Source organism: Microvirga terricola, assembly GCF_011777495.1.
Taxonomy (GTDB): domain Bacteria; phylum Pseudomonadota; class Alphaproteobacteria; order Rhizobiales; family Beijerinckiaceae; genus Microvirga; species Microvirga terricola.
On sequence record NZ_JAATJS010000005.1, the window covers coordinates 56,241 to 169,100 of the forward strand.

At 63.6% G+C, this 112,860-nt stretch carries 110 protein-coding genes, 1 tRNA gene and 1 other RNA gene (2 of these 112 running past the window's edge); 49 read left to right on the plus strand and 63 right to left on the minus strand.

Translation table 11 applies throughout. From position 1 onward, the window contains the following. The 8 genes from HB375_RS14940 to HB375_RS14975 all read right to left on the minus strand — a co-directional run. On the minus strand, positions 1–1,101 hold the 5' portion of the coding sequence (locus HB375_RS14940; RefSeq protein WP_167673812.1) for a methyl-accepting chemotaxis protein. The gene continues 606 nt to the left of window position 1, outside the view; 1,101 of the gene's 1,707 nt are visible here — the first part of the coding sequence; the start codon lies at positions 1,099–1,101; its stop codon lies beyond the left edge, outside the window. A gap of 376 nt (positions 1,102–1,477) precedes the next feature. Continuing rightward, positions 1,478–2,194 carry an outer membrane protein gene (locus HB375_RS14945; protein ID WP_167673813.1) on the minus strand — a complete coding sequence of 239 codons (717 nt, stop codon included), beginning with the start codon at positions 2,192–2,194 and terminating at the stop codon, positions 1,478–1,480. Between the two features lie 211 nt (positions 2,195–2,405). Beyond that, positions 2,406–3,746 (minus strand): phosphoglucosamine mutase, encoded by a 1,341-nt coding sequence (gene glmM / locus HB375_RS14950; protein WP_167673814.1) that lies wholly within the window; start codon positions 3,744–3,746, stop codon positions 2,406–2,408. 228 nt (positions 3,747–3,974) lie between these two features. Beyond that, a complete protein-coding gene (gene ftsH / locus HB375_RS14955) occupies positions 3,975–5,891 on the minus strand; it encodes an ATP-dependent zinc metalloprotease FtsH (RefSeq protein WP_167673815.1) in 1,917 nt (638 codons plus the stop codon). Positions 5,892–6,038: 147 nt separating this feature from the next. Then, positions 6,039–7,022: a tRNA lysidine(34) synthetase TilS gene (gene tilS, locus HB375_RS14960; protein WP_167673816.1), complete on the minus strand. Its 984-nt coding sequence runs from the start codon at positions 7,020–7,022 to the stop codon at positions 6,039–6,041. Between the two features lie 59 nt (positions 7,023–7,081). Beyond that, positions 7,082–8,011, minus strand: coding sequence for a tol-pal system protein YbgF (ybgF, locus tag HB375_RS14965; RefSeq protein WP_167673817.1), 930 nt, complete (start codon positions 8,009–8,011; stop codon positions 7,082–7,084). Positions 8,012–8,267: 256 nt separating this feature from the next. Then, positions 8,268–8,765 carry a peptidoglycan-associated lipoprotein Pal gene (gene pal / locus HB375_RS14970; RefSeq protein WP_425515185.1) on the minus strand — a complete coding sequence of 166 codons (498 nt, stop codon included), beginning with the start codon at positions 8,763–8,765 and terminating at the stop codon, positions 8,268–8,270. Positions 8,766–8,908: 143 nt separating this feature from the next. Then, positions 8,909–9,229 (minus strand): hypothetical protein, encoded by a 321-nt coding sequence (locus tag HB375_RS14975; protein ID WP_167673818.1) that lies wholly within the window; start codon positions 9,227–9,229, stop codon positions 8,909–8,911. Here HB375_RS14975 and HB375_RS14980 point away from each other — a divergent pair. Then, positions 9,228–9,848 carry an HdeD family acid-resistance protein gene (locus tag HB375_RS14980; protein ID WP_167673819.1) on the plus strand — a complete coding sequence of 207 codons (621 nt, stop codon included), beginning with the start codon at positions 9,228–9,230 and terminating at the stop codon, positions 9,846–9,848. The two genes, HB375_RS14975 and HB375_RS14980, sit on opposite strands and share 2 nt — an antisense overlap. A gap of 47 nt (positions 9,849–9,895) precedes the next feature. Here the strand turns inward: HB375_RS14980 and tolB are convergent, their stop codons facing one another. Genes tolB through tolQ form a run of 4 tightly spaced genes read right to left on the minus strand, consistent with a single transcriptional unit; the run spans position 9,896 to position 13,583 of the window. Continuing rightward, entirely contained in the window at positions 9,896–11,251 is a 1,356-nt protein-coding gene (gene tolB / locus HB375_RS14985) for a Tol-Pal system beta propeller repeat protein TolB (protein WP_167673820.1), read from the minus strand. A 34-nt stretch (positions 11,252–11,285) separates the two neighbouring features. Beyond that, complete coding sequence (tolA, locus tag HB375_RS14990) at positions 11,286–12,377, minus strand: cell envelope integrity protein TolA (RefSeq protein ID WP_167673821.1); 1,092 nt, start codon at positions 12,375–12,377, stop codon at positions 11,286–11,288. A gap of 27 nt (positions 12,378–12,404) precedes the next feature. Beyond that, positions 12,405–12,851 (minus strand): ExbD/TolR family protein, encoded by a 447-nt coding sequence (locus HB375_RS14995; RefSeq protein WP_167673822.1) that lies wholly within the window; start codon positions 12,849–12,851, stop codon positions 12,405–12,407. A 12-nt stretch (positions 12,852–12,863) separates the two neighbouring features. After that, a complete protein-coding gene (gene tolQ, locus HB375_RS15000; RefSeq protein WP_167673823.1) occupies positions 12,864–13,583 on the minus strand; it encodes a protein TolQ in 720 nt (239 codons plus the stop codon). Positions 13,584–13,847: 264 nt separating this feature from the next. Here tolQ and HB375_RS18280 point away from each other — a divergent pair, with 264 nt between their 5' ends. Further along, a complete protein-coding gene (locus HB375_RS18280; protein WP_246728527.1) occupies positions 13,848–14,042 on the plus strand; it encodes a nuclear transport factor 2 family protein in 195 nt (64 codons plus the stop codon). Between the two features lie 12 nt (positions 14,043–14,054). Next, entirely contained in the window at positions 14,055–14,216 is a 162-nt protein-coding gene (locus tag HB375_RS18285) for a hypothetical protein (RefSeq protein WP_246728528.1), read from the plus strand. 103 nt (positions 14,217–14,319) lie between these two features. Here the strand turns inward: HB375_RS18285 and ybgC are convergent, their stop codons facing one another. The 11 genes from ybgC to HB375_RS15060 all read right to left on the minus strand — a co-directional run bounded on the left by ybgC (position 14,320) and on the right by HB375_RS15060 (position 21,929). Then, entirely contained in the window at positions 14,320–14,730 is a 411-nt protein-coding gene (gene ybgC / locus HB375_RS15010) for a tol-pal system-associated acyl-CoA thioesterase (RefSeq protein WP_167673931.1), read from the minus strand. 848 nt (positions 14,731–15,578) lie between these two features. Beyond that, positions 15,579–16,628: a Holliday junction branch migration DNA helicase RuvB gene (ruvB, locus tag HB375_RS15015; RefSeq protein ID WP_167673824.1), complete on the minus strand. Its 1,050-nt coding sequence runs from the start codon at positions 16,626–16,628 to the stop codon at positions 15,579–15,581. A gap of 34 nt (positions 16,629–16,662) precedes the next feature. After that, entirely contained in the window at positions 16,663–17,280 is a 618-nt protein-coding gene (gene ruvA / locus HB375_RS15020) for a Holliday junction branch migration protein RuvA (protein WP_167673825.1), read from the minus strand. A 138-nt stretch (positions 17,281–17,418) separates the two neighbouring features. Further along, entirely contained in the window at positions 17,419–17,922 is a 504-nt protein-coding gene (gene ruvC / locus HB375_RS15025; protein WP_167673826.1) for a crossover junction endodeoxyribonuclease RuvC, read from the minus strand. Between the two features lie 104 nt (positions 17,923–18,026). Beyond that, positions 18,027–18,773, minus strand: coding sequence for a YebC/PmpR family DNA-binding transcriptional regulator (locus HB375_RS15030; RefSeq protein WP_167673827.1), 747 nt, complete (start codon positions 18,771–18,773; stop codon positions 18,027–18,029). Positions 18,774–18,906: 133 nt separating this feature from the next. Next, positions 18,907–19,578, minus strand: coding sequence for an exopolysaccharide biosynthesis protein (locus HB375_RS15035; protein WP_167673828.1), 672 nt, complete (start codon positions 19,576–19,578; stop codon positions 18,907–18,909). A gap of 66 nt (positions 19,579–19,644) precedes the next feature. Continuing rightward, the gene (locus HB375_RS15040; RefSeq protein ID WP_167673829.1) at positions 19,645–20,466 is read right to left on the minus strand and encodes a TIGR00282 family metallophosphoesterase; all 822 of its coding nucleotides are present in this window, start codon (positions 20,464–20,466) and stop codon (positions 19,645–19,647) included. Between the two features lie 9 nt (positions 20,467–20,475). Beyond that, positions 20,476–21,060, minus strand: coding sequence for a 5-formyltetrahydrofolate cyclo-ligase (locus HB375_RS15045; protein WP_167673830.1), 585 nt, complete (start codon positions 21,058–21,060; stop codon positions 20,476–20,478). A 5-nt stretch (positions 21,061–21,065) separates the two neighbouring features. Then, positions 21,066–21,220: non-coding RNA, 6S RNA (ssrS, locus tag HB375_RS15050), on the minus strand. Positions 21,221–21,265: 45 nt separating this feature from the next. After that, positions 21,266–21,634: a cell division protein ZapA gene (locus HB375_RS15055; protein WP_167673831.1), complete on the minus strand. Its 369-nt coding sequence runs from the start codon at positions 21,632–21,634 to the stop codon at positions 21,266–21,268. Position 21,635: 1 nt separating this feature from the next. After that, the gene (locus HB375_RS15060; RefSeq protein WP_167673832.1) at positions 21,636–21,929 is read right to left on the minus strand and encodes a DUF4164 domain-containing protein; all 294 of its coding nucleotides are present in this window, start codon (positions 21,927–21,929) and stop codon (positions 21,636–21,638) included. Positions 21,930–22,118: 189 nt separating this feature from the next. Between HB375_RS15060 and tkt the strand changes: the two genes are divergently transcribed. From tkt to HB375_RS15105, 9 genes are all read left to right on the plus strand, one after another. After that, positions 22,119–24,119 (plus strand): transketolase, encoded by a 2,001-nt coding sequence (gene tkt / locus HB375_RS15065; RefSeq protein ID WP_167673833.1) that lies wholly within the window; start codon positions 22,119–22,121, stop codon positions 24,117–24,119. A 26-nt stretch (positions 24,120–24,145) separates the two neighbouring features. Beyond that, the gene (gene gap / locus HB375_RS15070; protein WP_167673834.1) at positions 24,146–25,153 is read left to right on the plus strand and encodes a type I glyceraldehyde-3-phosphate dehydrogenase; all 1,008 of its coding nucleotides are present in this window, start codon (positions 24,146–24,148) and stop codon (positions 25,151–25,153) included. Between the two features lie 14 nt (positions 25,154–25,167). Further along, positions 25,168–26,358 (plus strand): phosphoglycerate kinase, encoded by a 1,191-nt coding sequence (locus tag HB375_RS15075; RefSeq protein ID WP_167673835.1) that lies wholly within the window; start codon positions 25,168–25,170, stop codon positions 26,356–26,358. Positions 26,359–26,469: 111 nt separating this feature from the next. After that, complete coding sequence (fba, locus tag HB375_RS15080; protein ID WP_167673836.1) at positions 26,470–27,558, plus strand: class II fructose-bisphosphate aldolase; 1,089 nt, start codon at positions 26,470–26,472, stop codon at positions 27,556–27,558. 107 nt (positions 27,559–27,665) lie between these two features. Next, a complete protein-coding gene (locus HB375_RS15085; protein ID WP_167673837.1) occupies positions 27,666–28,316 on the plus strand; it encodes a thiamine phosphate synthase in 651 nt (216 codons plus the stop codon). Then, positions 28,316–29,215: a tetratricopeptide repeat protein gene (locus tag HB375_RS15090; RefSeq protein WP_167673838.1), complete on the plus strand. Its 900-nt coding sequence runs from the start codon at positions 28,316–28,318 to the stop codon at positions 29,213–29,215. The genes HB375_RS15085 and HB375_RS15090 overlap by 1 nt, the downstream gene beginning before the upstream one ends. 169 nt (positions 29,216–29,384) lie before the next feature. Beyond that, positions 29,385–30,179 (plus strand): inositol monophosphatase family protein, encoded by a 795-nt coding sequence (locus HB375_RS15095; RefSeq protein WP_167673839.1) that lies wholly within the window; start codon positions 29,385–29,387, stop codon positions 30,177–30,179. A gap of 104 nt (positions 30,180–30,283) precedes the next feature. Beyond that, positions 30,284–31,246, plus strand: coding sequence for a MotA/TolQ/ExbB proton channel family protein (locus tag HB375_RS15100; RefSeq protein ID WP_167673840.1), 963 nt, complete (start codon positions 30,284–30,286; stop codon positions 31,244–31,246). Beyond that, complete coding sequence (locus tag HB375_RS15105; RefSeq protein WP_167673841.1) at positions 31,246–32,274, plus strand: peptidoglycan -binding protein; 1,029 nt, start codon at positions 31,246–31,248, stop codon at positions 32,272–32,274. Before HB375_RS15100 ends, HB375_RS15105 begins: the two co-directional genes overlap by 1 nt. A 27-nt stretch (positions 32,275–32,301) precedes the next feature. On the opposite strand, the gene HB375_RS15110 is transcribed toward HB375_RS15105, so the two are convergent. Then, the gene (locus tag HB375_RS15110; RefSeq protein WP_167673842.1) at positions 32,302–34,101 is read right to left on the minus strand and encodes an ABC transporter transmembrane domain-containing protein; all 1,800 of its coding nucleotides are present in this window, start codon (positions 34,099–34,101) and stop codon (positions 32,302–32,304) included. Between the two features lie 164 nt (positions 34,102–34,265). Between HB375_RS15110 and rpmE the strand changes: the two genes are divergently transcribed. Further along, positions 34,266–34,499, plus strand: coding sequence for a 50S ribosomal protein L31 (gene rpmE, locus HB375_RS15115; RefSeq protein WP_205800219.1), 234 nt, complete (start codon positions 34,266–34,268; stop codon positions 34,497–34,499). An 83-nt stretch (positions 34,500–34,582) separates the two neighbouring features. On the opposite strand, the gene HB375_RS15120 is transcribed toward rpmE, so the two are convergent. Then, positions 34,583–35,245, minus strand: a complete 663-nt coding sequence (locus HB375_RS15120; protein ID WP_167673844.1) for a class I SAM-dependent methyltransferase — start codon at positions 35,243–35,245, stop codon at positions 34,583–34,585. A 227-nt stretch (positions 35,246–35,472) separates the two neighbouring features. Here HB375_RS15120 and HB375_RS15125 point away from each other — a divergent pair, with 227 nt between their 5' ends. Beyond that, complete coding sequence (locus tag HB375_RS15125; protein ID WP_167673845.1) at positions 35,473–35,709, plus strand: hypothetical protein; 237 nt, start codon at positions 35,473–35,475, stop codon at positions 35,707–35,709. Between the two features lie 13 nt (positions 35,710–35,722). Here HB375_RS15125 and rcdA read toward each other — a convergent pair whose 3' ends face one another. Both rcdA and HB375_RS15135 read right to left on the minus strand, forming a co-directional pair. After that, the gene (gene rcdA, locus HB375_RS15130; RefSeq protein WP_425515188.1) at positions 35,723–36,253 is read right to left on the minus strand and encodes a protease adaptor protein RcdA; all 531 of its coding nucleotides are present in this window, start codon (positions 36,251–36,253) and stop codon (positions 35,723–35,725) included. A 302-nt stretch (positions 36,254–36,555) separates the two neighbouring features. Beyond that, complete coding sequence (locus tag HB375_RS15135) at positions 36,556–36,762, minus strand: DUF1192 domain-containing protein (protein WP_167673847.1); 207 nt, start codon at positions 36,760–36,762, stop codon at positions 36,556–36,558. Between the two features lie 189 nt (positions 36,763–36,951). Between HB375_RS15135 and HB375_RS15140 the strand changes: the two genes are divergently transcribed. Together HB375_RS15140 and HB375_RS15145 are read left to right on the plus strand one after the other, a co-directional pair. Continuing rightward, positions 36,952–37,953, plus strand: coding sequence for an NAD(P)H-quinone oxidoreductase (locus HB375_RS15140; RefSeq protein ID WP_167673848.1), 1,002 nt, complete (start codon positions 36,952–36,954; stop codon positions 37,951–37,953). A gap of 179 nt (positions 37,954–38,132) precedes the next feature. Then, a complete protein-coding gene (locus HB375_RS15145) occupies positions 38,133–38,855 on the plus strand; it encodes a DUF1013 domain-containing protein (protein WP_167673849.1) in 723 nt (240 codons plus the stop codon). Between the two features lie 59 nt (positions 38,856–38,914). On the opposite strand, the gene HB375_RS15150 is transcribed toward HB375_RS15145, so the two are convergent. Together HB375_RS15150 and HB375_RS15155 are read right to left on the minus strand one after the other, a co-directional pair. Further along, entirely contained in the window at positions 38,915–39,700 is a 786-nt protein-coding gene (locus HB375_RS15150) for a bestrophin-like domain (protein WP_167673850.1), read from the minus strand. Between the two features lie 340 nt (positions 39,701–40,040). Continuing rightward, a complete protein-coding gene (locus HB375_RS15155) occupies positions 40,041–41,954 on the minus strand; it encodes a propionyl-CoA synthetase (RefSeq protein WP_167673851.1) in 1,914 nt (637 codons plus the stop codon). Between the two features lie 102 nt (positions 41,955–42,056). Between HB375_RS15155 and HB375_RS15160 the strand changes: the two genes are divergently transcribed. Beyond that, positions 42,057–42,815 (plus strand): sulfite exporter TauE/SafE family protein, encoded by a 759-nt coding sequence (locus HB375_RS15160; RefSeq protein ID WP_167673852.1) that lies wholly within the window; start codon positions 42,057–42,059, stop codon positions 42,813–42,815. Positions 42,816–42,906: 91 nt separating this feature from the next. Here the strand turns inward: HB375_RS15160 and HB375_RS15165 are convergent, their stop codons facing one another. Next, entirely contained in the window at positions 42,907–43,089 is a 183-nt protein-coding gene (locus tag HB375_RS15165; protein WP_167673853.1) for a YdcH family protein, read from the minus strand. Positions 43,090–43,283: 194 nt separating this feature from the next. Between HB375_RS15165 and HB375_RS15170 the strand changes: the two genes are divergently transcribed. The 6 genes from HB375_RS15170 to HB375_RS15195 all read left to right on the plus strand — a co-directional run bounded on the left by HB375_RS15170 (position 43,284) and on the right by HB375_RS15195 (position 47,150). Next, a complete protein-coding gene (locus HB375_RS15170; RefSeq protein WP_167673854.1) occupies positions 43,284–43,484 on the plus strand; it encodes a YdcH family protein in 201 nt (66 codons plus the stop codon). 82 nt (positions 43,485–43,566) lie between these two features. Then, positions 43,567–44,058 carry a 5-(carboxyamino)imidazole ribonucleotide mutase gene (gene purE / locus HB375_RS15175; RefSeq protein ID WP_167673855.1) on the plus strand — a complete coding sequence of 164 codons (492 nt, stop codon included), beginning with the start codon at positions 43,567–43,569 and terminating at the stop codon, positions 44,056–44,058. Positions 44,059–44,064: 6 nt separating this feature from the next. Further along, complete coding sequence (locus HB375_RS15180; RefSeq protein WP_167673856.1) at positions 44,065–45,144, plus strand: 5-(carboxyamino)imidazole ribonucleotide synthase; 1,080 nt, start codon at positions 44,065–44,067, stop codon at positions 45,142–45,144. A 168-nt stretch (positions 45,145–45,312) separates the two neighbouring features. Further along, a complete protein-coding gene (gene rpsU, locus HB375_RS15185) occupies positions 45,313–45,552 on the plus strand; it encodes a 30S ribosomal protein S21 (protein WP_167673857.1) in 240 nt (79 codons plus the stop codon). 186 nt (positions 45,553–45,738) lie between these two features. Further along, on the plus strand, positions 45,739–46,572 hold the full coding sequence (locus tag HB375_RS15190) for a tetratricopeptide repeat protein (RefSeq protein WP_167673858.1): 834 nt from the start codon (positions 45,739–45,741) through the stop codon (positions 46,570–46,572). A 23-nt stretch (positions 46,573–46,595) separates the two neighbouring features. Continuing rightward, positions 46,596–47,150, plus strand: a complete 555-nt coding sequence (locus HB375_RS15195; protein WP_167673859.1) for a nucleotidyltransferase family protein — start codon at positions 46,596–46,598, stop codon at positions 47,148–47,150. Here the strand turns inward: HB375_RS15195 and HB375_RS15200 are convergent. The 8 genes from HB375_RS15200 to HB375_RS15235 form a co-directional block, all read right to left on the minus strand. Beyond that, positions 47,137–47,613 (minus strand): GNAT family N-acetyltransferase, encoded by a 477-nt coding sequence (locus HB375_RS15200; RefSeq protein ID WP_167673860.1) that lies wholly within the window; start codon positions 47,611–47,613, stop codon positions 47,137–47,139. The two genes, HB375_RS15195 and HB375_RS15200, sit on opposite strands and share 14 nt — an antisense overlap. A 71-nt stretch (positions 47,614–47,684) precedes the next feature. Further along, entirely contained in the window at positions 47,685–49,085 is a 1,401-nt protein-coding gene (locus HB375_RS15205) for an NAD(P)(+) transhydrogenase (Re/Si-specific) subunit beta (RefSeq protein ID WP_167673861.1), read from the minus strand. Between the two features lie 4 nt (positions 49,086–49,089). After that, on the minus strand, positions 49,090–49,539 hold the full coding sequence (locus tag HB375_RS15210; RefSeq protein ID WP_167673862.1) for a proton-translocating transhydrogenase family protein: 450 nt from the start codon (positions 49,537–49,539) through the stop codon (positions 49,090–49,092). A 13-nt stretch (positions 49,540–49,552) separates the two neighbouring features. Further along, positions 49,553–50,689 (minus strand): Re/Si-specific NAD(P)(+) transhydrogenase subunit alpha, encoded by a 1,137-nt coding sequence (locus HB375_RS15215; RefSeq protein ID WP_167673863.1) that lies wholly within the window; start codon positions 50,687–50,689, stop codon positions 49,553–49,555. 224 nt (positions 50,690–50,913) lie between these two features. Further along, a complete protein-coding gene (locus HB375_RS15220) occupies positions 50,914–51,207 on the minus strand; it encodes an aa3-type cytochrome c oxidase subunit IV (protein WP_167673864.1) in 294 nt (97 codons plus the stop codon). 113 nt (positions 51,208–51,320) lie between these two features. Further along, on the minus strand, positions 51,321–52,538 hold the full coding sequence (locus HB375_RS15225) for a glycosyltransferase (protein WP_167673865.1): 1,218 nt from the start codon (positions 52,536–52,538) through the stop codon (positions 51,321–51,323). Positions 52,539–52,596: 58 nt separating this feature from the next. Beyond that, entirely contained in the window at positions 52,597–53,955 is a 1,359-nt protein-coding gene (locus HB375_RS15230; protein WP_167673866.1) for an ABC1 kinase family protein, read from the minus strand. Between the two features lie 10 nt (positions 53,956–53,965). Next, positions 53,966–55,789 (minus strand): M3 family oligoendopeptidase, encoded by a 1,824-nt coding sequence (locus HB375_RS15235; protein WP_246728529.1) that lies wholly within the window; start codon positions 55,787–55,789, stop codon positions 53,966–53,968. Positions 55,790–56,172: 383 nt separating this feature from the next. Between HB375_RS15235 and HB375_RS15240 the strand changes: the two genes are divergently transcribed. Beyond that, positions 56,173–57,933, plus strand: coding sequence for a L,D-transpeptidase family protein (locus HB375_RS15240; RefSeq protein WP_167673868.1), 1,761 nt, complete (start codon positions 56,173–56,175; stop codon positions 57,931–57,933). A gap of 126 nt (positions 57,934–58,059) precedes the next feature. Further along, a complete protein-coding gene (locus HB375_RS15245; RefSeq protein WP_167673869.1) occupies positions 58,060–59,718 on the plus strand; it encodes a peptidoglycan L,D-endopeptidase MepK in 1,659 nt (552 codons plus the stop codon). Positions 59,719–59,754: 36 nt separating this feature from the next. Here HB375_RS15245 and HB375_RS15250 read toward each other — a convergent pair whose 3' ends face one another. The 5 genes from HB375_RS15250 to HB375_RS15270 are packed head-to-tail and all read right to left on the minus strand — an operon-like array spanning position 59,755 to position 63,424. Then, positions 59,755–60,195, minus strand: a complete 441-nt coding sequence (locus HB375_RS15250) for a DUF1810 domain-containing protein (RefSeq protein WP_167673870.1) — start codon at positions 60,193–60,195, stop codon at positions 59,755–59,757. Positions 60,196–60,223: 28 nt separating this feature from the next. Beyond that, the gene (locus HB375_RS15255) at positions 60,224–60,997 is read right to left on the minus strand and encodes an SDR family NAD(P)-dependent oxidoreductase (protein WP_167673871.1); all 774 of its coding nucleotides are present in this window, start codon (positions 60,995–60,997) and stop codon (positions 60,224–60,226) included. Positions 60,998–61,008: 11 nt separating this feature from the next. Continuing rightward, positions 61,009–61,344, minus strand: coding sequence for a MoaF-related domain-containing protein (locus HB375_RS15260; RefSeq protein ID WP_167673872.1), 336 nt, complete (start codon positions 61,342–61,344; stop codon positions 61,009–61,011). A gap of 29 nt (positions 61,345–61,373) precedes the next feature. After that, complete coding sequence (locus HB375_RS15265; protein ID WP_167673873.1) at positions 61,374–62,585, minus strand: MFS transporter; 1,212 nt, start codon at positions 62,583–62,585, stop codon at positions 61,374–61,376. Positions 62,586–62,599: 14 nt separating this feature from the next. After that, positions 62,600–63,424 (minus strand): aldo/keto reductase, encoded by an 825-nt coding sequence (locus tag HB375_RS15270; RefSeq protein ID WP_167673874.1) that lies wholly within the window; start codon positions 63,422–63,424, stop codon positions 62,600–62,602. Positions 63,425–63,672: 248 nt separating this feature from the next. Between HB375_RS15270 and HB375_RS15275 the strand changes: the two genes are divergently transcribed. Then, entirely contained in the window at positions 63,673–64,644 is a 972-nt protein-coding gene (locus HB375_RS15275) for a LysR family transcriptional regulator (RefSeq protein ID WP_167673875.1), read from the plus strand. A gap of 69 nt (positions 64,645–64,713) precedes the next feature. On the opposite strand, the gene HB375_RS15280 is transcribed toward HB375_RS15275, so the two are convergent. From HB375_RS15280 to HB375_RS15290, 3 genes are all read right to left on the minus strand, one after another. Further along, the gene (locus HB375_RS15280; protein WP_167673876.1) at positions 64,714–64,974 is read right to left on the minus strand and encodes a DUF2312 domain-containing protein; all 261 of its coding nucleotides are present in this window, start codon (positions 64,972–64,974) and stop codon (positions 64,714–64,716) included. 61 nt (positions 64,975–65,035) lie between these two features. Continuing rightward, positions 65,036–65,341 (minus strand): DUF1244 domain-containing protein, encoded by a 306-nt coding sequence (locus HB375_RS15285; RefSeq protein ID WP_205800221.1) that lies wholly within the window; start codon positions 65,339–65,341, stop codon positions 65,036–65,038. 10 nt (positions 65,342–65,351) lie between these two features. Further along, complete coding sequence (locus HB375_RS15290; RefSeq protein ID WP_167673877.1) at positions 65,352–66,185, minus strand: N-formylglutamate amidohydrolase; 834 nt, start codon at positions 66,183–66,185, stop codon at positions 65,352–65,354. Positions 66,186–66,285: 100 nt separating this feature from the next. Here HB375_RS15290 and HB375_RS15295 point away from each other — a divergent pair, with 100 nt between their 5' ends. The 3 genes from HB375_RS15295 to pyk all read left to right on the plus strand — a co-directional run bounded on the left by HB375_RS15295 (position 66,286) and on the right by pyk (position 69,284). Continuing rightward, positions 66,286–67,206: a DMT family transporter gene (locus HB375_RS15295; protein WP_167673933.1), complete on the plus strand. Its 921-nt coding sequence runs from the start codon at positions 66,286–66,288 to the stop codon at positions 67,204–67,206. Positions 67,207–67,376: 170 nt separating this feature from the next. After that, complete coding sequence (locus HB375_RS15300; RefSeq protein ID WP_425515186.1) at positions 67,377–67,841, plus strand: DUF1036 domain-containing protein; 465 nt, start codon at positions 67,377–67,379, stop codon at positions 67,839–67,841. 6 nt (positions 67,842–67,847) lie between these two features. After that, positions 67,848–69,284, plus strand: a complete 1,437-nt coding sequence (gene pyk, locus HB375_RS15305; protein WP_167673878.1) for a pyruvate kinase — start codon at positions 67,848–67,850, stop codon at positions 69,282–69,284. A gap of 175 nt (positions 69,285–69,459) precedes the next feature. Here the strand turns inward: pyk and HB375_RS15310 are convergent, their stop codons facing one another. The 4 genes from HB375_RS15310 to cpdR all read right to left on the minus strand — a co-directional run bounded on the left by HB375_RS15310 (position 69,460) and on the right by cpdR (position 70,801). Further along, complete coding sequence (locus HB375_RS15310; RefSeq protein ID WP_167673879.1) at positions 69,460–70,041, minus strand: tetratricopeptide repeat protein; 582 nt, start codon at positions 70,039–70,041, stop codon at positions 69,460–69,462. A 69-nt stretch (positions 70,042–70,110) separates the two neighbouring features. Then, a complete protein-coding gene (ykgO, locus tag HB375_RS15315) occupies positions 70,111–70,236 on the minus strand; it encodes a type B 50S ribosomal protein L36 (RefSeq protein ID WP_009763379.1) in 126 nt (41 codons plus the stop codon). A gap of 42 nt (positions 70,237–70,278) precedes the next feature. Further along, a tRNA-Val gene (locus tag HB375_RS15320) sits at positions 70,279–70,353 on the minus strand. Between the two features lie 91 nt (positions 70,354–70,444). Continuing rightward, a complete protein-coding gene (cpdR, locus tag HB375_RS15325; RefSeq protein ID WP_167673880.1) occupies positions 70,445–70,801 on the minus strand; it encodes a cell cycle two-component system response regulator CpdR in 357 nt (118 codons plus the stop codon). Positions 70,802–70,968: 167 nt separating this feature from the next. On the opposite strand from cpdR, the gene HB375_RS15330 reads away from it, so the two are divergent. Together HB375_RS15330 and hisN are read left to right on the plus strand one after the other, a co-directional pair. Next, positions 70,969–71,859, plus strand: a complete 891-nt coding sequence (locus tag HB375_RS15330; protein WP_167673881.1) for an N-formylglutamate amidohydrolase — start codon at positions 70,969–70,971, stop codon at positions 71,857–71,859. 432 nt (positions 71,860–72,291) lie between these two features. Next, the gene (gene hisN / locus HB375_RS15335) at positions 72,292–73,074 is read left to right on the plus strand and encodes a histidinol-phosphatase (RefSeq protein ID WP_167673882.1); all 783 of its coding nucleotides are present in this window, start codon (positions 72,292–72,294) and stop codon (positions 73,072–73,074) included. Here the strand turns inward: hisN and HB375_RS15340 are convergent. Next, positions 72,994–74,052, minus strand: a complete 1,059-nt coding sequence (locus tag HB375_RS15340; RefSeq protein WP_425515189.1) for an alpha/beta fold hydrolase — start codon at positions 74,050–74,052, stop codon at positions 72,994–72,996. The genes hisN and HB375_RS15340 overlap by 81 nt on opposite strands. A 179-nt stretch (positions 74,053–74,231) precedes the next feature. Here HB375_RS15340 and HB375_RS15345 point away from each other — a divergent pair, with 179 nt between their 5' ends. Next, complete coding sequence (locus HB375_RS15345; RefSeq protein WP_167673883.1) at positions 74,232–74,690, plus strand: Hsp20 family protein; 459 nt, start codon at positions 74,232–74,234, stop codon at positions 74,688–74,690. Positions 74,691–74,865: 175 nt separating this feature from the next. Here HB375_RS15345 and HB375_RS15350 read toward each other — a convergent pair whose 3' ends face one another. Further along, positions 74,866–75,942: a threonine aldolase family protein gene (locus HB375_RS15350; RefSeq protein ID WP_167673884.1), complete on the minus strand. Its 1,077-nt coding sequence runs from the start codon at positions 75,940–75,942 to the stop codon at positions 74,866–74,868. Positions 75,943–76,444: 502 nt separating this feature from the next. Between HB375_RS15350 and gltB the strand changes: the two genes are divergently transcribed. Both gltB and HB375_RS15360 read left to right on the plus strand, forming a co-directional pair. After that, positions 76,445–81,154, plus strand: a complete 4,710-nt coding sequence (gene gltB / locus HB375_RS15355) for a glutamate synthase large subunit (RefSeq protein ID WP_167673885.1) — start codon at positions 76,445–76,447, stop codon at positions 81,152–81,154. Between the two features lie 19 nt (positions 81,155–81,173). After that, entirely contained in the window at positions 81,174–82,595 is a 1,422-nt protein-coding gene (locus tag HB375_RS15360) for a glutamate synthase subunit beta (protein ID WP_167673886.1), read from the plus strand. 5 nt (positions 82,596–82,600) lie between these two features. Here the strand turns inward: HB375_RS15360 and HB375_RS15365 are convergent, their stop codons facing one another. Both HB375_RS15365 and HB375_RS15370 read right to left on the minus strand, forming a co-directional pair. Continuing rightward, the gene (locus HB375_RS15365; RefSeq protein ID WP_167673887.1) at positions 82,601–83,863 is read right to left on the minus strand and encodes an SGNH/GDSL hydrolase family protein; all 1,263 of its coding nucleotides are present in this window, start codon (positions 83,861–83,863) and stop codon (positions 82,601–82,603) included. 55 nt (positions 83,864–83,918) lie between these two features. Beyond that, positions 83,919–85,151, minus strand: coding sequence for a lytic murein transglycosylase (locus tag HB375_RS15370; RefSeq protein WP_167673888.1), 1,233 nt, complete (start codon positions 85,149–85,151; stop codon positions 83,919–83,921). A 304-nt stretch (positions 85,152–85,455) separates the two neighbouring features. On the opposite strand from HB375_RS15370, the gene galU reads away from it, so the two are divergent. Both galU and HB375_RS15380 read left to right on the plus strand, forming a co-directional pair. After that, positions 85,456–86,322: a UTP--glucose-1-phosphate uridylyltransferase GalU gene (galU, locus tag HB375_RS15375; protein ID WP_167673889.1), complete on the plus strand. Its 867-nt coding sequence runs from the start codon at positions 85,456–85,458 to the stop codon at positions 86,320–86,322. Positions 86,323–86,468: 146 nt separating this feature from the next. Further along, entirely contained in the window at positions 86,469–87,464 is a 996-nt protein-coding gene (locus HB375_RS15380; protein ID WP_167673890.1) for a KpsF/GutQ family sugar-phosphate isomerase, read from the plus strand. Here the strand turns inward: HB375_RS15380 and HB375_RS15385 are convergent. The 4 genes from HB375_RS15385 to HB375_RS15400 all read right to left on the minus strand — a co-directional run bounded on the left by HB375_RS15385 (position 87,461) and on the right by HB375_RS15400 (position 92,307). Next, the gene (locus HB375_RS15385; RefSeq protein ID WP_167673891.1) at positions 87,461–87,907 is read right to left on the minus strand and encodes an NfeD family protein; all 447 of its coding nucleotides are present in this window, start codon (positions 87,905–87,907) and stop codon (positions 87,461–87,463) included. The genes HB375_RS15380 and HB375_RS15385 overlap by 4 nt on opposite strands. Next, the gene (locus HB375_RS15390; RefSeq protein WP_167673892.1) at positions 87,904–88,884 is read right to left on the minus strand and encodes an SPFH domain-containing protein; all 981 of its coding nucleotides are present in this window, start codon (positions 88,882–88,884) and stop codon (positions 87,904–87,906) included. Before HB375_RS15390 ends, HB375_RS15385 begins: the two co-directional genes overlap by 4 nt. Before the next feature lie 114 nt (positions 88,885–88,998). Beyond that, entirely contained in the window at positions 88,999–90,060 is a 1,062-nt protein-coding gene (hemH, locus tag HB375_RS15395) for a ferrochelatase (RefSeq protein ID WP_167673893.1), read from the minus strand. Between the two features lie 120 nt (positions 90,061–90,180). Further along, positions 90,181–92,307 (minus strand): HWE histidine kinase domain-containing protein, encoded by a 2,127-nt coding sequence (locus HB375_RS15400; RefSeq protein WP_167673894.1) that lies wholly within the window; start codon positions 92,305–92,307, stop codon positions 90,181–90,183. A gap of 480 nt (positions 92,308–92,787) precedes the next feature. Here HB375_RS15400 and HB375_RS15405 point away from each other — a divergent pair, with 480 nt between their 5' ends. Together HB375_RS15405 and ung are read left to right on the plus strand one after the other, a co-directional pair. Beyond that, positions 92,788–94,317 (plus strand): bifunctional metallophosphatase/5'-nucleotidase, encoded by a 1,530-nt coding sequence (locus tag HB375_RS15405; protein ID WP_167673895.1) that lies wholly within the window; start codon positions 92,788–92,790, stop codon positions 94,315–94,317. Then, complete coding sequence (gene ung / locus HB375_RS15410) at positions 94,314–95,021, plus strand: uracil-DNA glycosylase (RefSeq protein ID WP_167673896.1); 708 nt, start codon at positions 94,314–94,316, stop codon at positions 95,019–95,021. The genes HB375_RS15405 and ung overlap by 4 nt, the downstream gene beginning before the upstream one ends. Before the next feature lie 3 nt (positions 95,022–95,024). Here ung and HB375_RS15415 read toward each other — a convergent pair whose 3' ends face one another. After that, positions 95,025–98,525 (minus strand): indolepyruvate ferredoxin oxidoreductase family protein, encoded by a 3,501-nt coding sequence (locus tag HB375_RS15415; RefSeq protein WP_167673897.1) that lies wholly within the window; start codon positions 98,523–98,525, stop codon positions 95,025–95,027. Between the two features lie 197 nt (positions 98,526–98,722). On the opposite strand from HB375_RS15415, the gene HB375_RS15420 reads away from it, so the two are divergent. Beyond that, positions 98,723–99,385 (plus strand): DUF1007 family protein, encoded by a 663-nt coding sequence (locus HB375_RS15420; RefSeq protein ID WP_167673898.1) that lies wholly within the window; start codon positions 98,723–98,725, stop codon positions 99,383–99,385. Beyond that, positions 99,376–100,401: a nickel/cobalt transporter gene (locus HB375_RS15425; protein WP_167673899.1), complete on the plus strand. Its 1,026-nt coding sequence runs from the start codon at positions 99,376–99,378 to the stop codon at positions 100,399–100,401. The genes HB375_RS15420 and HB375_RS15425 overlap by 10 nt, the downstream gene beginning before the upstream one ends. 3 nt (positions 100,402–100,404) lie before the next feature. On the opposite strand, the gene HB375_RS15430 is transcribed toward HB375_RS15425, so the two are convergent. Then, positions 100,405–101,985 (minus strand): gamma-glutamyltransferase family protein, encoded by a 1,581-nt coding sequence (locus tag HB375_RS15430; RefSeq protein ID WP_167673900.1) that lies wholly within the window; start codon positions 101,983–101,985, stop codon positions 100,405–100,407. Positions 101,986–102,165: 180 nt separating this feature from the next. Here HB375_RS15430 and HB375_RS15435 point away from each other — a divergent pair, with 180 nt between their 5' ends. Further along, positions 102,166–102,354 carry a hypothetical protein gene (locus tag HB375_RS15435; protein WP_167673936.1) on the plus strand — a complete coding sequence of 63 codons (189 nt, stop codon included), beginning with the start codon at positions 102,166–102,168 and terminating at the stop codon, positions 102,352–102,354. On the opposite strand, the gene HB375_RS15440 is transcribed toward HB375_RS15435, so the two are convergent. The 3 genes from HB375_RS15440 to HB375_RS15450 form a co-directional block, all read right to left on the minus strand. Next, on the minus strand, positions 102,351–102,713 hold the full coding sequence (locus HB375_RS15440; RefSeq protein ID WP_167673901.1) for a DUF1850 domain-containing protein: 363 nt from the start codon (positions 102,711–102,713) through the stop codon (positions 102,351–102,353). The two genes, HB375_RS15435 and HB375_RS15440, sit on opposite strands and share 4 nt — an antisense overlap. Then, positions 102,710–104,992: a TRAP transporter permease gene (locus tag HB375_RS15445; RefSeq protein WP_205800222.1), complete on the minus strand. Its 2,283-nt coding sequence runs from the start codon at positions 104,990–104,992 to the stop codon at positions 102,710–102,712. Before HB375_RS15445 ends, HB375_RS15440 begins: the two co-directional genes overlap by 4 nt. Positions 104,993–105,093: 101 nt before the next feature. Beyond that, positions 105,094–106,068 (minus strand): TAXI family TRAP transporter solute-binding subunit, encoded by a 975-nt coding sequence (locus HB375_RS15450; RefSeq protein WP_167673902.1) that lies wholly within the window; start codon positions 106,066–106,068, stop codon positions 105,094–105,096. A 159-nt stretch (positions 106,069–106,227) separates the two neighbouring features. Between HB375_RS15450 and HB375_RS15455 the strand changes: the two genes are divergently transcribed. The 8 genes from HB375_RS15455 to HB375_RS15490 all read left to right on the plus strand — a co-directional run. Then, positions 106,228–107,805, plus strand: a complete 1,578-nt coding sequence (locus tag HB375_RS15455; RefSeq protein WP_167673903.1) for an OpgD/OpgG family glucan biosynthesis protein — start codon at positions 106,228–106,230, stop codon at positions 107,803–107,805. A gap of 91 nt (positions 107,806–107,896) precedes the next feature. After that, the gene (locus HB375_RS15460; RefSeq protein WP_167673904.1) at positions 107,897–108,046 is read left to right on the plus strand and encodes a hypothetical protein; all 150 of its coding nucleotides are present in this window, start codon (positions 107,897–107,899) and stop codon (positions 108,044–108,046) included. Between the two features lie 5 nt (positions 108,047–108,051). Then, on the plus strand, positions 108,052–108,798 hold the full coding sequence (gene aztA, locus HB375_RS15465) for a zinc ABC transporter ATP-binding protein AztA (protein WP_167673905.1): 747 nt from the start codon (positions 108,052–108,054) through the stop codon (positions 108,796–108,798). Positions 108,799–108,809: 11 nt separating this feature from the next. After that, positions 108,810–109,676, plus strand: coding sequence for a zinc ABC transporter permease AztB (gene aztB / locus HB375_RS15470; RefSeq protein ID WP_167673906.1), 867 nt, complete (start codon positions 108,810–108,812; stop codon positions 109,674–109,676). Between the two features lie 22 nt (positions 109,677–109,698). Beyond that, on the plus strand, positions 109,699–110,619 hold the full coding sequence (locus tag HB375_RS15475) for a metal ABC transporter substrate-binding protein (protein WP_167673907.1): 921 nt from the start codon (positions 109,699–109,701) through the stop codon (positions 110,617–110,619). A 47-nt stretch (positions 110,620–110,666) separates the two neighbouring features. Further along, positions 110,667–111,629, plus strand: a complete 963-nt coding sequence (locus HB375_RS15480) for a CobW family GTP-binding protein (protein ID WP_167673908.1) — start codon at positions 110,667–110,669, stop codon at positions 111,627–111,629. 149 nt (positions 111,630–111,778) lie between these two features. After that, the gene (locus HB375_RS15485) at positions 111,779–112,786 is read left to right on the plus strand and encodes a WD40 repeat domain-containing protein (protein ID WP_167673909.1); all 1,008 of its coding nucleotides are present in this window, start codon (positions 111,779–111,781) and stop codon (positions 112,784–112,786) included. Positions 112,787–112,795: 9 nt separating this feature from the next. Beyond that, positions 112,796–112,860: the 5' end (the start) of a hypothetical protein gene (locus tag HB375_RS15490; RefSeq protein ID WP_246728530.1), read on the plus strand. The gene runs 214 nt beyond the window's last position; only the first 65 of its 279 coding nucleotides appear in the window; its start codon is at positions 112,796–112,798; its stop codon lies beyond the right edge, outside the window.

The following is a 112,860-nucleotide window of genomic DNA, read 5'->3' on the forward strand; positions in this document are numbered from 1 at the left end:
GCGCGCGATCTCCTGCACGGAGATCGAGAGTTCCTCGGCCGCTGCGGCAACCGTCTGCACGTTGGTGGAAGCTTCTTCTGAAGCGCTCGCCACAGCGAGCGACTGGACGGAGGTTTCCTCGGCGGCGGCGGTCATGGAATGGGCGGAACCCTGGAGCTGGGTTGCGGCGGAGGACACCGCCATCACCACGGCTCCGACGGCCTTTTCAAAACCCTCCGCCAGCTGATGCATCGCGGCCTGCTTCTCGGCTTCGCTGCGAGCCTTGGCCGCTTCTTGCTCCTTCTCAAGACGGATCTTCTCCAGCCCATTCTCACGGAAGACGAGCGCCGCGCGGGCGACATCGCCCACTTCGTCCTTGCGGTTGGCACCGGTAATCGCGCTGGAGAAATCGCCATTCGCGAGCCGCTGCAACACGGCGACTGCGGAGCGAATGGGTCGCGCAATACCGAACTGTCCGAGCAGGAAACCGAAGGCTAGGCCAACCGCGACACCGATCCCGGCAACAACCATGAGATGTTTTGAGGCCTGAAGATACTCAGCCGTCGCGTTGTCGGAGACTGCCTGCAGGCGGTGATCGAGCTTTTCGCTTAAGGTCCGCACGGCGACCCTGAGCTTGGTTGCCGCTGCCAGGCTTCCCAACGTTTCCTCACGCAGCCTGCGCATCTCATCGGAAGCCTCGTAGTTCTTCACGGCGTTGGCGGCGACCAGAGTTGAATCAAGTTCGGTGCGATAGGCCGCAGCAAGTCGTTCGATTTCATGCAACGCGTCCTGATCTTCCGTTTCCACGTTCTGGTGAAGGCTGTTGAGACGCGAGTCAAATTCAAAAGTATCTTTCGCGATCTGGGCACGGACGGCATCGATCGTCTCCGGACGGGGATCGCCAGACAGGCGGAACTCTCCGGAGTTCATCGACAGAATGTTGACGCTGATGCGGGTGGCTGCCAAGGCGCCGTTTGATGCGCGCTCCATGGCGTCAGTTGCATCATTGAGTGAACTCAACGAGCGAACGCCGAGAGCGCTCAGCGCAACCGCGATGAGGGAGAGAAAGACGACGATCATCAAGATCTTCGGAAGAATCCGAAAGCGCGAGAGAAAAGACATGAAAGGCACCCCGTGAACCTAAGTTCAGCCCATTGCTTAGAAGCGTCCGACAGCGCCGAGCGGCAATTATATAAACTCGTGAGAATTTATACTTATTTTCTCTTATGCTGCCGCTACGATATGTACCGCTGAAGAATGAAGTAAAATTTAATAACCGTTAGTTTTCAGACACGTAGCAGGGCATACCAATACTTGTAATTATAAGGGGGCCCGCGAGCCTCGAGACCAAGTGCGAGCGGGCATGACAATGCACTGACCCACAAAGCTCGCGCCTGTCTCAGCACAGCTCAGAGCTGGGAAAAATTTTCTGCTGTAACGGAAGCGGGCGGCGAGTATCCAGCACGGATCGCTGTGCTCGCCGTCGAGACTGAAAGGCTCAGTCGAACCGATAGCGCGCGCCGATGCGCAGCTCATGGGCGGCAACGGCATTGGCGCGCAAGGGAATGTCTGCGCCTTCAAATCCCGTGCGGGTATTGCCGAGATGCGTGTAGCGATAGCCGAGATCGAGCGTCAAGTTGCTCGTGATGTCGAAGGCAATGCCGGCCATGAGCGTCCAGGCGAACGCATTTTGGGTGCGCGACCGCAATGGTACGAGCTGCGCCGCATCTGAGATGACCGCAAGGCGATTGCCGCTGTCGAACCGGTTGCTGCTCACGCCGATGCCGGCGCCGAGATAGGGTGTGATGCTCTCCCAGAACGCGAGATCGACATAACCGTTGGCGAGAAAGGTCGTGGCCTCGAAATCCGTGCGATCCTGCGCATAGTTGGCAGAGGACGAGAAGCGCGCGCCGCGAAATGCCGCCTCGAAGTGGTGATCGACGGTCACATCGGCGCGCAGCCACGGCGCGAAACGATACCCGACACCGCCGCTGATCACCAGATCCCGCGCGAAACGCGACTTGATGAGGGGTGGCACCTCGTCGGACCCGAAATCGCGGCCGCGCCGCGCGACGATTTTGTCGACGACGCCGATGTCCCCGCGCAGATACCAGCTGGCCTCATCGCCGCTCTCCTCGAGAACGGGAGCCGGAGGAAGATCGGCGGCGAGCGCCGGCAATCCCGTCGCGCCGAGGGCCAGAGCGACCAAAGTCATTCTCGTCGAACGCAAAGCGGGCTTCTCCGCAGTTACTGAATTCCGAAGCACTCCGGCAAGGAGCGCCCGCGTGTAACCCTAGAGCGGAGAGGTAAAGGGGTGATTAACCTTAATGGAACGCGTCGTTACGCGCCTAAAAGCAGACGTTCCTGTAAAAAAGATATCGGCGGGACAAGCCCGCCGACGATTGAGCAACGAAAACGCGTCCGGCTTACGACGCCGCGCGGGAGACGGCATCCACCACGTCATCGACCACGCGATTGACGAGATCGCCATCATCGCCCTCGCCCATCACGCGGATGACCGGCTCCGTGCCGGAGGGTCTGATGACGAGGCGGCCATGCGCGCCCAAGCGCTCGCGTCCGGCCTCGATGGCCTTGACGACCGTTTCGTTCTGCAGCGGCTTGCCGGATTTGTAGCGCACGTTTTTCAGCACCTGCGGCAGCGGCTCGAAGCAGTGGCAGACCTCCGACACCGGCTTGTCCAGCGTCTTCACGACGGCAAGCAGTTGCAGCGCCGCAATCAGGCCGTCGCCGGTCGTCGTGTAATCCGACATGATGATATGGCCGGATTGCTCGCCGCCGAGATTGAACCCGTGCGAGCGCATATGCTCCAGTACGTAGCGGTCACCGACCGCAGTACGCACGAGATTGAGGCCGAGATCGCCGAGATAACGCTCGAGGCCGAGATTGGACATGATGGTGGCGACGATGCCGGGCTGGGTCAGGCGGCCATCGTCCTTCCACGAGCGCGCGACGACGCCCATGAGCTGGTCGCCATCGACCTTCTGGCCCTTCTCGTCCACGATCAGCACCCGGTCCGCGTCGCCATCGAGCGCAATGCCGATATCGGCGCGCAGCTCGCGCACCTTGTTGATCAGCGCATCCGGCGCGGTCGATCCCACCTCGGCATTGATGTTGAAACCGTTGGGCTCAACGCCGATTGACATGACCTCTGCACCGAGTTCCCACAACGCGGCGGGTGCCACCTTGTAGCCCGCGCCATTGGCGCAATCGATCACCACCCGCATGCCTTCGAGATCGAGCTGGCGCGGCAGGGTGCGCTTGGCGAATTCGATATAGCGCGCATCCGCGCTGTCGATGCGCTTGGCCCGGCCGAGGTCCGCCGAACCGGACAGGCGGGGTTTGATGTCGGAATCGATCAGCGCCTCGATTTCGAGCTCGATCTCGTCATTGAGCTTGAACCCGTCCGGACCGAACAGCTTGATGCCATTGTCCTCATAGGCGTTGTGCGAGGCCGAGATCATGACGCCGAGATCGCAGCGCATGGAGCGTGTGAGCATTGCAACTGCAGGCGTCGGCATCGGGCCGAGCAGCAGCACGTCCATGCCGACCGAGGTGAAGCCCGCCACGAGCGCGTTCTCGATCATGTAGCCGGACAGGCGGGTGTCCTTGCCGATGATGACCCGGTGGCGATAGTCGCCCCGCTGGAAGGTCAGGCCCGCCGCCTGTCCGACCTTGAGGGCCAGATCCGGCGTGATGAGCTTATTGGCGCGGCCGCGGATGCCATCGGTCCCGAAGTATTTGCGCACGTTCTTATTCTCCGAATGCCGCAGCGCTGATATGCGCCTCGCTTGTCTCAAAGCAACCTCACCAAAAAGGGTCAAGTCTCCCGCGGCCGATCATACCATCACAAGTGATGAGCGATTGTTACAAGCGTTAACAAGCCCTCCATGCCGCAGCGAGATATCTTAAGACATCCAAAGAAAAACGCCCGCTGAAACCAGCGGGCGTTCTTTAATCATCTGGAAGCTTGGCTTTTAAGCCTGCGGTTGAGGCTCCATGCCGCCATCGGTGCGCGGGCGGCCACGGCCCGCGGTCGGCACGGCGGAGCCGCGGGTCGAAGAGACTGAATCGCCCGAATCGCGGATCGGCGGCTGGCCGTCGATCAGGTTGCGGATCTCGTCGCCGCTCAGGGTCTCGTATTCGAGCAAGCCCTGGGCCAGAGTTTCGAAGGCCGCTTCCTTTTCTTCGAGGATGCGCCGCGCCGTGCTTTCGCCCTCCTCGATGAGGTTTCTCACCTCGATGTCGATCAGCATGGCGGTCTCTTCAGAGATGTTGACGCTCTGAGCGACCGAATGCCCGAGGAAAACCTCCTGCTCGTTGGCTTGATAGCGCACACGGCCGAGTTTGTCGGACATACCCCACTGCATGATCATGGAGCGGGCCAACTGGGTCGCCATCTGGATGTCGCCCGTTGCGCCATTGGTGACCTTTTCCGGGCCGAACTTCTTGATCTCGGCCTCGCGGCCTCCGAACAGGATCGCGAGCCGCGAGACGCACCATTCGCGCGTGAGACTGTGACGGTCGCCCTCGGGCAACGACATCACCATGCCGAGCGCCCGGCCACGGGGAATGATGGTCGCCTTGTGGATCGGGTCGGCCTTGCTGACGTTCAACGCCACGATGGCGTGACCGGCTTCGTGATAGGCCGTGTTCTCCTTTTCCTCCGCCGACATGGCCATCGAGCGGCGCTCTGCGCCCATCATGACCTTGTCCTTGGCGTCGTCGAATTCGAGCATCGTGACGATGCGCTTGCCGCGGCGCGCGGCGAGCAAAGCCGCCTCGTTGACGAGGTTCATCAGGTCGGCGCCGGAGAATCCGGGCGTTCCACGGGCGACGACCCTGAGATCGACGTCCGGGGCGAGCGGAACTTTACGCACATGTACGCGAAGGATGCGCTCGCGCCCCGCGACATCCGGGTTGGGAATGACGACCTGCCGGTCGAAGCGGCCCGGACGCAGCAGCGCCGGGTCGAGAACGTCAGGGCGGTTGGTGGCCGCGATGATGATGATGCCTTCGTTTTGCTCGAAGCCGTCCATCTCCACCAGCAGCTGGTTGAGGGTCTGCTCACGCTCGTCGTTACCGCCGCCGAGGCCGGCGCCGCGATGGCGGCCGACCGCGTCGATCTCGTCGATGAAGATGATGCAGGGCGCGTTCTTCTTCGCCTGGTCGAACATGTCGCGCACGCGGGATGCGCCGACACCCACGAACATTTCGACGAAGTCGGAACCCGAAATGGTAAAGAACGGCACGTTCGCTTCGCCCGCGACCGCGCGCGCGGTCAGGGTCTTACCCGTGCCGGGCGGGCCGACGAGCAGCACGCCGCGCGGAATGCGTCCGCCGAGCCGCTGGAACTTTTGCGGATCGCGCAGGAATTCCACGATCTCCTGCAAGTCTTCCTTGGCCTCATCCACGCCCGCGACGTCGTCGAAGGTCACGCGGCCATGCGCTTCGGTGAGAAGCTTGGCCTTGGACTTGCCGAAGCCCATGGCGCGGCCCGCACCATTCTGCATCTGCCGCGACAGAAACACCCACGCGCCGATGAAGAGCGCAATCGGCAGGATGTTCATGAGAACGGCGATGAACCAGGGTGTCGAGTCGGATTGCGGACGTGCGTTGATCTGCACGCCCTTTTGCTGCAGCTTCGACACCAGCATCGGGTCGTTGGGCGCATAGGTCGTGAAGTTGCGGCCGTCCGTGTAGGTGCCGCTGATCTCGGGGCCGGAAATGACCACGTTCGAGATGCGCCCCGCATCCGCGTCGCTGAGAAGCTGGCTGTAGGCGATGTCACTGCCGCCGCTGCGATGGCCGGGACTCTGGAACAGCGTTACAAGCGCCAGCACCAGGAGGAAGATGACCACCCACAAGGCGAAGTTGCGGAAATTTGAATTCATCGGATCAGATTCTGCCCCAGAGGGAGATGAAGCATGGAGGACTATCTCCCCATGCGGCTAAACTCAATGTAGGCATACCGTTTCCCCTTGCCAAGAGAATGAGGCGGGGGTGCGGCATGAACCGGCGGATATAGATAAGAACGATGCCTAACGTCCGCGCCGGCGCGGCGGTTCGGGCCGGATCGAAAGGATTCCCGCCCGGTCGAGACGGATCAACGCCCCGGCAATCGTCAGGCGCAAGCCTTCGCCCGTCGCATGGGCCACCTGGAGCCGCTCGAGGCAGGCTTCGAGCCGGTTAAGCCGGCTCGCCTCCAAGCCGATCCCCGCCTCGGAAAGTGCTTTCACAAGCACTCGCAGGGCGATCTCGTAGGGCTCATCCGTCAGGAATTGCGCTTTCAGGTCAAGGGCCTTGCCCTCGAAAACCGGCTCAGCGCGACAAAAGGCGTCCGCCGCCTTGGCCTCCAAAGCCTCGTCCGCCCGCGCAATCCGCTCTGCGAGGCGGGAAAGCCGCTCCGCCGTCAGCCCCTCGGCGGCGAACGCAGGCATAAGCTTGCGCCAGCGCACCCGCGCGAAGCGCTCATTCGCGTTCGACGGGTCGGTGACGAAACGCCACCCCTCGCCTTCACAAAGCTCGACCAAGGCTTTTTTCGAAATGTCGAGCAGCGGCCGAATGTGACGGATGCCGTCGCGGTCGCGCTCCCGGCGCATCCCCGCAAGACCTGAAAGGCCGGAGCCGCGCGCCATGCGCATCAGCACCGTCTCGGCCTGGTCGTCGAGCGTATGGGCGGTGGCGAGATGGGTCGCACCCTCCTCGCGGGCGTGCTGAAGCAAGAGGCGATAGCGCGCCTCGCGGGCCGCCTCCTGCAACCCGGCCTCGGGCTTCGGCCCAGTCCAAACCAAGGTCCTGTGAGGAAGTCCCAGAGCGGCCGCCTCCCGCGCGACAAAGGCGGCTTCATCGGCGGATTCAGGCCTCAGGCCGTGATCGACGGTGGCGACGAGAATGGAAGGGCGCGGGCTTTCGGGCTTCCAGCGCGCAAAAAGGTGCATCAGGGCGATGGAATCGGGGCCGCCCGACACAGCGAGGAGAACGCGGTCAGCCCCCAAAAAGGGAGCAAAGACGGCATCCAGCATCTCGCCAGATAAAAGAGAATGGGATGGTGCGCGGTCGGTCACGCTTCAGCGAGCGGCTTTTAAGCGCATTTGGCGCGTTTCAATTCGCGCTCTGCGCCCTGGCGCACATTGGCCGAGGCCTGCGGATATTTGCGGCCGACTTCCGCGAAAACGGCGCAGGCCCGGTCGCGGGCGCCCAAGCCGTTGAGCGCGACGCCGAGCCGCAAAAGGGCTTCAGGCGCGCGGGGCGTGTTGGCGTGATCGGTGGAGACGTTCAGGAACTGCTCCGCCGCCTCGCGGTAACGGCTGCGCTGAAGGTAGGTTTCGCCCAAGAAGAACGCGGCGTCCGGCACCAGCTTGTCGCGGGGGTTCGATTGCAGGAAGCGGCGGAAGCCCATTTCCGCCTGCTCGTATTGCTGCTGGGTGTAAGAGGCATAAGCCGCTTCGAAATCCGAACGCGGATCACCCACGCTCGTCGCCGCCACGCTCGGGCCGGGGCGTACTGCCGGAGCCGCGGGGACTTGCGGCTGCGGCGCGGCAGCGACAGCCGACTCATCCTCCTCGATCAGATCGCCGATCCCGGCGAGCTTGCCGCCAGGCAACGTGAGGGGGCGGCCCGGATCGTTCGAAGCGGTGAGCGGGGCCGAGGGAGCCGTCGTTCCCAGAGGACGCGGGGCGCCGGGAGATTCCGGCGCATCGGTCGGCTCGAACACGTCGCTCCGCTTCTGCGGCTGAGGCTGCGCGGGACGCGAGGGCGTCGTGGTCGACGGCGCGGCCTTGGACCCGCCGCGGTTTTCCTGGAAGCGGAACTCCACGTCCTCCTGGAACTTGCGCAGCTGGTCTTTCAGCTGACGGTTTTCGAATTGAAGCTGCTCGACCTGCCCGGACAGCTGCCGGAACTGGTTTTCGAGCCGGTTGAGACGCACGATCGCATCGGAGGCATCCTGCGCGGCGGCAGGTAAGGCCAGGCCCGTGGCGATGGCGAGAAAGACGATCAGGCGGCGGAACATCGGGGGTACCGTGCGAGGTCTAAGTGGTTATCCGATAACACAAATGCGCCGCCACGGCGAGATTGTGGCGGCGCGTCTCCCCTCCCCCTTGCGGGGAGGGGTTGGGGTGGGGGTCGAAAAGTCAAAACGCGGCCCCGGCAACGATCTGCCAAGGCCGCTACAATGCGTGATGAATTTCACGTCTCACCCCGTCGAACCACCCCCACCCTGACCCTCCCCGCAAGGGGGAGGGAAAAGGCGGAGGGAGAGTTTGCCTTTACGAGCGTGCGCCCGCTTCGAGCACCGTCACCGAGCGACGGTTCTGCGACCAGCACGAGATGTCGTTGCAGACCGCGACCGGACGCTCCTTGCCGTAGGACACGGTGCGGAAGCGCGAGGCCTGGATGCCGCGCGAGATCAGGTAGTCGCGCACGGTCTGCGCGCGGCGAGCGGAAAGCGAGAAGTTGTATTCGCGGGTGCCGCGCTCGTCCGCGTGACCTTCCACGATGAAGGTATATTGCGGATAGCGGGTGAGCCACTGGGCCTGCTTGTCGAGGGTCGCCACCGCGGTGGGAGTCAGGTCCGTCTGGTCGGTTTCGAAGAACACGCGGTCGCCCACGTTCACGACGAAATCCTGGGCGCTGCCCGGCGTTGCGGCGCCGCCGACCCCGAACCCGCCGGCCCCATCGGCGCCATCTTTGTTGGACGAACACGCCGCCGCCCCGAGGGCGAGGACGATGGCAGCGGCGAATTTGACGGCGCGCAACGTCATCATGGCAATTACTCCTTACACATACGTCTGCCGAAACGTTGTGTTTTCTATAATCAGGCGATGGTTAAGGGAGGGTTCCGTCAACCTTGATGGCGGGTTGAGAAAGAGGGTGAATCAGTGCCAGGTTTTGAAACTTGGCTTTACGGTTAATCCTGTGTGAATGCGGCAAAGAGGTGGCGTTCTGCCGCCCGATTGAGGGCATCAAGGAATTCATCCCCAGACCTCTCGAAACGAGACCGAAACCCTCTCTCGCGCGTTGAAGGAAAGGTGGTGGATGCGGTCTGTCGAGCATCCTTTTCGCTGCCGTCGGCGGCGAAAAAGCTCAGGCGTATCCCGTAGCGGGCGGCTGGCAAAAACGAGGGATCCCGGCGCTTCTTCGCCGCAATCCGGAAACCAACCGTCGCGCTTGAACGTTGAAAATATGCCTTTCCGCAGAGGCAGCGTTTGTCCTCAAAGGAGACGACCATGATCAGCGGAACTTCAACTCCCTCTTCGCCCTTCGAAGAATCCGGCCCGATGAGTTCGCTTCTTGCGAAGAACTGGTGGGCGGTCGCCCTTCGGGGCGTCTTCGGCATCATCTTCGCACTCATCGCTTTCTTCATGCCGGGCGTGACACTTCTGTCGCTGGTGTGGGTTTTCGCCGCTTACATGCTGGTCGACGGAATCTTCGGCATCGTCGCGGCCGTACGCGCGGCGTCCGCCAATCAGCGCTGGGGCCTCCTGGTCCTCGAAGGCCTCGTGGACATCGCCGTCGGCGTCATCGCCTTCATGTGGCCGGGCCTGACGGTGCTGTTCTTCATCACCCTGATGGCGATCTGGTCCCTGATCACCGGCGTGCTGATGATCGCCTCGGCGTTCAAGCTGAACCGGGAATACGGGCGCGGCTGGCTGATCTTCAGCGGCATCGTGTCGATCCTGTTTGGTATTGCGCTGCTGGTCGCCCCGCTCGTCGGTGCGGTGGTGCTGACTTGGTGGCTCGGAGCCTATGCGCTGGTCTTCGGCATCAGCCTGATCGTTCTCGCGTTCAAGCTGAAGGGCCACCACGACCGCATGCGCCACACCACGGCGGCTCCGCACGGCGTGTAAGCGCAAACGAAAACGGGGCGCTCGTGAGAAGCGCCCCGTTTCAAACCTTACTGCTTGTTCTCGCTCAGGAGCGGCGACCATGTCGGGTCCGACGCGAAGGACGGCGTCGGCACCGGCTGCTCCACACGGCCGGTGATGTCGACCATGTAGATCTTGCCGCCGGCCTGTCCGCCGGGATCGCGGAAGAACAGGATGTACTGGCCGTTCGGAGCCCAGGTCGGGCTCTCGTTGTGGAAGCCTTCCGTCAGAATGCGCTCACCCGAACCATCCGGCTTCATGATGCCGATGGCGAAGCCGCCCGCGCGTTGCTTCGTGAAGGCGATGTAGTCGCCACGCGGCGACCAGGCCGGCTGCGAATAGGAGCCATCACCGAAGGAGATGCGGCGCTGGTCCGAGCCGTCCACATTCATCACGTAGATCTGCTGCTTGCCGCCGCGGTCGCTCTCGAACACGATCTGCCGACCATCGGGCGAAAAGGAGGGCGAGGTGTCAATGGCGCCCGTCGAGGTCAGGCGCGTGGTGGCCTGCGAGCCCAGATTCATCATGAAGATGTTGGCGTTGCCGCCCTGTTGCAAGCTCATGACGATGCGCTGTCCGTCCGGAGAAAAGCGCGGCGAGGACGCCATGTCGGGGAAATTGCCCAGGATCTGGCGCGAACCGGTTTCGAGATTGATCACCTGAACGCGCCCCTGCTGACCCTCCACCTGCGACATGTAGGTGATGTCCTGCGTGGCGGGCGAATAGCGCGGCGTCACGACGGAGGTGTCGCCTTGAGTCAGGAAACGCACATTCGCGCCGTCCTGGTCCATGATGGCGAGCTTCTTGCGGCGGCTCTCCTTCGGACCGGATTCGTCGACGAACGCAATGCGCGTATCGAAGAACCCACCGACGCCCGTAATCTTGGTATAGACCGCATCGGAAATAATGTGGCCGACGCGGCGCCAGAAATTCGGATCGGTGACATATTGCTGGCCGGTGAGCTGCTGCCCTGACGCGACATCCCAAAGTCGGAATTCCGCCTTCAACCTACCCGAAGGATCGCGCGACACGCGGCCTGTCACGAGTGCCTGCGCGCCAGCCATTCTCCATGCATCGAAACGCGGCGCTGCGTCGAACGCGGGGCGCTCAGGGAAGCGCGACTTGTCGAGAGGGATGAAGTAGCCGGAGCGCTGCAGATTGTTGGCGATGATGCCTGAAACACGCTGGCCGAGATCGCCCTCGCCCGCGAAGTCGGCAACGGCGATGGGCATAGGCTGAAAGCCGCCGCGGCGCACATCCAACACAATTTCAGCGCGTGCCGAGACCACCGTCAGCAACGCACCGAAGACGAGGGCGAGAGCCGCTGGTCCAAACCGTTTTGCCCAATTCACCACGGAAATTGGCTGGACAATGAAAGCTGTCATTTTTGGAGGATCCATCCTGTCCGAGAATTGTCGGTCAAACATCACGCGGGTCGAAATTGATCACGAGACTTTTCCAGTCTTCGTAATACGGCATGTATCTGGCATTGATCTTCAATGGCGAGCATTTGCGAGCTGCGCGGATCGCGCTGTCCGCGACGGAGCGGAAGAGAGTATCTGCCGAATTGTTGTTTAACACGGCAGGATCATCCGATAGCGAACCGTCCTGATTCAGCCTGATGCGCACAGTCGCAACTGGCGGATTGGCAGCGGTTTGTGACGCGACCGGTGGATTCCAACAGTTGTGGAGCTGTTGCGAAATGTCGCCCTTGAGCGCGTCCAACATGCTCGGGCTAAGCTTCGCGGCGGTTCCTGTCTGCGTGCCAAGCGAAGGCGCCTTATTGACTTCCGCACCCGTCGAACCGGAGGACTGGTTTTTCTCCTTGTTGTCGAGCATCTTGCGGATGTCGGAGAGGTCGAGCTTCTTTGCGAGTTCGGCTTCCTTGCGGGCTTTTGCTTCCGCCTCCGCCTTGGCCTTGGCGTCGGCGATCCTCTTGGCCTCCGCGTCCGCTTTAGCCTTCGCCTCGGCTTCCGCTTTTGCCTTGGCTTTCGCCTCTGCTTCAGCCTTCGCCTTAGCCTGGGCTTCCGCCTCGGCCTTTGCCTTGGCGGCCGCCGCCTTCGCCTGCTCGAGGGCCTCGGCTTCCGCCTTCTCGATCAGCTTGCGCTCCTCTTCCGCCTTCACCTCGGCGGGCTTGGAGGGCGGCGTCGGAGGTGGAGCCTGGCTCGCGACCGGCTCTTCCTTATCCGCGACCTTCATGTCGTCGGGGCGCTTCGGCGGAGCGGGCGTGTCGCGCTTGTCCTCACCGGGGTCACGCTCTTCCACCTTGTCAGCGACGCGCTCCACGCGCGGCTTCGGCGTCGGCTGTACTTCCTTTGCCGTCTTGTCGCCCTTGGTGATCTGCGACAGCTGATTGTCGGTAATGACCTCGACGGGAATGCCTTCTTCCGCTTCCGGCAATTTGTGGAACGACGACAGACCGATCAGGGCGCCGGCGATGAGCAGCACATGCCCAACGCCCGAGACCCAGAAGCCCGGCTCCGAGGAGTTGAATTTGAGCTTCAACGCCACCGTCGTTCGCCCTCAAACATGACCCGCTCAGCGCGGGTCGATTTCCGTCACGAGCGCGACGCGCTTGTAACCGGCCGTCGTTACGATGGACATGATCTGCGCGACACGGCCGTAATCGACCTTCTTGTCGCCGCGCACGAAGATGCGCTCGTCGAACCCGCTCTTCGCCACTTCCGCGAGCTTGCCGACGATGGCCTCGTCAACAAGTTCGGTCTCGCCCAGGAAAACCTGCCCCGATGCCTTGATGGTCAAGGCGACGGGCTTCGCGTCCGAATTGAGCGGCGCGGCCTTGGTCTGCGGTAGGTCGATAGGCACGCCTGCCGTCATCATCGGCGCAGCCACCATGAAGATGATGAGCAGAACCAGCGTGACGTCGATGAACGGCGTCATGTTGATTTCGTTGATCGCGCCGCCGCCACGCGCGCGACGCCTGCGGCGTCTGCCGCCCTTCGCCATGCCTGCTGCCGAAGCCATCGTCGCCCCCGTTTAAGCCGCGAGCGCGATGCGCTCGTCGATCTGGCGCGAGAGGATGGCCGAGAATTCGTCGGCGAAGCCCTCAAGCCGCGATTGCAGCTTGCCGACTTCCGATTGCAGCTTGTTGTAGGCCAGCACCGCCGGAATGGCCGCGAAAAGGCCGATGGCGGTGGCAAACAGCGCTTCCGCGATGCCGGGCGCAACGACAGCAAGGCTAGTGTTCTTCGATGCGGCAATCGCGGTGAACGAATTCATGATGCCGACCACCGTGCCGAAGAGACCGATGTAAGGACCGGCGGAACCGATGGAGGCCAAAATCATCAGACGGGAATCGAGCCGCTCGACCTCGCGCTGGATGGTGACGTCCAAAACCTTGTCGATGCGCTGGGCAAGGCTCTGAAACGAGCGGCCCGAGCCCTCGAAGGAGCGCTTCCACTCCCGCATGGCGGCGACGAACACGGCGGCGAGCCCCGTGGCCGGGCGGCTCTGGAGCGAGCGGAAAAGCTCTTCCAGCGACTGGCCTGACCAGAAAACGTCCTCGAAACGGTCCATGGCGCGCTTGGTGCGGGCAAAGAGCAGGGTCTTGTCGATGATGATGGCCCAGCACCACACGGAGGCCGCGAGCAACCCGATCATCACGAGCTTGACGACGAAATGGGCCTGCCAGAACAGGCCGAACAGGGACATGTCGTGGGCCACAGGGGCGGCCTGGGCCACATCAACCGGATTCATAGTCTCGTCCTCGCTCTCCGAGCGGCCCTCAAACAGGGGCCCCGCACGTGTTTGGGAAAATCTTTTCGCGTGATGGTGTTCGTTCGCCCCGGATTCTGTCGAAAATAAGGGCGTTCGGGCAGCAACACGCGGATCTCTCCCCTCCGTTGCCTGTTAAGCACAGAGTAAGGTTAAAGCTTGGTTTAAACGGGGCTACCCGAGCCCTAATCGCCTGCGATTCATCTGGAATTTCCGGCCGACAGACGAGCATCAAGGATAGGAATGATGACAGCGGATCCCAGCGAGATCGTGCAAGCCCAGCTCGACGCCTATAACGCGCGCGATATCGAGGCCTTCATGTCCTATTGGGCCGAGGATGCCCAATATTTCGCCTTTCCGTCGGAGCTTCTTGCAAGCGGCGCAGCGCAGATCCGCGAGCGGCACATAGTCCGCTTCACCGAGCCGAACCTCTTTGGGTAGCTGGTCAAGCGCATGACGTTAGGCAATCTCGTCATCGACCAGGAGATCGTGACCCGCACCTTTCCGGAGGGGCCGGGCCGCATCGACGTGATCGCGATCTACGAGGTTGTGGGCGACAGGATCGCGAAGGCCTGGTTCAAGATCGGCACGCCGGTTTTCAACCACGCGTCCTGACTAGAACTTGATCATGTCTCCTTGAAACATTGATCAAGCTCTCGATTCTTTATTGCCGCATGATCCGGGCGAACAACCGGTGTCCACTTGTTCTGATCATGCTCTAGTCGCCGAGCGGCGTCAGCGCGGCGCGCAACTCGTCCGGAATCCGCACCGCGCGCCCGCCCTTGACGGCGGCGACCATCACTTCGGCGGACACCAGCACCTCGTCGCCCCGCCGCACCTCCTGCGCAAGCGTCATCGACGCGCCGCGCATCTCCTTCGGAAAGGTGACGACGGTCAGCACGTCGTCCATCAGCGCCGCGCCGCGAAAGTCGATGGCCATCTTGCGTACCACGAAGGCGAGCCCGCCCATGTCGGCATGCAGATCCGACTGGGCCACCTCAACCGCGCGCAACAGCTCTGTGCGTCCGCGCTCCATGAAGCGCAGATAACTCGCGTGATAGACCCGCGCGGAAAAATCCGTGTCCTCGTAATAGACGCGGAGAGGCAGAACGTGCGCGCCTTCGCGCATGAAGCCGGAGAGGTGGGTGAAGGCAGAGCTACGCTCCCCCGCTATCCCATCGTGCTCGGCCTCCCCTTGTGGTGACGAGCATTGGTTGCGCTTCTCAGACATCGGCAACCCTCACAGAAAACCCAACACAGCGCTTCCGTCTCCATCGCAACAAAGTCATAACCAATAGCCCCAAAAACCATATCGCCTGAATGGCCGCGAAAATCGGCCAAAACAGAAGTCCGAAAGCCAGCCAACAATTGTTAAAACTACACGACTTGAGTTGGAGTGGCGCTTCGACAAAAACCTCTGCAGGCTGACCCACCAGGGTCGGATCGACCGAGAGCACAGTCAGACGAACCCGGTTCAGGCCGGGACGGAGGAGGAATTTTGTTTGAGCACGAGACGGCGGTTGGGACCACCGTGCTGGCCTCCCATCAACCGTCTCCGTCGTCATTCGCCGCTGAAGTTGCTGGTGACTATAACCGTTTGCGGGCCAAGCCAAAAAATGGACAGGACCGGAGGCCTCGGAGGATAAGGACACCTTCACGGAGGCTCCGGGATTCTTGAAGACGAGCAGATTCGGCATGTCCTTGTCGGGGACAACCGTCGAATCCCCCATGCTCGCTTTGTTCGCGACGTCATTTTCGAACAACAACGAAAACTCAATCGGATTAGAGAAAGCCCTCAAGAGGCTAATTTGAAACTCGCGTCCAGGCACGAGTTCAATATTCGCTCTAGTCCAACTGCCCTCGATCACGCCTGCGAATAAATACGCGGCGAGCGCAGCGCTCACGGCAGCCCACGAGCCCCACAGAAGCCAATTAGTTCGAAACGAGAGCCCATCATCGTCGGATGCGCGGGGCTTCTCACTCATCCGCATCCCCCGCGAACAAACCGAACTGCGCCGAGGTCTCGCGCGTCGGCTCCGGCATGCCGAGATGCTTGAAAGCATGCGGCGTCAGAATGCGTCCGCGCGGAGTACGCTGCACGAAGCCCTTTTGGATGAGGTAAGGCTCGATGATGTCCTCAATCGCATCGCGCGGCTCGGACAGTGCGGCGGCGATGGTCTCGATACCCACCGGACCGCCGCCGAAGGAGGTTGCAATCATCGTCAGGTACTTGCGATCCATGAGATCGAGGCCGATGGGGTCGACGTCGAGGAGACGCAGCGACCTGTCCGCCAGTTCGCGGGAAACGATCTCGGCCCCCTCGACGATGGCGAAGTCGCGCACGCGGCGAAGCAACCGACCCGCGATGCGCGGCGTGCCACGGGCGCGGCGGGCGATTTCGTTTGCGCCCTCCTCGCTCATGTTGAGCCCCATCACCCGCGCACCACGGCGCACGATCAGCTCCAGCTCGTCCACTGTGTAAAATTCAAGCCGGATCGGAATGCCGAAGCGGTCGCGCAAGGGCGTGGTGAGAAGGCCCGCGCGGGTCGTAGCACCCACAAGCGTGAACTTCGGCAGCTCGATCTTCACCGAGCGCGCGGCGGGGCCTTCGCCGATGATGAGATCGAGCTGATAATCCTCCATCGCGGGATAGAGAATTTCCTCCACCGCCGGATTGAGGCGATGGATCTCGTCGATGAAGAGCACGTCGCGCTCTTCGAGGTTGGTGAGCTGCGCGGCAAGGTCCCCCGCCTTCGCGATGACGGGACCGGAGGTCGAGCGGAAATTCACGCCGAGTTCGCGCGCCACGATCTGCGCCAGCGTCGTCTTGCCGAGGCCAGGCGGGCCGACGAACAGCACGTGATCCAGCGCATCGCCCCGCGCCTTCGCGGCGTTGATGAACACCTGCAAATTGGCCCGCGCAGCCTTCTGGCCCGTAAAATCGTCGAGCGCCAGCGGCCGCAAGGAGGTCTCGAGATCGTCCTCGCGCTTTTCGGGAGTGAGCAAGCCGCTGCGGGAGCTGGTCAACGAATCTTACCTTTCAAACGGCGCCAAAAATGCGTTAGCGCGCCAATTCCTTCAAGCCTAACCGGATCAGCGTCTTCGCCTCCGGCGTTTCGCCCGCGTGTTTCAGTGCGGCGGCGATGGCGGCGGAGGCTTGGGCTTGCGGGTAGCCGAGATTGACGAGGGCGGAGACCGCGTCCGCTACCGGCACGGGGGCGCTCTTGTCCTCGACCGAATCCGACAGGCGGATGAGTGCCGGATCGACGCCGGAGAAGGCGGGCACCTTGTCCTTCAGTTCGGCAACGATGCGCTGCGCGAGCTTGGGGCCCACGCCCGGCCCGCGCGCCACAGCGGCTTTATCACTCGTGGCGATGGCAGTGCCCAAGGTGCCGGGATCGAGCACGGAGAGAATGCCGAGCGCCACCTTCGCGCCCACACCCTGCACGGTCTGGAGCAGGCGAAACCATTCGCGCTCCGCATCGGACTTGAAGCCGAAGAGGCGGATCATGTCCTCGCGGACATGGGTTTCGATGGAGAGAATCGCGGCCTCACCGGCAGGCGGGAGATTCTGCAGGGTGCGGGACGAGCAATGCACCACATAGCCGACCCCATGCACGTCGAGGATGATGAAGTCCTCGCCGTAGGAATCGATGACGCCTTTGAGTTTGCCGATCACGTTCTCATTTCCTCCTTTGTCATCCCCTCGAAGGCGGGGATCCATAGCCGCTGACCGCGCTCCTTTCGGAACCGTCAGTGGTTATGGATTCCGGGCTCGGCTGCGCCGCTCCGGAATGACAATGGTGCTCTGTAACACCTAAAACTTGGCCGCCAAAGCGCGGGCCTTGCGGTGGTGGGCGTGGGCGATGGCGATGGCGAGTGCGTCCGCCGCGTCGGCCTTTTTCGGATCGGCCTTCGGGAGAAGCACCTTCACCATGGCGAGGACCTGGCCCTTCTCCGCGTGGCCCACGCCGACCACGGTCTTTTTCACCTGGTTCGCGCCGTATTCCGCCACCGGCAACCCATGGAGCGCGGGGACGAGAAGCGACATGGCGCGGGCCTGGCCCAGCTTGAGGGTCGCCTGCGCGTCCTTGTTGACGAAGGTTTCCTCCACCGCGACCTCATCGGGCGTCCAGGTGGCCACCACATCCGTCAGCCGGTCGTGGAGCTGCTTGAGCCGCAGCGCGAGGTCGAGATCGCCGTCGGAGGTAACGACGCCGCAGGCAACATAGGAGAGCTTGGTTCCCTCGATGGTGATCACGCCCCAGCCTGTATTGCGCAGGCCGGGATCGAGGCCGAGGATGCGGATGCGTTCGGACAAAGTAGGCTCCCCACCGCCATGCCCGGGCTTGTCCCGGGCATCCACGTCTTTATCCGCCCGAAGGCAGGAATGACCGGATCAGTCCGGCCATGACGACAGGACGGTTACCCCGCCATCTTCTGCATGAGCGCGTCAGAGAGCTCGAAGTTGCCATAGACGTTCTGCACGTCGTCGTGCTCTTCCAGCGTTTCCATGAGCTTCATCAGCTTCTCGCCGGTCTCGTCATCGACGGCGACCGGGGTCTGGGGCTTCCAGACGAGTTTCGAGGCCTTGGGCTCGCCGAATTTTTCTTCCAACGCCTTGGTCACCTCGTTGAGAGAGGTCTGCTCGCAATAGATTTCGTGGCTGTGCTCGGAGGACACCACGTCCTCGGCGCCGGCGTCGATGGCGGCTTCCAGCACCGCATCGGCATCGCCGACTTCGGGGCCGAATTCCACGAGGCCGACCCGGTCGAACATGAAGGAGACCGCGCCGGTCTCGGCCAAGTTGCCGCCGCTCTTGGTAAAGTAGGAGCGGATGTCGGAGGCCGTGCGGTTGCGGTTATCGGTCATGGCCTCGACGATGATGGCCGCGCCGCCGGGACCGTAGCCCTCGTAACGGATCTCTTCGTAGTTCTCGCCGTCATTGCCCGCCGCTTTGTTGATGGCGCGCTGGATGTTGTCCTTGGGCATGTTCTCCGCGCGGGCCGCGAGGATGGCGGCGCGCAGGCGCGGGTTCATGTTGGGGTCGGGCATGCCCATCTTGGCGGCCACGGTGATTTCGCGCGCCAGCTTGGAAAAGACCTTGGAGCGCACCGCATCCACCTTACCCTTGCGGTGCATAATGTTCTTGAACTGGGAATGTCCGGCCATGGGGCCTCCGCTTACGCGGCCGAGGGCGTTGAAAAGGCCCGTCAGGCCACGGATGTTGACGATATGCGGCTTATAAAACGGTGTTGCGCCCGAGGGAAAGCCCCCCGGGCAATATTGCCCGCGCTTAAGGTTTTCAGATCCCGAACCAGCTCGACAGCCCCGCCCGGATCAGGTGGTACGAGGCCCCGAGAACCGTGGCGGTATAGGCCAAACCAGCCAGACCGATGAGATAACCCACGATCAGCAGGTAGCCATCCTCTTCCATGATCGCGATGGAGGCGATGACGAGCGCAATCGAGGGCGGAAAGTTGGTGCCGGGGAAGGGAATGAGCACCGAGAGCGCCACCAGCACGGCGAAAAACCCTGCCACCCGGTCGCCGAGCGGGCCGAAGAGCCTGGGCAATCTTGGGCGGCAATAGCTTTCGAGCTTTTTCATTTTCGGCTCGGCCAGGTCGATCAGGCGTTTGAAGGTCGCCGTCGAGACGCTTCGCCTCAGAATGAAGCCCGGAAGCCAGGGCTGGTGGCGCCCCAGCATCATCTGGATGCCGAAGATCAGGACCGGCGTTCCGACGATCCCGGCGATGCCCGGCGGGGCGGGCACGCAATTCGGCAGGCTGAAGAGGATCAGAACGAAACCGAAGGCGCGCTCGCCGAAGGCTTCGATGATCCGCCCTATGGTGATGGTGTCGCCTTGAGCGGTGTCGATGACGGCGCGCAGAACATCGGACGCACTTTTATGCTCAACAGCTCGATGGAGGGCGCTGCCCTCATCGGGCTCAGGAATGTGCCGATTATCCGCGTCCACCTGCCGCCTCCGTTGAGGGGACAGATGGGATGACGCTTAAGGCACGCCAAGAGCGGCGAGGCGCATTCAGTCCCAGAAGCGGGGCCAGGATTCCTCGAGATGCGGCCCGAGCCGCACGGCCGCGACGCGCACCGCGAGCCCCGTCCGGTCATCGGTCTCGATCGCAATGCCGGACAGCGTGGCCTCGCCGAGGGCGGGTTCCATGCGGGTGCCGGGCGTTTTCTGGAGGAAGCGGCGGATCGACTCCTCCTTCTGCATGCCGAGCACGGAATCGTAATCGCCGCACATGCCGGCGTCCGACATATAGGCCGTGCCGCCGGAGAGAACCCGGTGATCGGCGGTCGGCACATGGGTGTGGGTGCCAATCACGGCGCTGACCCGCCCGTCGAGGTGGTGGCCGAGGGCCTCCTTCTCGCTCGTCGCCTCCGCGTGCATGTCGACGATGATCGCGTCCGCCACCTGTCCGAGGGGGCAGGCCTCGATCTCCCGGTCGACGGCAGCGAAGGGATCGTCGAGGGCGTCCATGAAGAGGCGGCCCATGACGTTGATGACCAGAACCCTTTTGCCCGAAGGTGTGTCAATGAGGTTCGCGCCGCGCCCCGGCGTGCCGGGGGGATAATTCACCGGGCGCAGCAAGCGCGGTTCGCGCTCGATGAACACGAGCGTCTCGCGCTGGTCCCAGGAATGGTTGCCGAGCGTGATCGCGTCCGCGCCGGCCGTAATGACCTCGTCGCAGATCACCTCGTTGATGCCGAAACCTCCGGCCGCGTTCTCGCCGTTGATGACGACGCAATCGAGCTGCCAGCGGTCGCGAAGACCTGGCAATTTCTCGATCACCGCATTGCGGCCGGTGCGTCCGACGATATCGCCGAGGAAGAGGAGGCGCATGGCAAATCCTTAAAACGAACCGGCCCGAACGAGTTCGGTCTCGGTCACGATGATGTCGAGCGGACGGTCGTGAGGCTCGACGGGCACCTGCTCGATCTCCTGAACCGCATAAGCGAGGCCGATGGTCAAGATGCGATGGCGCTGCTCCAGCGCCGCGATGGCCCGGTCGAAATAGCCCTTGCCGTAGCCAATGCGTCCGCCGCGCCGGTCAAAGGCGAGGAGCGGCACGAGGAGCGCCACCGGCAAAGCCTCGGGCGCATCGGGATGCGGCTCCTGCACCCCGAAGCCCGCCGGAACCAGCGTATCCCCCGGCTGCCAGAGCCGGAAAGTCAGGTGCGGCTCGATCATTTGGGACAGCGCGACGCCCTGCCCGCGCGCGACCAGACCTTCCATGAGCGGGCGCGGATCGACCTCGCTGCGGATCGGCCAATAGCCGCCGATGGGGGTGAGGTCGTCGAGGTCTGAAAAGCCAAGGGCCCGCTCGGCGATGCGCTGCGACGCCTCGCGGCGAAAGACGTCATCCAGCGCCTCGCGGCGGGCAAAGGCCTCGCGGCGGAGCTGGTTCTTGAAATCGGGAGGGGCCAAGGTCGTCATGAGAGCGCGGAGCCGCAAAAGCCGTCGGAGATGCGATCCCGGGAACCTACATAAGTAGGTGGGCGCCGTGTATCCCGGTCCACGGACCGGGTAGGGACAGCTCCCTAAGGATCGTTAAGGCCCCGGGGAATTGTACTCCTGACGCGCCCCACAGCCCCGCCTTGTCTATGTAGTGACGATGGCGTGCGGGGGGAAGGGGAAAGTTTTATCCCTGCGCCGGCGCGTTCAAACTGCGTGCCAGCCGTTCGATCCGCTCGGCAGCTTTCTTGATGCCCTCGGCAGCGCGGGCTTCCACAAGCTGGGTGCGCTCGTCGCCGCTGGAAACGAAGCTTTTCAGCTCAGCGAGCTCGGCTTCGAGCGCCGCAACGCGCTCCTTCGTTTCGTGCATCTCGTCCGCGAGCGTAATCGCGGCCATGACGTGCAGGCGCATGTCGCCGATCTCGCCGAAGGTGGCGCGCATCTCCTCGATCTTGGAATCGAAGGCGGCGGCGAGGCCTTCCAAATGCTGCTCCTCGCCCTCGGCGCAGGCTATGCGATAGACGCGTCCGGCAATGGATACGGCAACCTGAGGCATCTCACTCCTCCCCCTCGTCGCGCTGCCCCGCCCCGGCCAGGACGCTTTGGACCTCGCCGATGGCCTGACGGACGCGGTGGCTGACATCCTCGGTCGCCGCCTCGAAACGGTGGAGACGGGTCAGAGCGCCGTCGAGCTCCACTGCGAGGCGGGCGCGGTCGTCCTGCATAAGCTGGAGTTCGGTTTCGAGGCCGCCCCGGCTCTTGTCCGCGTCCGTGCGCCGGGAGACGGAGGCTTCCAGGAGACTGAGGGCGCTTTCGAGCCTTTTCATCGCGTCGTCGAGGAGAGGGGTCATCGAGCCTCCGTGAGTCGCCAAGAGACTAGGCCTCCCGGCCCGCACCGGCAACGGTTCATCAGCGTTTGACGGGGGTAAGTCTTTGCGTTCAGCCTTTGACTCGCCCCGGGCGCGTGTTAAGGAGCCCTCGCCTTTCCCGACACACGCGGTCCGCTAAGGGCCGCCTTATAGATTTGTGGATCAAGAGCCGTGCCAGACACCGTCCCCGCCGATCGCGTCACTCACTCCGATCTGGCGAACGCTGTGCGCGTCCTTGCGATGGACGCCGTGGAGCAAGCAAAATCGGGCCATCCCGGCCTGCCGATGGGCGCCGCAGACATCGCCACGGTGCTCTTTACCAAGTTCCTGAAATACGACGCCACCGATCCATCCTGGCCCGACCGCGACCGTTTCGTGCTCTCCGCCGGCCACGGCTCGATGCTGCTTTACGCCCTCCTCCACCTCACCGGCGTGAAGGGCATGACCATCGACGAGTTGAAGCGCTTCCGCCAGCTCGATTCGAAGACCCCGGGCCACCCGGAAAACTTCATGACCCCCGGCGTCGAGACGACCACCGGCCCGCTCGGCCAGGGCATCGCCACGGCTGTGGGCATGGCGCTCGCCGAGCGGATGCTGAACGCCCAGTACGGCGACGATCTCGTCGACCACCGGACCTACGTGCTCGCCTCCGACGGCGACCTGATGGAAGGCATCAGCCAGGAGGCCATCGCGCTTGCCGGCCACCTGAAGCTCAACCGCCTCATCGTTCTCTTCGACGATAACGGCATCTCCATCGACGGCCCGCTCTCGATTGCCGACTCGGTCGATCAGGTGAAGCGCTTCCAGGCCGCCGGTTGGCAGGCCTTCCGCGTCGACGGCCACGATCCGAAGGCGCTGCAGCGCGCCATTTCCCGCGCCCAGAAGTCCGACAAGCCGACGCTGATCGCGTGCAAGACCGTCATCGGTTTCGGAGCGCCCAAGCGCGCCGGCACCTCCAAGGCCCACGGCGAGCCGCTCGGCGCCGAGGAACTGGCGGGCGCGAAGGCCGCTCTCGGCTGGAACCATGCCCCCTTTGAAGTCCCGGAAGCTATCAAGGCCGCCTGGGCCAAGGCCGGCAAGAAGGGCCGCCGCCACAATCGCGCCTGGAAGGAGCGCCTGAAGGCGCAGCCGGCCGAGAAGCGCGCCGAGTTCGAGCGCCGCATCAAGGGCGTGCGCCCGAAGGGCCTCGACGAGGCCGTGACCAAGCTCAAGAGCCGCCTTTTCGCGGAACCGCAGACCGTGGCTACCCGCAAGGCCAGCGAGATCGTGTTGGAAGTCGTGACCGAAGCGGTGCCAGAACTGGTGCTCGGCTCGGCGGATCTGACGCCCTCCAACAACACCAAGACCAAGAACCTGACCGCCATCGCGCCGGGCTCTTATGGGGGACGCTACATCCATTACGGCATCCGCGAGCACGGCATGGCGGCTGCGATGAACGGCATCACGCTCCATGGCGGCCTCGTTGCCGCCGGCGCGACCTTCCTGGTCTTTGCCGATTACGCGCGGCCTGCCATGCGCATCGCGGCGCTTGCGGGCATTCCGGCCGTCTATGTCATGACGCATGACTCCATCGGCCTTGGCGAAGACGGCCCGACCCACCAGCCGGTGGAGCAGCTGGCTTCGCTGCGGTCGATGCCGAACATGCGCGTGTTCCGCCCGGCGGATGCGGTCGAGACCGCAGAGTGCTGGCAGCTGGCGCTGGAGCGCACGGACGGCCCGACCCTTCTCGCGCTCACCCGCCAGAATCTGCCGCAGGTCCGTAAAGAAGCGACGGGCAACTTCTCGGCGACCGGCGCTTACGAATTGTCGGCGGCCGAGGGCAAGGCCCAGGCCACGATCTTCGCCTCGGGTTCCGAGGTCGAGATTGCGCTCGCCGCCCAGAAGATTCTGGCCGAGCAGGGCTTCCCCGCCCGCGTGGTTTCGGTGCCCTCGCTCGAACTCTTCCTCGCTCAGCCGGAGAAGGTGCGCGCCAAGATCATTGGTGACGCCAAGATCAAGGTCGCGGTTGAAGCCGCCGTCCGCTTCGGATGGGACGGGGTGATCGGCGCCGACGGCATCTTCGTCGGCATGAGCAGCTTCGGCGCAAGCGCGCCCTATAAGGATCTCTACAAGCACTTCGGCATCACGCCCGAGGCTGTGGCCGAGAAGATCCTGAGAACCCACAATCTCTAATCGATAGCTTCAAGGGAGCAACGACAATGACGGTGAAGGTCGCCATCAACGGGTTTGGACGGATCGGGCGCAACATCCTGCGCGCTATCGTGGAAAGCGGGCGCAAGGATATTCAGGTCGTCGCGATCAACGATCTCGGCCCCGTGGAGACGAACGCCCATCTGCTGCGTTTCGACTCGGTGCACGGCCGCTTCCCGGCCGAAGTGAAAGTCGACGGCGACTCGATCGTCATCAACGGCCAGAAGATCAAGGTCACCGCGATCAAGGATCCGGCGACGCTCCCCCACAAGGAACTCGGCGTCGACATCGCGCTGGAATGCACCGGCATCTTCACCTCGCGCGAGAAGGCTGCGGCGCACCTGACCGCCGGCGCGAAGCGCGTGATCGTGTCGGCTCCCGCCGACGGCGCTGACCTGACGGTCGTTTACGGCGTCAACCACGACAAGCTGACGAAGGACCACATCGTCATCTCGAACGCCTCCTGCACCACCAACTGCCTCGCGCCCGTCGCGAAGGTGCTGAACGACGCGGTGGGCATCGAGAAGGGCTTCATGACCACGGTGCACGCTTACACCAACGATCAGCCCTCGCTTGACCAGATGCACAAGGACCTCTACCGCGCCCGCGCGGCGGCCCTGTCCATGATCCCGACCTCGACGGGTGCAGCGAAGGCCGTCGGCCTCGTGCTGCCGGAACTCGCCGGCAAGCTCGACGGCGTGTCGGTCCGCGTGCCGACCCCGAACGTGTCGGTCATCGACTTCAAGTTCATCGCCAAGAAGCCGACGACGGTTCAGGAGATCAACGACGCCATCAAGCGCGCCGCTTCGCAGGAGCTGAAGGGCGTTCTCGCGGTCACCGACCAGCCGAACGTGTCGATCGACTTCAACCACGATCCGGCTTCGTCCACCTTCCACCTCGACCAGACCAAGGTCATGGACGGCAACTTCGTGCGCGTCATGTCCTGGTACGACAACGAGTGGGGCTTCTCAAACCGCATGGCGGATACCGCCGTCGCGATGGCGAAGCTGATCTGATCCAGGAGGCTTGAATGACCGCCTTCCGCACACTCGATCAGGCAGACGTCAAGGGTAAGCGCGTTCTTGTCCGTGTGGACCTCAACGTCCCCATGGAGAACGGCAAGGTGACGGATGCGACGCGTATCGAGCGCGTCATCCCCACCATCCAGGAAATCGCGGACAAGGGCGGGAGGGTCATTCTTCTCGCCCATTTCGGACGCCCGAAGGGCCGCGATCCCAAAGACTCCCTGAAGCCGGTTGCGGAGGCGCTCGCCAAGCACCTGGCCCGCCATGTCGCCTTCGCCGATGACTGCATCGGCGAGGCGGCGCAAAAGGCCGTCGCCGCGTTGCGCAACGAGGACATCCTGCTTCTCGAAAACACCCGCTTCCATGCGGGCGAAGAGAAGAACGACAAGGCTTTCGTCGCCGAGCTCGCAAAGCTCGGCGACATCTATGTCAACGACGCCTTCTCGGCGGCGCATCGCGCGCACGCTTCGACCGAAGGTCTCGCCCATGTGCTCCCCGCTTACGCCGGCCGTACCATGGAGGCGGAACTCGAAGCTCTGACCAAGGGCCTCGAGGCTCCGGCCCGCCCGGTCGTCGCCATTGTCGGCGGCGCGAAGGTTTCGTCCAAGATCGACTTGCTTGAAAACCTCGTCGCCAAGGTCGATGCCCTCGTCATCGGCGGCGGCATGGCCAACACCTTCGTTCACGCCACGGGCCTGAACGTCGGCAAGTCGCTGGCGGAGAAGGATCTCGCTGAAACCGCGCTTCGCATCATCGAGAAGGCGCGCGCGGCAAACTGCGCGATCATTCTGCCCGTCGACGGCGTGTGCGCCTACGAGTTCAAGGCCGGTGCCGCGAACCACACCTACGGTATCGACGCGATCCCGGAGGATCAGATGATCCTCGATGTCGGCTCGCAATCGGTCGAGCGAGTGAACGCGGCGATCAACGACGCCAAGACGCTGGTCTGGAACGGCCCGCTCGGCGCGTTCGAGATCGCGCCCTTCGATCAGGGCACGGTCGCGGCGGCGCGTCATGCGGCGGAACGCACGAAGGCGGGCAAACTCGTCTCAGTGGCGGGTGGCGGCGACACGGTGGCCGCGCTCAACCACGCTGGCGTCGCGGACGACTTCACCTATGTGTCGACGGCGGGCGGCGCGTTCCTCGAATGGCTCGAAGGCAAAGTCCTGCCGGGCGTCGAGGCTCTCAGAGCATGATGTGAAAAAGTGGACACCGGTTTTTCACAAAAAATCATGCGGCTCCAAAGCTTAAGAGTTTAAGGTCAGGTTCAGCTTCGGCGGACAATTAAGACGGTCAGGAGAAATTTCATGGCTCGCATCACTCTTCGACAGCTTCTCGATCACGCCGCCGAACAGGGCTACGGCGTTCCGGCCTTCAACATCAACAACATGGAGCAGGCGCTCGCGATCATGGCTGCGGCCAACGAGGTCGATGCGCCGGTGATCATCCAGGCGAGCCGCGGCGCGCGTTCCTACGCCAACGACGTCATGCTCAAGCACATGATGGACGCGGTGACGGAAATCTATCCGCACATCCCGGTCTGCGTGCATCTCGACCACGGCAACGAGGCCGCCACCTGCATGACCGCGATCCAGGCCGGCTTCACCTCGGTGATGATGGACGGCTCGCTGAAAGCCGACGGCAAGACCCCGGCCGATTGGGACTACAATGTCGGCGTCACCAAGAAGGTGGTCGAGATCGCGCATCTCGGCGGCATCTCGGTGGAAGGTGAGCTGGGCGTTCTCGGCTCTCTCGAGAGCGGTATGGGCGAGGCTGAAGACGGCCACGGCGCCGAGGGCAAGCTCTCGCACGACCAGCTTCTGACCAACCCGGACGAAGCGGTGAAGTTCGTCGCCGAGACCAAGGTCGATGCGCTCGCCATCGCCATGGGCACCTCGCACGGCGCCTACAAGTTCACCCGCAAGCCGGACGGCGCGATCCTCGCCATGAGCGTCCTCGAGGAAATCCACGCCAAGCTACCGAACACCCACCTCGTGATGCACGGCTCGTCCTCCGTCCCGCAGGACCTGCAGGACATCATCAACCAGTACGGCGGCAAGATGCCCCAGACTTGGGGTGTGCCGGTGGAAGAGATCCAGCGCGGCATCAAGCACGGCGTGCGCAAGATCAACATCGACACCGACAACCGCATGGCCATGACCGGCCAGATCCGCAAGATCCTGACCGAGAACCCCGGCGAGTTCGACCCGCGCAAGTATCTGAAGCCTGCCATGGACGCGATGACGAAGCTCTGCAAGCTGCGCCTGCAGGAGTTCAACACCGCCGGCCAGGCCTCGAAGATCAAGCGCGTCTTCACCCCCGCGGAAATGGCGAAGCGCTATGCCTCCGGCGAGCTGGACCCCAAGTTCGGCGCGACCGCAAAGGCGGCGGAGTAAGCCCGATCCGGCTTTCGCCGTATTCACCGATCAGAAGCGGGGCCTCGCAAGATGGCCCCGTTTTCGTTATGCGAGAACAATCGCAAACTTCTTGAACCCGTGGGACCATGTCCGAAGCCCCTGCCCGCCTCTATCTGATCACCCCGGTCCTGACCGATGCCTCCTTTGCCCCCTGCCTCTCCGAGGCCTGCATGGGCGGTCGGGTGGCGGCGGTGCTGCTGCGCCTAGCCCCTGCCGACGAGCGCACGCTGATCAATCAGGTCAAGGCTCTCGCCCCCGTCGTGCAGGAGCATGAGGCCGCCGCCATCGTGGCGGTCGAAGGCGAGGCTGATCTCGCCACCATCGCAGCGCGCGGCGCGGCGGATGGGGTCCATATCACCGGCAAGGCCACCCAGATTCGCGAAATGCGCGAGCGTTTGAAAGCCGAGCGCGCCATCGGCGCGGGCAGCATCCGCTCGAAGGACGACGCCATGACGCTTGGCGAGGCAGGCGTCGATTACCTGCTTTTCGGCGAACCCCGCCCCGACGGCTCGCTCCCGACGCTGGAGAGCGTGGTCGAGCGCGCGGCATGGTGGGCGGAGATCTTTGAGACGCCCTGCATCGCCTTCGCGCCGGACCTCGATGCCATTCCCGCCCTCGTGGCCACGAATGCTGAATTCATCGCCCTTGGCGATGCGGTCTGGGACCATGCAGGCGGCCCGGCAAAGGGCGTCGAGGCGGCGCTTGCCGCGCTCGACAAGGCAGAGGCGGCGCGCTGATGCGGGCGCCCTGGCTTCTTGGGGTTCTGGGCCTTGCGGCCTCCGCCTCGGCAGCGTCTGCGGCCGGGCCGGATCTGGCCTATGGCGCCTATCAGCGCGGCCTCTATCAGACCGCCTTCCGCCAGGCGACCTTGCGGCTGGAAAAGGACAAGGCCGACGCCGCCGCCATGACGCTTCTGGGCGAACTCTACAACCAGGGCCTCGGCGTCACGCTCGATCCGAAAAAGGCCGCCGAATGGTACCGGCTGGCGGCGGCGCGGGGCGATGCCAACGCGCTTGCCTCCCTCGGCATGATGGCGCTCGACGGGCGCGGCATGGACAAGAACCCTGCTCAAGCCAGGGCATGGTTTGAGGAGGCCGCCGCCAAGCGCCAGCCGGTCGCGTGCTACAACCTCGCTTTGCTCCTCATCTCCAGCACCGCCGAGTCCGATGGGCGGCGCGCGGTGGAGCTCTTACGCATCGCTGCCAACGCGGAAATTCCCGACGCGCAGCACGCGCTCGGGGTTCTCTACCTCAAGGGCCGGGGCGTGGACCGGGACGCCTCGGAGGCGGCCCATTGGTTCGAGCGTGCGGCCAAGAACGGCAGTTCCGTCGGCGAGGTCGAATACGCGATCTTATTGTTCAACGGCGAGGGTGTGGCCACGAGCGAGTCCCAGGCCGCGCGCTATTTCCGCCGCGCCGCTGCGAAGGGCAATGCCATCGCCCAGAACCGTCTGGCGCGGCTTCTCGCCGCCGGACGCGGCGTGCCGCAGGACAAGATCGATGCCGCCGCCTGGCACATCCTGGCCGCCACGCAAGGCTTAAGCGATTCCTGGCTCGACAACGCACTCAAGGAACTCACCCCCGACGAGCGCAAACGCGCCGAACGCCTCGTCGCCGAGCGCCTCGGGGTCAAGTAAGTTTTCGCCGAGGGCTCGGAAACGCTTTCTTGCGCACCCTCCCCTTGTGGGGAGGGGAATTACGGCGCGCTTGAGCGGCCATTGCGCACAATAACTTGACGTCCATGCCCGCCCGTGGTCCATCCGACCCCAATCCCCACGACACGCACCTTTTTCAGGACTTTTGACGATGATCCGCTCGCCCCTCATGACCGTCATGACCGATGCCGTGATGAAGGCATCGCGCTCCCTCAAGCGCGATTTCGGCGAGGTCGAGAACCTGCAGGTCTCCCGCAAGGGACCGGGCGATTTCGTCTCCGCCGCCGACCGCAAGGCCGAAAAGATCCTGCGCGAAGCGCTGGAAAAGGCCCGCCCCGGCTACGGCTTCGTGATGGAGGAAAGCGGCATCGTCGAGGGCACGGACCAGAGCCATCGCTGGCACATCGACCCGCTCGACGGCACCACCAACTTCCTGCACGGCATTCCGCAATTCGCGATTTCCGTCGGCCTGGAGCGTGACGGACAGATCGTGGCCGGCGTGATCTATGATCCCGCCAAGGACGAAATGTTCATCGCGGAGAAGGGCAAGGGCGCCTTCCTCAATAACCGCCGCGTCCGCGTGGCGGCCCGCACCGAGATGGAGGAAGCAGTGGTCGGCTGCGGCATGCCGCATATCGGCAAGGGCGATCACGGCCTGTTCTTGCGCGAGGCGGCGAGCGTCATGGCTCATGTGGGCGGCTCGCGCCGCTTCGGCGCGGCGGCGCTCGATCTGGCTTATGTCGCCTGCGGACGCATGGACGCTTTCTGGGAGCGCGGCCTCAATTCCTGGGATGTCGCAGCGGGCATACTCATGGTGCGCGAGGCAGGCGGCTACATCTCGGACGCCGATGGCGGCAGTGATCCGCTCCGTAAGGGCAGCGTCGCCTGCGGCAACGAAATCATGCACCGCGAATTGCTCAAGCTCTTGAAGAAGGCGAAAGGCTGATATTTCTGTTCGTGCAGGCAGCGAGACCAACGGCTGCGCTTGATCCGGCGATCCGGCGCAGTCACATTGGAACCCTCTCGAAGCACGAACGCGCAGGGTAGAGTATGGACGAGCAGCCCCTTACCCCACCGCGGATCTATTTGATCCGCATGGCGGTTTTCCTGGTTCTGGCAGGGTTCGTTGCCTTTATCCTCCAAAAACAGATCTGGTCGGCGTTCCTGGCGAATCCCGGCCTGAACGCCCTGATTCTCGGCGTCATGTTCATCGGCATCGTGCTGGCGATCCGGCAGGTGGCGCGCCTGTTCCCGGAGATCCGCTGGGTCAACACCATCCGGCAGACCGAGGAGGGCATCGCCGTCCGCGCCTCGCCAACCCTCCTCGCCCCCATGGCGGCCTTCATCAACAACCGCGCGCACCGCTCGGCGCTGTCAGTGGCGGCGACCCGCTCGCTTCTCGATTCCGTCGGCGCGCGCCTGGACGAAAGCCGCGAGATCGTGCGCTATCTCGCAGGCCTTCTGGTGTTTCTCGGCCTCCTCGGCACCTTCTGGGGCCTGATTGAGACTGTGGGCTCAGTCGGCGCCATCATCTCCTCGCTCAAGACGGGGCAGGACACTGCCGTTCTCTTCGACGAATTGAAGAACGCGCTCGCCAAGCCGCTGCAAGGCATGGGCCTGTCCTTCTCCGCCTCGCTCTTCGGCCTTGCCGGCTCGCTGGTGCTCGGCTTCCTCGACCTTCAGGCCGGGCAGGCGCAGAACCGTTTCTATACCGAGCTCGAGGATTGGCTCGCCACCGCCACCATGGATACCGGCACCGAGATGGCAGGCTATTCCGGCGCGCCGGGCGATCTCGCGACCGCGCTCAACCGACTCACCGCAGCCGTCAACGAGGGCACCAATGGGCGCGCCTCGACGCAGGCCATGGCGAACCTCGCCGAAGGCGTGCAGGGCCTCGTGCAGCACATGCGGGCCGAGCAGCAGATGATCCGCGACTGGGTTGAAGCCCAGGCCGCGCGCGAGAAGGACCTGAAGCTCGCCATTGACCGGCTCGCCCGCGAAAGGCTCTCCTGATGCCGATCGCAAGCTCCGGCGGGCGGCGGCGCGGACGGCAGGGTCAGCTCAATTACTGGCCGGGCTTCGTCGATGCGCTCTCGACGCTGCTGCTCGCCATCGTCTTCCTGATTTCGGTCTTCATGGTCGGGCAGTTTTTCCTGTCCCGCGAGTTGTCGAGCCGCGATACTGTTCTCGACCGGTTGAACCGCCAGATCGCGGAGCTGACGGACCTTCTGTCCCTCGAAAAATCGAACCGGCGCACCATTGAGGAAAACCTCCAGGCCCTGCAGACGACCTTGCAAGCCTCGGAGACCGAGCGGTCCCGCCTGCAGGGCCTTCTCGCCAGCGGCGGCGCGGCCGAATCCCGCGCGACGGAGCTGAACACCGCCCTCGAATCCGAAAAGCAGGCGACGGGGCGGGCCTTAAGCCAGGTTGAAATCCTCAACCAGCAGATCGCCGCCATGCGCCGCCAGCTCGCGGCGTTGGAAGAGGCCCTCGCGGCGTCAGAGGCACGCGACAAGGACAGCCAGGCCCGCATCGCTGATCTCGGCAGCCGCCTCAACATCGCGCTGGCGCAGCGCGTGCAGGAACTGGCGCGCTACCGCTCCGACTTCTTCGGCCGCCTGCGGCAGATTTTGGGCAATCGGCAGGACGTGCGCATTGTCGGCGACCGCTTCGTCTTCCAGTCCGAAGTGCTTTTCCCCGTCGGTCAGGCCGTGCTGAAACCGGAAGCGTCCGGCGAGATCGACCGCATCGCCGGCGCCCTGGTGCAGCTGGAAAAAGAGATCCCGCCGGATATTGCGTGGGTGGTTCGTGTCGACGGCCACACTGATTCCCGCCCCATCGCCACGCCGCAATTCCCGTCGAACTGGGCTCTGTCCTCCGCGCGCGCCATCGCGATGGTGCAAGCGCTCATCACCCGCGGTGTGCAACCCCAGCATCTGGTTGCCGCCGGGTTCGGCGAGTTCCAGCCACTCGATCTCGGCTCAACGGAAGAGGCTTATGCTCGCAACCGGCGCATCGAGCTGAAGCTGACGGAGCGCTGAGGCTTCTGCCGACGGGGCGCTAAAGGCCTATTCCGCGGCCTGCGCCCGCCCTTCTTCGTCCGTGAACTGGAGTCGTGCCAGCCGAGCATAGAGCCCGCCCTTGGCGAGCAGCGCCTCGTGGGTCCCCTCCTCGACGATGCGGCCCTGGTCGAGCACCAGAATGCGGTCCGCCGAGCGGATGGTGGCGAGGCGATGGGCGATGACGAGGGTCGTGCGCCCGTCCATCAGATGATCCAGCGCCTCCTGCACCTTACGCTCGCTCTCCGCATCGAGGGCGGAGGTGGCCTCGTCCAACAACAGGATCGGCGCGTCCTTCAAAATCGCCCGCGCGATGGCAAGGCGCTGGCGCTGGCCACCGGAAAGCGTCACGCCGCGCTCGCCGATCATCGTGCCGTAGCCTTGCGGCAGCGCCTGGATGAAGCCGTCGGCAGCCGCAAGCCGCGCCGCGTACCGAACCTCCTCCTCCGTCGCGTCGGGACGGCCATAGCGGATATTGTCGAGAACGCTTGTGGCGAAGATCGTCGGCTCCTGCGGAACGAGAGCCATGCGGGCGCGAAGCGCCACCGGGTCGGCCTGCGGCACCGGAACGCCATCGACCACAACGCGCCCGCTCTGCGGATCATAGAATCGCAGCAGCAATTGCAGGATCGTGCTCTTGCCTGCCCCTGACGGGCCGACGAGCGCCACCCGCTCACCGGGCGCGACGGCAAAGCTCAGGCTGTGAAGCGAGGGTTGCTCGCCCCGGGTCGGATAGGCGAAATCCACATTCTCGAAAGCCACCGTGCCGAGCGGCGGCTGAGGCAGCGCTTGCGGATGGGGCGGGGCCTCGATGGCGGGCTTGGCGGCCAAAATCTCGCCGAGCCGCTCCGCCGCGCCCGCCGCCTGCGCCAGTTCGCCATAGACTTCCGAGAGCTGGCCGAGCGAACTTGCGACAAACACCGCGTAGAGCACGAATTGTGACAGCCGCCCACCGGTCATGGCGCCGGACAGCACGTCCTGCGCGCCGTACCACAGCACCCCGACGACGCTGGCCGAGACGAGAAAGATCCCCACGCCCGTCAGCAGCGCCCGCATGGTGGTGGACAGCCGCGCGGCGTCAAAGGCCTCCTCGGCAGCCTCGGCGAAGCGGGCCGCGGTGAAACCCTCCATGCCGAAAGCCTGCATGGTCCTGACCGCGCCCACCGCCTCCGCCGCATAGGCCGAGGCGTCCGCGAGCTTGTCCTGCGCCGCCCGCGAGCGGCTGCGCACGGCGCGTCCCGACAGGACCAGCGGCACGACGATCACCGGAATGGCGAGGAGCACGAGGGCCGAGAGCTTCGGGCTCGTGACGATCATCAGCGCCACCGCGCCGAGGAACAGGAAGAAATTGCGCAGGGCAATCGAGACGCTGACCCCGAAGGCCGCCTTGACCTGGGTCGTGTCGGCGGTGAGCCGCGAGACGATCTCCCCGCTCTTCGTCTGGTCGAAGAAGGCAGGATCGAGGGAGGTCAGGTGCCTGAAGACGGCGGAGCGCAGATCCGCTACCACCCGCTCGCCGAGCGTGATGACGAGGTAGTAACGAAGGGCGCTGGCCAGCGCCAAAACGCCCACCACCACGATCAGCAAGGCAAAGTAGGCGTTGAGCGAGGCACGGCCCGCTTCCGTAAAGCCGAAATCGATCACTCGCCGCACCGCGACCGGCACCACGAGGGTCGCGCCCGAGGCGAGGATGAGAGCGATCAGCGCGGCGAAAATCCGCCCCTTATAGACAAGCCCGTAGGGGATGAGGGGCTTGAGCGCGCTCAGCGCGGCTTTCGGGCGGTTCTGTCCGTTGAGGGGGTCGGCCATGGCAACTTTCGTCTACGGAATTCGGACGCGAGGGACATAGCACCTTTACACCGGCTTGTTTCAAGGTTCCGAGTGAGGTATAGCCGCGCAATCATCAGGATTTCAGCTCGATCTCAGACGGCGGGCTCGGCCCAACCGGCTGGCCGCAATTAAGGACTATGGCAATGGCTCGCAAAGAAACCGACCATCCGGACTATCACTTCATCACGGTCGTCATGACCAACGGCACCGAGTACAAGACCCGGTCGACCTACGGCAAAGAGGGCGACAAGCTCAACCTCGACATCGACCCGAACACCCACCCGGCCTGGACCGGCGGCCAGCAGCAGCTGCTCGACCGCGGCGGCCGTTTGTCGCGCTTCAACTCGAAGTTCGGCAACCTGGGCCTCAAGAAGTAATTCGGCGCTTCAGCGCCCCGAGACACAAAAAGCCCCGCTTCGGCGGGGCTTTTTCGTTGGCGGAGCGGCCCCGGCCGTTCACCTCACCTCTTGCGAGCCACGATGTAAGGGCGAGCGTCCCTGCCCTTGGTTGCGTGGCCTTCGATGGCAAGAATGTCGAAGCCTGCGGTACTGATCTGTTGGCTCAGGTCCCCTGCCCGAAAGATGCCTGCATAGGGCGCCTTGCCGATTGCGCTCATCGCGGGCAGGGCAAACCGCAAGGCAAGCCGGAGGAATGGGTTCATATCCCCGAGGCAGGGTGTCTTGGAGATGAACAAGCCTTCTGGCGCAAGCAAGGCGTGGATGCCGCGCAGCATGCCAGACAGGTCGCGGACCAGATGGAGATAGTTGAAGCCCAGGACCACGTTGAACCGTGCTGCCTCAAGGGTCAGCGTCTCTGCGGTCGCGGTACGGAAGGCAAGGGACGGGATGGGGCCGGCGGCGTGTTTCTCGTTGGCAATCGCGATCATTCCGGCGGACAAATCCGTCGCAAGATAGTCTTGAACATCGCCCGCGAGCCGGAGCGCTGTCGTTCCGGTTCCGCAGCCCAGTTCCAGCACCCTATCGCCTGATCTCAACAGCGCCCGGGTCCGGTCCACCGTACGCTCATAGCCGGCCTGATCCGCAATTGCACTCAAGGCATACTTCCGTGAAACCCGGTCCCAGAAACGGGCGTCACGCGCTATGCTGTCGCTTGCTATGCTCATTGTGGGTCACTCCTCGCAGACAGGAACAGTCTTAGTGGAAAACCTTGGCCTCAAGAAGTAATTCGGCGCTTCAATGCTCCGAACACAAAAAGCCCCGCTTCGGGTGGTTTGCAGACCTTGCAACTTCCGACATGATCGGTCGCATGACCTACTCCGCGAAGCTAGCGATCTTCCCGCCATGGAAGGCACCTATTCCATACGAAACCCTCGATGAGGAGTTTGCCACGGTGGACGCGGCATGGGTCGCGGCCGAGCGCATCCTACGGCCGATCACGGAACGGGAACTCGCTGAGCTGGCTCCCCAGCTTCAGCCAAGAACGGAGCAGGCGGAGATATCCATTACGGTGCCTCCGGTAGAAGTCCATGGGTTCGTGATCTACGACCACACAGGGGTGGAGGTCGGTAACTGGACGACGCTGGATGAGGCTCTTGAGCGGTTTGCCAAGGACCGCGCTGGGTCGTGAGCTGGCTGTCCCCTCAGCCCTTGCTGCCAAAAGCCTTTTCCAACAGCCCGAGCTGGGCCGCGACCGGGTTGGTCTCGACCACCGGGGGCGCCGCCTCTGCCTCTGAGATCAGCCGCTCGAGATGCAGGATGCGGGCGTGAAGCCGGGCCGCAAGGCCGACCAGCTCGCGCAGGCGCAAGGGCAGCGCCTCGAATTCCTCGATGGTCGTGGTGGTGTCCTGCGAGGTCAGGCGGACGCGGTTTTTCTCGGTCTGCGCCTGGTCGAGGGTGATTTCCCCATCCGCCACGGCGCGCTGCAGCAGGAGCCATGAGGCGATCTGCATCAGGCGGGTGGTCAGGCGCATGCTCTCGCTGGCAAAGGCGACGCTTTCCTGGCGCAGCATGTTGCGGGAATCGACGCGGCCCGGCCCGTCGAGATAGGACGCGGTCTCCTCAACCAGCTCCATGCCTTCCTGGAACAGGGCCTTGAAGGCGTCCGAGCGCACGAAGCTCAGGCCGAAGCGGGCAGGGCCGCTATCAAGCGCGATTACGTCGGATTCCCTCACCGACCGTCTCCCATAGGCAAATCCCACCGGCAGGCCGGGGCGTCGCAATGTCATGGGAGCATTATAGACCGGTCGGCGAGGGATGCTTCGCTAACTCTTTTTTAAGGTTAAGCGCTAAAGGCGTCCCGCTCAAAAATTGAGCCGCAGAAGCGGCTCGAAGTCTAACAGGGAGGCGTCAAACAGAGTGGATGGGAGCCACTCGGCATCCAGAGAGACTGGATGTCCCCATGTATCGGCGAAGATCCTTAAAGAACCGTTAAGACGCAGTATCATCACACAATCAGTGGTTAGACTTGCAGCGGTTAGCCCTGCCCCTTCTTGAAGAAGGCGCTCGCAGCCGCGCGGGAGCTTTCCTTGCCCGCCCGCACGTCCTTCAGGCGCGCGATTTCCTTTTCCAGCAATTCGATGCGCTCGTTGATTTCGTCGATGGACAACAGTGCGAGATCCTGGCCGATCTCATGCCCTTTCGAGACCGGGCGAGGTTCGTCGGCAAAGGGGTCGAAGGCCATGTCGTTCCTCCATCGATAGGGTCGCACGAGGTTAAACATCTTACGCCCGATGAGACACCCATTCTCGGCGAAAAATACGGCACACCCCAAATTCCCCCGAGGGGCGGCCCATTCCCCCGGTCGAGTCAGGTGCATTCTTTGCCGGGATCGCCCATATCGGTGAAGCTTGGAGAGCGGGAGGAACGAGAGATGGCGGCGATGCCCAACACCATGCGCGCGGTGGTTGCCGAGGGGGCCGGCGGACCGGAGGTGCTCAAGGTCGTCGAGCGCCCCGTGCCGCAGCCGAAGGGCGGCGAAATCCTGGTCCGGGTCCGCGCGGCAGGCGTGAACCGCCCGGACGTCCTCCAACGCCAGGGCGGCTATCCGCCCCCGCCCGGCGCGCCTGACATTTTGGGCCTTGAGATCGCGGGCGAGGTGGCGGCGGCAGGCCCTGACGCCTCCCGTTTCAAGCTTGGCGACACGGTCATGGCCCTCATCCCCGGTGGCGGCTATGCGGAATACGCGGTTGTTCACGAGGCGAACGCCCTGCCCGTCCCGCCTGGCCTCTCGCTCGAGGAGGCGGGCGCGATCCCGGAAACCTATTTCACGGTCTGGACCAACGTGTTCGAGCGTGGCCGCCTGCAACCGGGCGAGACCTTCCTGGTCCATGGCGGCACGTCGGGCATCGGCACCACGGCGATCCAGCTCGCCAAGGCCTTCGGCGCAACGGTGCTGGCGACCGCCGGGTCGCCCCAGAAATGCGACGCCTGCCTCAAGCTCGGCGCGGACCGTGCGATCAACCACCGCGAGACCGATTTCGTCGCGGCGGTGAAGGAGGCGACCGGCGGCAAGGGGGCGGATGTCATCCTCGACATGGTCGGCAGGGACTACATCCCCCGCAATTACGAGGCCGCTGCCCAGGACGGGCGCATCGTCCAGATCGCGTTTCTCAAAGGCAGCAAGGTCGAGGTCGACTTCCGCCGCCTCATGCTCAAGCGCCTGACCCATACCGGCTCGACCCTGCGCGCCCGCTCGGTGGAGGAAAAGGCCGCCATCGCCCGGGCTTTGGAGGAGAAAGTCCTGCCGCTTCTGGCGCAAGGCCGCTGCCGGCCGGTCATCGACTCGGTTTTCACGCTGGAGGATGTCGCATCCGCCCATACCCGCATGGACGGGGGCGAGCATATCGGCAAGATCGTGCTGCGGATCCCATAAGTGCGGCCATTTCGGCGGCCTCTTATGCAAACATTTGCAACATGAGGTCGCGCTCCCTATAATCATCCTGTTTCCCTCACAACGTGAGACGAGATGCTCCGGTCCCGACCGGGTCGGAGCGCGAGAGAGTTTTGCCGTGCGGCGCCCATGACGAGGCGCCCGGCGTGAAGGAGGTGCGCATGTCCCAGGGACCGCTGATGCCCAAGGCGACGGCCGTTTGGCTCGTCGAGAATACGTCGCTGTCGTTCGAGCAGATCGCCGATTTCTGCAAGCTTCACCCGCTTGAGGTGAAGGGCATCGCCGATGGCGAGGTGGCCGCCGGCATCAAGGGCCTCGACCCGATCACCACGGGCCAATTGACCCGCGAGGAGATCGAGAAGGCTCAAGGGAACCCGGATTACCGTCTCAAGATGGCCGAGACGCGCGTGAAGCTCCCCGAGCAGAAGCGCACCAAGAAGGGCCCGCGCTACACCCCCGTGTCGCGCCGCCACGACCGCCCGAACGCGATTCTCTGGCTCGTGCGCAACCATCCCGAGCTGAAGGACGCGCAGATTATGCGCCTCGTCGGCACGACCAAGACCACGATCCAGCAGGTCCGCGACCGCACTCACTGGAATTCGGCGAGCCTCTCGCCCATGGACCCGGTGACGCTGGGCCTGTGCTCGCAGATCGACCTGGACTTCGAGGTGCAGCGCGCCGCCAAGGACCGTCCGCATGTGGAGCCGCAGGAGACCGGCGGCACCCTCCTCCCGGCCGAGGTGTCCACCGCCCAGCCGACCCGCGAGGAACCCTTCGCAGACATGAGCCGCCCAGCTCCGGCCAAGGAAGAAGAGATCGACGTCCACTCGGTCTTCGCCAAGCTCAAGCAGCTCAAGCGCTCGGACGACGAAGACGACGAGTAAGGTTATTTTTCACACGAAAAGGCCCGGAGCGATCCGGGCCTTTTTTGTTTTTGGCTGGGTTACGGCGCAGCTTCCGTCCCGAAATCTCGCATGACCGCCGAGAGCGCCTCCGGCTGCACCTTCACCGGCCCGGCGAAGGGATGGTCGATGACGACGATAACGAGTAGTCCCGAGAAGATCAGGAAGGACAGAATCCCCGTCATCAGCGCCTGGGCGCGCATGCTCTCGGTGCCGAAGAAAAGCGTGAAGCCGACCGTCAGCACGGCGCCGCCGAAGAGCACAAACCAGAGCACCCCGGGGACTGCGCCGGAGGCCATGACGAGCCTCGTGCGGCGGGCTTCGGTCAGCACATCGAATTGATGAAGAGCCTCCGCCAGAAGAGCCGCCCCGCGCCGGTCGTCAGGGTTGAAGGTCAGGAGCGCCGCATAGGTCGCGTCGAGTGCGTGCGTCACGGCGTGGCTCGACTCGCTCCGCTCCATGGCGGGCCAGTCTTCTACGACAGCCTTTCTGACGTAGCTTGTCAGGTTGTCACGGAGAGCGGCGCCGGGATCGCCCCCAATCCCGTTTGAGAGCCGGTAGAGCGTCACTGCCGCCCCAGCCTCCTTGGCCGCCGCCGCCTCCGCCTCGTTGAACTTCTGCCAGACGATGATCACGGCGAAGGCGAGCAGCACGGCGTAGAGCACACCGACCGTCGCAAAGGTGAATCCGGCGACTTCGTTGTTGATCTTGAGCCGATCCAAGGTGATGCGCCGGCGGACGAGGACCGTGGCGGCCATGGCCAGAAGCGTGACCGCGAAGAGGAGGATGACGGATAGCCATAACGGCTGGACGGTCAGGAAAAACATACGTCGACCCAGCTCCGATCCTGTGACGAAATATGGCCGGAGCAATCATCCGCAAGTCGCCCAAGCCCGGCCTGTCTACCGGGGCTATCCGGCCTTTGCGGTCTCTGCAGGACTGCTCAGTCTTGCCGCCGAGGCTCAGACTTGCGCGCCTTGCGCGGTCTCTCCCGATTTTTCTCGAAAGCAGCCTTTGCAGCACCAGCCTGGTTCCGTGCCGAACCGCGTGCGTGTTTCAAAGCTGCGTGCTGTCGGGCCTCATCGTCTGTCGTGAGCACCTGCGCCAAAAGCGCCTCGAAACGCGCCTCGGCGTCTGACTCTGGCTTCTGAGTCATCGCCAACCCCTTCAGCTCGCCACGCCCCTGTTCCTCAGCACGTCGCCGATCTCCTCCAGGATGACGGGATCGTCGATGGTAGCGGGCATGGACCACTCGTCGCCGTCGGCGATCTTTTTCATGGTGCCGCGCAAGATCTTGCCGGAGCGGGTCTTCGGCAGCCGGGCGACCGTGACCGCAAGTCTGAACGCCGCTACGGGGCCGATCTTTTCACGCACCAAAGCCACGAGTTCGGCTTCGACGTCGGCGGCCTTTTTCGTGACGCCCGATTTCAGCACCACGAAACCGCACGGCACTTCGCCTTTCAAGGAATCCTTGATGCCGATGACCGCGCATTCCGCGACCGCTGGATGGGAGGCCAAAACCTCCTCCATGCCGCCGGTCGAGAGGCGATGCCCGGCGACGTTGATGATGTCGTCCGTGCGGCCCATGACCCAGACATAGCCATCCTCGTCGAGATAGCCCGCATCGGACGTGTTGTAGGTGCCGGGGAACGGGTCGAGATAGGACTGCCGGAAACGCTCGTCGGCGTGCCAGAGAGTCGGCAGGCAGCCGGGCGGCAAAGGCAGGCGGATAACGATCGAGCCCATGGTGTTGGCCGGCACCGGCTTGCCGCCCTCGTCCACCACCTCCAGCACGTAGCCCGGCATAGGAACGGTGGGCGAGCCGTATTTCACCGGCAGGAGGCCGAGCCCCATCGGGTTGCCCGCCACCGGCCAGCCGGTTTCCGTCTGCCACCAATGGTCGATGACCGGGACTTTGAGAATGCGCTCGGCCCATTGCACCGTATCGGGATCGGCCCTTTCGCCCGCGAGGAAAAGTGCGCGGAAGCGCGAAAGGTCGTGCCCCTTCAGCAATTCGGCGTTGGGGTCTTCCTTCTTGATGGCGCGGAAGGCGGTCGGTGCGGTGAAAAGCGTCACGACGCCATGCTCGGCGATGACGCGCCAATAGGCGCCCGCATCCGGCGTGCCGACCGGCTTGCCCTCATAGAGAATGGCCGTCGCGCCATGAAGAAGCGGGCCATAGACGATGTAGGAATGGCCCACCACCCAACCGACATCGGAGGCCGCCCAAAAGACCTCGCCCGGCTGAACGCCGAAAAAGTGGTCCATGGTCCATTTGAGCGCGACCATGTGGCCGCCATTGTCGCGCACCACGCCCTTCGGCTTGCCGGTGGTGCCTGACGTATAGAGCACGTAGAGCGGATCGGTTGCGGCGACCGGCACGCACTCCGCCTTCCGGCCTGACGCCTTGGCCTTCGCAACCTCGTCCTTCCAGTCACGGTCGCGTCCTTCGACGAGCGAACACTCCCCTTGCGGGCGCTGGATGATGAGGCAAGCCTCAGGCTTTGCGGTCGAGAGCGTGATCGCCTCGTCGAGCAGTGGCTTGTAGGGGATGATGCGGCTTCCCTCGACGCCGCAGGAAGCGGAGAGGATCACCTTGGGCGTCGCATCGTCGATGCGGGTCGCCAGCTCCTTCGGCGCGAAGCCGCCAAAAACCACGGAGTGGATCGCGCCGATACGCGCGCAGGCCAGCATGCCGATAGCCGCTTCCGGAATCATCGGCATGTAAAGCACGACCCGGTCGCCTTTAGCGACGCCCATGTCCTGCAACACGGCGGCGAGGGTCGCGACCTCCTGCTGCAGTTCGGCGTACGAGATAGTGCGCTTCGTGCCCGTGACGGGGCTGTCGTAGATGATCGCTGCCTGCCCGCCTCGGCCCTGCACATGCCGGTCGACGGCGTTGTAGCAGGTGTTGCAGAGCGCCCCCGTGAACCATCGGCCATAGGGACCAGATGTCGGATCGAACACCTTTTCAGCAGGCTTGATCCAATCGATCTGCCGCGCCGCCTCGGCCCAGAACCCGATCGGATCTGCCTTCCAGCGCGCATAAACCTCGTGATAGCGGCCGTGGGTTGTTGTCATGGCGTCACCCCGTTGCCTTTACCGCATGAGACTTGGATACACTCTTGTGGTAGCAGGCGGAAAAGCCGTGGTCAGCGGCGACTTTCGACGAGTTTTCCCGCGATGATCACCGATCCTGTCTTCTATGCTGCCGCCGTTCCGGCAGTCGTCCTGATGGGACTGGCCAAGGGCGGGTTTTCTGGGCTCGGCCTGTTGTCGCTGCCGCTGATGGCGCTCGTTCTCTCGCCGATCCAAGCCGCGGCGATCACACTGCCGATCCTGATCGTGCAGGACGTCGTGACCGTATGGGCCTATCGCCACACCTGGGATCGGCGCAACGTCGCCATCCTCCTGCCGAGCGCGATGGTCGGCATTCTCAGCGGCTATCTTCTGGCGGCAAAGGTGTCGGATGCGGCGGTCACGCTCGCGGTCGGCCTCATCGCGGTCGCCTTCGCGGTTCGCCGCATGGTGCTGGAGCGCCGCGCCACGCCGCCCCAGGCGGCGCGAGCCGACGTGCCCCGCGGCGTCGTGTGGGGATGGGTTACCGGATTTACCAGCATGATCGCGCATGCGGGCGGACCGCCCTTTCAGATCTACGTCATGCCCCAAAAGTTGCCGCGCGACGTTTTCGTCGGCACCGGCGCAGTGTTCTTCGCCGTCGCGAACTGGATCAAGGTGCCGCCCTATATCGCGCTCGGCCAGTTTACGCCGGAAAACCTCGCCACCGCAGCAGCGCTGTTTCCCGTCGCCATCGCCTCGACATGGGCAGGCGTGCGGCTGGTGCGCCGTGTCTCGGGCGAGAAATTCTACACCCTGGTCTACATGCTGCTCATCGTTGTCGGCACCAAGCTCGTCGTCGACGGCACCCTGGCGCTGATCTGACTCCATTGCTCATCCGTGAAGCAAAAAGCCGCCGTTTCGAAAAGAAACGACGGCTTTGCCTAAACGATTTGCATGGAATGTATCGCGAGGGTCAATGCAGCGTGGTAGGCGAGCCCTTCAGCCGGGTAATTTGATCCTTAAGCTGCAGCTTTCTTCGCTTCAGCTCCGCTAGTTTCGTGTCATCCGATGACGGGTGATTGAGCGCATCCTGGATCTCGCGTTCAAGTGCGCGATGTTTCCGTTCGAGCTCCATCAGATGATTTTCCAGCGGCATGTCGGTTCCTCCTGTTCGATTGTCCGACTGAGCGAATGTGACATAGAGAGTGTGGCGAGTCGAAGGCAAAAAACGTTGTGCAGCGCGGGATTGCGCCGCTTTTCCGACATCTTGCTCTTCGATCGCGCGAAGCGCATACTTCGCCCCTCTCGCCCGGCCGTTACAGGCGGCATCGGGTCTTTTGGATCGTCTCGATGGGCAATACCGCGGAACTGGAATTGGAGCTTGCTCACCTGAAGCAGGAGCACCGCGATCTCGACATGGCGATTGAGGCGCTCGAGAGCATGATCGCCGGAGACCAGCTCCAGGTGCAGCGGCTGAAGAAGCGCAAGCTCACCTTGAAAGACCAGATCATACGCCTCGAAGACCAGCTCACGCCGGACATCATCGCCTGAAGAAAAGCCGTTCGCCCTTGCTTGGGTCTGCGGCCTTCGCTATGCCCGCTTTTCGATCAATGGCCAGAGCTGGAGCCACATCATGGCGGGAGCCCCCGTTGCCATCATCATGGGCAGTCAGTCCGATTGGGCGACCATGCGTCATGCGGCCGAAGCACTGGATATCCTTGGCATCCCTTACGACGCGCGCATCGTCTCCGCGCACCGCACGCCGGACCGGTTGGTGAGCTTCGCCAAGGGCGCGAAGGCGGAAGGTTTTCAAGTCATCATCGCAGGTGCCGGCGGCGCCGCCCACCTGCCGGGCATGACCGCCGCGATGACGCCCCTGCCTGTCTTCGGCGTGCCGGTCGAATCCAAATCCCTTTCCGGCGAGGACAGCCTGCTCTCCATCGTGCAGATGCCGGCCGGCATTCCGGTTGGTACGCTTGCCATCGGGCGCGCGGGCGCGGTGAATGCGGCTCTCCTTGCCGCCGCCGTCCTTGCGCTCCACGATAGCGCCCTCGCGCAACGACTCGACGAATGGCGCGCCCGCCAGACCGCGAGCGTGGCGGAACGCCCCTCCGACGAAGGCTGACATCCGATGATCCGTCCCGGCAGCACCCTCGGCATTCTCGGCGGCGGCCAGCTGGGCCGGATGATCGCCATGGCGGCGGCAGAACTGGGGCTTCGCACCCATATCTACGCGCCGGAGGACAACAGCCCAGCCTTCGATGTCGCCGCCGACTATACGATTGCCTCTTATGAGGACGAGGCGGCCCTCGTCCGTTTTGCCAAGGCGGTCGACGTCGTCACCTACGAATTCGAGAACGTGCCGAGCGAGACCGCCGCGATCTTAAGCGCCCACGCGCTGCTGGCCCCGAATGCGCAGGCGCTCGCCGTGTCCCAGGACCGCTTTCTGGAAAAGAGCTTCATTGCGGGGCTCGGCATCCCCGTCGCCCCCTTCGCGGTCTTCTCGAACGAGGACGAGCTGATCGAGGCCGTCGAGCGGATCGGCCGCCCCGCCGTCCTGAAAACCCGGCGATTCGGCTATGACGGCAAGGGTCAGACCATGATCCGGCCGGACACGGACCCCGTCGCCGCCTGGGATGCGCTCGGTCGCACACCGTCGATTCTCGAAGGCTTCGTGCCTTTCGAGCGCGAGGTGTCGGTCATCGCGGCCCGCACCGCCTCGGGCGGATTCGCGGCTTACGACCTCTGCGCCAACGAGCACCGCCACCACATTCTCGACATGACCCGCGTGCCCGCGGGCGTCTCGGCGCAAACCGAGACTCAGGCGGTCGCCATCGCCCGCGCCATCGCCGACGCCTTGGATTATGTGGGCGTGCTCGCTGTCGAGCTGTTCTTGGTCGTCGGTCCCGAAGGCGAGCGGCTCGTGGTGAACGAAATCGCCCCCCGTGTGCACAATTCCGGCCATTGGACGCTCGGCGGGGCCGTCACGTCCCAATTCGAGCAGCATGTCCGGGCCGTCTGCGGCTGGCCTCTCGGCAGCACCGCCCGACTCGGCCGGGTCGAGATGCAGAACCTCATCGGCCACGATGTGGAGGCCTGGGAGCGCATCCTGGCCGAGCCCGGCGCCCACCTCCACCTTTATGGCAAGACGGAAGCCCGCTCAGGCCGGAAGATGGGCCATGTCACGCGAATCTTTCCGGAATCCCCCTGAACCTTTGCGGGACCGGGGCGTTGACGTCGGCTGAACGGCGCTTTTATTGGGAGGAAGCCTAGACATATAAGGCTTCCTCTGGTAGCTACGCCGACCAGACAGAGGTGCGCATGACGCGCCTCCTTTCTTTTTGCCACAATCGATACGGCGCAACACTGAGGAATTCGCGTGCAGGTTCTCGTCCGGGATAACAATGTCGATCAGGCGCTCCGCGCGCTTAAGAAGAAGATGCAGCGTGAAGGCATCTTCCGCGAAATGAAGCTTCGCGGCCACTACGAGAAGCCCTCTGAGAAGAAGGCTCGTGAGAAGGCTGAGGCCGTTCGCCGCGCCCGCAAGCTGATCCGCAAGCGCATGCAGCGCGAAGGCCTGCTGCCTTCGAAGCCCCGCGTGGCCCGCCCGGCCCGCTAAGCGTTTAAAATCAAGCTTTTAGCTTGGCCCGTCGATTGTGAATTGGCGCCCGTCTGAACAAGCCGGGCGCTAATTGCATTCTGAGGGTTATTTCATTTCGGAATTGCGCTATTGGCCGTCCTGTTTCACGGCTGTTAAGGTTTCTCCCGTTAGAGACAGACCCCGCCCGAAAGTTTGGAGACGAAGGTGTTCGCTGCATCGATTCGCCGTTTTGCGCCCTTGAGCCTCATTCTTGTCACCGCCGGCCTCGCCGGCTGCCAGACCTTCAGCGGCGCGACGGTCCAGCGCATCGCGGTGGTGGAGGAGGATACGCAGGGCACCGCCGGCGTGAACATCTCCTCCCTTTCCGACGTGATTTCGCGCAATCCGAACGATCCCAGCGCCTATAACACCCGCGGCGCGGCCTATGCCCGGGTCGGGCGCTACAGCGACGCCATCGCCGATTTCAACAAGGCGGTGCAGCTCGATCCGAACTACGCCCCAGCCTACACCAACCGGGCGCTGGCCTTCCGCCAGACCAGCCGCAACGATCAGGCACTGTCGGACTTCACCCGCTCGATCCAGGCCGACCCGAATTATGGCCCGGCCTATATCGGGCGCGGCAACCTGCTGCGCTCGCAAGGCCAGTACCAGGAAGCCCTGAACGACCTCTCCATCGCGATCCGCCTGCTGCCGGAATCGGCCGAGGCGCTTCACGCGCGCGGCCTGCTCTATCAGCGCCAGGGCATGCACCAGCAGGCGATTCTCGATTTCGACGCCACCATCGACCGCAACCCCTTCGTCGCGGCGCCTTACGCGGCGCGCGGCCAGAGCCTGATTGCGATCAACCAGTTCGACAAGGCGATCGAGGACTTCAACGCGGCCCTGAACGTCAACAACCGCGATGCCGATTCCTGGGCCTGGCGCGGCGTCGCCTATGAGCGTCTCGGCCAGAAGCAGCCGGCCATCGAAAGCTTCCAGCGCGCGCTCGCCATCGACAACGGCAACACCGTCGCTCGGCAGGGCAATTCCCGCCTCTAAGACAACTCTCGCAGACTCCGCCGATGCGCACCATCGCGGAGATCGCAGAGGCCATCGCCCGGCAGCCGGACATGATGAGGCTTCTCGGCCATGTCGAGAGCCTATGCCTGCCGGATAGCTGGATCGGCGCAGGTTTCATTCGAAACGCGGTATGGGATGCTCTCCGTGGCCTCCCTTTCGGGGCCTCTCCCCTATCCGATGTCGATGTGATCTTTCTCGATCCTGCCGATTTGCGTCCGGAAAGGGACGTCTCAATCGAAGCGACCCTGCGAGCGCTTGCGCAAGAACCCAACTGGCAAGTCAAGAATCAGGCGCGGATGCACGAGCGCAATGGCGACGCGCCTTATCGCGATGCCAGCGATGCCATCGCCCATTGGCCGGAGACGGCGACTGCCATCGCGTCGCGCGTTGTTCAAGGCAAGGTCGAGATCATCGCGCCGCACGGCGTCGAGGATCTTCTGGGCCTGATCGTGCGTCCCACTCCCGCTTTCGCGCGTAAGCCAGACGTTTATCGCAAGCGTCTTGCCGGAAAAGACTGGCTCACCCGCTGGCCGTGCCTGACCGTCATAGATCCTTGACCAGCAGCGTCACGTAAGGCTCGAAGCCGAAGGCGCGGTAGGTGCGCTCGGCGCGTTCGTTGGCTGCGAGGACGCCGATGTGAAGGCGCTTGAAACCGGCCTCGCGGGTGAGACGTTCCGCTTCACGCAACAGCATCTGGCCGACGCCGCGGCCGCGCCATTGCTCGTTGACGATCAAGTCTGTCACCGTGCCGTGACGGCGCACGTCGTCAGTAATGTAAGCGGCGTCCTGATCGCAGGAGAAGCCCATGGCACCAACGACGATGCCGTTGTCGATGGCTAGAATGATGCGCCCCTGCCGGCTGCCTAAACGCTGCATCAATTCGTCGTAATAGCCCTCAGCCCCACCATAGTCCCGCCGCCTGTCGCCGGTGAGATCCGCCTCGAAGACGTTGAGCTGATGGATCAGCTCGATCACCGCATTCCGGTCTGAGCCCCGGGCGGTTCGCAAGGTGATGGCCATCTTCTCGTCTCCTCATGCAAAAGGCCGGCTTTGACACCGGCCTTCTGGTTGAACTTGGTGCGATTGAGCGCTCAATCGAGGTTCTTGACGATCTCGTCGACCATTTTCTTGGCGTCGCCGAAGAGCATCATGGTGTTGTCCTTGAAGAACAGCTCGTTCTCGACGCCCGCATAGCCGGAGCCCATGCCGCGCTTGATGAACAGCACGGTCTTGGCCTTCTCCACATCGAGGATCGGCATACCGAAGATGGGCGAGGACGGATCGGTCTTGGCCGCCGGGTTCGTCACGTCGTTGGCGCCGATGACGAAGGCGACGTCGGCCTGCGGGAACTCGCCGTTGATGTCCTCAAGCTCGAACACCTCGTCGTAGGGCACATTGGCTTCGGCGAGCAGCACGTTCATGTGGCCCGGCATGCGACCCGCGACGGGGTGAATGGCGTATTTCACATCGACGCCTTCAGCCTTCAGCTTGTCGGCCATCTCGCGTAGCGAGTGCTGAGCCTGCGCCACCGCCATGCCGTAGCCCGGCACGATGATGACCTTGGACGCATTCTTCATGATGAAGGCCGCATCGTCCGCCGAACCCTGCTTCACGGGACGCGACTCTGCCGCACCGCCGGCAGCTGCCGCCGTCTCACCGCCGAAGCCGCCGAGAATGACGGAGATGAAGGAGCGATTCATGCCCTTGCACATGATGTAGGACAGGATCGCACCCGACGAGCCGACCAGCGCGCCGGTGATGATGAGCGCGAGGTTGCCGAGGGTGAACCCGATGCCGGCCGCGGCCCAGCCGGAATAGGAGTTGAGCATCGACACCACGACCGGCATGTCCGCGCCGCCGATGGGGATGATCAGCGTCACGCCGAGCACGAAGGCCGTCAGCACGATGAGCCAGAACAGCATGTGGCTTTCGGTGCCGATGAAGCCGACGATCAGCGCCACCAGCAGCGCACCGAGCACAATGTTGAGCAGGTGGCGCTGCGGCAGCATGATCGGCTTGCCGGACATGCGTCCATCGAGCTTCAGGAATGCGATGACCGATCCGGTGAACGTGATCGCGCCGATGGCCGCGCCCAGCGACATCTCGAACAGCGAACCGCCATGGATGGTACCGACGCCACCGATGCCGAAGGCATGCGGCGCATAAAGCGCGCCCGCCGCCACCAGCACCGCCGCGAACCCGACGAGCGAGTGGAACGCCGCCACGAGCTGCGGCATCGCCGTCATCGGCACGCGGCGCGCAACCACGGCGCCGATGGTGCCGCCGATCACGATGCCCCAGAAGGTCAGGAACCAGCCGCCGAAGCCGCTCGGCGGGGAGACGGCGAGCGTCGTGACGATCGCAATCCCCATGCCGATCATGCCGTAGAGATTGCCCTTCCGCGACGTGGTCGGATGCGAGAGGCCGCGCAGCGCCAGAATGAACAGGACGCCGGAGACGAGATAGAGGATAGAGGCAAGATTAGCCGACATCGCCTCAGTCCTTCTTGCGATACATGGCAAGCATGCGCTGGGTCACCAGGAAGCCGCCGAAGATGTTGATGGAGGCGAGAACCACCCCGACGAAGCCGAAGCCGCGCGCCCAGAGCGGCCCGTCGCCAAGCGCGGGAGCCACGTTGACGCCCACCGCCAGCAGCGCGCCGACCACGATCACCGAGGAGATCGCGTTCGTCACCGACATGAGCGGCGTGTGCAACGCCGGGGTCACCGACCAGACCACGTAGTAGCCGACGAAGATCGCCAGCACGAAGATCGCGAGGCGGAACACAGTGGGGTCGACCGCGCCGTGAGTTGCCGTGGAGACCGCCGTCGAAACGACGGTTGCCATCTGATCCGCAATCGCCTGCGCCGTATCGGCGGCCTGCTGCGCGGCTTTCGCCGCCTCGCGGGCCTGCTCGACAGCCTGTTCGGGCGTGAGTGTCGCCATGATATCCCTCTTCTTAGGCCGCCGGCTGGAAGGCCGGGTGAACGATAGCGCCGTCGCGGGTCAGGCAGGTCGCCTTGACGAGTTCATCGTCCCACTTCACGGCAAGTGTCTTGGATGCCTTGTCGACGAGCGTTTCGACGAAGGCGTAGAGATTTTTCGCATAGAGGCTCGAAGCGGTCGCCGCGAGGCGACCCGGCACGTTGAGGTGCCCGACGATCTTCACGCCGTTATGGTCCACGACCTTTCCGGCCTCAGCGAGTTCGACGTTGCCGCCGCGCTCGACCGCGAGATCGACGAGCACGGACCCCGGCTTCATGCTCTCCACCATCGCGCGCGACACGAGCTTCGGCGCGGGGCGGCCGGGAATCAGGGCCGTCGTGATGACGATGTCCTGCTTGGCGATGTGCGAGGCAACGAGAGCCGCCTGCTTCTCCTTGTATTCCGCCGACATTTCCTTGGCGTAGCCGCCCGCGGTCTCGGCCTGTTTGAACTCTTCGTCCTCGACCGCGATGAACTTGGCGCCCAGGCTCTCCACCTGCTCCTTGGCGGCGGGGCGCACGTCGGTCGCCGTCACCACCGCGCCGAGGCGGCGGGCTGTCGCGATGGCCTGAAGGCCAGCCACGCCCGCGCCCATGACGAAAACACGTGCCGCAGGCACGGTGCCTGCCGCCGTCATCATCATCGGCATGGCCCGGCCGTATTCGGCCGTCGCATCGATCACCGCGCGATAGCCCGCAAGATTCGCCTGGGAGGAAAGAACGTCCATGACCTGCGCGCGGGTGATACGCGGCATCAGCTCCATGGAAAACGCCGCGACCTTGGCGTCGGCCAGCACCTTCAACGCGGCGTCCTGGCCATAGGGATCCATGATCGCGATCACAGCCGCGCCGGGCTTCACGCCCTTCAGCTCGGCCTCTGCCGGACGGCGCACCTTGAGGACGATATCCGCATCCTTCAGGGCATCCTGGGCGGTCTTGGCGATGGAAGCACCCGCCGCCTCGAACTCGGCGTCCGGAATGCCTGCCGCAGTTCCCGCCCCGGCCTGGACGGCCACATCGGCTCCGAGCGCTTTATATTTCTTGACGGTCTCGGGAGTCGCGGCGACGCGTGTCTCCGCCTTGTCTGTTTCGGAGAGAACGGCGATGCGCATGCATGACCCCCGGGTGAGAGAATTTTGAACTATCTCTAGCGCACGATCAGCCGAAGGGGAGATAGCCCGGGGGCGCGGCAATGCACCAGTGTAATGTTGCGAAGCGGAGTCGCGCTAATTGACCTCGTCGCGCCCGCCCCTTTTGCTCGGGCGCAATCCGGACGAAAACCGTCCCGGATCGCGCCAGGGCATTTCGATAAGCCGGGCCGGGAAGGCCCCGCGTCTTAGTAGAAAGCCAGCGCGATGAGCAGCAGGATGGCGACGACCGCCGGGGCCCGCACGCCGATGGAGGCCGACATGGCGCCGACAGCCCCCGCCACGCCGGACAGGAGAACGCCCAGAATCGCCGTCAACCAAGCGTGTTTCACGCCGCCGACCGCAAGCGCGATCACCCAGCAGAGAACGACGACGGTGCCGATTTCGGCGAAATGGACGAAGCCGCGATAGGTCGCTTCGTGCGCGGCCTCATCCATATCCGGATGGTAACCCCCGTTGGACGCATTATTCGTATTGGCCATGGTGAATGCCCTGTTTCAGCATTTAGTTCTTGATTGTTGCGTTTACCCCATGCGGTGAGGCGCCGCAATCTTTCGCATGGGCCCCGGCAAAACTTTGTGGACGCCCGGCTTCGTCACTTAATTCCCAGGAATTCACGCCATTGCGGCAGGCAGACGGTTTGGAAGTCATATTTTTCCAAAGCGATTTTGCGCGCTTCCGCAGCCATTTCGGCGGCCTTGGCCTTGTCGGTGAGGGTTTTGCGCACCTGTTCCGCCAGCGCCTTCTCGTCGAAGAAGGGGAAAAGACGGCCATTGACGCCGTCCTTGATAACCTCCCGAACGGGATCGGTGTCCGAGGCCACGATCCGGCATCCGAGCGCCATGGATTCCACCAGCGACCACGACAGGACGAAGGGGTAGGTCAGGTAAAGGTGGGCGGAGGAAATCTGCAGCACCTTGACGAAGTGGTCATAAGGCAGGCGGCCGACAAAATGGACGCGCGACCAGTCCACCGGGCGCGGAATCCTCTCGCGGAACACGTCGAACCAGGTCTTTCCGTCCGGCGCATTGGCTGAATAACTCGTGCCGTTGCCGCCGATGACGACGATCTGCACCTGCGGATCGATGTCCAAGAGGTCCGGCAGACTGCGGAAAACCACGTGCGAGCCGCGCATCGGCTCGATATTCCGCGCGACATACGTGACGACCGGGGTGTCCTGATTGAGCTTGGGGCCGTTCTCCCCAAGCTGGACCGAAATGCCGGGATTGGGCTTCAGGTTCTGGGCGTCGATACCGTCATGGATGATTGCCACCCGGTCGCGCAGATAGGTCGGGAAGGTGTCACGCTGATACTGCGTCGGCGCCACTGCGAGATCGGCGGCGTCGAGGGCGCCGAGCTGCATGGCGTTCTTGACGCGTAACCTCCACACGGTTTCCGCGTTCGTGACCGGGAATTCCGGGTCGAAATCGAGGTCCTGCCCCTTGGCGGCATAATAATATTCGAAATAAGCGACATGGCGGGCGTCAGGCCACACGTCCTTCAGGAACAGGTTTTCGCCCCAGCCCGTATTCACCACCACGAGGTCGGGCCGAAAGCCCATTTCGGCCAGCCCGCGAGCGCGGTGGGCGACGCCATAAGCGCGGCGCAGGCGGGGAATGACCGGGGAGAAGCGGTTCTCGAACTTCGGATCCTCCGGCCCATCCACCGGGTCGTAGGCGAAATACTTCACACCCGGCAGCGGGCAGGTTTTCAGCATCCCGAGGGCGACGACCTCGTGACCTTCCTTCACCAGCGCGCTCGCTAGACGCCCGAACTGCCCGGGAAAGTTCTGGTGCACGAAAACGATTTTCATTGTTGCCCCCTGACGTGCGGTAAGGCTCTACGGCCAGACGAGGAAACGCGCAACTCCATTACGTTGGAATTTGCAAGCCGGCGGCGGTCAGGACCTCGGCCTGCCGGCGGGCGAGAGCCTCGAGGGAAAAGTGCTCGATCTCTTCCTCAAAGAGGCGGTGGTAGTTCAGCTCTGCCCGCAGGTGCAGGAAGACCGCGCCGAGCCCCACGGCCGCGCGGTCCATGAACACGAACTCGCGCGGCACGGTGACAGGCCCCTTCTCTTTGAGCGCCTTATGGACCTGGAAGGCCTGACGACGGCCATATTCGCTGGGCTTCACCCCATCGGCCACGGTGCGGACCCGGTCGTCGAGGAGCGGCCCATAGATGAACCGGGCCCAGATATTGAGAATGTCGATCAGCTCATTCGACAGGTTTTTGAAGCCCCAAGTCTCGTAGGCGTGGACGATGCGGGCCCGGTCGTCCTGTTGCAGGCCGCGATAGAGATCGACGACCCCGCCGACGAAACGGGGATGGAAGATGCGGATGCAGCCGTAATCCAGCAGGTTGATGCCCTGCGCCTCACCGCCTTCGGAAAAGACCGTGTAATTGCCGAGATGCGGATCGCCGTGAATGACTGCGGCGTGGCTGAAGGGATGCCACCAGGCCTTGAACATGGCGTGGGCAAGCCGGTTGCGGATTACCGTTTCGGCCTGCGTGAACTGCAGGATCTTTTCGCCGTCGAGCCAGCTCAAGCTCAAGAGCCGCTTGGTCGAAAGCTCCGGGTAAACCTCGGGCACCCGGACTTCCTCGATGCCGGAGAGGGCCAGCGCATAAAGCGCCACATGCTTCGCCTCGCGTTCGTAATCCAACTCTTCTCGCACACGTTCGCCGATTTCCTTGGCGATCTCGCGCGTGTCGATGGCGGGGTCCATGCGGCGATGGAGGGCAAATACCCATTCAAGCTGCACTAGATCCGCCTCTACGGCGGATTGCATGTCGGGATACTGCAACTTGCAAGCCAGACGCGCGCCATCCTTGGTCGTTGCGTGATGAACTTGACCGAGGGACGCCGCGGCGGCTGGGTGCAGATCGAAAGAGCCAAAGCGCTTTTCCCAGTCGGGGCCTAATTCCGCCTGCATCCGCCGTTTCACAAAGGCTGCGCCCATGGGCGGCGCTTCGCTCTGCAGCTTCTGCAACTCGGCGGCATATTCCGGCGGGATCAGATCGGGAATGGTGGCGAGCAGTTGCGCCACCTTCATGATCGGCCCCTTTAGCCCGCCGAGCGCCTGAGCAAGCGCCGCCGCATTGGCCGCGCCATCCTCGAAACCGAGAAGCCGTGCCCCCGCGATGCGGGCCGCGACGCCGCCCATATTGGCGCCGACGCGGGCATAGCGCACGGCGCGGGCGGAGAAGCGGTTCGCTTCGTTGTCGGCCATCGGATCCGCCTCAGGCCTCCTTTTCCATCGCCTCGAGTTCGCCGATCAGCCGCTCGATCATCGACAACCCGATCTGCCAGAACGATGGATCGCGGGCGTTCAGCCCGAAGGGCGCGAGAAGCTCGGAATAATGCTTGGTTCCGCCTGCCGAGAGCAGCGCGAAATACCGGTCCACGAAGCCCTCATTCGAGCGCTCGTAGATGCCGTAGAGCGAATTCACCAGGCAATCGCCGAAGGCATAGGCATAGACGTAGAACGGCGAGTGGATGAAGTGCGGAATGTAGGACCAGAAGGTCTCATAACCCGGCCCGAGACGCACCGAGGGGCCGAGGCTCTCGTCCTGCACGGACATCCAGAGTTCGCAGAGCTTGTCTGCCGTCAATTCGCCGTTGCGGCGCTCCAGATGCACCTTGCGCTCGAAGGAATAGAACGCGATCTGGCGTACCACCGTGTTGAGCATGTCCTCGACCTTGGCGGCCAGCATCGCCTTGCGTTGCACCTTGTCTTTCGTCTGATCGAGCAGGCGGCGGAAGGTGAGCATTTCGCCAAACACACTTGCCGTTTCAGCGAGCGTCAAAGGCGTCGGCGCCATGAGCGCGCCGTTTGGCGCAGCGAGAACTTGGTGCACGCCGTGACCCAACTCATGCGCCAAGGTCATCACGTCGCGCGGCTTGCCCTGGTAGTTCAACAGAACATAGGGATGCGCCGACGGCACGGTCGGATGCGCGAAGGCGCCGGGGGCCTTGCCCGGACGGGTCGGCGCGTCGATCCAGTTCTCGTCGAAGAAGCGCTGCGCGATGTCGGCCATGCGCGGCGAGAAGGCGGAATAGGCGGACAACACCGTGTCCTTCGCCTCGTCCCAGGCGATGGTGCGTTGTTCGACCTTCGGCAGAGGCGCATTGCGATCCCAATGATCGAGCTTGTCCTTTCCGAACCACTTGGACTTCAAGGTGTAATAGCGATGCGACAGACGCGGATAGGCCTCGCGCACGGCGGAGACCAGCGCCTCGACCACCTCGCGCTCCACCCGGTTCGCGAGGTGGCGAGAATCCGCCACGTCCTCGAAGCCGCGCCACCGGTCGGAGATTTCCTTGTCCTTGGCGAGCGTGTTGGTGATCAGCGTGAAGGTGCGCAGATTGTCCTTGAAAGTCTTCGCCAGCGCGTCGGAGGCGTCCTTGCGCACGCTCTCATCCGGGTCTTGCATCTTGTTGAGCGTCGGCTCGATGGCGAGCTCTTCGCCGCGGACCGTGAAGCGTAAAGAAGCGATGGTTTCGTCGAACAGGCGGTTCCAAGCGGAACGTCCGGTCACGGACTTTTCGTGGAAAAGCTTCTCGATCGTGTCTTCGAGCTGATAAGGCTTGTCCTTGCGCAGATCTTCGATCCAGGGGCGGTAATGAGCCAGAGGCTCGGCGCCCATGGCCTTGTCCATCACCGCGTCCTCGATGCGGTTCAGCTCCAACCCGAAGAACAACAGCTCGCTCGATGCAGCCGTCAGGCGTTCCTGCGTATCGCCATAGAATTTCGCCCGCACCGGATCGGTGGTGTCGCCGGCATAGATCAGCCCCGCGAAGGACATCAGACGCCCGAGCAAGTCCTCCACCGCCTCATAGCGCTTGATCGCCGCGCCGAGCGTCTCGGCCGGATTGTCACCGCGCGCCAAAGCGTCGAGCTTGCCGCGATAGGCCTCTGCGAGAGCCTTGCACTCCCCTTCGGCCTTCGCGAGATCGTTCTTGAATGCCTCGCTCTCCATGGACGGATAGAGATCCGTCAAATTCCATTCAGGCAGCGCCCCGAATTCCGACTGCACCGCGCCACCGGACAGACCATGATTCATGGGAAGATTGTTTTGAAAATCGAGAGAGCTTGGCATATCCGGAAACAATGTTTGGGATTGGGTTCGATGAACATATTGGCCGCCCAGCGCGCAGGATCAACCCAATCTTGTCCGACATCGACAAAGCTAGCGTTAAGCGCAGGTTTACTTCTGTTAAGCAATATGAAGGTTACGACATTCTCTCCCACGTTTCGTCATGCCTTTCCCATCCCTCATTGCGGACGACAGCCGGGCTTTTCGCCGGGCCGAAATTCGTCGCGCCGGGAGATGCCGCATGACGGTTTCGTGCGTTGACCCCGGCGAGTGTGTCGTCACACTGAAGTTTTCCGGGATTATGGAAGAATCACGATTCTTCCGGCCGTATCGTGACGAGGAACAAGATAATGCGTAGCCTGCGCAGGACGACGCTCTGGGTGGGCCTGATCGGCTCCGTCTCCCTGCTCCCCCTCACGGCCTTCGCGGACGACCAGCCGATAACCGACCTGACCCAGGTTGTTCAGCCCGCGCTCGTGGAGCCGGCTACACCGTCGTTTCACGATGTCGCCCCCAACACGGCCTCAAAGGACATCGCGTTTCCTCTCCCGGAAGAGCCGGCCCCCGTCACGATCACGGCCCATGACCTGAAACCTGCCGACGCTCTCGATATTCCCACTCCGTATGTCGCCGCCGCGACCATCACTCCCGCCGACTGGTTCCGCATCGCCGTCGAAGGGCGCTTTGCCGACGACGCGTTCATGCGCGATCTGCGCCTGAGCCGCGCCGACCGGGAGGCCCTTGTTGCGTTTTACGCACAAGCCCAGGCTCCCCTCGCCTGGGCCAAGGACGGAGCCTGGTCTTCGGCCGCTCGCGCCGCCGCTGCACGCCTCAAGGCCGCCGACGAGGATGGCCTCGATTCGGTCGATTATCCCCTCCCCGACCTCGGAATGGCAAAGGATGCCGCGCCAGTTAAATGGGCCGAGGCGGACCTGAAGCTGAGCGTTGCCGTCCTGCGCTACGCCCGCGATGCGCGCGGCGGACGCATCGACCCGTCCCGCCTCTCGCCGCTGATCACACCCAAACTCGACCTGCCCAATGTTGCTGAGGTGCTTGGCGCGGTGGCGACGGCGAAGGATGCCGGTGCGGCGCTTGCCGCCTATAACCCATCGCATCCCGGCTATCTGGCGCTGAAGAAGCGCCTCGCCGAGTTGCGCCAGAGCCATCCCTCGCAACCCACCGTGCGCCTTCCCAAGGGCGCGGCGCTCCGCGTCGGCATGGAAGACCCGCGCGTGCCGCTGATCCGCGCGCGCTTCAATCTGGCCAACGAAACCGGCGGCAAGAATGTCTATGACGAGCGCCTCGCCTCCGCCGTCGCCGCTTTCCAGAAGGAAAAGGGCCTGCCCAACAACGGCGTGTTGACCCCGCAGACGGCGGCGGCCCTTTCCGGCCCGTCTGTTGCGCAAAGAGAAGGCGAACTGATCGCCAACATGGAGCGCTGGCGTTGGCTCCCTGCCGATCTCGGCGCGCGGCATATCTTGGTGAATGTGCCTGAATACCGCCTGCGCTTTGTCGATGCTGGCAGCGTGATTCACCAAACGCGCGTCATCGTCGGCAAGCAGCAATCGCAGACGCCGATCTTTTCCGGCGACATGAAATATCTGGTCGTGAATCCGTCCTGGACGGTGCCGCCGTCGATCCTGAAGAAAGAATTTCTCCCCGGATTGGCGAGCGACCCGGACTATGCGGCCCGCCGGGGATACAAGGTCATCCGCCGCGGCGACCGCATCTCCATTCAGCAGCCGCCGGGCGAGCGCAATGCGCTGGGCTTCGTCAAGTTCATGTTTCCGAACCAGCACGCGGTCTATCTGCACGACACGCCGAACCGCTCCCTGTTTTCGGCAGGCAAGCGCGCCTTCAGTCATGGCTGCGTGCGCGTCGAGCAGCCCTTCCAGTTGGCCGAAGAGATTCTCGGGGCTGACAGCTGGTCGCAGCAGAAGCTGCGCGGCCTGATCGGCAAAGGTGAACGTTACGTCAACCTGCGGACGCCACTGCCTGTGCACCTGACCTATTTCACCCTTGCGGTGGATGAGCGCGGCGAATTGAAAACCTTTGACGACCTTTATGGCTTCGACCGCAAGGTTCGCGAAGCCCTGGGCTTTTCCTCATAGGGCTTACGGAATTTTTCTCGCATACTTAACCTGGAAGTAACCGTCTTCGGCAAAGATCCCTTCACTATAAGGGATGCCGCTCCCACTCCTCGCGGCATGTAAAAGACGAGTATCACAGTGAGAGTCATGCGTTCGGACCGCTCGACGGTCGCGTCGAGCATCGCGCGCCGTGCGGGAATCGGCCTTGCGGCCTTGATCATCGTCATGGTGGGCGGCACACGCGGCACACAGGATGCCATCGCCAACGGCGACACGCGGACGCTGACGCTCTATCACAACAACACCAAGGAAAGCATTACGGTCACGTTCCGGCGGAACGGGCAGTATGATTCCGCCGGTCTGCAGCAGCTCAACTTGTTCCTGCGCGATTGGCGCCGGGACGAACCCACCCGCATGGACCCGCGCCTTTTCGACACGGTGTGGGAGGTCTATCGCGAAGTCGGGTCCGGCGCGCAGGTCCACGTGAATTCAGGCTACCGCTCGCCGCAAACTAATTCGATGCTGCGGCGGCGCTCGAGCGCGGTGGCGAAGAACAGTCAGCACATGCTCGGCAAGGCGATGGATTTCTACATTCCGGATGCTTCCACCGAGCGTCTGCGCGCCATCGGCATGCGCCTGCAGAACGGCGGCGTGGGCTATTATCCCAATGCCTATACGCCCTTCGTGCATCTTGATGTCGGCAGCGTGCGCGCCTGGCCGCGCATGACGCGCGACCAGCTGACCCGCATCTTCCCCGACGGCAAAACCGTCCACATTCCCGCCGACGGCACGCCGCTCGCCGGCTATGAGGAAGCGCGCGCGGAAGTTCTGGCGAAGGGCGGCACGGTCGGCGGCTACAGCATGGTCGCCGACGGCGAAGACGCCGTCGGATCGACGACGCCCCGGCGCAAGAGCCTGTGGGCGACCCTTTTTGGCGGCAGCGACGAGGATGAGGATGCGGAGGAAATCCGCGCCGCTTCGCCGCGTGGTCGCGCGATCCTCGCCGGACGGCGGGGCGGGACGCAGAGCGACTACGCCAGCGATTCCAATTCATCGGTCTATGCGGCGCTGCAACCGAATGTGCAGCCGGCCGCGACGCGCCCGGTGGCCGTCGCCCAGCCGAGGTCGGAGCCCGCTCCGCAGGCGGTTGCCGTGGCCCCTGCTTCCATCGCTCCTGCGCTGCGCGAAGAGTTGAACCCGCCGCCGCTGCCGCCGACCCGCATCGCCGGTTTGCCGAGCACGGTCGAGACGCCGAACGGGCCGTCGCTGTCCTGGCAGCAGGGCTCGGCGGGACAAGGTACCAATAGCTCCGATCTCGCCATCGCCAAGGGCATGGCCTTCGCGCCGATGCCGCCGCGCCGCCCGGGCTCGGGCACGGATGAGTTCGTCGGAACAACGGTCCTCGCTTATGCTCCCATTCCGCCGGTCAGGCCGGGCTCGCTCGCCGAGAGCAACCCGATCCCGAGCAATGGTGACCTGCGCAGCGCAGCCCCCGTCGTCGCCAGCGCCTCGTCGGTGCCGCTGCCGCCGCCGCGCCCCGGCCAGCGTCCTGTCACACTCGCCGCCGCCGCGCCGGTCGACATCCCGACCACCGGCTCAACCGCCCGCGATGCGGCGAAGGATGCCAAGGCAAAGGCCGAGCCGGCCCACCGACCGGCCCCGGCGCACGCCCCGAATGCCGCGGCCAGCGCCCTCATCACATCAGGCCCAAGCCTGAACATGGGCTTCTCCGCAAAACCCATGGGCGACCTGGCAACCAACCGGTTCACAGGTCCAGCGGTCAAACCGCTGCCGGTGGTGCGATAGATGAGGCGGGGGAAACCCCGCCTTTTTCATGCGCGCTTAAGCGCCCGGCTCCATGTTCAGAATCGAGAGCGTTCTGGGGTCCATCCTGCCCTCGAAATAACGGTCCAACGCCGAGTGAAACGCCGACTGGCCGGGCGAGGCCAGAGCGAATAGCGTCATCGAGGAATGGAACTTCCTGTCGTCGGGCGATCCGAAAATCGTATGGAGCGGAATGCCATCGCATCGCATGACAAGGTCGGTGCAGGCGACGAGCCTTGGCCCAAGCACCGGATGGTCGAGATAAGCGCGGGCCTCATCGAGCGAACCGATGGCATATTTCTGCGCCATCGGCGAATGCCCCAAACCCTCGATCTGCGGGAAGACGAACCACATCCAATGGGTCCGTTTCAGCCCCTCTTCCAGTTCGGCGACGACCCTGCCGTACACGGGAGCCTGCGCACGAACGAACCTGTCGAGATCGAACTTTTGAGTCGCCATCGCATCCCTCGCCGCTTGCGCCGTTTTCTCAGACGATCGTCGGGGTGATGCCGCCGTCGGCCCGCAGCGCGGCACCGTTTGTGGCGGCCGAAAGCGGGCTTGCGACATAAGCGACGAGCGCTGCGATCTCCTCGGGCTCGATCATGCGCTGGATAAGCGAGGTCGGCCGATCCTTGGCGAAGAAGGCGCGTTCGATGTCTCCCGCCGACGCGTTGGGATCATCCGAAACGCTCTTGAGGAAATCGACAATACCTTCCGACCGGGTCGTTCCCGGCAGCACCGCATTCACCGTGACCCGCGTGCCCTTGGTCGCTGCGGCGAGACCGCGCGAGATGGCGAGCTGGGCCGTCTTGGTCATGCCGTAGTGGACCATGTCCGGCGGCACCATGAGCCCGGACTCGCTGGCGATGAAGATGATCCGGCCCCAGTCGCGTTCGATCATGCCGGGGAAATAAGCTCGCGCGAGCCGGGCGCCGGAGAGCACATTCACCTCGAAAAAACGCCGCCAGTCCTCGTCGGTGATCTCGGTAAACGGCTTGGACTCGTAGATGCCGAGATTGTTCACGAGGATGTCGACCACCGGCACCGCCGCGACCAGCGTTGCAGCGCCTTCCGCCGTTGCCGGATCGGCCAGCACGCCGCGCGCGCCACTCTGCGCCGCCGCGGCATCGAGCTTCGCCGGTGTTCGCCCGCAGATCACCACCTCGGCACCCTCGGCCACGAGCCGCGTTGCGATCGCTAGGCCAATACCCGCCGTCGCGCCGGTCACGAGGGCAGTTTTTCCTTTGAGTTGCAGGTCCATGCGGTGTCTCCTTAGTCGTGGTCGGCGTCGGCCAGCGGCCGCAATTTGCCCTCTAGCCGAAAGAACTCGCCGCTTCGCGTCGTGAAAAAGGACAGCGACCGCGCGGAGCTAAAGTCGTCGATGTGCACGACGGTTGCACCGTCCGCCTCCTGCCAGGAAATGGCATAGGTCTCATCGTGGAGGAGCCGCCACTCGAAGCTGACGGTCGCCCGGTTGCCCTTCAGGGCGCCGACTGTGATTTCATAGGTAAGTGTCTGTCCGTCGGTGTGGTAGTCATTGGTTGCGACAAGGTCGCCATAGTTGACCTCGAAAATGCGCCCAGCGAGAGGAAAGGAGATCGCGTCCATCGGTCATTCCTGTTGAGTTGGGAGAGACATCATGCCTCCGAGGTGCACGGTGCAGGGCGGACTTCGCCGACCAGCACGAACAGCAGGCCGCCGGCCGCGAGGAGACCACCCGCGATGGGCACCGCCGCATAGCCGAGACGGAGGCTGATCACGCCGCCGCCAACCGCCGCGCCGAGCGCGTTTCCGAGGTTGAACGCGCCGATGTTGATCGACGAGGCGAGCCCCGGCGCTTCGGATGCCGCCTCCATCACCCGCATCTGCACCGGCGGCACGATCGCGAAAGTCGCCGCGCCCCAGACGAGCAGCCCGATCGCGGCGCCGACATGGCTCGCAAGCGCCAGCGGCAGCACGAACATGATGACCGCGAGCGCCGCGAGGAAGATCTTGGTCGCGCCATCGAGCGACCAGTCCGCCAGCCGGCCACCGAGGCTGTTGCCGATCGTGAAGCCGACGCCGATCAGCGCCAGGGCCAGCGCGATGAAGGTTTCGGACGCGCCGGTCAGCTCCGCCAGAACGGGGGCGACATAGGTGTAGAGCGTGAACATGGCGCCTGCGCCCATCACGGTTGTCGCCATGGCAATGAGGACCGCCGGGCGGGTCAGCACGGCGAGTTCGCGGCGCACGTCTGGCATCTTGCCCGGCTCGCCTTTCGGCAGCGCCGGCCACAGGGAGGCGATGGCGATGAGGCCGAGCACGGCTGTCCCAGCAAAGGCCATGCGCCAGCCGATCTGTTGGCCGACCCAGGTCGCGGCCGGTACGCCGCCGATATTGGCGATGGTCAGCCCCATGAACATGGTCGCGACGGCGGTCGCCTGTTTCTCCTTCGGCACCACGCTCGCCGCAACGACGGCACCCAGGCCGAAAAAGGCGCCGTGGTTGAGACTGGTGACGAGGCGCGAGAGGAGCAGCGTGTCGTAGCTCGGCGCGAGCGCGGAAAGCAGGTTGCCGATGGTGAAGATGCCCATCAGCATCATCAGCGCGGTGCGCTTGCCGAAGCGGCCGAACAGCAACGTCATCACCGGCGCGCCGACCATCACGCCGATCGCATAGGCGCTGATCAGCAGGCCGGCGGTGGGGATCGAGACATGCACGCCTTCGGCGATCACCGGCAGCAATCCCATCGGTGTGAACTCGGTCGTGCCGATGCCGAAGGCGCCGATGGCAAGCGCGAGCAGCGGCCAGTTGCTGCGCTGCGCGGTATCGCTGGAGGCCGACACCGAAATGGCGGTTACGTCGTTCATCGCTCGGCCCTCGCTCATGCGTCCCAGGCCGGGGCGAGACCCGGAGGGCTGACAAGCCGGCCGTTCGGTCGGCCGAGCTTGGCAATCGCCGCCATGTCCTCGTGGCTCAGCGTGAAGTCGGAAATCGCGATGTTCTCGGCCGCGCGCTCGGGCTTGGCCGTCTTGGACAGCGCGATGAAGCCCTGTTGGACGAGCCAGCGCAGGCCGACCTGCGCGGCGGTCTTGCCGTGCTTCGCGCCGATCTTCTGAAGCACCGGGTCGCGCGGTACAGCACCATCGGCCATGCCGTAATAGGCGGTGACCGCGACGCCGGCTGCCTTCGCAGCTTCCGCGACGGCGCGCTGGTCGAGATAGGGATGGACTTCGATCTGGTTGGTGACGATCGGCGTTTTGGCGAGCCGGATCGACTCTTCCATCATCGCAATTGTGAAGTTGCTGATGCCGATGTGCCGGGTCTTGCCCGCCGCACGCGCCGCGTCGAGCCCGGCGATCTGATCAGTGAACGGTACCTTGTCGTTCGGCCAGTGGAGCAGAAGCAGGTCCACATAGTCCATGCGCAGCTTGTCCAGGCTTTCTTCAAGCGAGACTGCGAAGCGAGCCGGCGCGTAATTGTCGACCCAGATTTTCGTTGTGATGAACAATTCGTCGCGCTTCGCTCCGGCCTTTTCCAATGCGCGGCCGAGATCGGCTTCGTTGTTGTAGATTTGCGCGGTGTCGAAATGCCGGAAGCCGGCTTCGAGCGCGGCCGGCACGACGCGTTCGACCTCCTCGCCGGACATGCGGAAAACGCCGAAGCCGAGAGCCGGGATCTCGGCGCCATGAGCGGAAACGGTCTGCATAAGCTATCTCCTGGGTTGTGATGCTGGTCAGGCGGCGAGCCCGTCGTTGTCGAGCGGCTCGATACCGAGCGTGATGCGCCCCGGCCTGCGGACCCTGTTCAGCGCGGAAAATGAAGTTGCCATTGTCCAGTCTTTGAACGGCCTGCGGCCGCCATCTCGGACATGGAAATGGACCCAATGAATGCACTTGATAATTCGCTGTCGGATCGCATGATCTTGGAAGCAGTTTCCAAAGTCATGGAGCGGGTATGGATAATCGAATGGGTGAGATGCTAGTTTTCATCCGCGTGGTGGAGGCTGGCAGCTTCTCCGAAGCGGCGCGGCAGCTCCGCATGACACCCTCGACCGTGAGCAAGGCCGTTATCCGCATCGAGGAGCGGCTGGGTGCGCGGCTGATCGAGCGTTCGACTCGCCGGTTGAAACTGACCGAAGACGGGCGGACCTACTATGAACGCAGCCTCGCCATCGCAACCGACGTGGACGATCTGGAGCAGAGCCTGTCGCAGGGTTCGCACAAGGTCAGCGGCGTGGTGCGCGTGAATACCTCGGTCCCCTTCGGTGTGTTGATGGTCGAACCGCTATTGCCCGGATTCTGGGAGGAATATCCCGACATTGTCGTCGACCTGTCGCTATCTGACGAAGTGGTGGACCTCTATCTCGAAAGGACGGATGTCGCCTTCCGTATCGGTACCCTGGCCGATTCAGGCTTGGTCGCGCTCCGCATCGGCGCGACCAAGCGCCATATCGTCGCTTCGCCCGCCTATCTGGCGAAGCACGGCACGCCAACCATGATCGAGGATCTAGAGCGGCATAATTGCCTTGGCTTCAACTTCCGGAGAACCGCTCCCGTCTGGCCCTTGCATCAGGCCGGGCGGATCGTTGACCGCACCGTGCGCGGCAGCCTTCTTGCCAACAACGGCGAGACGGTGCGCCGCCTGGCGGTCGCGGGCGTAGGGCTGGCCCGGCTTGGCCATTTCCATGTCGCGGAGGACCTTGCCGCCGGACGGCTCGTGTCGGTGCTGCAAGACGCCGGCGATGCCGAGGAGATTCATGCGCTGCACCTGGGCACGCAACGCTCGCCCGCGCGCATCCGAGCCTTCCTCGACTATATGGTCCCCGCCTGCGCGAAGCGATCGGCGCGGAGAACTGATCCTTATTGTGGGCAGATACTCCCGCCGTGGCCGGGGAAGGATGATCCGGCAGCGATAGCGCCGGCATAGCGACGTCCCAAAAGCAAAAAGGCGAGGCTCCCGCCTCGCCTTTCCGCCTTCAAAATCGTCGAGAAGGCTTTAGCCCGCCATTCCCAGCGCCTGCATGTAGAGTTCGAGGATCGCCTCTTCCTCCTGGCGCTCGGCGTAATCGCGCTTGCGCATGGAGATGATCTTGCGGATCACCTTGACGTCGAAGCCATTGCCCTTGGCTTCGGCATAGACGTCCTTGATATCGCCCGCGATGCCGGCCTTCTCCTCCTCGAGGCGCTCGATGCGCTCGATGAAGGCCTTCAGCTGGTCGGCTGCGACGGATTCGGTTTGAAAAGATGCGTCATCCATGAAATTCGCCCTTGATTGGTGGTCTTGAGATCTTTGTTACATTTTTGCTGCTTGAGGCTCTTTAATGCCTCGGCTTCGATTCCTCAAAGCCCTTCAATTGCTCCGGGGTCGCCTCGCGTTGGTGGCGCTCCTTCCACTCCTCGTAAGTCATGCCGTAGACATAGGTCCGGCTGTCCTCCTTCGAGAGCGCCTGCCCACGCGCATCGGCGGCATCTTTGAGCCAGTTGGACAGGCAGTTGCGGCAGAAGCCAGCGAGGTTCATCAGATCGATGTTCTGCACGTCCGTCCGCGCGCGCAAATGCTCCAAAAGCCTGCGGAAAGCGGCGGCTTCGAGTTCGGTACGGGTGGCGGCGTCGATGTCCTTCATGCGCTGATCCTCAATGACGACGCAGACGCTCTTGCGTGCGGGAGCGGTGGATCTTGGGGGCTCGCAAATCCGTGCTGGCGGCAAGCGGCGACAGGAGCCGCGCGAACCGCTCTGCCCATTCCTCAGCGCCCTCATCCGCAGCGATCAGGTCCTGACGGATCTCGATCAGCGCATTGGCGAGGCCGCGCACGGTCGCGTGGCGGTGCACCGTATCGCCCGCAAGCGCCCCATCATAAGGCTCGTTGTCGCCCACCACGAGTCCCGTCTCGGCCCGCAGGCCCTTGAGCAGCGGCACTGCGCAGCGCTGATCCGCGTCCCACAGAATTCCCACATGCCAGGGGCGGGGCCAGCCGCGCCAGACGGGCGTAAAGCTATGAACTGTCACCACGATGGGCGGATGCCCGGCCGCGAGCCCCCGCTCGATCCCCGCCGTGATGGCAGCGTCGAAGGGGTCATAGAAGCGCGCAATCCGCGCCTGGATGTCGGCCTCGTCCAGGGTGGCGTTGCCCGGCACGACGGCTCCGTCGGAGAGGCGCATGACCAGGGTCGGGTCGTCCCGCCCCCGGTTGGGGTCGATGACGAGCCGCGAAAACTGCGTGAGAATCGCAGGCGCGCCGAGGCGGCGGGCGAGCGAGCGGGTCACCGCCGCAGCCCCGGTGTCATAGGCGATATGGCGCTCGAACTCGCTCGGCGGCAGGCCGAGATCGCCGAGATCCGGGGGCACCGTGTTCGAGGCGTGATCGCACAGGATCAGAAGCCCGGACTCGACCGCCCCGTCGATGTGCTCGACAGGCCAGGGCTCAAGGGCGGGTTCGGCGAGTTTGATCGCGGCGGAGGAAGACATCAGGATCGGAAAAAGTCGCTTAAGGGTTGAAGGGAAGCCTTAGACTGCCCTAGGGAACATGACAACGCGGGCTGCCGCGCTGGAGCCTTTCAACCAGATCATGTCCTCTCAATCCACAACCGTCCGCCTGGGCGCGGGCTTCGCGTCTGCCTTCGCAGCCCTTTGCGCTGGCGCCGTCGCCATGGGCGCGTCCCCGATTTTCGTGCGCTTCGCGTGGCCGGAGGTCGGTCCCTTCGCCAGCGCCTTCTGGCGCGTCGCGCTGGCGTTACCCGTGCTCTATCTGTGGATGCGGATCGAAGAAGCCAAAGCTCCCGCAGATGCGCCAAGGGCTTCGTTCACCAAGGCAACCATCCTTGCGGGCTTCGCCTTCGCGGGCGATCTCTTCTTCTGGCATCTGTCGATCCTCAACACCACGGTTGCCAACGCGACCTTTTTTGCAACCACAGCGCCCCTTTTCGTCATCCTGATCGTCTGGCTTTTCCTAAAACAACGGGTCTCGCGCGGCACGCTGATCGGCCTTGCGCTGTGCCTTGCGGGCGGCGCCGCGCTGATCGGCCAGAGCCTGCAGGTGGACCCTGCCCGCATCCGCGGCGATCTCTATGGCATCTTCACCGCCGTCTTCTTCGGCCTTTACTTCCTCACCATCGGCAAGGCGCGGGAAACGGCGGGCGCGGCGCGGGTGACGTTCGAGGCCGGACTCGTGACCTCCGCCTGCCTTCTCGTCATCGCGCTCATCTTCGACACCCGCGTCATGCCGCACACCTGGCAGACCATCGCGGCTCTCACCTCCCTCGCCTTCATCAGCCAGGCGGGCGGCGTTGGGCTTTTGGCCGTGGCGCTCGGACGCCTGCCGGCGGTCTTTTCCTCGTTGGTGATCTTTCTTGAAGCGATCGCGGCGGCTTTGTTCGGCTGGGCGATCCTCGGCGAGGCGCTGACTGTGGTTCAGAGTCTCGGTGGAGCGCTCATCCTGTTCGGCATCTGGGCCGCCCGGCCCAAGCCGCGCCCCGCAACCGGTGAGTGAACGCCTACGGGCGCGTATCCACCGTCAAACGGGTCCTTAGCGGGCTAAATTTACAGGTTTCCGGACGCCGGGGTCTTGATGCGGCCTCGCTTCTGGCCGACAACGATTCGACATACTTCTCGAAGCATTGTGTGATTTCATTCATTCCTGAACCCACCGAATCGATCTCCATGAAGGCCGCATCTCTCCTCAAAGCTCTGAACGGGCGGCTCAGCCTCGGGCTGGCGATGCTTCTCGCTGCCCCGGCTTTGCTCCTGGCCGCGTCTCCGGCGCGGGCAGACTTGCGCCTGTGCAACATGACGTCGAGCCGGGTGGGAATCGCGCTGGGCTATCGCGATGGGCAAGGGTGGGTGACCGAAGGCTGGTGGAACCTCAATTCCCGCGGCTGCGAGACCCTTCTGAAAGGGCAGCTCAGCGGCCGCTTCTACTATGTCTATGCCATCGATTATGACCGCGGTGGCGAGTGGAGCGGACGCTCCTTCATGTGCACCCGCGAGCGGGAATTCACGATCCGCGGAACGGAAGATTGCCTCGCCAGAGGCTTTGATCGCAGCGGCTTCTTTGAAGTCGATACAGGTGAACAAAAGAGCTGGACGATCCAGCTCACCGAAACGAACCGGCCAGGGGGGCCTTAAAAGACGATGAGACGCGTTCGGCGTACGAAAATTCTCGCAACCTTGGGCCCGGCGTCCGAGAACCCGGAAATGATCGCGAAGCTCTTTCAGGCGGGCGCAGACGTTTTTCGCCTGAACATGAGCCATCTGGCGCGCGAAAAGCTGCCCGAGCGCGTCGAGATGATCCGCTCCGTCGAGGCGAAGTTCAAGCGGCCCATCGCCATCCTGGCCGACCTTCAGGGCCCGAAGCTGCGCGTCGGCACGTTTGAGGGCGACAGCGCGATGCTCGTGAAGGGCCAGTCCTTCACGCTCGATGCCGACTCGACCCCCGGCAACGAGAAGCGCGTTTACCTGCCTCACCCGGAAATTCTGTCGTCGCTTGAGGCGGGCCACACGATCCTCATCGACGACGGCAAGCTGCGGCTGCGCGTCAAAAGCGTGAAGAACGGCGCCGCAGTCACTGAAGTCGAGGTCGCAGGCAAGATCTCGAACCGCAAGGGCGTGAGTTTGCCTGACACGGTGATCCCGGTCGCCGCCATGACCGACAAAGACCGCTCGGACCTCGAAGCTGCGCTCGATGCCGGCGTGGATTGGATCGCGTTGTCCTTCGTGCAGCGTCCGGAGGACGTGGCGGAAGTGAAGAAAGTGGCGCGCGGACGCGCGCTCGTCATGTCGAAGCTCGAGAAGCCGCAGGCCATCGCGCGGCTTGAAGAGATCGTGGAGATTTCCGACGCGGTCATGGTGGCGCGTGGCGATCTCGGCGTCGAGATGCCGCTCGAAAAGGTGCCCGGCATCCAGAAGCGCATCGTGCGCACCGCGCGCAGGTTCGGAAAGCCCGTCGTCGTCGCGACTCAGATGCTCGAATCGATGATCACTGCGCCGGTGCCTACGCGCGCAGAGGTCTCGGACGTGGCGACCGCCGTCTTCGACGGCGCGGATGCGGTGATGCTCTCAGCCGAGAGCGCCTCCGGCCAGTACCCTGTGGAAGCGGTCACGACCATGAACCGGATCGCCGAAGAGATCGAGCAGGACCCGAGCTACTGGTCCATCCTCAAGACCCAAGGCTCTGCGCCGGAAGCGACGGGTTCCGACGCCATCGCAGCAGGCGCACACCAGATCGCTGACACGCTGCACGTGAAGACCATCACTGCCTGGACCTCCTCCGGCTCGACGGCCTTCCGCATTGCGCGCGAGCGTCCGAATTCGACCGTGGTGGCGCTGACCCCGAACCACAACACCGCACGCCGCCTGGCGCTGGTGTGGGGCGTGCATCCGATCCGCACGAAGGATGCGAGCGATGTCGACGACATGGCGTTCCGTGCCTGCAAGTTCGCGGTGCGCGAAGGCTTCTCGCAGGTCGGCGACCGCATCATCGTCGTGGCCGGCGTCCCCTTCGGGACCCCGGGCGCGACCAACATGGTGCGCATCGCCTTCATCAGCCAGGAACACGCGGCGCAGGCCTAAAAAGCAGGCGCGAGAACAAAGAAAAGCCCGGCGAGCGCTGCTCAGCCGGGCTTCTTTTTGCCTTGGGGCGTCAGGTCAGAGCATTTTCCGACGAAGTGGATACCGGTTCGGCGAAGAAAATGCGGCAATAACAATAAGATAGAGCACCCGATCTGATCCTGTCAGATCGGATGCTCTAGAGATCGACCCCATCAACATCGTGATCGAGATGCGACACGATGAGCTGCACCGTCGAGCTTTGCGGGTTCAGTTTGAGCGCGCGGCGATAGGCCTCCAGCGCGTGGGGCTTGTCGTCCGACGAGAGATAGATGTGACCGAGGCCCGTCCACGCGCCGAAATGGCGCGGCTCCAGCTTCAGGGCCTGATAGAGATCGGCCATGGCGCCGACCGGATCGTCGAGCTGGTAGAACACGATGGCGCGGCGATACCACGCCTCCGCCCAGCCGGGCTGAAGCGCGAGGACGCGGTCGAGAAGCTCGACCGAAAGCGGATAATCCTTCGCGTCGAAGGCGTCGGAGGCGCGGCTCAGCAAAAGATCGGCGGTATCGGAGCCGGAGCGCGCCCAACGGCGCTCGATCAGGGAGGTGATGCCGGTCGCCTCGTCTTCGCTTTGCGCCTTCGCGAGGCGGTCAAACAAATCGTCGAGAGTGGATGGGCGCGGCAGTGTCCGTGGTGCATGCGGCCGCGCGGTTTCCTGCGCGTGAAGCGGCGCGGACAGGATCAACGAAGCGGTCAAAAGGCACGCAAAAAAGCGCATGCCGGGATTCTAAGATCCCGGCATGCGCCGTCAATTCATAAAAACGTGCGGCCAAAGCCGCAGCGCAGCTTAGCCCTGACGAGCCTTGTAGCGCTTCTGCGTCTTGTTGATGATGTAGACGCGGCCCTTACGACGAACCAGCTGGTTGTCGCGGTGACGACCGCGGATCGACTTCAACGAGTTACGGATCTTCATATCCGGTCTCCTGCGGCCCTCGGGGAGGCCGGAAAAAGCAAATGGTGGGCGCGACAGGGATTGAACCTGTGACCCCTACGATGTCAACGTAGTGCTCTCCCGCTGAGCTACGCGCCCGGGAAACGGTGACTTTCGAAGCCCCGCTTCACGCGTGGAGGGCGATATACCCACAAGCGGCCGGAGACGCAAGCGGGAGCCCTCACCTTTTTTAGGCCGCCATCAATTTATCGACCTCGTTGACGAGATCGCGCAGGTGGAACGGCTTGGACAGAACCTTGGCATCCTTGGGAGCCTGGGAATCCGGGTTCAGGGCAACGGCGGCAAAGCCGGTGATGAACATGATCTTGAGATCGGGATCGAGCTCGGTCGCCTTGCGAGCCAGCTCGATTCCATCCATCTCGGGCATGACGATATCGGTCAGGAGCAGCTCGAAGGGCTCTTCGCGAAGCCGGTTATAGGCAGAAAGGCCGTTGTCGAACTGAGCCACTTCATAGCCCGCGTTCTCCAGCGCCTTCACGAGAAAGCGTCGCATATCGTTGTCGTCTTCGGCGAGAAGGATCTTCATCGGCTGCCGGCCCCCGAGGTTGTGGCGATTGTATTCAACTTTCATGAGGCTTCGCGGTAAATAAGCCGTGAAAGAACGCCGCGGAGACCGGACGATATGACCATGGACAGATCGAAAGGCCGCCTTACACTGTCCAAACCCGTGTTTTTTTAAAGCCATCGCCCCTGATGCGGCCCATCATCGCCGACGAATTCGAGCCTCCGTTCACCGTCTCCGAGCCGCCGAGCCAGACGATTCCGTTCGTCTTCAACGTGCCTCATGCCGGTGCGGTCTATCCGGCCTCGTTCCTAGCCCAATCGCGGCTCGATTCCGTGGCGCTACGGCGCTCGGAAGATGCCTTCGTCGATGAATTATTCGCCTGCGCCGTGGGCCTTGGCGCCCCGCTGATGGCGGCCCGCTTCCCCCGCGCCTATCTGGATCTGAACCGGGAGCCCTATGAGCTCGATTCCCGCATGTTCGACGGACGGCTGCCGCCTTTCGCCAATACCCGCTCCATGCGGGTCGCAGGGGGATTAGGCACAATTCCCCGTATCGTTGCCGACGGGCAGGAGATTTATGCCAGGCGCATCCCTATCGAGGAGGCACTTCACCGGATCGAGTGGCTCTACAAGCCCTATCACCGCATGCTGCGCCAGCTGATCCGCCGCACGGCCCAGACTTTCGGCCAAGCCATCCTCATCGATTGCCATTCGATGCCCTCCAGCAGCGTCAGCCGTGAGGACGGGGCGAAGGCGGATATCGTCTTGGGCGACCGCTACGGCACGAGTTGCTCACCCTTCCTGATCGAGCTGGTGGAAGCCGCCATGCGCGGCCGGGGCTACACGGTGGTCCGCAACAAGCCTTATGCGGGCGGCTTCATCACCGAGCATTACGGCGAACCGGCGCTCGGGCGCCACGCTTTGCAGATCGAGATCAACCGGGCGCTCTATATGGAAGAGCGGAACATGGACAAGAAGCCAGCCTTCGCGGTGCTGGCGGACGATATCGCTCACGCCTTCGCTCAGGTCATCACGGATCTCGCGGGCGACGGCACGCCTCAGCAAATCGCAGCGGAATAGTCCCTAAACCCTGCCCGTTAAAAGAAAAAAGGCCGCTGTTGCCAGCGGCCCGAAGTTTAGGGAGGAAACGCCCAAGAAGGGCTACGATACGGCGACGCCATCGCCATATCGCACTGCACAATTTACACCGCGCCGCACCATTTGCAACAGTAAATCTGCGTTTTGTTATGCACAAAATGCATGTCTGATCGGATTGAGGCCGATGGCACCGCCCAAACAGCAAGGCTCCGGATCAGAATCTCTGCCGGGCCGGCAAAATTGAGGAAAAGCATCCTCGGCGCGGAACGAGATCGCGGCAGCATCGCCTGCCGAGGTCCTCTCTCCACGCCAAAAGTCGGAGAGAGCCCGTCGTCCGACGAGAATCGCTTGCTGTGCAAGGAGCGGTTGATAAAAGCGGGGCACGGCCAGCCAGCGGACAAGGATCGGGGCGACATGGGGCTCATCGACTTCAAGCAATTCGTCAATGAACTCGCGACCCTGTCGGGGCAGGCGATCCTGCCGTTCTTCCGCACGGCCATCGCCTCCGAGGACAAGTCGCGCGGTGGCGCCTTCGACCCGGTGACGGAAGCCGACCGGGCGAGCGAGGCGACCATGCGCCAGCTCATCAAGCGCACCTTCCCGACCCACGGCATCATCGGCGAGGAATTCGGCTCCGAACAGCCGGATGCGGAATATGTCTGGGTGCTCGACCCCATCGACGGCACCCGCGCCTTCATTTCGGGCCTTCCCACCTGGGGCACGCTGATCGGCCTGAACCATCGCGGGCGGCCGGTCTTCGGCATGATGCATCAGCCGTTCACGGGCGAACGCTTCTTCGGCGACGGCGGCAGCGCGACCTATCGCGGACCCGGCGGGGAGCGGAAACTCATGACGCGGCGTTGCGCTTCGCTGAAAGATGCCATCATTTCCACCACGAGCCCGAAGCTCTTCGCGGGCGAAGAACTGCGCGCCTATGACCGCGTGGAGAGCGTCGCCCGCCTCGCCCGTTATGGCTGCGATTGCTATGCCTATTGCATGCTGGCCGCCGGACACATCGACCTCGTGGTCGAGTCCGGCCTGAAGCCCTACGACATCGTGGCGCTGATCCCGATCATCGAGGGAGCGGGCGGCATTGTCACCGCCTGGGACGGCGGGTCAGCGGCCAATGGCGGCCGCATCGTCGCCGCCGGCGACCGCCGCGTCCATGCCGCCGCCGTCGAGCTGCTCAGCCGCTGAGTCCGCAAGGCCCCTCGCGGCCCGAGACGTCTCGGACGACCCTGGAATGAAGGCGTCGAAGGCAACCCAGAAGAGTTCTCGGATCTCGTCCTTCTCCATCATGATCTCGTGGCGTGCGCCCGGAAGCACGATGGCGTGGCCGGATTTCAGCCGGGCCGAAAAACGTTCAATAGCCGGCGTGGAGCAGACCCGGTCGTCACCTCCTGCGATGACCAGGGTCGGCAGGCGAATCTTCAGGCCGTAGCGCGGATCGGTGAAGCGCTTCATGAAACGGAAGGCGGAAACGAGCCATGCGTTCGTCGGCGCGCCGACGGCTCCATCCCCGACGGCACGGGCGGTTTCGGCGTTGCGGGCATAGCGCACCGGATCGCTGGTGAGACGGTTGTCCTTGAAGGGCATGGTGGCAATGGAGGTCGCGCCGCCGCCCGGAACATAGGACTTGCCGAAACCGAGATATTTCAGGACCCAGGCCACCCAGCTTGCCGCGTGCGGATACTTGATGATCGAGAGGCTGATCATCGGCGCCGCGGCAACGAGTCTTTGGAAGGGCAGCCACCCCTCATGAGCCGCGTGCAGCGCAATCGCACCGCCCATGGAATGGGCCAGGGCGAAATGGGGCTCCGGCATAGCTTTCAGAACCTTATCGTGGACCGCTTCCAGATCGAGGCGGTAATCGGCAAAGCGCCGAACATGTCCTTTGCGCGGGTCCTTGACCTCACGGCCTGACAGGCCCTGCCCGCGCCAGTCGAAGGTGGCAACCGCAAAGCCCCGCCGGCGCAACTCGCTAATCACCTCAAAGTATTTTTCGATGAATTCCGCCCGGCCTTGCAGGATACAGACCGTCCCCTTGGGCTTCTCCCCGCCCTCAGGCATCCAGGTCGCCGCGCGCAGGTTGAACCCGTCGCGGGCGGCAATGTGCAGGAGCGTCGGCTCGGGCGGAACGGGATTGTCGGGTGTTTCGAAGAACTGCACGGCCACGCATCCCGCACCGGTAAAGACCACGCATTTATAGGGCTTTTTCAGAAGCCTCACGAGCCTCTTGAAAGAAAAAAGGCCTCTTCCCAAATAAAAGTTGTGCCGGCCGCGACGGCGGCACGAACCTTGATCCAGCCTGTCACGGTGGATCGATCAGCATGTTGCTCACAGGAGGATATGCCATGCGACAGTTTGATCTTGCTCCCCTTTACCGCAACACGGTCGGCTTCGACCGTCTTTTCTCGATGCTCGACCAGTTTGTTGGCGTCGATGCGGCTCCGAGTTACCCGCCTTACAACATCGAGCGCACCGGCGAGAATGCTTACCGCATCTCGGTCGCGGTAGCCGGCTTCACCGAGCGCGACCTCGCGATCGAAGTGAAGGAAAACACCCTTGCCGTCCGAGGCGAGCGGCAGCCTGGTGAGGGCGCCAAGTCCGACGTGCTCTACCAGGGCATCGCCGCGCGCAGCTTCGAGCGGCGCTTTCAGCTGGCGGACGGCGTTCAGGTCCTTGGCGCGGCCCTTGAGAATGGCCTGCTGCACATTGACCTCGTGCGCGAGATCCCCGAGGCGAAGAAGCCGAAACTCATCCCGATCGCGGCTGGCGGCGGCCAGACCATCGAGGCCCGCAAGGCCGCGTAACGCCTTCGCTTCGCCCATAAATAAAGAGCGCCCCGGTTTGGCCGGGGCGCTTTTTTGTTTTTGGAAACCTGGTCCTTCAAGGTCCCGAGGGGGCTTTGGAGGATGCCCCTTTTCGGCCACCAGTTTCGGAGCGGAGTGATCGACCGAGAATGCGGCACCGATAGGGCAAGACCCGTTATTCTGCGGCCTGTCGGGCTGAAGCGGAGCGCGCGATGTCCAGAACGCGGCGGATGTCCTCTTCCCTCGTCGCGAAGGAAACCACGAAGCGGACCAGGGCCTCGCCCTCGCCGACACGCTCGTTCGCCGGGAGGCTGCCGTCCGTCCAGGGGTGATACAGCACGCCCTGCTCCTTTAGGGCTCGGTTGAGAGCCGCGGGCAGGATCGGGAAAACCTCGTTCGCCTCCACCGGCCAGCCCAGGCGCACGCCGGGGAGTTGCGAGAGGCCGTCGCCAAGAAGCTTGGCCAACCGGTTGGCGTGGCGGGCATTGTCATACCAGTGGTCGTTGGCGAAATAGCCCTCAAGCTGCGCCGCGATCAGGCGGCCCTTGGAGATGACCTGTCCCGCGCGTTTGCAGCGATAGTCTAGCCCTTCCGCCAGCGTCGGATTGAACACCACGATGGCCTCGGCCATGAGGCAGCCGTTCTTCGTCGCGCCGAAGGAGAGGATGTCGACGCCCCGCTTCCAGGTCATCTCGGCCGGAGTGCAGCCGAGCGTCACGAGGGCATTGGCGAAGCGCGCCCCGTCCATGTGGAAGGACAGGCCATGCGCCTTGCAGACGGCGCTCAAGGCCGCGATCTCATCGAGGCCATAGACCAGGCCGCTCTCGGTGACTTGCGAGATGGTAAGAGCCTTCGGCGGCATCTGCTTGATGGCCTTGGGCAGCCCTTCGAGATAGGCGGAGACGGCAGTCGCGGTCAGCTTGCTGCCGACGCCCGGCAGACCGGCGAGCTTCGCCCCGTGCATGAAAAATTCCGGCGCGCCGCACTCGTCATCAATGACGTGCGCTTCCTTATGGCACATGCACAGACCGTAGGGCGGCACGATGGAGGAGAGCGCCAGCGCGTTGGCCGCCGTGCCCGTCGTGACCAGGAAAACCGCGACCTCTCGCTCGAAGACCTCGGCAAACCGCGCCTTGATGCGCCGGGTGATGTCATCGCCACCGTAGGCCGGCATGGCGCCATCGTTGGCGCGCATCAGCGCCTCGAGAACCGGGACGCTGGCGCCGACGATGTTGTCGCTGAGAAAGTTCATGAATCATCTCCTCCGGCCGCGCAGACTCGCGACTGGCTCACACATGTCAAGAACATTGACCCATCGGCGCAGACTTTCGTTCTGACTGCCTAAAAAAATGGCTTTATTACATTCAGACGAGCTGGCTTGAAATTTTTATCTAAAATATTTCAAAATCCCCTTGTGCACCTGCACAAACTCTGGCAGTTTTCCCTCATTAGGACAGCGATACTGTCCCATTTGGGCGCTCGCGCCCTTTGGCCCTGAGGTTTTCTTGATGCTTCGCCTCACGCGAACGAAACGAGATACCAATAAAACCGCCCGCAAAACGGGGGCGGGACGGGCGACTCTCGGCTGACATTCAGCCCGGAACAGCCCGCGAGGTGCGGGCTTCTCTCCAGGACCCGAGCCTCCAAGAAACGCAAAGAGCGGCGGGCATCCGGACGATCCTTTCATCCGGCGGCCCACAAAAAAGCCGCCTCGAAGACCTGTGATGACCTTCGATTGGATTTGAGGATCTGGAATGAGCGACGTGTCGAAGAAGAGCCTGGAAATCGTAGCCTCGCCCCGCACCGCCGCCAAAACGACGACGCGCACCACGCGCGATCACGGCCTGCCCGCTCCCCAGGGCCTCTACAATCCGGCCAATGAAAAGGATTCCTGCGGCGTCGGCTTCATCGCCGACATGAAGAACCGCAAGTCACACGCCATCGTCGAACAAGGCCTGCAGATCCTCTTGAATCTCGACCATCGCGGCGCGGTCGGCGCAGACCCCAAGGCTGGCGACGGCTGCGGCATTCTGGTCCAGATCCCGCACAAGTTCTTTTCCGCCGAATGCGCCAAGCTGGGCATCTGGCTGCCCGAAGCCGGTGAATACGGCGTCGGGCATCTGTTCATGCCGCGCGACCCGGAGGGGTTCAAGCTCGTTGAGGAACTGGTGACCAAGGCCATCGCGGATGAGGGCCTGCAATTCCTCGGCTGGCGCGACGTGCCGGTGGATTCGAGCGATCTCGGCGACAGCGTGAAAGCGTCCGAGCCCCTGCACCGGCAGATCTTCATCGGCAAGGGCAAGGGCATGGACGATCAGGAGACGTTCGAGCGTCGCCTGTTCCTGGCCCGCAAGGTCATCTCGAACGCCGTCTACGACATGAAGGACCCGCGCACGGCTGGCTACTATCCAGTCTGCCTGTCCTCGCGCACTGTCGTCTACAAGGGCCTCGTGCTCGTGAGCCAGCTCGGCGGCTATTACAAGGATCTTCAGGATCCGCGTTTCGAGAGCGCGCTCGCGCTCGTGCACCAGCGCTTCGCCACCAACACCTTCCCGACCTGGCAGCTCGTTCACCCCTATCGCATGGTCGCGCATAACGGCGAGATCAACACGCTGCGCGGCAACGTGAACTGGATGGCGGCGCGTCAGGCCTCCGTCGACTCGGACCTGTTTGGCAACGACATCTCGAAGCTTTGGCCGATTTCCTATGAAGGGCAATCGGACACTGCTTGCTTCGACAACGCACTCGAATTTCTGGTGCGCGGCGGCTATTCGCTTTCGCACGCCATGATGATGCTGATCCCCGAAGCCTGGGCGGGCAATCCGCTCATGGACGAGGATCGCCGCGCCTTCTACGAATATCACGCCGCCCTCATGGAGCCGTGGGACGGCCCCGCCGCCGTGTGCTTCACCGACGGCAAGCAGATTGGCGCGACGCTCGACCGCAACGGCCTTCGCCCCGCGCGCTACCTCGTGACCGATGACGGCCTCGTGGTGCTCGCATCCGAGATGGGCGTGCTGCCGATTCCGGAGGAAAAGATCGTCGAGAAGTGGCGCTTGCAACCGGGCAAGATGCTGCTGATCGACCTCGAGCAGGGCCGCATCGTCTCCGACGACGAGATCAAGCAGCAGCTCTCGCATGCACATCCTTACAAGGATTGGCTGAAGCGCACGCAGATCGTGCTGGAAGACTTGAAGCCCGTGCAGGCGCGTGAATCGCGCACCGACGTGTCGCTGCTCGACCGGCAGCAGGCCTTCGGCTACACGCAGGAAGACCTGAAGCTTTTGATGCAGCCCATGGCCGTGACGGGCCAGGAAGCGGTCGGCTCCATGGGATCGGACACGCCGATTTCCGCGCTCTCAGACAAGTCGAAGCTGCTTTACACCTATTTCAAGCAGAACTTCGCGCAGGTGACGAACCCGCCGATCGATCCGATCCGCGAAGAGCTTGTGATGAGCCTCGTGTCGTTCATTGGCCCGCGCCCGAACATTCTGGATCTTGAAGGCACTTCTCGCCGCAAGCGTCTGGAAGTGCGCCAGCCGATCCTGACCAATGAAGATCTCGAAAAGATTCGTTGCATCGGACATTTCGAGGACCGCTTCGACACCAAGACGCTCGACATCACCTACCCCGCCGAACTCGGTGCTGCGGCGCTTGACGGCGCGCTCGACCGGCTGTGCGACCGCGCGGAAGCGGCGGTGCATGGTGGCTACAACATCATCATCCTGACCGACCGCATGGTGGGGCCGGACCGCATTCCGATTCCCGCGCTCCTCGCCACCGCAGCGGTGCACAACTACCTCATCCGCAAGGGCCTGCGTACGTCGGTTGGCCTCGTGGTCGAATCCGGCGAGCCGCACGAGGTGCATCACTTCGCGTGCCTTGCGGGCTACGGCGCGGAAGCGATCAACCCGTATCTCGCCTTCGAGACGCTTCTCGCCATGAAGGACGAGATGCCGCCGGAAGTCGATGAGCAGGAGATTGTCTATCGCTACATCAAGTCTATCGACAAAGGCCTGCTCAAGGTCATGTCGAAGATGGGTATTTCGACTTACCAATCCTATTGCGGCGCGCAGATCTTCGACGCGGTCGGCCTGAAGTCGGCATTCGTGAACCGCGATTTCTTCGGCACGGCGACCACCATCGAAGGCGTCGGCATGGAGGAGATCGCGGAAGAAGCCGTGCATCGCCACCGCGACGCCTTCGGCGACGCACCGATCTATCGCAACGCGCTCGATGTGGGTGGCGAATACGCCTATCGCCTGCGCGGCGAGGCGCATGCCTGGAACCCCGACACCGTCGCCACACTCCAGCACGCGGTGCGCCTCAATGCTGAGGACCGCTACCGCGAATTCGCGCGCCTCGTGAACGAGCAGGACAACCACCTGAAGACCATTCGTGGCCTCTTCCGCATCAAGCTCGCGGGCGAGAACGGACGCGCGCCGGTCACGCTCGACGAGGTAGAGCCCGCTTCCGAAATCGTGAAGCGCTTTTCTACCGGCGCCATGTCGTTCGGCTCGATCTCGCGCGAAGCGCATGAGACGCTGGCACTCGCCATGAACACCATCGGCGGCAAGTCGAACACAGGCGAAGGCGGCGAGGAGGCGGATCGTTTCAAGCCTCTGCCGGATGGGCGTTCCAAGCGTTCCGCCATCAAGCAGGTCGCGTCGGGACGTTTCGGCGTGACGACGGAATATCTCGTCAATGCCGACGTGATGCAGATCAAGGTCGCACAGGGCGCGAAGCCCGGCGAGGGCGGACAGCTCCCCGGCCACAAGGTCGACGCGAAGATCGCCCGCGTGCGCCACTCGACGCCCGGCGTCGGCCTGATCTCGCCGCCGCCGCACCACGACATCTATTCCATCGAGGATCTCGCGCAGTTGATCTTCGACTTGAAGAACGTGAACCCGGCAGCCGATGTCTCCGTGAAGCTCGTGTCCGAAGTCGGTGTGGGCACCGTTGCGGCGGGCGTCGCGAAGGCGCGCGCCGATCACATCACGATCTCGGGCTTCGAGGGCGGCACGGGTGCGTCTCCCCTCACCTCGCTCAAGCATGCGGGTTCGCCGTGGGAAATCGGCTTGGCCGAAACGCAGCAGACGCTCGTGCTCAACCGCCTGCGCGGCCGCGTCGCCATTCAGGCGGATGGCGGTCTGCGCACGGGCCGCGACGTAGTGATCGCTGCGCTTCTCGGCGCGGATGAGTACGGCTTCTCGACCGCGCCGTTGATTGCAGCGGGCTGCATCATGATGCGCAAGTGCCACCTCAACACCTGCCCGGTCGGCGTCGCGACGCAGGATCCGGTGTTGCGCAAGCGCTTCAAGGGCCTGCCCGAGCACGTCATCAACTACTTCTTCTTCGTGGCCGAGGAAGTGCGTGAACTGATGGCCGAGATGGGCTTCAAGACCATCAGCGAAATGGTTGGCCAGTCCGACCTGCTCGACAAAAACGTCGCCATCGATCACTGGAAGGCGAAGGGCCTCGACTTCACCAAGCTCTTCCACAAACCCGATGCCAGAGCGGGTGTCGCCATCCGCCACAGCGAGCGGCAACTGCATCCGATTGCGACGGTGCTCGATCATCAGTTCATCGCCAAAGCCGCGCCCGCGCTTGAGCGTGGCGAGACGGTGATCATCGACGCCAAGATACGCAGCGCCGACCGTTCGGCAGGCGCGATGCTCTCCGGCGAAGTCGCCAAGCGCTACGGCCATGAGGGCCTTCCCGACGACACCATCACAGTGAAGCTGACCGGCACCGCAGGCCAGAGCTTCGGTGCGTGGCTTGCGGCGGGCGTGACGCTGTCGCTTGAAGGCGAGGCCAACGACTACGTCGGCAAGGGCCTCTCGGGCGGCAAGCTCATCATCAGGCCTGCTTCAACGGCAAAGGCTGTACCGGAGCGCTCAATCATCGTCGGCAACACGGTGATGTATGGTGCGATTGCGGGCGAGGCTTATTTCCGCGGCATCGCAGGCGAGCGTTTCGCCGTGCGTAACTCAGGCGCCATCGCGGTGGTCGAAGGCACGGGCGATCACGGCTGCGAATACATGACCGGCGGCCTTGTCGTGGTGCTCGGCCCCACGGGCCGCAACTTCGCGGCGGGCATGTCAGGCGGCATCGCCTATGTGCTCGACGAGGACGGCACCTTCGCCAAGCGCTGCAACCTCTCCATGGTCGATCTCGAGCCGGTGGAAGAGGAAGAGGAGCTGATGCGGCGCATCCTTCACCATGGCGGCGATCTCGAAACCAAGGGTCGCATTGATATCTTGGCGAACATGTCGGGCTCGGACGAGGAGCGGTTGCTGCACCTCATCTCCAACCACGCCACCTATACGGGCTCAACGCGTGCCAAAGAAATTCTCGACAACTGGTCGGCCTACCGCACCAAGTTCGTGAAGGTCATGCCGGTGGAATATCGCCGCGCGCTACAAGAGATGGATCGTCTGCGGACCTTGCAGGCGGCGGAATAAGAATCAAGGGGCAGTTCCAATGGGCAAGGTCACAGGCTTTCTTGAATACGATCGGCAGGAGCAGAAGTATCAGCTCGCCGGCGAACGTGTCCGACACTTTCGCGAGTTCACTCTGCCGCTCGACGACAGCGACCTGAAGAAGCAGGCCGCGCGTTGCATGGATTGCGGCATTCCGTTCTGCCACGGGCCGACGGGCTGTCCGGTTCACAACCAGATTCCGGACTGGAACGATCTGGTGTTCCAGGGCAATTGGGAAGAAGCGGCGCGCAACCTGCACTCCACCAACAACTTCCCCGAGTTTACCGGCCGCATCTGCCCCGCTCCTTGCGAGGAGGCGTGCACGCTCAATCTCGAAAACCAGCCCGTCACCATCAAGACCATCGAGCAGGCCATCGCCGACAAGGCGTGGGAAATGGGATGGATCAAGCCGGAACCAGCGCAGGTCTCCACCGGCAAGCGCGTCGCGATCATCGGCTCGGGTCCCGCGGGTCTCGCCGCCGCGCAGCAGCTCGCCCGCGCGGGCCACGAGGTGCATGTCTTCGAGCGCGAGGCAAAGCCCGGCGGATTGCTGCGCTACGGCATTCCCGACTTCAAGATGGAGAAGTATCACATCGACCGTCGCGTGAAGCAGATGGAGGCCGAGGGCGTCGTCTTCCATTGCGGCGTCAATGTCGGCGTGACCAAAACCTTCGCGTCGCTGCACAACGAATATGACGCGGTGCTCTTCGCCGCCGGCGCGGAGGATCCGCGCAACCCGAACCTGCCGGGGCAGGATCTTTCAGGCGTGCACTACGCGATGCCGTATCTCACGCAATCTAACAAGCGTCTCGGCAACGAGGACGTCACGGATGAGCCGATCATCGCGGCGGGCAAGCATGTGGTGGTGATCGGCGGCGGCGACACGGCCTCCGACTGTGTCGGCACCGCGTTCCGCCAGGGCGCGCTCTCGGTGACGCAGCTCGACATCCGCCCGCGCCCGCCCGAGCGGGAGGACAAGCTGACCGTGTGGCCTTATTGGCCCGCGAAGATGCGTACATCCTCCAGCCAGGCCGAAGGCGCGGAGCGCGAGTTCCAGGCGGCGACACTAGGTATCGAAGGCAAGAAGGGCCAGGTCATCGGTGTGCAATGTGCGCGCGTCGATGAAAAGCGCCAACCGATTCCCGGCACCGAATTCTTGCTGAAAGCAGACCTCGTCTTCCTCGCCATCGGCTTTGCCGGACCGGTGAAGGAAGGACTGCTGGCACAGTCGGGCGTCGAGCTCGACCGGCGCGGCAACGTCGTCGCCAACGATCGCGATTATCGCGCGTCGAGTGACAAGGTGTTCGTGGCCGGCGACATGCGGCGCGGACAATCCCTCGTCGTGTGGGCAATCCGCGAAGGCCGTCAGGCGGCGCACGCCATCGACACTTATCTCACCGGTTCCAGCATTCTGCCGCGCTAATCCTTTTAAGAGGGCGGCCAGCGGAAATCATCTGCCCGTCCCGGCTTCGGGGCGGGCGCGACTCCGTTGCGCAAGGCGCGCCGCGCCGGATAGGCCTGATCGCTGTTCAGCTTCGGCACCTCCGAGGTCAGCTTTCCGCCCGATGCCGGGTCGGGGCGCGTCAGAGGAAGCACGGGACCGATGGCCGGCTTGATCGGAAGAGATGGCTGCACGGCGGCGGGTGGCGCGGGCAGTGACGCGTCAATCGACGGCGCGACCGATGCGGTGGTTGGCTTGGACTGAGCGTCTTCGATGATGCGCTTGATGTCCGCGTCGGCGAAATGCGCGATCTTGAGTGCACCGGCGGTTGTGAACTGCACGCCGTCATTGGTGCGAAGCTTCGCGGGCTCGCCGTCCACATCGGGGCCGGTGGTCGTGTAGCGGTTATTCTCGTCCACGAAACCCGGCCAGATATCCACATAGGTGCCACCGAGCCGCTGGACGCTTTCGCGATAAATCTCGTTCATCGCAAGAATGTCGTCGGTGAGTTTGCTGTTGCGCATGGGTGGCAGGCCGATCCACACGACCGGCAGAGAATGGTCGCGAACGGCTCGCACGAGGGCATCGACGCGCTCGCGGTAAAGTTCCTTCCAGCGGTCGCTCAGCGGGTCTGTGGTGTTGGCGCCATCGGGCAGCGGCAGCCTATCATTCGCGCCGAGCATGATGACGGCGACGGTCGCTTTGCGGTCCGCGTCGAGCGTGTCCTTGATGAACTTCGCCCAATCGGCTGCATCGTGCCGGATCAGACCGCCATCGCCACGGGTCTTGCGGATGACGGAGACGTCGGTGGCGTCGGTGAAAAGATCGTCGAGCCCTTGGCTCGCGAAGTCGGCGAGCGAGTCGCCGAACACCACCACATGCATCGCCGCTTCCGCCTTCAGCCGCTCGGGCCGCGGGAGGACGACCGGCGCGACGACGGGCCTTTGCTGACGGATATACGGCTGCGGGACGGGCTGCGGCTCATCCGGGAACCCCAAGAGCCGCCGCAGGCTGAAGCCCTGCTGCGGTGCGGGCTGCACGAGTTTGCCGGGATAGTATCCGGGCGGGTAGGCGCGCCGTGTGCGATAACCCGGGGGAGCCTGATAGGTCTGATAGCCGGGATACTGATAGCCATAGCTATAGCCATAGGGTTGAGCCGGGTAGCCGTATTGCGCGAAAGCCGAAGTGGTGCCGCCCGCCGTCAACAGCAGGGACATCGCAACCAGCGGTAAGAGTGGCCTCGTACCCATGAGCGGTTCCAGTCATATCCGGACCCGCTTTTTGTCATGTCAGGCGGGCGCTCCGTCAGCGGGCCGCGCGCAATTCCCGCAAGGTCGCGAGATCTGCGTAGCCGTCCGGGGTCAAACCGCGTTTGAGCTGGAAGTTCCGCACGGCCTCGCGGGTCTTGGAACCCAGCCTGCCATCCGCCTCGCCCTCATAGAGGCCCAAATTCGCCAGCCGCTTCTGCAACTCCTGCCGCTGATCCTTGTCGAGCATGGGCTCATCCTTGGGCCATGCTCCCCGGATCGAAGGGCCACCCATCACCCGATCGCCGAGATGGGCCACGCCCATCGCATAAGCGTCGGAGGAGTTGTAGGTCTTGATGACGTCGAAGTTCTGCGTGAGGAGGAAAGCTGGGCCCTTCGCGCCGCCGGGCAGGAAGAGGGTCGCCTCGCCCGAACGCTGCATCGCCTTGCCGTCCGCCCGTCTTACGCCAAGCCCGGACCAGCTCGCAAAGCTTTGCCGCAAATTGCGGAAATCGAAGCCCTTCGGGAGAGTAACCTCGAAGCCCCACGGCAGGCCGGGCTGCCAGCCCTGCTGGCGCAGGTAATTGGCGGTCGAGGCCAAGGCATCCGGCACCGAGCCCCAGATGTCGCGCACGCCGTCCCGGTTGCCGTCCACCGCGTATTTCATGAAGCTCGAGGGCATGAACTGCGTCTGGCCCATGGCGCCCGCCCAGGAACCGAGCATCTTGGCCCGATCGATGTGATCCTCTTCCAGGATCTGGAGTGCGATCAGAAGCTCGTCCTTGAAGAAATCGCCGCGATAACCGGTATAGGCCAGGGTCGCCAGCGCCCGCACCACATAGATGGAGCCGGTGAAGCTGCCGAAATTGGTCTCCATGCCCCAGACCCCGAGGACGACCGAGCGAGGCACGCCATAGGTCCGCTCGACGGCGTCCAAAGTCTTCGACCATTGGGCCGCCATGTCGCGCCCGCGCTCCAGGCGCTGCGCCGAGATGGATCCTTCGATGTACTCCCAGATCGGCCGCACGAATTCCGACTGCTTCTTCGTCAGCGCGATGATCTTCGGATCGGGTTCGACGCCGCGAAAGGCCTCGTCGAAAGTCGCGCGCGACACGCCCCGCGCCTTGGCCGCCGGCCAGAGGCTTTGCACGAAGCGCTGAAAGGAGGCTTGCGAGATGTCCTGCGCGCGGGCGGGTGCGAGCGGAGCCCAGGCCAAGCTCAGCGAAAGGCACAGACCGAGAAAGAGGGCGCCGCCAAAGAAACGGCGCGCCGGTCGAGACGGCTGGTGCATGAGGTCGCTCACCCGGGGGACAAAGTTTCAAGTCCCGCAATCACGACATTAAGAAGGTTAATGGACGGTTGAAAGCTCGGCTCCCTGCGGCTTTGCGCGCATCGCAAGCGCCGCGCAGGGTTTTGTTTTTCAGCCGTTCTTAGGAACTTAACCAAAATGCTTCAGCTTCAATTCAGGTCCGCCCCGCCAAGAACAGCGTGTGGCTGAGAGGCTGATTCTCGAAATTGCCGAGGTGCGAACCTTGACAGTTTCCGCGATCCCTCTCCCTTCTCCTTCTATCCCCTTGCTCACCATGGGCCATTCAATGAAGCGCATCCGCAAAGCAGTCCTCCCTGTCGCCGGTCTTGGCACCCGGTTTCTGCCGGCCACCAAGGCCGTTCCCAAGGAAATGCTCTGCGTGGTCGACCGCCCCGTCGTGCAGCACGTGGTGGACGAGGCGCGCGCCGCCGGGATCGAGCATTTCATCTTCGTCACGGGCCGCAACAAGGCCGTGATCGAAGACCATTTCGACATTTCGTATGAGCTGAACCGCACGCTGGAGAGCCGCGGCAAGACCAAGGAACTCGCAGCGCTAGCGGAAGATCAGCCTCAGCCCGGCCAGACGAGCTTCACCCGCCAGCAGGAACCCCTCGGTCTCGGCCACGCGGTGTGGTGCGCGCGCGAACTCGTGGGCGACGAGCCCTTCGCCGTGATCCTGCCCGACATGCTCAGCCGCGGCTCCATGGAGCAGATGATCGCGGCCTACGACAAGCACGGCGGCAATATCATCGCGGTCGAGGAAGTGCCGGAGGACCAGACCCATCAATACGGCATAGTCTCGGTCGGCCAGGAATTCGGCAAAACCTTCGAGATTACCGGCATGGTGGAAAAGCCGCCGAAGGGCACCGCCCCCTCGAACTACATCATTTCCGGCCGCTACATCCTGCAGCCGGAGATTTTTGACCTGCTCTCCACCCAGGAGCGCGGAGCGGGCAACGAGATCCAGCTGACGGATTCGATGATCCGCCTGATGAAGGACCAAAAGTTCTTCGGCATGAAGTACGAGGGCAAGACCTACGATACGGGCTCGAAGATCGGCTTCCTGATGGCGAACGTGGTCTATGCGCTGGAGCGCGAGGACCTGGCCCCCGCCTTCCGGCAGGAACTGGAAGCGCTGCTGCGCCAAAAGTAGCCAGGAGCGGAAGGGTTCCGCTTCCCGGCACCGCCATGCTAGACGAAGTCCCAGTTTCACCGGACCGGGACTTTGTTCTCATCCCTTGAGGAGCCGCCTCTTGTCGCGGCGGACCGGTACGCACGTTTCGAACCGAGAGGGCGGCCATGACACTCGCGCAACCGAAAAATCAGCCGGTCGAGCCCGCCATCGCCTCGGCGCTCAGGACGCTCGCCACAGAGCGGGAAGGCCTGACCATCCTGATGGACGCTATCGGGAACGGCCTCGGCCCGGTCTTCAACGCCGCCATCGAAAAAATTGCCGCGGCAACGGGCCGGGTCATCATCACCGGCATGGGCAAGTCGGGCCACGTCGCCAGCAAGATGGCGGCAACCTTCGCCTCGACTGGCACGCCCGCGCATTATGTCCACCCGGCGGAAGCCAGCCACGGCGACCTCGGCATGGTGCAGCCCGATGACGTCATCATCGCCCTGTCGTGGTCGGGCGAGACGGCGGAACTCGCCGACATTATCGGTTATGCCCGCCGCTTCCGCGTGCCGCTGATCGCCCTGACGTCGAACGCCTCTTCCACGCTCGGCCATGCCGCCGATCTATGCCTGACCTTGCCGAAGGCGCAGGAAGCCTGCCCGAATGGCTTGGCGCCAACCACTTCCACCACCATGCAGCTCGCGCTGGGCGATGCGCTGGCCATCGCGCTTCTGGAACGGCGCGGGTTCACGGCTGAGCATTTCCGCGTCTACCATCCGGGCGGCAAGCTCGGGGCGCGGCTGAAGCTCGTGCGCGATGTGATGCACAAGAACGAGCGCCTGCCGATTGTCGGCGTCGAAGCCCGCATGGCGGAAGCCATCGAGGAAATCGGCCGCAAGGGTTTTGGCTCGGTCATCGTCGTCAATGCAGACGGCACGCTTGCCGGCATCGTCACGGACGGCGACTTGCGCCGCAACCTCAAGCCTGATCTCGGCACCCTGCCCGTCTCGGCCATCATGACGCGCACGCCGCGCACCATCGAGCCGGACGACCTTCTGGCGACGGCGCTGGAGATTCAGGAGACGTCGAAGATCACGGCGTTGATCGTGGTCGAGAACCAGCGGCCCGTCGGCCTGGTGCATTATCTCGACCTCTTGCGCGTGGGCGCGGCCTAAGCCGCTTCCACCACCAGGGTTGTCCCCTCGACACGCACGACACGGACTTTCGTGCCGGCCCTGTGGTCCGTTCCCGTGACGCGCCACGAGCTGTCGCCGACTCTGATCCGCCCCTCGCCGTTCGCGATATCCGTCTCCAACGTGAAGACCTGACCGATCAGTGTTTCGCCGCGCCGGTTGAGGAAACTCGCCTGCGTATCGGGCTGTGCCTTGGTGCGCGTGAGCTGCCGCCCGAGAAGAACGGTAGCCACCGAGAGCACCGAGAAAACAAGCGCCGAGGCCTGCCAGGACAAATTGAGAAAGGCATCGAGCAGGCCGGTCACGATGGCGGCAAGGCCGAGCCAGATGAGGAACACGCCCGGCGCAATCAATTCCAGAACCGCCAGCACGAGGCCCAGAATGATCCAGGCCCAGGGACCGAAGCTAAGGATCGTTTCGATCATGAGCGGTCCGTCCCACCGGTGACACTCGGCACGCTGCGCGGCGCCTTCGGGCCGCCGTCACCGAAAACGGAGCGCGTGATTTCGGCGATGCCGCCGAGCGTGCCGGCGAGCCCCGCCGCCTCGATGGGCACGATGATCACCTTCTGGTTCGGCGCGGTGGCCATGGCGCGCATGGCGTCCACGTACTTTTCCGCGACGAGGAAGTTCGCAGCGGCAAGGTTGCCCGCGCTAATGGCTTCGCTGACCATGGAGGTCGCCTTCGCCTCGGCCTCCGCCTGACGTTCGCGCGCCTCGGCATCGCGGAATGCCGCTTCCCTCCGGCCTTCAGCGGCCAGGATCTGCGCCTGCTTCTGCCCTTCGGCCCTCAGAATTTCCGACTGGCGCATGCCTTCGGCCTCCAGCACCGCCGCGCGCTTGTCGCGCTCGGCCTTCATCTGGCGCGCCATGGCGCCGGCGAGATCCGCAGGCGGGACGATGTCCTTGATCTCAACGCGGGTCACTTTCGCACCCCAGGGCGAGGCAGCGGCATCGACCACGCGTAAGAGACGCTCATTGATCTCGTCGCGATGCGACAGCAACTGGTCGAGATCCATGGAGCCGACCACCGTGCGGATATTGGTCATAGTCAGGACGAGAAGCGCCTGATGCAGGTTCGCAACCTCATAGGAAGCACGCGCCGCGTCGAGCACCTGGAAGAACGCCACCGCATCGATGGTCACGCCGGCATTGTCGCGCGTGAACGCTTCCTGGCTCGGCACGTCGAGCACCTGCTCCATGACGTTCACTTTCTTCCCCACCTGCTCGATGTAGGGAAGGATCAAGCCGAGGCCGGGGCCAAGCGTGCGCGCGTAGCGCCCGAAACGCTCGATCGTATAGGCATAGCCCTGCGGCACGGTTCTCACGCCCATGGCAATCGTGATGATGATGACCACCACGAAGGCGATGACGAAAACATCGAAACCGAACGGAATTGGCATGAATCTCCCCACAACGACGTGGTTGCGCGAGCCTCAAGCTTAATCCGAAAGTCCCCGGTCCGCCTAGGCGCACCGCTCAAAAATGGGAATCCGTTCTTTGAAACGCCAGGGGTCTCAAAGCCAGCCTTGCAACTCCCGCTCCGCGATGCTGCGGATCACCCGCATGCCGTCCTCGCTGTCGTTGAGGCAGGGCAGATAGGCGAATTGCTCGCCACCGTGATGCAGGAAGATCTCGCGGTTTTCGACATCGAGCTCCTCCAGCGTTTCGAGGCAGTCCGCCGAGAAGCCGGGAGCGACAATGGCCATGCGCTTAACGCCGCTCTCCGCAAGCGCCTTCACCGTCTCGTCCGTATAGGGCTGGAGCCACTCGTCGGGGCCGAAGCGGGATTGGAAGCTCATGCGGAACTTGTCCTCCGGCCAGCCGAACGCCTCGCGCATCAAGCGCCAGGTCTTCACACAATGGCAGTGATAGGGATCGCCCTTGAGCAGGTACTCCTTCGGGACGCCGTGGAAGGAGACGAGGATGACCTCCGGCTCGAAGGGAAGCTTCGCAAGGTCCCGCTTCATCGAAGAGACCACGGCGTCGATATAGACCGAATCGTCGTGATAGGGTGGCGAGACCCGGATCGTCGGTTGCCAGCGCATGTCCATGAGCGCACGAAAAGCATGGTCGCACGCCGTCGCCGAGGTCGCCGCCGAATATTGCGGGTAGAGCGGCACCAAGAGAATGCGGTCGCAGCCCTGTTCGAGCAGCGCCTGCAGGCGTTGGCGGATTTCCGGCTTGCCGTAGCGCATGGCCCAATCGACGGTGACCTTGTCGCCTGCAATACCCTTCAGATGCGCGGCGAGATCCTCGGCCTGGGCGCGGGTGATGGTCTTGAGCGGCCCCTCGTCGCGCTCGTTGTTCCAGATCGAGGCGTAATCCCGCCCCTTGCGGCCGGGGCGCGTGGTCAGGATGATGAGGTTGAGGATCGGCCACCACAACAGGCGCGGCGTTTCGATGACGCGGCGGTCGGACAGAAACTCCTTCAGGTAGCGGCGCATGGACCAGTAATCGGTCCCTTCCGGCGTCCCGAGATTGAGAAGCAGCACGCCGATCCGGCCAGCCCGCCCGGTTGGATGATCCACCGGCTGAGCACCTTGGCGAAGACCCGCGGGCCTGTTTATGTCGTCCATCGAATAGCCCCTTGGCGAGCCCTTTTTCGGCCGCGCTCTTTGACAGGGCTCTAGATAAGGGTTTCGGACGCCGGAGCCAACGTGATCGCGTGTCACGTCAAAGGATAAATTTCCAAGCCGTCAGGAGACAGGCTGGAGAAACTCGACTTCCTTGAGCACGACCTCAATTGAGGCGCGCAGGCCCTGTTGGTCGTAGCTGATCTCGACCTTGGCATTGAGCTGCGTCGCCAGCACGCGATGCAGCAGGCGCGAGCCGAAGCCCTGCTTTTTCGGCAGCGTCACCGCTGGACCGCCGCGCTCCAGCCAAGTCAGCTTCAGGCGAAGGCCTTCCGCGCAAGACTCAAGCGCCCACTGCACCGTCACGGTAGCCGCATCGACTGATAGGGCGCCGTATTTGGCGGCATTCGTCGTCAGCTCGTGAATGGCCATGCCGATGGGGACGGCAGCCTCGGACGGCAGCTCAACCGGAGGCCCTTCGAGGACGATCCGCCCCTCATTGCCGTCGTGATAGGGGCTGAGTTCCTTGTCGAGGATGTCGCGCAGCGATGCCGTCTGCCATACCGCTTCCGTCAGCAACGAATGCGTATTGGCGAGCGAGATGATGCGTCCGACGAAAGCCTGGTAGAAGTCGTCGATATTCGTGGCCGAACGGGCCGTCGCGCCCACCACCGCCTGCACGGTCGCAAGCGTGTTCTTGACCCGGTGGTGAAGCTCGCGAATGAGCAGCGCCTGCTGCGACTGCACCTGAGCGCGCTCGGCGATTTCGTGCTGCGCGGCCTGATAGAGATGACCGTTATCGAGGGCGATGGCCGCCTGCGCCGCGAGGCCCTGCATGAGCCTCTCGACGCGCTCCGTGAAGACGCCTCGCCGCTCGTGGCCGAACAGAAGCGCCCCGTGGTTCGCGCCCGTCCGGGAGATGACCGGAACCGCCATGTAGCTCCTGATCCCCGGATGTCCCGATGGAATGCCGTTGAATGGCTCGTTCTGTCCGTAGCGCGGATCGCGGGTGATATCGTCAGAGCGGACAATTTCGCCTTGATCGAAGGTCGGCTCAAACAGCGCGGTATGCCGAACCGCCGGGAACGAGGCAAAGGCGTTATGGGTCACACCGGTCGAGGCGAACAGACGATAGCCGTGCAATTCCGCGGCGTCGGGATCCTCACCGCCATTGTAGAAGAAGGCTCCAACCTGCGCGCCCGTCAGGTCCACGCCCGCATCGACGACGCCTTGCACGATCCGATCGACTTCCAGCTCGCCCGCAAGCGCCGTGCCGGTCCGGTTCAACACTTCGAGCGCTGCCGTCTCCTTGCGCAACTCGCTCGTGCGCATCATGACCTGCTTGGTCAACAGCGCCGCATTCGCCGCCTGCTCGCGGAAATGCTGCCGCGCCAGAACCGCAAGCGCCAGGAACGACACGAGTGCGACCAAGGCGAAGGCCCCGTAAAGCCGAGCCTGCTTGACCCAGACGCCCCAATAAGCATCCGCCGGCATGCTGACGAGGATGTAGAGCGGAAGGTCACCGACCTGATGGAAGGCGCTGACACGCCTTTCGCCCCGCATAACATACGAATAGCTGCCCTGCTGCGGGTTTTGGGCCAGCGTCTGGTCGAAGGTCTCTTTGTGGATCGGAACGAAGGATATGCCGTCGGTAGGGGCCGGCCACTGCGCCACGATCTTCGTGTCCGCGCGCAGGAGGGTCACACGGCCGCCTTTCGGAAGCTGGAGCCTCTGCCAGTAAAGATCGAAGTAGGACAAGGGAACGGTGACGGCGACCACGCCCTGGAAGGAACCATCGGGACCTTGCAGACGCCGGCTGACCATAAAGGTCGGCTCGCTCCCCTCTCCCCTAAGGACTGGTTGACCGACGAAAAGGCCGCTATCGGCGCCAACCTGAGCCTTGAAGGCATCCCGAGTGGCGATATCGGCGTCCGGCGTCGGAAACACTTCCGAGATCAGCCGCAACCGTCCGGTCGCATCGCTCAGCCTGATGTCGTCGATGTAGGGCAACGCCTCCTGGATCGCCCGAAGCTGCTCCCACAGCCGACGCGTGGGCGGGCCCCTATATCCGTTGGCGTCGTCGATCAGAGCGGATCCCTGCTTTAAGGTCAGGTCCGCGATCTCGAAGAGCCTCGCCGCATGGTCCGCCAGGAAGAATGCGTTGCTCCGAAGATCTGCCTGGTTTCTTTGGATCAGTCGGTCCCGCTGCTCCCAGGCGACATAGCCGAATGCGAGAAAGACGACGGCCATTCCCAGGATACCCATGAGAAGGGCGATGCGCCCACGCGTACGCGATCGGCTGCGCAACCGCCGCGAGGATTTGTGCATCGCATACGTGGAGCCTCTCAAGGCAGGTCTCGGCAGTATCTGTTCGGACAATCGACAGGTGGGGAGAAGGCAGACGGCCGCGGGGACCGGAGCCTATGAGAAAATCGTCCGTTACGTAAAGGTGATATTGGCAGCATCGTCGACAACCGCCCCCTTGAAAGCCCACGTTTCCCATATTTTCGGGACTTGAGCGTTCCCGAATGCGAACAAATCCCCAAATCGTGGCCGGAATCGGTCTAATCCACAGAAACCCACAACGATCTGTGGACGCATCGTCATCGCCCCGTCACCGATGTGAGCTTGTAAGGACCTAAGCGGGGCTTGCCCGGCCCGAGGGAACTGATCATTCTGGGCCCGCACAAGAAGCCTACCTTTAACCTCAACCTTCAGCGGGAAGCAGTTATGGTTCAGATTTCACGACGCCAGACCCTGGGCCTCGGTCTTGGAGCAGGTCTTACCGCCACGATGCTGGGCGGTCGCAACGAGGCACAGGCGGCAGCACCCAAGGTCACGTTCACCCTCTTGCTGGTGAACGACATCTACAAGATGTCCGACAGCAAGGGCCGCGGCGGCTTCGCCAAGCTTGGCGCCATCGTCAAGGCAGAGCGGGCGCGCGGCGTGCCGGTGCTGTTCTGCCACGCGGGCGACACCTTCTCCCCCTCCCTGATGTCGGGCTTCGACCAGGGCGCCCACATCATCGAGCTCACCAACATGGTGAAGCCGGACGTGTTCGTGCCGGGCAACCATGAGTTCGACTTCGGCAAGGACATTTATCTGAAGCGCATGGGCGAAGCGAACTTCCCCTTCTTCGGCGCGAACATCCGGCAGGCGGACGGCTCGCCGGTTCCGAAGATGAAGGACAACGCGATCTTCGATCTCGGCCCGGTGAAGGTCGGCGTCGTCGGCCTGGCGCTGGCGGAAACCGCGCGCATTTCCTCGCCCGGCGATCTCAAGTTCCTGCCGGAACTCGACGTGCTGAAGACCCAGGCGGCCGATCTGCGCAAGCAGGGCGCTGACATGATCGTGGCGGTTGCCCACACCGACCGCGAAGTCGACAACGCCATCGTGCGCTCGCGCCTCGTCGACGTACTGTTGACCGGCCACGACCACGATCTCGCCATCACCTTTGATGGAAAGACCGTGATGGTCGAATCCGGTGAGGACGCCGAATACGTCACTGCCGTCGACATCATCGCGACGGTCGCCGGCGAAGGCGCCAACCGCAAGGTCACCTGGACCCCGAGCTTCCGCGTGCACGACACCGCCGCGTTCGATCCCGATCCGGAGGTTCTCGCAGTCGTCTCGCGCTACGAGGCGGTCCTCTCGAAGGAACTCGACGTCGAAATCGGCGTGTCGAAGAACGCGCTCGATACCCGCTCCAGCACCGTCCGCTCGCAGGAAGCCGCCTTCGGCAATCTCGTTGCCGACGCAATCAAGGACTCTACTGGCGGCGACGTCGCCATCGTCAATGGCGGCGGCATCCGCGCGAACAAGGAATATCCGGCTGGCGTGAAGCTGACCCGTCGCGACATCCTTTCCGAAATGCCTTTCGGCAACACCACCTCTCTCGTCGAAGTGACGGGCGCGGACGTCAAGGCGGCGCTGGAAAATGGCGTGTCGCAGATCGACATTCGCGGCGGCCGCTTCCCGCAGGTCTCCGGCCTCAAGTTCGAGGTCGATGCCAAGGCTCCCGTCGGCTCGCGCGTCAGCAACATTCTCGCGAACGGCCAGCCGCTCGATCTCGCGAAGCGCTACAAGGTCGCCACCAACAACTTCATGCTCACCGGCGGCGACGGCTACACCTCCTTCACGAAGGGCAAGGTGCTGATCGGCCTGACCGACGGCAAGCTGATGGCGAACGAAGTGATGTCTTACGTGCGCAAGCTCGGCACGGTGGATGCCAAGGTCGAAGGCCGCATCGTTCTCAAATGAGCGGCCCCATTGCTGAAGCGCTGTCCGCCTTGCGCGCGAGCGAGGGCGGGCAGCGAACCTGGACGGCGCTGCCCTTCTTCGCGAAGAGCGACGCCGACCGCGTCGCGGCACTGGTCGATGAGAAAATCGCGGCGGGGGCGCATGTCCTGCCCCCGCCAGACCTCGCCTTCAACGCGCTGCGGACCACGCCGCTCGATCATGTCAAAGTGGTCATTCTTGGCCAGGACCCCTATCCGACGCCAGGCGATGCTCATGGCCTCGCCTTTTCCTATCGTGGCTCGCGCCGCCTGCCTGCTTCGCTGCGCACGATCCTCGCCGAGATGGCAGACGATATCGGCGTGCCGATGCCGAAATCCGGCGACCTGACGAAGTGGGCGAAGCAAGGCGTGCTTCTTCTCAACACCGCACTCACCGTGGAGGCGGGAAAGGCCGGCGCACATCTCAAGCTCGGCTGGGCCGCGCTCGTCGATCAGGCCGTCGCCGCAGTTTCAGAGAAGCAGCCCGCCGTCGTGTTTCTTCTGTGGGGCGGATCCGCGCGCAAACATGCCGCGCAGATCGACCGGACGAAGCATCTCGTGATCGAGGCCGGGCACCCCTCCCCCCTCAATCGCCTGCGCGATTTTCGCGGAACGCGACCCTTCAGCCGCGCTAATGAATGGCTCGTCGCCAAGGGCTTGGCGCCGGTGGACTGGCGGCTGGACTAACGCCTACTCCGCTGCAATCGGCAACGGCTGCTCGGACGCACGGAAACGTGCAAGGAGCTGCGCCTCTTCCGCCTTCGCGGTCTTGAGGTGCCGCTCCTTGATGTGGCCGAAGCCGCGGATCTTCTGCGGGATGTTGGCGAGGCCGATGGCGGTCGCGTGATTGGCCGCGCTCAGGTGGTTCACAATCTCCTCGACGAGAACCACGTAGTCGCGGATCAGCTGACGCTCTGTTCTGCGCTCATGGGTGTACCCAAACACATCGAGTGGCGTGCCGCGCAGAGGCTTCAAGGCCGCGAGCACCTTGAAGGCCTTCATGATCCATGGGCCGAAGCTCATCTTGCGCGGCAGGCCCGTCACCGGATCCTTGCGCGCCAGCAGCGGTGGCGCGAGGTGGAATTCGTAGCGCAGGTTCTCCCCCTCGAAGGTCGCCGCGACCTGACGCTCGAAATGGCCATCAGTGTAAAGCCGCGCGACCTCGTACTCGTCCTTGTAGGCCATGAGCTTGAAGAGCGAACGCGCAACCGCGTCCGTCAACGCTGTCGAGGATGGCATCACCTTGGATTCTACTTCGCGCATCCGCTCGACGAGGCTGCGATAGCGCCGGCCATAGGACTTGTTCTGATAGCTTTCGAGGAAAGCAACGCGCCGGGCGATCACCTCATCGAGGGTCTCGGAGATCTTGAGCTCCTCGGTCGAGGATTTCAGGCCGCGCATGAACGTCGCGATCACCTCCGGCTCCGCAGCGGCGCGGCGGCCCCAGGTGAAAGCGTCGAGATTCATTCTCACCGCTTCGCCATTGAGCTCGATGGCTTTCTCGATGGCGGCCGCCGTCAGCGGCACATGGCCGGTCTGATAGGCGTAGCCCAGCATGAACATGTTGGCCGCGATGGAATTGCCGAGAAGCGCAGTCGCAATCGCCGTTGCATCGACGAAGGCGACGCCCGCCTCTCCCGCCGCGCTCTTGACCGTGCGTTTCAGGCGCTCGATCGGCAGCGAGAAATCGGCGTTGCGCGTGAAGTCGCCGGGCATGACCTCGGCGGTGTTCACCACGAGCGCAGTCTGCCCCTCCTTCACCGAAGCCAGCACCTTCTTGGTGCCGGTCACGACGAGATCGCAGCCCAGCACCAGATGCGCCGCGCCGGCGGTCACGCGGATGGCATGGATGTCGTCCTGTGTGTTGGCGAGGCGAACGTGGCTATAAACCGCGCCGCCCTTCTGGGCGAGGCCGGCCATGTCGATCATGCCCATCCCCTTGCCTTCGAGGTGGGCTGCCATGCCGAGAATCGCGCCGATGGTCACGACGCCCGTGCCGCCGACGCCGGTCACGATGACGTTGAAGGTGCGGTCGATAGTCGGGATGATCGGATCCGGCAGCGGCTTGAAGACCATGCCGTCGGTCGATGCCGCTTCATGCACCGCCTTCTTGATCTTGGCTCCATGCACCGACACGAAGGACGGGCAGAAGCCCTTCACGCACGAAAAGTCCTTGTTGCAATTCGACTGGTCGATCTGGCGCTTGCGTCCGAATTCGGTCTCCAACGGCTGCACCGCGACGCAGTTCGATTGCACCGAGCAATCGCCGCAGTTTTCGCAGACGAGGTCGTTGATGATGACGCGCTTGTCCGGCTCCGGGAATGTGCCGCGTTTGCGGCGGCGGCGCTTTTCGGCCGCGCAGGTCTGATCATAGATCATCACCGTCACGCCGGGGATCGCGGCGAGTTCGCGCTGCACCGCTTCGAGATCGTCCCGGTGATGGAACGTCATGCCGGACGGCCAGCGTATCGACTTCGGATATTTGTCCGGTTCGTCGGAGACGAGCGCGATGCGCTCCACGCCCTCTTCTCGCACCTGCCGGGCGATCATGTCGACCTTGAGCCCGCCCTCATGAGGCTGACCGCCGGTCATGGCAACGGCGTCGTTGAACAGGATCTTGTAGGTGATGTTGGTCTTGGTATCGACCGCCCAACGTAGCGCCAGAACGCCTGAATGGTTGTAGGTGCCATCACCGAGATTCTGGAAGACGTGACCACGCGTCGAGAACGGCGCTTCGCCGATCCAGTTCGCACCCTCGCCGCCCATTTGCGTGAAGCCGTCTGTCGCGCGATCCATCCACTGGACCATGTAATGACAGCCGATGCCCGCATAGGCGCGCATGCCCTCCGGCACCTTCGTCGAGGTGTTGTGCGGGCAGCCCGAGCAGAAATGCGGCACGCGGTTCGCCACGTCGCTCGTGGCAGCCAGCACTTCCTGCGCATGGCGCAGGCGCGCGACGCGGCCGCGCAGATCGTCGTTGTTGTGGTACTTGAGCAGGCGCTCGCCGATGACGATGGCGACGTCGTTGGGATCGAGCGCGCCCTTGACGGGGAAGAGCCAGTTGCCGCCCTCGTCCTTCTTGCCGATGCAGAGCGGCTGGTTGGCGGTGCCATAAAGCTCCTCGCGCACCTGCACTTCGATGAGCGAACGCTTCTCCTCGACGACGATGATCATGTCGAGGCCCTCTGCGAAGGCCAGAAGCTCGCGCTGCGACAGCGGCCACGGGCAGGCGACCTTGTAGAGGCGAAGCCCCATGTCATTCGCCTTGGCCTCGTCGAGGCCAAGCTCGTCCAACGCCTGGCGCACGTCGAGATAGGACTTGCCGACGGTGATCACGCCGATCTTCGGGTTGCGTCCGCCGGAGAGGATGATGCGGTTGAGATTGTTGGCGCGCACGAACGCCATCATGGCATCGCGTTTGTAGTCCTGAAGCCGCGCTTCCTGATCGAGCACACCGTCACGCGCACGGATGTTGAGGCCGCCCGGCGGCATGATGAAATCATCAGGCATGATGATCTTCACCCGGTCGAGAGAACCGTCGACGGAGGCTGTCGACTCGATGTTCTCCTTCACGCATTTAAAGGCGACCCAGGTGCCGGAGAAACGGCTCATGGCGTAGCCGTAAAGGCCGTAATCGAGAATTTCCTGAACGCCCGCCGGGTTCAGGATCGGCATCATCACATCGACGAAATGGAATTCGGATTGATGCGCGACGGTGGAGGATTCCGCCGTGTGATCGTCGCCCATAAGGGCCAGCACGCCGCCGAATTTGGAGGAGCCCGCCATGTTGGCGTGGCGGAAGACGTCACCCGAGCGGTCGACGCCCGGTCCCTTGCCGTACCAGAGGCCGAACACGCCGTCATATTTGCCATCGCCGCGAACCTCGGCCTGCTGCGAGCCCCACACCGCCGTTGCGGCGAGTTCTTCGTTCAGGCCGGGCTGAAAAGTGATTTGCGATTGTTCGAGCCATTTCCTGGCCCGCCAGAGGTTCAGGTCGAGCCCACCGAGGGGAGAGCCGCGATAGCCCGAAACGAAGCCCGCCGTGTTCAACCCCGCCAACCGGTCGCGCTCGCGCTGCATCATCAGCATGCGAACCACCGCCTGCGTGCCGGTGATGAAGATGCGATCCTTGGTTAGGTCGTATTTGTCGTCGAGCTGTACGTTACGGAGCGATCCATGACCGTCGGCCATTGCCCGTTTCCTCCTTGAGCCCTCGCCCCTCTGCCGGTGATCCGGTCTTGTTCGTTTTGTATTTATGTCAGCAATGCTGACATATGCACTTTAGAACGTCAATCAAGAGCGCCACCGTTTCGCCTCCTTTAACCATAATGCGTCATAGGAAAAGACCCGTCGGCTTCCGACAACAGCGCTATTGCCAAGACAAACGCATGACACACCGCCTTGGTCTCAAGTTTCTCTCCGCCCTTGCCGGTGCGGGCCTCCTTTCGGGTTTTGCCGGACAGGCTCAGGCCCATCCCCATGTCTGGGTGGTTGCCAAGGCCGAACTGGTCTTCGCTCCCGACGGCAAGGTGACCGGGATTCGCCACAGCTGGACCTTCGACAAGCCCTATTCGGCCTATGTGACCCAAGGGCTCGATAAGAACGGCGACGGCAAGCTGACGCCTGAGGAATTGCAGGACCTCGCCAAGGAAAACACGGAATCCCTAGTCGAATTCAATTACTTCACCCAGCTCAAGGCGAACGGGAAGAAGCAAGATTTCGACGCGCCCCGCGACTACCGCATGACCTTCGCGGACGAGGCGGTGACCCTGACCTATTTTCTACCCATGAAGACGGTCTCGCCGGCCAAGACGCTGTCACTCGAAATCTACGACCCCACCTATTTCGTCTCCTTCGCCCTCGCGGAAGGCGACGACGCGGTGAAGCTCGCTAGCGCGCCGCAGGGCTGCGCGACCAATGTCTCCCGGCCGAAGAACGAAGCACCGCCGCAGCAGCCACAGAACATGTCAGAGTCCTTCTTCCAGACCCTGACCGCCGCCTCGAATTTCGGCGTGCAATTCGCCAACAAGGCCATCGTCGCATGTCCGTGAGCGTCGAGTCTCTCGGTCTGGCCCCCACCCGCCGGTCTCTCTGGCAGAGGCTCACTCTCGCGCTCGTGGCGGTGGCGTTGGTGGCTGGTGCAATCAGCCTTCTCGTCTTCTGGCTCGCGCCGGGGCCAACGCCGCCCGCGAAAAACCCCTTTGGAATGGGCCTGCGGGAGGCCGCGCCCTCGGGCGATCTCGGCGCTTACATTCTCGCCGTCCAAAGCAATTTCTACAAAAGCCTGCAACAAGCGGTGACCGCGTTGAAAGATCAGGGCGCGGCGCTGTGGCCGCTGCTCGCCATCGGCTTCGCCTATGGGGTCTTTCATGCCGCCGGACCCGGCCACGGCAAGGGCGTGATCGCGGCCTATCTCGTGGCGGACGAGCGGGCGCTTTTGAAGGGCTTTGCGCTGAGCCTGGCGGCCGCCACCGTCCAGGCCGTTGTCGCGATTCTCATCGTCGGTCTCATTGCCGTTCTCCTCAACGCCACCGCCGCCACCATGAACCAGGTCACCAAGGGTGTGGAGCTTGCGAGCTTCGCCGTCGTGGCCTGTCTCGGCGCGGTGATTACCTGGCGCAAGGCGGGCAAGGTTTTGGGCGTCATGGCCCTCGCCCGCAACCCGCTCGCGGGGGTGCAAGGTGAGGATTGCGACCACGTCCACATGCCGCCGCCAGAGGAGCTGCGCCGCCTCACCCGCTGGCGCGACATGGCCGGCGTGGCGCTCGCCGCCGGCATCCGCCCTTGCGCGGGCGCGCTCGTCGTTCTGGTCTTCGCCCTCTCGCAAGGGCTTTTCGCGGCCGGAATCGCGGCCACTTTCGCGATGGCGTTGGGCACAGCGCTGACGACCGGCGCGATCGCATCGCTTGCCGTCTTCGCCAAGGCATTGGCGCTCAAGGTGGCGGGCGGACGCGGTGCTGCGGGTGCGGTCATCATTGCCGGAATCGAGCTTCTGGCCGCCGCCTTCGTGCTGGTTTTAGGAGGAAGCCTCCTGTTCGGCCTCTGGGCCGCAGGCGCGGCGAGCTAAGGGTTACAGCCCAAGCACCTCGCCATCGGCGCGCGGATCGTGGCTCGCCTCGACACGCCCGTTGCGCGGATGTTTTACCACCATGCCCGCATGGCCGTGGGCGTCGGCATAGCGCTTGCCCAATTCCTCCACCGAGTGGCCGAGGCGTGACAGATCGCGGATCAGGCTTGGATCGAACCTGTCTTCCAGCTTGAGCATCGGCCCGTCCGTGCCTTTGGTGAAGAGCGAGCGTGGCGCATCGACGGCGTCAGTGAGGCCCATGCCGGAAACGGCATAGCGACTAAAAATCTGGCTCAGAACCTGCGGCTCGCCCTCGCCGCTGCCGTAGGCGAGCACGCGGCCATCATCGAACGCGGCAAGCCCCGGATTGAGCGTGTGGAATGGCTTGCGCCCCGGCTCCAGCGGATTGCGGCTTTTCGGATCGAGAGAGAACGCCGTGCCGCGATTGTGCCAATGAATGCCCGTCGTGGGCAGAATGCTGCCCGAGCCGAAGGCGGAGAACAGGGATTGGCTGTAGGACACCGCCAGACCGTCCTTGTCGATGCAGCCCATCCAGACGCCTTCACCACTATCCACCACACCCGACAGGTCGGCGGCGCGGCGACCGTCGATACGCACCGCCTCCCGCTCCAAGGCATCGGGGGCGAGAAGAGCCTTCAGGTCATGCTCCACCTCGCGCGGATCGGTGATGACCCGGTCGCGGATGGCAAAGGCCCGCTTGGCGGCTTCGATCAGCCCGTGGTGATGCTCCGGCGTCTCGCCGCGCCGCACATGAAGCCACTCGAAAATCCCGAGAGTCAGCAGCGAGGCGAGGCCCTGGCTTGGCGGCGGCACGCTATAGACCGTGGAATGCTTCAGCCGCAGGCTCAGCGGCTCGACCACGCGGGGGCGGTAGTTTTCCAGGTCGCTGCGGAGGATCGGGCTGCCGATCCGCTCCAGATCGGCGGCAATCTCGCGCCCCACATCGCCCCGGTAAAAATCACCGAGCCCCGCATGGGCTAGGTGCCCGAGCGCATCCGCGAGCTTGAGATTACGCCGTGTTGTTCCGGCTGGCGGAAGCTTTTTCTCCTCGAGGAACACCGCTGCAAAGCCCGGCACGGTGAAAAGGTCCGGTGCATCGGCGAGCACCCGCCCCTCCATGATTGAGATCGGATAACCATCGCGGGCAAAGCGGATGGCATCGCCGAGCAGAAGATCGAGGGGCATTTTGCCGCCGAGGGCCTTGGCGAGTTCAAGCGCGAGCGCCCAGCCGCCGACGGCCCCGGCCACAGTCAGGGCCGCCTCCGGCCCATGTACCGGAATCGCGTCATAACCCTTGTCCCAATAACGCCGCATGGTGGCGAGCGTCCCTGCCGGGCCGGAGGCGTCAAGCGCATGGACGCGCCCCTTCGGCTCCCGCACCAGCCAGAAACCGTCGCCGCCGGGGCCATTCAGGCGCGGGGCAACAACGGCCGCCGTCGCGGCCATGGCCACCATGGCCTCGACCGCATTGCCTCCCGCCGCGAGCACCATCAGGCCCGTCTCGGCGGCGAGCCTGTGAGGAGCGGCGACGGCAGCGGTGGCGAAGACGGGTGTTTCAGGCATGGACGCGACACATTTGACCGATGAGGGCGCGAACTTGCACCGAAGCGGCGTTTTAGGGTAGTCCCATCCTCAAGAGCATGAGCCGGAAATGTCGGGTCATGCGCCCCGACAACGAAGGACACAGCCGTGGCCCAACAGAACCGCACCAACTGGCGCAACCTCTTCACCATCCTGAGCATCATGGTGCTCGTGGGCACAGAGGTCTTCGGCGTCGCGATTGCCGGTGGATGGGCGATTGCCGGTCTCTTCGAACTCGGCCACGTTGTCGGTTACGTGCTGATGGGCCTCTTCAGCCTGCTCGCCACCTATGCGCTGGTCATTCTCTGGAAGCGCTGCACCGCCGTCGAGCCGATCAGCGGCCGGGCCTAATCACATAGCGTCATGACCACCGGGTCGGCCTGAGCCGGCACATAGGCCTCCATAGGGCGGCATTGGCCCGCGATACAAACCCGCCAATCCGCCGTTGCGCCCGAGCGGCGCAAGATGATCTCACGCTGCGGCGCAAGCGCGGGGTGCCATTTCCAGACACCATTGGCGAACTGTGCATCTGCCGGCGGCTCCATGCCCGCGCCGGAGCCGCGCACCCGCGCCTCCACGAGCTCGAGCCCGGCGGGGCCCGATCGCCAATCCTCCTCCCATGCGATCTTCTCGACCGAATGGGTCCAGGTGAGCGTGATCGCGCCCGCAAGCAGGGGCGCGATCGTAGAGCCGGCGAGGAGGCAGATCATCCGCTGACGGTTGCCGCCGACGTGCGGCGCGTGTGCCAGAGGTGGAAACCGATGAAGAAGGCCGCAAGGACGAAACCGACCTCATCAGTGACGGGAAGCGCCGCCACCAGCAGGCCAGCCGCAACGGCGGCCCAGGCCCGCTCCCACCAGCTGACCGGTTTCAGGAAATAGCCGACGGCGGCCACGCCCCAGAGCCCGAGCGCCAGAGACGCTTTGACGACGATGTAGCCAACAGCGATCCAGTACGCCGTGCCCTGAAGCCCCGGCACCGGCTGCAGCATCAGCGTGGGATCGTAAACCGCCATGTAAGGCACGATGAAGCCCGGCAGCGCGATCTTTACCGCCTGCACGCCAATCTTGAGCCCCGACTCCTTCGCCATCGGCGCGGCGGCAAAAGCTGCGAGCGCCACCGGCGGCGTCAGATCCGCCATGATGCCGAAGTAGAACACGAACATGTGCGACACGATCAGCGGAATATCGAGCTTCAAGAGGATCGGCGCAGCAAGCGACGAGGTGATGATGTAGTTGGGGATCGTCGGAATGCCCATGCCGAGGATCAGGCTGAAGACCATGGTGAGAACAAGCGCCAGCAGCAGATTGTCCTTGCCGATGGAGATCATCCAATTGCCGACAATGGTGCCGAGCCCCGTCAACGTCATGGTGCCGATCACGATGCCGACGACCGCGCAAGCCAAGCCGACAGGCAACGCCTGACGAGCGCCGTCGGCCATGGCGTCGACGCAGCCCTGAAGCGTCATGCGGCCCCGGCCCGAAAAGGCGCTCCAGACGGACAGAACGGCGACCACCGCCAGCACGAGCGTCACGCTGGCTGCAAGCGACAGCGCCGAAACCAGGGCAAGGCCGACCCAGAAGGCTACCCGCAACGCCGGAACTGCAAGACCCGCCACAATGGCCGTGCCGAGGATCAGTCCCACCGTCAGCGAAAGGCCGACCGCACCGGCGAAAAGCGGCGTATATCCTGCGAAGAGCAGATAGACGAGAACGCCGAGCGGCGTGATGAGAAACCAGTTTTTTCTCAACTCCGCCCACGCATTCGGCAACTCGCTTTTCGGCAAGCCGACGAGGTCGCGCTTGCCCGCTTCGAGATGCACGGCGAGATAGCACGCGACGAAGTAGAGGATCGCCGGAATGATCGCGGCCTCGACGATTTTTGCGTAAGGAACGTCGATCGTTTCCGCCATGATGAAGGCGACCGCGCCCATGACCGGCGGCATGATCTGCCCGCCCATGGAAGATGTCGCTTCAACGCCGCCGGCAAAAGCGGAGGTAAAGCCGAAGCGCTTCATCAGCGGAATCGTGAACTGGCCGGAGGCCACCACATTCGCGACGCCCGAGCCCGAGACGGTACCCATCAAAGCAGAAGACGCGACGCAGACCTTGCCCGGTCCGCCCTGCTTGTCGCCGAAGACCGCCATCGAAATATCGTTGAAGAAGTCGATGACACCCGCCTTCTCCATGAAGGCGCCGAAGAGGATGAAGAGGAAGATGTAGGTCGCCGAAACCAGCGTCGGCACGGCATAGATGCCTTCCGTTCCGAACGACATGTGCTCGATCACCTGATCGAACGAGTACCCGCGATGATCAAGCGGCGCGGGCAGCCAGTGGCCGAAGAGACAGTAAGCGAGGAAAAGCCCCGCCACGATAGGGAGCGCGGGCCCCATCACGCGCCACACGAGATAAATCAGGATGGCAAGCGCCGCGACGCCAACCGCGAGGTCCATCGTGTTCAGATCGCCGGAGCGCACGAGAAGATCGTTATAGAGCGCCCATTGATAGAGCCCCACCGCGAAGCCGGCGAGGCCAACGATCCATCCGGCGGCGCGCAGCCAGGATGACCCGGCGCGGTGATTGGCGAGCATTGCGCCTGCAACAAGACACAGGAAGCCCACGTGCAACGCGCGCACGACCTGACTCGGCAAGCTGCCGCCGAATTTCAGGATCAGCCCGAACGCGACGGCAACGGACAGCCAGGCGAGGATGCCATCCAGCACTTTCCGCCGACTCGCCGCCTGCGCTGCGATCCAGATCCCCCACGCGCCCATGATCACGATCAGAAAATGCGTGAGAGTCGCTTGCGCGATGAAGGGTTGATCGAGCGGGATGCCAAAAGACGTGATGATCTGAAACGTGGAGAAACTGACCGCGATCCAGAACAGCACTCGACCGAGAAAGCCGTGCCCGAAATTTTCGGGCAGACCGTGCTCGGGATTCACAGCGTCCATCTGCGCGACTTCAGACGCTTTCGCACCTTGGCTCATGAGACCTCCCCCTGTTTTTGTTATCGGTTCGCCATCAAAAAAGCCGGAACAGTTCACCTGCTCCGGCTCGATTGCGAAATTGGCCGATAGGTTTAGGAACCTTATTTCTTCACGCCCTTTTCATCGAAATAGCGCTGCGCGCCGGGATGCATCGGCACCGGCATGCCGGAAAGCGCGTTTTCGAGCTTGATGTCCTTCGCCGCCGCATGGGCGGCCGCGAGTTCGGGCAGGCTCTCATAGATCGCCTTGGTCATCTGATAGACCGCCTCGTCCTTCATGCCGGAATGGGTGACGAGGTAGTTTACGACGGCGGCGGTAGCAACCGGGGCGGTCTGGCCGTCATAGGTGTTGGCGGGGATCGACACCTTCACATAAGGCGAGCCGACCTTGTCCACGACATCGGCCGGAATCTCCACCACGACGATCGGAACGGACGTCGCCAGATCGCGGATCGAGGACACGCCAAGGCCCGCCGATTGCAGCGTCGCGTCGAGCTGGCGGTTTTTCATGAGTTCGACCGATTCGCCGAAGGGCAAGTATTCGACCTTGCTAAGGTCCTTATAGGTCAGGCCTGCACCCTGCAGGATCGCCCGGGCGTTCAGCTCGGTGCCGGATTTCGGCGCGCCGACGGACAAGCGCTTGCCCTTCAGGTCCGCCAGCGTCTTGATGCCGGATTCCTTGGAGGCGACGATCTGGATGTAGTTCGGATAGATCGCGGTGATGCCGCGCAGCTTGTCGAGCTTGCCCTTGAAGCCGGCCTCCTCATCCCCTGCCCAGCCAAGTGCGAGGCTGTCGCCGAGGGTGAAGCCGATCTCGCCTTTGCCCTGCTGCAAGAGGTTGAGGTTTTCGACCGAGGCCTTGGTGGCCTGGACCGACGGGCGGCTGCCCGGCATTTTTTCCGTGAACACCTTCGAAAGGCCCACGCCCAGCGGATAATAGACCCCCGACGTGCCGCCGGTGAGGATGTTGATGAAGTCCTGGGCCTGGGCTGGCAGGCTCGCGGCGGCAAGACCAAAAGCCGCAGCGGCACCGATCAGGCGGCGCTTGAATGAGAGGGATCGGGGTGAAAAAGACATGGCAAGGCTCCCTTTTTGGCCGAATTCCGTAACGGCGTCTGTGTGTGGGGCCAGTTTGGCGGCTGACGCGGAATACTCAAGAGGCTAAGAGGGACTTAATCCTGCCACCTTGGTCGGTAGGGCTCTTTGCCCTTCAACTTCTCACCCAAACGCTGTTTCATGCTCGATCGTCGTCAGTTTCTTCAGTTCGCAACCGCCACGGCGGGGCTCGCCGCCGCAGGATTTTCGGGTCCGGCCCTCGCGCAGCAGGGCCTGAAAGCCGGGGCTCCGGTCCCCTTCTCGTTCGACGCCCTGAAGAAGCGCGCCCGCGACATGGCCGGGTCGCGCTATGTCGCGCCCCCGCGCCCGTCGCCGGAAATCCTCGACCAGATCGACTACGACGCCCACGGCAAGATCAAGTTCAAGACCGACCTCGCGCTGTGGGCGAACGGCCCCAGCGAATTCCCGGTCACCTTCTTTCACCTCGGGCGCTTCTTCCAGAAGCCCGTGCGCATGCACGTGGTGGACAAGGGCCAGGCCCGCGAGATCGTCTACGATAGCGACTATTTCGACATGCCGGTGGACTCGCCGGCTCGCAAGCTTCCGGCCAATTCCGGCTTTGCCGGCTTCCGCTTCCAGGAAGCTCGCGACGGCAAGCTCGACTGGCGCAAGAACGACTGGGTCGCTTTCCTCGGTGCGTCCTATTTCCGCGCCATCGGCGAACTCTACCAATACGGCCTCTCCGCCCGCGGCATCGCCGTGGACGTGGCGGTGCACGGAAAGGCCGAGGAGTTCCCGGACTTCACCCATGTCTATTTCGAAACCCCGCAAGCAGGCTCCGATACGGTCACGATCTATGCCCTGCTCGATGGCCCCAGCATCACGGGTGCGTATCGCTTCGTGATGCAGCGCGCCGCAGCGGTGATCATGGATATCGACAGCGCGGTCTTCCTGCGCAAGGACGTGGCGCGCCTCGGCTTTGCGCCCCTCACGTCGATGTACTGGTACTCCGAGACCAGCAAGCCCACCGCCATCGACTGGCGGCCGGAGATTCACGACTCCGACGGTCTCGCCATGTGGACGGGTTCGGGCGAGCGCATCTGGCGTCCGCTCAACAACCCGCCGCGCATCATCACCTCCGCCTTCGCGGACGAGAACCCGCGCGGGTTCGGCCTGCTCCAGCGCGACCGCAACTTCGATCACTATCTCGACGGCGTCTATTACGATCGCCGCCCGTCGCTCTGGATCGAGCCGGAAGGGACCTGGGGCAAGGGTTCGATCCAGCTCGTCGAAATCCCAACCGACGACGAGATCCACGACAACATCGTCGCCATGTGGGTGCCAGATGAGCCCGCGAAGGCCGGGCAGGCCTTCGAGCTGCGCTTCCGCATGCACTGGTCGGGGGAAGAGCCCTACCCGACCAACCTCGCCCGCGTGGTCGCCACCCGCTTCGGCAATGGCGGACAGGCCGGCACGGCGCGGCCGAAGGGCGTGCGCAAGTTCATGGTAGAGTTCTTGGGCGAGCCTCTCACCAAGCTCGCAAGCGGCGTCTATCCGAAGCCGGTGCTGAGCGCCTCTCGCGGCGAGTTCGCCAACATTCTTACCGAAGCGGTGCCGGACAACGTGCCCGGTCACTGGCGCACCCAGTTCGACCTGAACGTGACCGGAAACGAGCCGGTCGAGATGCGCTGCTATCTGCGGAACGGGGACGAAGTGTTGAGCGAAACCTGGCTCTATCAGTACCACCCAACCACCTGAGGCTGCGCTCCAAACGCATACAATCAAAAAGTGCGTATAAAATACTATACGCCCTCTAGAAATGGCGGGAATCCCGTTATATCTGGGTTGTATGTCACATAGCGACCATCACCACGCGCCACGCGCGATTGCCGCCGAACCGACCTTCTCGCTTCTCCGCCTGTCGGCGGGGCAGCGTTTGGCGGGGGCGAGCATTCTACTCGCGACGCTTTGGCTTTTGGTCCTCCTCGTTCTGGCGTGAGCCTCATGTCCGCGACCGCGATCCGCTTCGATGGAGTCACCCTCGGCTATGGCCGCCGTCCGGCCGTTCATCACCTCAATGGCGAGATTGCCGCGAGCAGCCTGACGGCGGTGGTCGGCCCCAACGGCGCGGGCAAATCGACCCTGCTGAAAGGCATCGTCGGAACACTTCGCCCGCTCGAGGGGCATATCCGTCTCATTGGCGCGTCGAACGTGCCGGTCGCCTATCTTCCACAGGCCGCCGAGATCGACCGCTCCTTCCCGCTGTCGGTTTACGATCTCGTCGCCATGGGGCTCTGGTCGCGCTCCGGCCTCTTTGGCGGCGTGGGTCGCAAGGACCGTACGAAGATTGAGGAAGCGCTTGCGGCGGTCGGCCTGATCGGCTTCGAGCGGCGTCCCATTTCCACGCTCTCCGGCGGCCAGATGCAGCGCGCGCTTTTCGCGCGGCTGCTGTTGCAGGATTCACCCGTGATCCTGCTGGATGAGCCCTTCACCGCCATTGATGCGCGCACCACGGCGGACCTGCTCGATCTCGTCCGCCGCTGGCATGCGGAATCCCGCACCGTGGTCGCCGTGCTGCACGACCTCGACATGGTGAAGCGCGCTTTCCCCAAGACGCTGTTGATTGCGCGCGAGCCCGTGGCCTGGGGCGAGACTCAGGACGTGCTGAGCGCCGAGAATCTCCTCAAAGCCCGCCGCATGGTCGAAGCTTACGATCCTCATGCGCATGAATGCCACCGCAGCGCAGCGTGAACGCCGGACCCATGTTGAATCTCATCCTCAGCCCCTTTGCCGAATTCGAGTTCATGCAGCGCGCCCTTGTCGGCGTGGTCGCCATCGCGCTCGGCGGCGGCCCCATTGGTGTCTTTCTGATGCTGCGGCGCATGAGCCTGACCGGTGATGCCATGGCGCACGCGATTCTGCCGGGCGCGGCGGTGGGCTATCTTTTCGCAGGATTGTCGCTTTCCGCTATGACCATCGGCGGGCTGGTTGCGGGCGTTGTCGTTGCTGTCGCCGCAGGCCTGGTCTCGCGCTTCACGACCTTGAAGGAAGATGCCTCGCTCGCGGCGTTCTATCTTCTGTCGCTGGCGCTTGGCGTCACCATCGTGTCGCTGCGCGGCTCGAATGTCGATCTTCTGCATGTGCTCTTCGGCACCGTGCTGGCGCTCGACGACAACACGCTGCTGCTCATCGCCGCCATTTCAACCATCACCGCTCTCGCACTCGCGCTGCTCTATCGCCCGCTCGTGCTGGAATGTGTGGACCCGACCTTTTTGCGTTCCGTCAGCCGCGCCGGAACGCCGACGCATTTGATTTTCCTCGGCCTCGTGGTGCTCAACCTCGTCGGCGGCTTTCACGCGCTCGGCACGCTTCTCGCTGTCGGCATGATGATGCTGCCCGCAGCAGCATCCCGCTTCTGGACCAACGACATCACGGTGATGATGGTGATCTCGGTCGTTATCGGAATCGCATCCGGCCTCTCCGGCCTCCTGCTGTCGTTCCACGCGGAGCTGCCCGCCGGTCCCGCGATCATTCTGGCGGCAGGAGGCATCTATACCGTCTCGCTGCTTCTCGGCCGCGAGGGAGGTCTTCTCTGGCTCGCGTGGCCCGGCAAACACCTCGAAGCCTGACCCTTCAACAAGGAACAAGCCCATGATGACGAGACGATTGGCCCTGTCGCTTCTGATGGGATCGGTGCTGCTCGCCGCGACGCCTCTCTCGGCCCTCGCGCAAAGCACCGACAAGCTGAAGGTCGTCGCCACCTTCTCGATCCTCGGCGATCTCGTGCGCAATGTGGGCGGCGAGCGCATCGAAGTCACGACGTTGGTCGGCCCCAACGGCGACGCACATGTCTATTCGCCGACGCCCGCCGACGGCCGGCGTCTGACGGAAGCGAAGATCGTCTTCACGAACGGTCTCGGCTTCGAGGGCTGGATCGACCGGCTGGTAAAGTCCTCTGGGACAAAGGCGGTTGCGATCCAGGCCGCCAAGGGCGTCAAGCCGCTGAAGAGCGAGGAGGAAGGCCATGGCCACGATCATCATGGCGGTTTCGACCCTCATGCCTGGCAGAACGTGGCCAACGCCAAAATCTACGTCGCCAATATTCGCGATGTGCTGATCGCCTCCGATGCGGCGGGCAAGGCGACCTATGAGGCGAATGCAACCGCCTATCTCGCCAAGCTTGACGGTGTCGACGACGAGATCAAGACCGCGATCGCGCGCATTCCGGCGGATCGCCGCAAGATCATCACCTCCCACGACGCCTTCCGCTATTTCGAGGCGGCTTATGGGATTGAGTTCATCTCGCCGCAGGGCGTCTCGACCGACGCGGAAGCCTCGGCCAGGGACGTGGCCAAGATCATCCAGCAGATCAAGCGCGAGAAGATCAAGGCCGTGTTCGTGGAGAACGTCACCGACCCGCGTCTGATGGACCGCATTGCCAAGGAAACCGGGGCCAAGATCGGCGAGCCGGTGTTTTCCGACGCGCTCTCCGACTCCACCGGCCCCGCCGGGACTTACATTGACATGATGAGACACAATATAAGGGCCTTCAGCAGCGCGCTGTCGAGCTGAGCTGCGCCCCCACCCAGGCCTTTCGGCCGAAGTTCGCGGAACATCCGATGACCGATAAGATTCCCGTCACCGTCCTCACAGGCTATCTCGGCGCGGGCAAGACCACGCTCCTCAACCGCATCCTCACCGAACCGCACGGCAAGCGCTATGCGGTGATCGTCAACGAGTTCGGCGAAATCGGCATCGACAACGAACTCGTCGTCGGCGCCGATGAGGAAGTGTTCGAGATGAACAACGGCTGCATCTGCTGCACCGTGCGCGGCGACCTGATCCGCATTCTCGACGGGCTAATGAAGCGCAAAGGCAAGTTCGACGCCATCATCGTCGAAACCACCGGCCTTGCCGACCCCGCGCCCGTGGCGCAGACCTTCTTCATGGACCAGGACGTGTCCGACGCCGCGCGGCTTGATGCCGTGGTGACAGTCGCTGACGCCAAGTGGCTCTCCGACCGCCTGAAGGACGCCCCCGAAGCCAAGAACCAGATCGCCTTCGCCGATGTCATCATCCTCAACAAGATCGATCTCGTGACGGCGGACGAACTCGCCGAGGTCGAAGCGCGCATCCGCGCCATCAATCCTTACGCCCGACTGCACCGCACACAGAATTGCTCGCTGCCGATTGCTGAGGTGCTCGACCGCAACGCCTTCGATCTCGACCGCATCATCGAAATCGAACCGGACTTTTTGGAAGAAGGCCATCACCACCATCACGACGAGGAGATGCAGTCCATCTCCGTGAAGCTCGATGGCGAGGTGGACCCTGAAAAGTTCATGCCGTGGATTTCGAACCTCACGCAGGTCGAGGGGCCGAACATTCTGCGCTGCAAGGGCATCGTGGCGTTCCCCGACGAGCCTAAGCGGTTCGTGTTCCAGGGCGTGCACATGATCCTCGACGGCGATGTGCAGGGCGATTGGAAGCCCGGCGAGAAGCGCAGCTCGAGGGTCGTTTTCATCGGCCGCGACCTGAACGAGAAGGCGATCAAGGAAGGGTTCTTGGCGACGGCAGCGTGAAAAGCGTTGTCTCCTCTCCTCCCCACGGATCTCGGGTGTTCCCGAGATCCGCTTTATCCGGCGCAAGTCGGGAGCACCCGACTTGCGGTGGGGAGGGGATTTTTCATGCGCCATCCTGTGCTATTGGCTCCCCTGAAGGGATCGCCTGAATGACCGCTCAAACCGCTCCGTCTCTCACCCAAAACGTCACCACCATCGATGCAGGCGCGCATGTCACCGCCATCGGCTGGCTGAAAGGCACCGCCGCGTTCGGCCTCAGCGATGGTGGCGTTCTCTTAGCGAAGGACGACGAGACGCATCGTGTCGAAGCGCATCCGGATGCTGGCATCCTGGTCGGCGTGAGCGATGGCGAGCGCTTCGTGACCGGCGGCGATGACGGGCGCGTTGCCGTCACCGGCACGGACGGTTCGACGAAGACGCTGGCCGAGACCAAGGGCGCGTGGATCGACTCGCTTGCCGTGAGCCCCGGTGGGGCCTTCGCCTACGGCGCAGGCAAGCGCGTTATCGCCCGTGACGAAAAGGGTCGCGAGAAGGTTCTTGAGGTTCCCACCACGGCACGCGGTCTCGCCTTCGCGCCCAAGGGCTACCGGCTGGCGATCTCCCACTACAACGGCGCGACCTTGTGGTTTCCGAATGTGGAAGCCAAGCCCGAGTCGCTCGAATGGAAGGGCTCGCATCTCGACGTCACCTGGTCGCCGGATGCGCGCTTCGTCGTCACCTCCATGCAGGAAAACGCGCTGCACGGCTGGCGGCTGTTGCCCGACAAGGGCCACATGCGCATGAGCGGCTATCCGTCGAAGACACGCTCGCTCTCCTGGTCACACGACGGCAAGTGGCTTGCCACCTCCGGCGCGGAAGCCGCCGTGATCTGGCCCTTCGAGTCGAAGGAAGGCCCGATGGGCAAGCAGCCACGCGAATGCGGCGTGCGCCCGGCGAAAGTGAGCCGCGTCGCATTCCACCCCAACGCCTACGTGCTCGCGGTCGCGTATGAGGATGGCTGCATCCTGCTCGTGCGCCTCACCGATGCCTCCGAACTGCTGGTGCGCCCCGCCGTGAAAGGCAGCGGCATCACCGCGCTCGCCTGGGACAAGTCTGGCAAACGCCTCGCCTTCGGCTGCGAGGACGGCCAAGCGGGCATTCTAACGCTCCCGACCTGAGGGTGACGCATGGCGCGGTTCGGAGCTTTTTTGAAAGAAGCCTTCGGCTCATCGACGCCGAACCGCGAAGCAAC

Coding starts and splice junctions, on each gene's coding strand:
- pal (WP_425515185.1), bottom strand. CDS start 8,765: ATGATGACGTTGCGCGCCGTCAAATTCGCCGCTGCCATCGTCCTCGCC.
- tilS (WP_167673816.1), bottom strand. CDS start 7,022: ATGCTGGATGCCGTCTTTGCTCCCTTTTTGGGGGCTGACCGCGTTCTC.
- HB375_RS15140 (WP_167673848.1), top strand. CDS start 36,952: ATGGCGGCGATGCCCAACACCATGCGCGCGGTGGTTGCCGAGGGGGCC.
- HB375_RS15060 (WP_167673832.1), bottom strand. CDS start 21,929: ATGACCCCTCTCCTCGACGACGCGATGAAAAGGCTCGAAAGCGCCCTC.
- HB375_RS15300 (WP_425515186.1), top strand. CDS start 67,377: ATGAAGGCCGCATCTCTCCTCAAAGCTCTGAACGGGCGGCTCAGCCTC.
- HB375_RS15415 (WP_167673897.1), bottom strand. CDS start 98,525: ATGGCCGACGGTCATGGATCGCTCCGTAACGTACAGCTCGACGACAAA.
- HB375_RS15030 (WP_167673827.1), bottom strand. CDS start 18,773: ATGGCCGGACATTCCCAGTTCAAGAACATTATGCACCGCAAGGGTAAG.
- purE (WP_167673855.1), top strand. CDS start 43,567: ATGGCGGGAGCCCCCGTTGCCATCATCATGGGCAGTCAGTCCGATTGG.
- HB375_RS15230 (WP_167673866.1), bottom strand. CDS start 53,955: ATGGCCGACAACGAAGCGAACCGCTTCTCCGCCCGCGCCGTGCGCTAT.
- ybgC (WP_167673931.1), bottom strand. CDS start 14,730: ATGCGCGAAGGCGCGCACGTTCTGCCTCTCCGCGTCTATTACGAGGAC.
- ykgO (WP_009763379.1), bottom strand. CDS start 70,236: ATGAAGATCCGTAACTCGTTGAAGTCGATCCGCGGTCGTCACCGCGAC.
- HB375_RS14945 (WP_167673813.1), bottom strand. CDS start 2,194: ATGACTTTGGTCGCTCTGGCCCTCGGCGCGACGGGATTGCCGGCGCTC.
- aztA (WP_167673905.1), top strand. CDS start 108,052: ATGTCCGCGACCGCGATCCGCTTCGATGGAGTCACCCTCGGCTATGGC.
- HB375_RS15245 (WP_167673869.1), top strand. CDS start 58,060: ATGCGTTCGGACCGCTCGACGGTCGCGTCGAGCATCGCGCGCCGTGCG.
- HB375_RS14975 (WP_167673818.1), bottom strand. CDS start 9,229: ATGGTCGTCTCCTTTGAGGACAAACGCTGCCTCTGCGGAAAGGCATAT.
- HB375_RS15280 (WP_167673876.1), bottom strand. CDS start 64,974: ATGGATGACGCATCTTTTCAAACCGAATCCGTCGCAGCCGACCAGCTG.
- HB375_RS15085 (WP_167673837.1), top strand. CDS start 27,666: ATGTCCGAAGCCCCTGCCCGCCTCTATCTGATCACCCCGGTCCTGACC.
- HB375_RS15090 (WP_167673838.1), top strand. CDS start 28,316: ATGCGGGCGCCCTGGCTTCTTGGGGTTCTGGGCCTTGCGGCCTCCGCC.
- HB375_RS15240 (WP_167673868.1), top strand. CDS start 56,173: ATGCGTAGCCTGCGCAGGACGACGCTCTGGGTGGGCCTGATCGGCTCC.
- HB375_RS15425 (WP_167673899.1), top strand. CDS start 99,376: ATGTCCGTGAGCGTCGAGTCTCTCGGTCTGGCCCCCACCCGCCGGTCT.
- HB375_RS15225 (WP_167673865.1), bottom strand. CDS start 52,538: ATGAAAATCGTTTTCGTGCACCAGAACTTTCCCGGGCAGTTCGGGCGT.
- HB375_RS15275 (WP_167673875.1), top strand. CDS start 63,673: ATGGATAATCGAATGGGTGAGATGCTAGTTTTCATCCGCGTGGTGGAG.
- HB375_RS15365 (WP_167673887.1), bottom strand. CDS start 83,863: ATGGGTACGAGGCCACTCTTACCGCTGGTTGCGATGTCCCTGCTGTTG.
- HB375_RS15440 (WP_167673901.1), bottom strand. CDS start 102,713: ATGATCTGCCTCCTCGCCGGCTCTACGATCGCGCCCCTGCTTGCGGGC.
- galU (WP_167673889.1), top strand. CDS start 85,456: ATGAAGCGCATCCGCAAAGCAGTCCTCCCTGTCGCCGGTCTTGGCACC.
- HB375_RS15120 (WP_167673844.1), bottom strand. CDS start 35,245: ATGAGCATAGCAAGCGACAGCATAGCGCGTGACGCCCGTTTCTGGGAC.
- fba (WP_167673836.1), top strand. CDS start 26,470: ATGGCTCGCATCACTCTTCGACAGCTTCTCGATCACGCCGCCGAACAG.
- tolQ (WP_167673823.1), bottom strand. CDS start 13,583: ATGAATCCGGTTGATGTGGCCCAGGCCGCCCCTGTGGCCCACGACATG.
- HB375_RS15270 (WP_167673874.1), bottom strand. CDS start 63,424: ATGCAGACCGTTTCCGCTCATGGCGCCGAGATCCCGGCTCTCGGCTTC.
- gap (WP_167673834.1), top strand. CDS start 24,146: ATGACGGTGAAGGTCGCCATCAACGGGTTTGGACGGATCGGGCGCAAC.
- HB375_RS15400 (WP_167673894.1), bottom strand. CDS start 92,307: ATGGCCGTCGTCTTTCTCGCATTCGGCTATGTCGCCTGGGAGCAGCGG.
- HB375_RS15420 (WP_167673898.1), top strand. CDS start 98,723: ATGACACACCGCCTTGGTCTCAAGTTTCTCTCCGCCCTTGCCGGTGCG.
- HB375_RS15290 (WP_167673877.1), bottom strand. CDS start 66,185: ATGTCTTCCTCCGCCGCGATCAAACTCGCCGAACCCGCCCTTGAGCCC.
- HB375_RS15150 (WP_167673850.1), bottom strand. CDS start 39,700: ATGTTTTTCCTGACCGTCCAGCCGTTATGGCTATCCGTCATCCTCCTC.
- HB375_RS15210 (WP_167673862.1), bottom strand. CDS start 49,539: ATGGCGACACTCACGCCCGAACAGGCTGTCGAGCAGGCCCGCGAGGCG.
- HB375_RS18280 (WP_246728527.1), top strand. CDS start 13,848: ATGACAGCGGATCCCAGCGAGATCGTGCAAGCCCAGCTCGACGCCTAT.
- HB375_RS15250 (WP_167673870.1), bottom strand. CDS start 60,195: ATGGCGACTCAAAAGTTCGATCTCGACAGGTTCGTTCGTGCGCAGGCT.
- HB375_RS15195 (WP_167673859.1), top strand. CDS start 46,596: ATGCGCACCATCGCGGAGATCGCAGAGGCCATCGCCCGGCAGCCGGAC.
- HB375_RS15160 (WP_167673852.1), top strand. CDS start 42,057: ATGATCACCGATCCTGTCTTCTATGCTGCCGCCGTTCCGGCAGTCGTC.
- HB375_RS15460 (WP_167673904.1), top strand. CDS start 107,897: ATGTCACATAGCGACCATCACCACGCGCCACGCGCGATTGCCGCCGAA.
- HB375_RS15450 (WP_167673902.1), bottom strand. CDS start 106,068: ATGTCTTTTTCACCCCGATCCCTCTCATTCAAGCGCCGCCTGATCGGT.
- HB375_RS15110 (WP_167673842.1), bottom strand. CDS start 34,101: ATGGCCGACCCCCTCAACGGACAGAACCGCCCGAAAGCCGCGCTGAGC.
- HB375_RS15390 (WP_167673892.1), bottom strand. CDS start 88,884: ATGCCAATTCCGTTCGGTTTCGATGTTTTCGTCATCGCCTTCGTGGTG.
- hemH (WP_167673893.1), bottom strand. CDS start 90,060: ATGGACGACATAAACAGGCCCGCGGGTCTTCGCCAAGGTGCTCAGCCG.
- HB375_RS15475 (WP_167673907.1), top strand. CDS start 109,699: ATGATGACGAGACGATTGGCCCTGTCGCTTCTGATGGGATCGGTGCTG.
- HB375_RS15295 (WP_167673933.1), top strand. CDS start 66,286: ATGTCCTCTCAATCCACAACCGTCCGCCTGGGCGCGGGCTTCGCGTCT.
- HB375_RS15260 (WP_167673872.1), bottom strand. CDS start 61,344: ATGGACGCGATCTCCTTTCCTCTCGCTGGGCGCATTTTCGAGGTCAAC.
- HB375_RS15045 (WP_167673830.1), bottom strand. CDS start 21,060: ATGACGACCTTGGCCCCTCCCGATTTCAAGAACCAGCTCCGCCGCGAG.
- HB375_RS15330 (WP_167673881.1), top strand. CDS start 70,969: ATGCGGCCCATCATCGCCGACGAATTCGAGCCTCCGTTCACCGTCTCC.
- ybgF (WP_167673817.1), bottom strand. CDS start 8,011: ATGTTCCGCCGCCTGATCGTCTTTCTCGCCATCGCCACGGGCCTGGCC.
- rpmE (WP_205800219.1), top strand. CDS start 34,266: ATGGCTCGCAAAGAAACCGACCATCCGGACTATCACTTCATCACGGTC.
- HB375_RS15405 (WP_167673895.1), top strand. CDS start 92,788: ATGGTTCAGATTTCACGACGCCAGACCCTGGGCCTCGGTCTTGGAGCA.
- HB375_RS18285 (WP_246728528.1), top strand. CDS start 14,055: ATGACGTTAGGCAATCTCGTCATCGACCAGGAGATCGTGACCCGCACC.
- hisN (WP_167673882.1), top strand. CDS start 72,292: ATGGGGCTCATCGACTTCAAGCAATTCGTCAATGAACTCGCGACCCTG.
- HB375_RS15170 (WP_167673854.1), top strand. CDS start 43,284: ATGGGCAATACCGCGGAACTGGAATTGGAGCTTGCTCACCTGAAGCAG.
- tolB (WP_167673820.1), bottom strand. CDS start 11,251: ATGACAGCTTTCATTGTCCAGCCAATTTCCGTGGTGAATTGGGCAAAA.
- HB375_RS15350 (WP_167673884.1), bottom strand. CDS start 75,942: ATGAACTTTCTCAGCGACAACATCGTCGGCGCCAGCGTCCCGGTTCTC.
- HB375_RS15235 (WP_246728529.1), bottom strand. CDS start 55,789: ATGAATCATGGTCTGTCCGGTGGCGCGGTGCAGTCGGAATTCGGGGCG.
- HB375_RS15360 (WP_167673886.1), top strand. CDS start 81,174: ATGGGCAAGGTCACAGGCTTTCTTGAATACGATCGGCAGGAGCAGAAG.
- gltB (WP_167673885.1), top strand. CDS start 76,445: ATGAGCGACGTGTCGAAGAAGAGCCTGGAAATCGTAGCCTCGCCCCGC.
- HB375_RS15255 (WP_167673871.1), bottom strand. CDS start 60,997: ATGGACCTGCAACTCAAAGGAAAAACTGCCCTCGTGACCGGCGCGACG.
- HB375_RS15385 (WP_167673891.1), bottom strand. CDS start 87,907: ATGATCGAAACGATCCTTAGCTTCGGTCCCTGGGCCTGGATCATTCTG.
- HB375_RS15155 (WP_167673851.1), bottom strand. CDS start 41,954: ATGACAACAACCCACGGCCGCTATCACGAGGTTTATGCGCGCTGGAAG.
- ftsH (WP_167673815.1), bottom strand. CDS start 5,891: ATGAATTCAAATTTCCGCAACTTCGCCTTGTGGGTGGTCATCTTCCTC.
- HB375_RS15370 (WP_167673888.1), bottom strand. CDS start 85,151: ATGCACCAGCCGTCTCGACCGGCGCGCCGTTTCTTTGGCGGCGCCCTC.
- HB375_RS15445 (WP_205800222.1), bottom strand. CDS start 104,992: ATGAGCCAAGGTGCGAAAGCGTCTGAAGTCGCGCAGATGGACGCTGTG.
- HB375_RS15220 (WP_167673864.1), bottom strand. CDS start 51,207: ATGGCCAATACGAATAATGCGTCCAACGGGGGTTACCATCCGGATATG.
- ung (WP_167673896.1), top strand. CDS start 94,314: ATGAGCGGCCCCATTGCTGAAGCGCTGTCCGCCTTGCGCGCGAGCGAG.
- HB375_RS15040 (WP_167673829.1), bottom strand. CDS start 20,466: ATGCGCCTCCTCTTCCTCGGCGATATCGTCGGACGCACCGGCCGCAAT.
- cpdR (WP_167673880.1), bottom strand. CDS start 70,801: ATGAAGATCCTTCTCGCCGAAGACGACAACGATATGCGACGCTTTCTC.
- HB375_RS14995 (WP_167673822.1), bottom strand. CDS start 12,851: ATGGCTTCGGCAGCAGGCATGGCGAAGGGCGGCAGACGCCGCAGGCGT.
- HB375_RS15380 (WP_167673890.1), top strand. CDS start 86,469: ATGACACTCGCGCAACCGAAAAATCAGCCGGTCGAGCCCGCCATCGCC.
- HB375_RS15100 (WP_167673840.1), top strand. CDS start 30,284: ATGGACGAGCAGCCCCTTACCCCACCGCGGATCTATTTGATCCGCATG.
- aztB (WP_167673906.1), top strand. CDS start 108,810: ATGTTGAATCTCATCCTCAGCCCCTTTGCCGAATTCGAGTTCATGCAG.
- pyk (WP_167673878.1), top strand. CDS start 67,848: ATGAGACGCGTTCGGCGTACGAAAATTCTCGCAACCTTGGGCCCGGCG.
- HB375_RS15200 (WP_167673860.1), bottom strand. CDS start 47,613: ATGGCCATCACCTTGCGAACCGCCCGGGGCTCAGACCGGAATGCGGTG.
- HB375_RS15095 (WP_167673839.1), top strand. CDS start 29,385: ATGATCCGCTCGCCCCTCATGACCGTCATGACCGATGCCGTGATGAAG.
- HB375_RS15075 (WP_167673835.1), top strand. CDS start 25,168: ATGACCGCCTTCCGCACACTCGATCAGGCAGACGTCAAGGGTAAGCGC.
- HB375_RS15165 (WP_167673853.1), bottom strand. CDS start 43,089: ATGCCGCTGGAAAATCATCTGATGGAGCTCGAACGGAAACATCGCGCA.
- HB375_RS15480 (WP_167673908.1), top strand. CDS start 110,667: ATGACCGATAAGATTCCCGTCACCGTCCTCACAGGCTATCTCGGCGCG.
- HB375_RS15205 (WP_167673861.1), bottom strand. CDS start 49,085: ATGTCGGCTAATCTTGCCTCTATCCTCTATCTCGTCTCCGGCGTCCTG.
- HB375_RS15215 (WP_167673863.1), bottom strand. CDS start 50,689: ATGCGCATCGCCGTTCTCTCCGAAACAGACAAGGCGGAGACACGCGTC.
- HB375_RS15145 (WP_167673849.1), top strand. CDS start 38,133: ATGTCCCAGGGACCGCTGATGCCCAAGGCGACGGCCGTTTGGCTCGTC.
- HB375_RS15180 (WP_167673856.1), top strand. CDS start 44,065: ATGATCCGTCCCGGCAGCACCCTCGGCATTCTCGGCGGCGGCCAGCTG.
- HB375_RS15265 (WP_167673873.1), bottom strand. CDS start 62,585: ATGAACGACGTAACCGCCATTTCGGTGTCGGCCTCCAGCGATACCGCG.
- HB375_RS14980 (WP_167673819.1), top strand. CDS start 9,228: ATGATCAGCGGAACTTCAACTCCCTCTTCGCCCTTCGAAGAATCCGGC.
- HB375_RS15310 (WP_167673879.1), bottom strand. CDS start 70,041: ATGCGCTTTTTTGCGTGCCTTTTGACCGCTTCGTTGATCCTGTCCGCG.
- HB375_RS15345 (WP_167673883.1), top strand. CDS start 74,232: ATGCGACAGTTTGATCTTGCTCCCCTTTACCGCAACACGGTCGGCTTC.
- HB375_RS15105 (WP_167673841.1), top strand. CDS start 31,246: ATGCCGATCGCAAGCTCCGGCGGGCGGCGGCGCGGACGGCAGGGTCAG.
- HB375_RS15455 (WP_167673903.1), top strand. CDS start 106,228: ATGCTCGATCGTCGTCAGTTTCTTCAGTTCGCAACCGCCACGGCGGGG.
- HB375_RS15055 (WP_167673831.1), bottom strand. CDS start 21,634: ATGCCTCAGGTTGCCGTATCCATTGCCGGACGCGTCTATCGCATAGCC.
- HB375_RS15435 (WP_167673936.1), top strand. CDS start 102,166: ATGGTGCTCGTGGGCACAGAGGTCTTCGGCGTCGCGATTGCCGGTGGA.
- HB375_RS15285 (WP_205800221.1), bottom strand. CDS start 65,341: ATGAAGGACATCGACGCCGCCACCCGTACCGAACTCGAAGCCGCCGCT.
- HB375_RS15485 (WP_167673909.1), top strand. CDS start 111,779: ATGACCGCTCAAACCGCTCCGTCTCTCACCCAAAACGTCACCACCATC.
- HB375_RS15135 (WP_167673847.1), bottom strand. CDS start 36,762: ATGGCCTTCGACCCCTTTGCCGACGAACCTCGCCCGGTCTCGAAAGGG.
- HB375_RS15430 (WP_167673900.1), bottom strand. CDS start 101,985: ATGCCTGAAACACCCGTCTTCGCCACCGCTGCCGTCGCCGCTCCTCAC.